Annotated in this window: 115 protein-coding genes and 1 tRNA gene (2 of these 116 only partly in view); 76 read left to right on the top strand and 40 right to left on the bottom strand. The window is 61.5% G+C overall.

Annotated features, from left to right (window positions below; translation table 11 throughout):
* From FJQ55_RS15710 to hemC, 3 genes are all read right to left on the bottom strand, one after another.
* Positions 1 to 81: the 5' end (the start) of a COG4223 family protein gene (locus FJQ55_RS15710; protein WP_140829607.1), read on the bottom strand. It extends 1,158 nt beyond the left edge of the window; the window shows 81 of its 1,239 coding nt (coding positions 1–81); its start codon is at positions 79 to 81; its stop codon lies beyond the left edge, outside the window.
* A 90-nt stretch (positions 82 to 171) separates the two neighbouring features.
* Positions 172 to 894 (bottom strand): uroporphyrinogen-III synthase, encoded by a 723-nt coding sequence (locus FJQ55_RS15705; protein ID WP_140829606.1) that lies wholly within the window; start codon positions 892 to 894, stop codon positions 172 to 174.
* 3 nt (positions 895 to 897) lie between these two features.
* The gene (hemC, locus tag FJQ55_RS15700; RefSeq protein ID WP_140829604.1) at positions 898 to 1,827 is read right to left on the bottom strand and encodes a hydroxymethylbilane synthase; all 930 of its coding nucleotides are present in this window, start codon (positions 1,825 to 1,827) and stop codon (positions 898 to 900) included.
* Between the two features lie 72 nt (positions 1,828 to 1,899).
* Between hemC and tsaD the strand changes: the two genes are divergently transcribed.
* Genes tsaD through FJQ55_RS15675 form a run of 5 tightly spaced genes read left to right on the top strand, consistent with a single transcriptional unit; the run spans position 1,900 to position 5,386 of the window.
* Positions 1,900 to 2,994, top strand: coding sequence for a tRNA (adenosine(37)-N6)-threonylcarbamoyltransferase complex transferase subunit TsaD (gene tsaD / locus FJQ55_RS15695; RefSeq protein ID WP_140829602.1), 1,095 nt, complete (start codon positions 1,900 to 1,902; stop codon positions 2,992 to 2,994).
* A gap of 2 nt (positions 2,995 to 2,996) precedes the next feature.
* Positions 2,997 to 3,980 carry an NAD(P)H-dependent glycerol-3-phosphate dehydrogenase gene (locus FJQ55_RS15690; protein ID WP_167507748.1) on the top strand — a complete coding sequence of 328 codons (984 nt, stop codon included), beginning with the start codon at positions 2,997 to 2,999 and terminating at the stop codon, positions 3,978 to 3,980.
* Positions 3,981 to 4,002: 22 nt separating this feature from the next.
* Entirely contained in the window at positions 4,003 to 4,296 is a 294-nt protein-coding gene (locus tag FJQ55_RS15685; protein ID WP_076396836.1) for a YciI-like protein, read from the top strand.
* Between the two features lie 5 nt (positions 4,297 to 4,301).
* Positions 4,302 to 4,733: an EVE domain-containing protein gene (locus tag FJQ55_RS15680; RefSeq protein WP_140829598.1), complete on the top strand. Its 432-nt coding sequence runs from the start codon at positions 4,302 to 4,304 to the stop codon at positions 4,731 to 4,733.
* Positions 4,734 to 4,741: 8 nt separating this feature from the next.
* Positions 4,742 to 5,386 (top strand): class I SAM-dependent methyltransferase, encoded by a 645-nt coding sequence (locus FJQ55_RS15675; protein ID WP_140829596.1) that lies wholly within the window; start codon positions 4,742 to 4,744, stop codon positions 5,384 to 5,386.
* Here FJQ55_RS15675 and FJQ55_RS15670 read toward each other — a convergent pair.
* Positions 5,383 to 5,742: a hypothetical protein gene (locus FJQ55_RS15670; protein WP_140829594.1), complete on the bottom strand. Its 360-nt coding sequence runs from the start codon at positions 5,740 to 5,742 to the stop codon at positions 5,383 to 5,385. The genes FJQ55_RS15675 and FJQ55_RS15670 overlap by 4 nt on opposite strands.
* Before the next feature lie 290 nt (positions 5,743 to 6,032).
* Here FJQ55_RS15670 and sdhC point away from each other — a divergent pair, with 290 nt between their 5' ends.
* The 18 genes from sdhC to FJQ55_RS15580 all read left to right on the top strand — a co-directional run bounded on the left by sdhC (position 6,033) and on the right by FJQ55_RS15580 (position 23,588).
* Entirely contained in the window at positions 6,033 to 6,428 is a 396-nt protein-coding gene (gene sdhC / locus FJQ55_RS15665) for a succinate dehydrogenase, cytochrome b556 subunit (protein ID WP_140829592.1), read from the top strand.
* Positions 6,429 to 6,438: 10 nt separating this feature from the next.
* Complete coding sequence (sdhD, locus tag FJQ55_RS15660; protein WP_140829590.1) at positions 6,439 to 6,819, top strand: succinate dehydrogenase, hydrophobic membrane anchor protein; 381 nt, start codon at positions 6,439 to 6,441, stop codon at positions 6,817 to 6,819.
* A 6-nt stretch (positions 6,820 to 6,825) separates the two neighbouring features.
* A complete protein-coding gene (gene sdhA / locus FJQ55_RS15655) occupies positions 6,826 to 8,670 on the top strand; it encodes a succinate dehydrogenase flavoprotein subunit (RefSeq protein ID WP_140829589.1) in 1,845 nt (614 codons plus the stop codon).
* Between the two features lie 15 nt (positions 8,671 to 8,685).
* A complete protein-coding gene (locus FJQ55_RS15650) occupies positions 8,686 to 9,465 on the top strand; it encodes a succinate dehydrogenase iron-sulfur subunit (protein ID WP_062282273.1) in 780 nt (259 codons plus the stop codon).
* 181 nt (positions 9,466 to 9,646) lie between these two features.
* A complete protein-coding gene (locus FJQ55_RS15645) occupies positions 9,647 to 10,171 on the top strand; it encodes a protease inhibitor Inh/omp19 family protein (protein WP_140829588.1) in 525 nt (174 codons plus the stop codon).
* A gap of 52 nt (positions 10,172 to 10,223) precedes the next feature.
* A complete protein-coding gene (gene zapE, locus FJQ55_RS15640) occupies positions 10,224 to 11,387 on the top strand; it encodes a cell division protein ZapE (protein WP_140829587.1) in 1,164 nt (387 codons plus the stop codon).
* A 179-nt stretch (positions 11,388 to 11,566) separates the two neighbouring features.
* Positions 11,567 to 12,529 carry a malate dehydrogenase gene (mdh, locus tag FJQ55_RS15635; RefSeq protein WP_113379197.1) on the top strand — a complete coding sequence of 321 codons (963 nt, stop codon included), beginning with the start codon at positions 11,567 to 11,569 and terminating at the stop codon, positions 12,527 to 12,529.
* A 30-nt stretch (positions 12,530 to 12,559) separates the two neighbouring features.
* Positions 12,560 to 13,753, top strand: coding sequence for an ADP-forming succinate--CoA ligase subunit beta (gene sucC / locus FJQ55_RS15630; protein ID WP_140829586.1), 1,194 nt, complete (start codon positions 12,560 to 12,562; stop codon positions 13,751 to 13,753).
* Complete coding sequence (locus FJQ55_RS15625; protein WP_140829584.1) at positions 13,753 to 13,971, top strand: hypothetical protein; 219 nt, start codon at positions 13,753 to 13,755, stop codon at positions 13,969 to 13,971. Before sucC ends, FJQ55_RS15625 begins: the two co-directional genes overlap by 1 nt.
* Before the next feature lie 16 nt (positions 13,972 to 13,987).
* A complete protein-coding gene (gene sucD, locus FJQ55_RS15620) occupies positions 13,988 to 14,890 on the top strand; it encodes a succinate--CoA ligase subunit alpha (RefSeq protein WP_113379200.1) in 903 nt (300 codons plus the stop codon).
* A gap of 162 nt (positions 14,891 to 15,052) precedes the next feature.
* On the top strand, positions 15,053 to 18,049 hold the full coding sequence (locus FJQ55_RS15615) for a 2-oxoglutarate dehydrogenase E1 component (protein ID WP_140829582.1): 2,997 nt from the start codon (positions 15,053 to 15,055) through the stop codon (positions 18,047 to 18,049).
* A gap of 57 nt (positions 18,050 to 18,106) precedes the next feature.
* A complete protein-coding gene (odhB, locus tag FJQ55_RS15610; protein ID WP_140829580.1) occupies positions 18,107 to 19,345 on the top strand; it encodes a 2-oxoglutarate dehydrogenase complex dihydrolipoyllysine-residue succinyltransferase in 1,239 nt (412 codons plus the stop codon).
* 12 nt (positions 19,346 to 19,357) lie between these two features.
* Positions 19,358 to 19,771, top strand: a complete 414-nt coding sequence (locus FJQ55_RS15605; RefSeq protein ID WP_140829579.1) for an MAPEG family protein — start codon at positions 19,358 to 19,360, stop codon at positions 19,769 to 19,771.
* A gap of 8 nt (positions 19,772 to 19,779) precedes the next feature.
* Positions 19,780 to 20,274: a hypothetical protein gene (locus FJQ55_RS15600; protein WP_140829577.1), complete on the top strand. Its 495-nt coding sequence runs from the start codon at positions 19,780 to 19,782 to the stop codon at positions 20,272 to 20,274.
* Positions 20,271 to 21,020 (top strand): SDR family oxidoreductase, encoded by a 750-nt coding sequence (locus FJQ55_RS15595; protein WP_140829576.1) that lies wholly within the window; start codon positions 20,271 to 20,273, stop codon positions 21,018 to 21,020. Before FJQ55_RS15600 ends, FJQ55_RS15595 begins: the two co-directional genes overlap by 4 nt.
* 24 nt (positions 21,021 to 21,044) lie before the next feature.
* Entirely contained in the window at positions 21,045 to 22,451 is a 1,407-nt protein-coding gene (gene lpdA / locus FJQ55_RS15590) for a dihydrolipoyl dehydrogenase (RefSeq protein WP_140829575.1), read from the top strand.
* A 126-nt stretch (positions 22,452 to 22,577) separates the two neighbouring features.
* Positions 22,578 to 23,078: a cytochrome b gene (locus FJQ55_RS15585; protein ID WP_140829573.1), complete on the top strand. Its 501-nt coding sequence runs from the start codon at positions 22,578 to 22,580 to the stop codon at positions 23,076 to 23,078.
* 39 nt (positions 23,079 to 23,117) lie between these two features.
* On the top strand, positions 23,118 to 23,588 hold the full coding sequence (locus tag FJQ55_RS15580; protein WP_140829572.1) for a DUF2867 domain-containing protein: 471 nt from the start codon (positions 23,118 to 23,120) through the stop codon (positions 23,586 to 23,588).
* 10 nt (positions 23,589 to 23,598) lie between these two features.
* Here FJQ55_RS15580 and FJQ55_RS15575 read toward each other — a convergent pair whose 3' ends face one another.
* Both FJQ55_RS15575 and FJQ55_RS15570 read right to left on the bottom strand, forming a co-directional pair.
* On the bottom strand, positions 23,599 to 24,693 hold the full coding sequence (locus FJQ55_RS15575; protein WP_140829571.1) for a TraB/GumN family protein: 1,095 nt from the start codon (positions 24,691 to 24,693) through the stop codon (positions 23,599 to 23,601).
* A gap of 74 nt (positions 24,694 to 24,767) precedes the next feature.
* Positions 24,768 to 25,691: a tyrosine recombinase XerC gene (locus tag FJQ55_RS15570; protein ID WP_140829569.1), complete on the bottom strand. Its 924-nt coding sequence runs from the start codon at positions 25,689 to 25,691 to the stop codon at positions 24,768 to 24,770.
* Between the two features lie 161 nt (positions 25,692 to 25,852).
* Between FJQ55_RS15570 and FJQ55_RS23350 the strand changes: the two genes are divergently transcribed.
* The 9 genes from FJQ55_RS23350 to FJQ55_RS15530 all read left to right on the top strand — a co-directional run bounded on the left by FJQ55_RS23350 (position 25,853) and on the right by FJQ55_RS15530 (position 34,348).
* Positions 25,853 to 26,026, top strand: a complete 174-nt coding sequence (locus tag FJQ55_RS23350) for a hypothetical protein (RefSeq protein ID WP_161596993.1) — start codon at positions 25,853 to 25,855, stop codon at positions 26,024 to 26,026.
* A 23-nt stretch (positions 26,027 to 26,049) separates the two neighbouring features.
* Positions 26,050 to 26,331 carry a hypothetical protein gene (locus FJQ55_RS15565; RefSeq protein WP_140829568.1) on the top strand — a complete coding sequence of 94 codons (282 nt, stop codon included), beginning with the start codon at positions 26,050 to 26,052 and terminating at the stop codon, positions 26,329 to 26,331.
* An 87-nt stretch (positions 26,332 to 26,418) separates the two neighbouring features.
* Entirely contained in the window at positions 26,419 to 28,632 is a 2,214-nt protein-coding gene (locus FJQ55_RS15560) for a primosomal protein N' (protein ID WP_140829567.1), read from the top strand.
* A gap of 101 nt (positions 28,633 to 28,733) precedes the next feature.
* Positions 28,734 to 29,117, top strand: coding sequence for an AGROH133_08824 family phage infection protein (locus FJQ55_RS15555; protein WP_140829565.1), 384 nt, complete (start codon positions 28,734 to 28,736; stop codon positions 29,115 to 29,117).
* Positions 29,118 to 29,379: 262 nt separating this feature from the next.
* The gene (locus FJQ55_RS15550) at positions 29,380 to 29,946 is read left to right on the top strand and encodes a F0F1 ATP synthase subunit delta (RefSeq protein ID WP_113379213.1); all 567 of its coding nucleotides are present in this window, start codon (positions 29,380 to 29,382) and stop codon (positions 29,944 to 29,946) included.
* Positions 29,946 to 31,475 (top strand): F0F1 ATP synthase subunit alpha, encoded by a 1,530-nt coding sequence (gene atpA, locus FJQ55_RS15545; protein ID WP_140829564.1) that lies wholly within the window; start codon positions 29,946 to 29,948, stop codon positions 31,473 to 31,475. The genes FJQ55_RS15550 and atpA overlap by 1 nt, the downstream gene beginning before the upstream one ends.
* A 29-nt stretch (positions 31,476 to 31,504) precedes the next feature.
* On the top strand, positions 31,505 to 32,383 hold the full coding sequence (locus tag FJQ55_RS15540; RefSeq protein WP_140829563.1) for a F0F1 ATP synthase subunit gamma: 879 nt from the start codon (positions 31,505 to 31,507) through the stop codon (positions 32,381 to 32,383).
* Positions 32,384 to 32,407: 24 nt separating this feature from the next.
* Entirely contained in the window at positions 32,408 to 33,871 is a 1,464-nt protein-coding gene (atpD, locus tag FJQ55_RS15535; protein ID WP_140829561.1) for a F0F1 ATP synthase subunit beta, read from the top strand.
* Between the two features lie 69 nt (positions 33,872 to 33,940).
* Positions 33,941 to 34,348: a F0F1 ATP synthase subunit epsilon gene (locus FJQ55_RS15530; RefSeq protein ID WP_140829560.1), complete on the top strand. Its 408-nt coding sequence runs from the start codon at positions 33,941 to 33,943 to the stop codon at positions 34,346 to 34,348.
* 63 nt (positions 34,349 to 34,411) lie between these two features.
* On the opposite strand, the gene FJQ55_RS15525 is transcribed toward FJQ55_RS15530, so the two are convergent.
* The 4 genes from FJQ55_RS15525 to FJQ55_RS15510 all read right to left on the bottom strand — a co-directional run bounded on the left by FJQ55_RS15525 (position 34,412) and on the right by FJQ55_RS15510 (position 39,731).
* Entirely contained in the window at positions 34,412 to 36,025 is a 1,614-nt protein-coding gene (locus FJQ55_RS15525) for a GMC family oxidoreductase (protein ID WP_140829559.1), read from the bottom strand.
* Between the two features lie 8 nt (positions 36,026 to 36,033).
* Positions 36,034 to 37,251, bottom strand: coding sequence for a mandelate racemase/muconate lactonizing enzyme family protein (locus FJQ55_RS15520; protein WP_140829557.1), 1,218 nt, complete (start codon positions 37,249 to 37,251; stop codon positions 36,034 to 36,036).
* A gap of 27 nt (positions 37,252 to 37,278) precedes the next feature.
* Complete coding sequence (locus tag FJQ55_RS15515) at positions 37,279 to 38,703, bottom strand: aldehyde dehydrogenase family protein (RefSeq protein WP_140829556.1); 1,425 nt, start codon at positions 38,701 to 38,703, stop codon at positions 37,279 to 37,281.
* A 101-nt stretch (positions 38,704 to 38,804) separates the two neighbouring features.
* Positions 38,805 to 39,731 carry a LysR substrate-binding domain-containing protein gene (locus FJQ55_RS15510; protein ID WP_167507741.1) on the bottom strand — a complete coding sequence of 309 codons (927 nt, stop codon included), beginning with the start codon at positions 39,729 to 39,731 and terminating at the stop codon, positions 38,805 to 38,807.
* Positions 39,732 to 39,907: 176 nt separating this feature from the next.
* On the opposite strand from FJQ55_RS15510, the gene FJQ55_RS15505 reads away from it, so the two are divergent.
* From FJQ55_RS15505 to FJQ55_RS15470, 8 genes are all read left to right on the top strand, one after another.
* Positions 39,908 to 40,852 carry an L-lactate dehydrogenase gene (locus tag FJQ55_RS15505; protein ID WP_140829554.1) on the top strand — a complete coding sequence of 315 codons (945 nt, stop codon included), beginning with the start codon at positions 39,908 to 39,910 and terminating at the stop codon, positions 40,850 to 40,852.
* Positions 40,849 to 41,787 (top strand): LysR family transcriptional regulator, encoded by a 939-nt coding sequence (locus FJQ55_RS15500; RefSeq protein ID WP_140829551.1) that lies wholly within the window; start codon positions 40,849 to 40,851, stop codon positions 41,785 to 41,787. The genes FJQ55_RS15505 and FJQ55_RS15500 overlap by 4 nt, the downstream gene beginning before the upstream one ends.
* A 66-nt stretch (positions 41,788 to 41,853) precedes the next feature.
* Positions 41,854 to 42,333 (top strand): formate dehydrogenase subunit gamma, encoded by a 480-nt coding sequence (locus tag FJQ55_RS15495; protein WP_140829549.1) that lies wholly within the window; start codon positions 41,854 to 41,856, stop codon positions 42,331 to 42,333.
* On the top strand, positions 42,330 to 43,886 hold the full coding sequence (locus tag FJQ55_RS15490) for a formate dehydrogenase beta subunit (RefSeq protein ID WP_140829546.1): 1,557 nt from the start codon (positions 42,330 to 42,332) through the stop codon (positions 43,884 to 43,886). The genes FJQ55_RS15495 and FJQ55_RS15490 overlap by 4 nt, the downstream gene beginning before the upstream one ends.
* Positions 43,883 to 44,089, top strand: coding sequence for a DUF4287 domain-containing protein (locus FJQ55_RS15485; protein WP_140829544.1), 207 nt, complete (start codon positions 43,883 to 43,885; stop codon positions 44,087 to 44,089). The genes FJQ55_RS15490 and FJQ55_RS15485 overlap by 4 nt, the downstream gene beginning before the upstream one ends.
* A gap of 71 nt (positions 44,090 to 44,160) precedes the next feature.
* Positions 44,161 to 47,043 (top strand): formate dehydrogenase subunit alpha, encoded by a 2,883-nt coding sequence (fdhF, locus tag FJQ55_RS15480; protein ID WP_140829543.1) that lies wholly within the window; start codon positions 44,161 to 44,163, stop codon positions 47,041 to 47,043.
* Positions 47,040 to 47,870: a formate dehydrogenase accessory sulfurtransferase FdhD gene (gene fdhD, locus FJQ55_RS15475; protein WP_140829541.1), complete on the top strand. Its 831-nt coding sequence runs from the start codon at positions 47,040 to 47,042 to the stop codon at positions 47,868 to 47,870. Before fdhF ends, fdhD begins: the two co-directional genes overlap by 4 nt.
* On the top strand, positions 47,863 to 48,207 hold the full coding sequence (locus tag FJQ55_RS15470; protein ID WP_140829540.1) for a formate dehydrogenase subunit delta: 345 nt from the start codon (positions 47,863 to 47,865) through the stop codon (positions 48,205 to 48,207). The genes fdhD and FJQ55_RS15470 overlap by 8 nt, the downstream gene beginning before the upstream one ends.
* 61 nt (positions 48,208 to 48,268) lie before the next feature.
* Here the strand turns inward: FJQ55_RS15470 and FJQ55_RS15465 are convergent, their stop codons facing one another.
* The 4 genes from FJQ55_RS15465 to rocF all read right to left on the bottom strand — a co-directional run bounded on the left by FJQ55_RS15465 (position 48,269) and on the right by rocF (position 52,635).
* Complete coding sequence (locus FJQ55_RS15465; protein WP_140829539.1) at positions 48,269 to 49,114, bottom strand: asparaginase domain-containing protein; 846 nt, start codon at positions 49,112 to 49,114, stop codon at positions 48,269 to 48,271.
* 127 nt (positions 49,115 to 49,241) lie between these two features.
* Positions 49,242 to 49,718, bottom strand: a complete 477-nt coding sequence (locus FJQ55_RS15460) for a chemotaxis protein CheW (protein ID WP_062282390.1) — start codon at positions 49,716 to 49,718, stop codon at positions 49,242 to 49,244.
* Positions 49,718 to 51,502, bottom strand: coding sequence for a methyl-accepting chemotaxis protein (locus FJQ55_RS15455; protein ID WP_140829537.1), 1,785 nt, complete (start codon positions 51,500 to 51,502; stop codon positions 49,718 to 49,720). The genes FJQ55_RS15460 and FJQ55_RS15455 overlap by 1 nt, the downstream gene beginning before the upstream one ends.
* Before the next feature lie 197 nt (positions 51,503 to 51,699).
* Positions 51,700 to 52,635 (bottom strand): arginase, encoded by a 936-nt coding sequence (gene rocF, locus FJQ55_RS15450; RefSeq protein ID WP_140829536.1) that lies wholly within the window; start codon positions 52,633 to 52,635, stop codon positions 51,700 to 51,702.
* Positions 52,636 to 52,757: 122 nt separating this feature from the next.
* On the opposite strand from rocF, the gene FJQ55_RS15445 reads away from it, so the two are divergent.
* On the top strand, positions 52,758 to 53,183 hold the full coding sequence (locus FJQ55_RS15445; RefSeq protein WP_140829535.1) for an Lrp/AsnC family transcriptional regulator: 426 nt from the start codon (positions 52,758 to 52,760) through the stop codon (positions 53,181 to 53,183).
* Positions 53,184 to 53,229: 46 nt separating this feature from the next.
* Here the strand turns inward: FJQ55_RS15445 and FJQ55_RS15440 are convergent, their stop codons facing one another.
* From FJQ55_RS15440 to FJQ55_RS15430, 3 genes are all read right to left on the bottom strand, one after another.
* On the bottom strand, positions 53,230 to 57,393 hold the full coding sequence (locus tag FJQ55_RS15440; RefSeq protein ID WP_140829533.1) for a translocation/assembly module TamB domain-containing protein: 4,164 nt from the start codon (positions 57,391 to 57,393) through the stop codon (positions 53,230 to 53,232).
* 27 nt (positions 57,394 to 57,420) lie between these two features.
* Positions 57,421 to 59,361 (bottom strand): autotransporter assembly complex protein TamA, encoded by a 1,941-nt coding sequence (locus FJQ55_RS15435; RefSeq protein WP_140829532.1) that lies wholly within the window; start codon positions 59,359 to 59,361, stop codon positions 57,421 to 57,423.
* Positions 59,362 to 59,512: 151 nt separating this feature from the next.
* The gene (locus FJQ55_RS15430) at positions 59,513 to 59,776 is read right to left on the bottom strand and encodes a glycine zipper domain-containing protein (RefSeq protein WP_062282826.1); all 264 of its coding nucleotides are present in this window, start codon (positions 59,774 to 59,776) and stop codon (positions 59,513 to 59,515) included.
* A 319-nt stretch (positions 59,777 to 60,095) separates the two neighbouring features.
* On the opposite strand from FJQ55_RS15430, the gene FJQ55_RS15425 reads away from it, so the two are divergent.
* From FJQ55_RS15425 to FJQ55_RS15405, 5 genes are all read left to right on the top strand, one after another.
* Positions 60,096 to 60,584, top strand: coding sequence for a (2Fe-2S)-binding protein (locus tag FJQ55_RS15425; RefSeq protein ID WP_062282407.1), 489 nt, complete (start codon positions 60,096 to 60,098; stop codon positions 60,582 to 60,584).
* Positions 60,585 to 60,698: 114 nt separating this feature from the next.
* On the top strand, positions 60,699 to 63,065 hold the full coding sequence (locus FJQ55_RS15420; protein WP_140829531.1) for a xanthine dehydrogenase family protein molybdopterin-binding subunit: 2,367 nt from the start codon (positions 60,699 to 60,701) through the stop codon (positions 63,063 to 63,065).
* A gap of 11 nt (positions 63,066 to 63,076) precedes the next feature.
* The gene (locus tag FJQ55_RS15415; protein WP_140829529.1) at positions 63,077 to 63,877 is read left to right on the top strand and encodes an FAD binding domain-containing protein; all 801 of its coding nucleotides are present in this window, start codon (positions 63,077 to 63,079) and stop codon (positions 63,875 to 63,877) included.
* Positions 63,878 to 64,100: 223 nt separating this feature from the next.
* Positions 64,101 to 65,315: a 5-aminolevulinate synthase gene (gene hemA, locus FJQ55_RS15410; protein WP_140829527.1), complete on the top strand. Its 1,215-nt coding sequence runs from the start codon at positions 64,101 to 64,103 to the stop codon at positions 65,313 to 65,315.
* A 77-nt stretch (positions 65,316 to 65,392) separates the two neighbouring features.
* The gene (locus FJQ55_RS15405; protein WP_167507740.1) at positions 65,393 to 66,511 is read left to right on the top strand and encodes a serine hydrolase domain-containing protein; all 1,119 of its coding nucleotides are present in this window, start codon (positions 65,393 to 65,395) and stop codon (positions 66,509 to 66,511) included.
* Between the two features lie 6 nt (positions 66,512 to 66,517).
* Here the strand turns inward: FJQ55_RS15405 and dxr are convergent, their stop codons facing one another.
* Positions 66,518 to 67,696 carry a 1-deoxy-D-xylulose-5-phosphate reductoisomerase gene (dxr, locus tag FJQ55_RS15400; protein WP_140829524.1) on the bottom strand — a complete coding sequence of 393 codons (1,179 nt, stop codon included), beginning with the start codon at positions 67,694 to 67,696 and terminating at the stop codon, positions 66,518 to 66,520.
* A gap of 103 nt (positions 67,697 to 67,799) precedes the next feature.
* Here dxr and FJQ55_RS15395 point away from each other — a divergent pair, with 103 nt between their 5' ends.
* Complete coding sequence (locus FJQ55_RS15395) at positions 67,800 to 69,647, top strand: heavy metal translocating P-type ATPase (protein WP_246085159.1); 1,848 nt, start codon at positions 67,800 to 67,802, stop codon at positions 69,645 to 69,647.
* Between the two features lie 5 nt (positions 69,648 to 69,652).
* Here FJQ55_RS15395 and FJQ55_RS15390 read toward each other — a convergent pair whose 3' ends face one another.
* Positions 69,653 to 70,384 carry a BON domain-containing protein gene (locus tag FJQ55_RS15390; RefSeq protein WP_246085158.1) on the bottom strand — a complete coding sequence of 244 codons (732 nt, stop codon included), beginning with the start codon at positions 70,382 to 70,384 and terminating at the stop codon, positions 69,653 to 69,655.
* A gap of 154 nt (positions 70,385 to 70,538) precedes the next feature.
* On the opposite strand from FJQ55_RS15390, the gene FJQ55_RS15385 reads away from it, so the two are divergent.
* On the top strand, positions 70,539 to 71,042 hold the full coding sequence (locus FJQ55_RS15385; RefSeq protein ID WP_140829522.1) for a YciE/YciF ferroxidase family protein: 504 nt from the start codon (positions 70,539 to 70,541) through the stop codon (positions 71,040 to 71,042).
* A 54-nt stretch (positions 71,043 to 71,096) separates the two neighbouring features.
* On the opposite strand, the gene FJQ55_RS15380 is transcribed toward FJQ55_RS15385, so the two are convergent.
* The 3 genes from FJQ55_RS15380 to FJQ55_RS15370 form a co-directional block, all read right to left on the bottom strand.
* Positions 71,097 to 72,173, bottom strand: coding sequence for a DNA topoisomerase IB (locus FJQ55_RS15380; protein WP_140829520.1), 1,077 nt, complete (start codon positions 72,171 to 72,173; stop codon positions 71,097 to 71,099).
* Positions 72,173 to 72,703: a sigma-70 family RNA polymerase sigma factor gene (locus FJQ55_RS15375; protein WP_140829518.1), complete on the bottom strand. Its 531-nt coding sequence runs from the start codon at positions 72,701 to 72,703 to the stop codon at positions 72,173 to 72,175. The genes FJQ55_RS15380 and FJQ55_RS15375 overlap by 1 nt, the downstream gene beginning before the upstream one ends.
* A gap of 105 nt (positions 72,704 to 72,808) precedes the next feature.
* Positions 72,809 to 73,072 carry a hypothetical protein gene (locus FJQ55_RS15370; protein WP_062282435.1) on the bottom strand — a complete coding sequence of 88 codons (264 nt, stop codon included), beginning with the start codon at positions 73,070 to 73,072 and terminating at the stop codon, positions 72,809 to 72,811.
* Positions 73,073 to 73,221: 149 nt separating this feature from the next.
* On the opposite strand from FJQ55_RS15370, the gene FJQ55_RS15365 reads away from it, so the two are divergent.
* The 3 genes from FJQ55_RS15365 to FJQ55_RS15355 all read left to right on the top strand — a co-directional run bounded on the left by FJQ55_RS15365 (position 73,222) and on the right by FJQ55_RS15355 (position 74,098).
* Positions 73,222 to 73,581, top strand: a complete 360-nt coding sequence (locus FJQ55_RS15365) for a hypothetical protein (protein ID WP_140829516.1) — start codon at positions 73,222 to 73,224, stop codon at positions 73,579 to 73,581.
* Positions 73,582 to 73,652: 71 nt separating this feature from the next.
* The gene (locus FJQ55_RS15360; RefSeq protein ID WP_140829514.1) at positions 73,653 to 73,832 is read left to right on the top strand and encodes a hypothetical protein; all 180 of its coding nucleotides are present in this window, start codon (positions 73,653 to 73,655) and stop codon (positions 73,830 to 73,832) included.
* Between the two features lie 74 nt (positions 73,833 to 73,906).
* Positions 73,907 to 74,098 carry a hypothetical protein gene (locus FJQ55_RS15355; protein WP_246085157.1) on the top strand — a complete coding sequence of 64 codons (192 nt, stop codon included), beginning with the start codon at positions 73,907 to 73,909 and terminating at the stop codon, positions 74,096 to 74,098.
* Positions 74,099 to 74,112: 14 nt separating this feature from the next.
* Here the strand turns inward: FJQ55_RS15355 and FJQ55_RS15350 are convergent, their stop codons facing one another.
* The 3 genes from FJQ55_RS15350 to FJQ55_RS15340 form a co-directional block, all read right to left on the bottom strand.
* Entirely contained in the window at positions 74,113 to 74,346 is a 234-nt protein-coding gene (locus FJQ55_RS15350) for a hypothetical protein (RefSeq protein ID WP_140829512.1), read from the bottom strand.
* Between the two features lie 230 nt (positions 74,347 to 74,576).
* Positions 74,577 to 75,773, bottom strand: a complete 1,197-nt coding sequence (locus FJQ55_RS15345; protein ID WP_140829511.1) for a tyrosine-type recombinase/integrase — start codon at positions 75,771 to 75,773, stop codon at positions 74,577 to 74,579.
* A complete protein-coding gene (locus FJQ55_RS15340) occupies positions 75,773 to 76,096 on the bottom strand; it encodes an Arc family DNA-binding protein (RefSeq protein ID WP_140829509.1) in 324 nt (107 codons plus the stop codon). The genes FJQ55_RS15345 and FJQ55_RS15340 overlap by 1 nt, the downstream gene beginning before the upstream one ends.
* A 110-nt stretch (positions 76,097 to 76,206) precedes the next feature.
* Between FJQ55_RS15340 and FJQ55_RS15335 the strand changes: the two genes are divergently transcribed.
* The 7 genes from FJQ55_RS15335 (at position 76,207) to FJQ55_RS15305 (ending at position 79,187) form a co-directional block, all read left to right on the top strand.
* Complete coding sequence (locus FJQ55_RS15335; RefSeq protein ID WP_140829508.1) at positions 76,207 to 76,404, top strand: helix-turn-helix domain-containing protein; 198 nt, start codon at positions 76,207 to 76,209, stop codon at positions 76,402 to 76,404.
* A gap of 214 nt (positions 76,405 to 76,618) precedes the next feature.
* On the top strand, positions 76,619 to 76,825 hold the full coding sequence (locus FJQ55_RS15330) for a hypothetical protein (protein ID WP_140829507.1): 207 nt from the start codon (positions 76,619 to 76,621) through the stop codon (positions 76,823 to 76,825).
* Positions 76,825 to 77,277 carry a winged helix-turn-helix transcriptional regulator gene (locus FJQ55_RS15325; protein ID WP_140829505.1) on the top strand — a complete coding sequence of 151 codons (453 nt, stop codon included), beginning with the start codon at positions 76,825 to 76,827 and terminating at the stop codon, positions 77,275 to 77,277. The genes FJQ55_RS15330 and FJQ55_RS15325 overlap by 1 nt, the downstream gene beginning before the upstream one ends.
* 94 nt (positions 77,278 to 77,371) lie before the next feature.
* Positions 77,372 to 77,713, top strand: a complete 342-nt coding sequence (locus FJQ55_RS15320) for a DUF6074 family protein (protein ID WP_140829504.1) — start codon at positions 77,372 to 77,374, stop codon at positions 77,711 to 77,713.
* Entirely contained in the window at positions 77,710 to 77,955 is a 246-nt protein-coding gene (locus FJQ55_RS15315) for a hypothetical protein (protein ID WP_140829503.1), read from the top strand. The genes FJQ55_RS15320 and FJQ55_RS15315 overlap by 4 nt, the downstream gene beginning before the upstream one ends.
* 459 nt (positions 77,956 to 78,414) lie before the next feature.
* The gene (locus FJQ55_RS15310; RefSeq protein ID WP_140829501.1) at positions 78,415 to 78,642 is read left to right on the top strand and encodes a hypothetical protein; all 228 of its coding nucleotides are present in this window, start codon (positions 78,415 to 78,417) and stop codon (positions 78,640 to 78,642) included.
* A 2-nt stretch (positions 78,643 to 78,644) separates the two neighbouring features.
* Complete coding sequence (locus FJQ55_RS15305) at positions 78,645 to 79,187, top strand: hypothetical protein (protein WP_140829500.1); 543 nt, start codon at positions 78,645 to 78,647, stop codon at positions 79,185 to 79,187.
* Positions 79,188 to 79,220: 33 nt separating this feature from the next.
* Here FJQ55_RS15305 and FJQ55_RS15300 read toward each other — a convergent pair whose 3' ends face one another.
* Positions 79,221 to 81,368, bottom strand: coding sequence for a phage tail tape measure protein (locus FJQ55_RS15300; RefSeq protein ID WP_281285500.1), 2,148 nt, complete (start codon positions 81,366 to 81,368; stop codon positions 79,221 to 79,223).
* Positions 81,369 to 81,614: 246 nt separating this feature from the next.
* Here FJQ55_RS15300 and FJQ55_RS15295 point away from each other — a divergent pair, with 246 nt between their 5' ends.
* From FJQ55_RS15295 to FJQ55_RS15280, 4 genes are all read left to right on the top strand, one after another.
* Positions 81,615 to 82,007, top strand: coding sequence for a phage tail assembly protein (locus tag FJQ55_RS15295; protein WP_140829497.1), 393 nt, complete (start codon positions 81,615 to 81,617; stop codon positions 82,005 to 82,007).
* 112 nt (positions 82,008 to 82,119) lie between these two features.
* A complete protein-coding gene (locus FJQ55_RS15290; protein WP_140829496.1) occupies positions 82,120 to 82,536 on the top strand; it encodes a hypothetical protein in 417 nt (138 codons plus the stop codon).
* Positions 82,533 to 84,335: a prohead protease/major capsid protein fusion protein gene (locus FJQ55_RS15285; RefSeq protein WP_140829494.1), complete on the top strand. Its 1,803-nt coding sequence runs from the start codon at positions 82,533 to 82,535 to the stop codon at positions 84,333 to 84,335. Before FJQ55_RS15290 ends, FJQ55_RS15285 begins: the two co-directional genes overlap by 4 nt.
* A gap of 250 nt (positions 84,336 to 84,585) precedes the next feature.
* Positions 84,586 to 84,978, top strand: coding sequence for a hypothetical protein (locus tag FJQ55_RS15280; protein ID WP_140829493.1), 393 nt, complete (start codon positions 84,586 to 84,588; stop codon positions 84,976 to 84,978).
* A gap of 227 nt (positions 84,979 to 85,205) precedes the next feature.
* Here the strand turns inward: FJQ55_RS15280 and FJQ55_RS15275 are convergent, their stop codons facing one another.
* From FJQ55_RS15275 to FJQ55_RS15265, 3 genes are all read right to left on the bottom strand, one after another.
* A complete protein-coding gene (locus tag FJQ55_RS15275) occupies positions 85,206 to 85,493 on the bottom strand; it encodes a pyocin activator PrtN family protein (protein ID WP_140829491.1) in 288 nt (95 codons plus the stop codon).
* Between the two features lie 153 nt (positions 85,494 to 85,646).
* Positions 85,647 to 85,723, bottom strand: a tRNA-Arg gene (locus tag FJQ55_RS15270).
* An 86-nt stretch (positions 85,724 to 85,809) separates the two neighbouring features.
* A complete protein-coding gene (locus FJQ55_RS15265; protein WP_140829490.1) occupies positions 85,810 to 86,970 on the bottom strand; it encodes a M20 aminoacylase family protein in 1,161 nt (386 codons plus the stop codon).
* A gap of 148 nt (positions 86,971 to 87,118) precedes the next feature.
* On the opposite strand from FJQ55_RS15265, the gene FJQ55_RS15260 reads away from it, so the two are divergent.
* Together FJQ55_RS15260 and FJQ55_RS15255 are read left to right on the top strand one after the other, a co-directional pair.
* The gene (locus FJQ55_RS15260; protein ID WP_140829489.1) at positions 87,119 to 88,228 is read left to right on the top strand and encodes a D-alanyl-D-alanine carboxypeptidase family protein; all 1,110 of its coding nucleotides are present in this window, start codon (positions 87,119 to 87,121) and stop codon (positions 88,226 to 88,228) included.
* A 9-nt stretch (positions 88,229 to 88,237) separates the two neighbouring features.
* Positions 88,238 to 89,410 (top strand): CobW family GTP-binding protein, encoded by a 1,173-nt coding sequence (locus FJQ55_RS15255; protein ID WP_140829487.1) that lies wholly within the window; start codon positions 88,238 to 88,240, stop codon positions 89,408 to 89,410.
* Here FJQ55_RS15255 and FJQ55_RS15250 read toward each other — a convergent pair.
* The 5 genes from FJQ55_RS15250 to FJQ55_RS23565 form a co-directional block, all read right to left on the bottom strand.
* Positions 89,407 to 89,649, bottom strand: a complete 243-nt coding sequence (locus FJQ55_RS15250; protein ID WP_140829485.1) for a sulfurtransferase TusA family protein — start codon at positions 89,647 to 89,649, stop codon at positions 89,407 to 89,409. The two genes, FJQ55_RS15255 and FJQ55_RS15250, sit on opposite strands and share 4 nt — an antisense overlap.
* Positions 89,646 to 90,956 (bottom strand): L,D-transpeptidase family protein, encoded by a 1,311-nt coding sequence (locus FJQ55_RS15245; RefSeq protein ID WP_140829483.1) that lies wholly within the window; start codon positions 90,954 to 90,956, stop codon positions 89,646 to 89,648. Before FJQ55_RS15245 ends, FJQ55_RS15250 begins: the two co-directional genes overlap by 4 nt.
* A 167-nt stretch (positions 90,957 to 91,123) precedes the next feature.
* Positions 91,124 to 92,077, bottom strand: coding sequence for an acetyl-CoA carboxylase carboxyltransferase subunit alpha (locus FJQ55_RS15240; protein ID WP_140829481.1), 954 nt, complete (start codon positions 92,075 to 92,077; stop codon positions 91,124 to 91,126).
* A gap of 63 nt (positions 92,078 to 92,140) precedes the next feature.
* Positions 92,141 to 93,082 (bottom strand): site-specific tyrosine recombinase XerD, encoded by a 942-nt coding sequence (xerD, locus tag FJQ55_RS15235; protein WP_140829479.1) that lies wholly within the window; start codon positions 93,080 to 93,082, stop codon positions 92,141 to 92,143.
* A gap of 17 nt (positions 93,083 to 93,099) precedes the next feature.
* Positions 93,100 to 93,249 (bottom strand): hypothetical protein, encoded by a 150-nt coding sequence (locus FJQ55_RS23565; RefSeq protein WP_208758216.1) that lies wholly within the window; start codon positions 93,247 to 93,249, stop codon positions 93,100 to 93,102.
* 171 nt (positions 93,250 to 93,420) lie between these two features.
* Here FJQ55_RS23565 and FJQ55_RS15230 point away from each other — a divergent pair, with 171 nt between their 5' ends.
* From FJQ55_RS15230 to FJQ55_RS15220, 3 genes are read left to right on the top strand one after another with little or no spacing between them, the layout of a single operon-like run.
* Complete coding sequence (locus tag FJQ55_RS15230) at positions 93,421 to 94,014, top strand: shikimate kinase (protein ID WP_140829477.1); 594 nt, start codon at positions 93,421 to 93,423, stop codon at positions 94,012 to 94,014.
* Positions 94,011 to 95,138: a 3-dehydroquinate synthase gene (aroB, locus tag FJQ55_RS15225; protein WP_140829475.1), complete on the top strand. Its 1,128-nt coding sequence runs from the start codon at positions 94,011 to 94,013 to the stop codon at positions 95,136 to 95,138. The genes FJQ55_RS15230 and aroB overlap by 4 nt, the downstream gene beginning before the upstream one ends.
* Positions 95,135 to 96,445 carry an HlyC/CorC family transporter gene (locus FJQ55_RS15220; RefSeq protein WP_167507739.1) on the top strand — a complete coding sequence of 437 codons (1,311 nt, stop codon included), beginning with the start codon at positions 95,135 to 95,137 and terminating at the stop codon, positions 96,443 to 96,445. The genes aroB and FJQ55_RS15220 overlap by 4 nt, the downstream gene beginning before the upstream one ends.
* 12 nt (positions 96,446 to 96,457) lie before the next feature.
* On the opposite strand, the gene FJQ55_RS15215 is transcribed toward FJQ55_RS15220, so the two are convergent.
* On the bottom strand, positions 96,458 to 96,739 hold the full coding sequence (locus FJQ55_RS15215; protein ID WP_113379255.1) for a BolA family protein: 282 nt from the start codon (positions 96,737 to 96,739) through the stop codon (positions 96,458 to 96,460).
* A gap of 104 nt (positions 96,740 to 96,843) precedes the next feature.
* Here FJQ55_RS15215 and FJQ55_RS15210 point away from each other — a divergent pair, with 104 nt between their 5' ends.
* The 4 genes from FJQ55_RS15210 to FJQ55_RS15195 are packed head-to-tail and all read left to right on the top strand — an operon-like array spanning position 96,844 to position 101,467.
* The gene (locus FJQ55_RS15210; RefSeq protein WP_140829473.1) at positions 96,844 to 97,470 is read left to right on the top strand and encodes a J domain-containing protein; all 627 of its coding nucleotides are present in this window, start codon (positions 96,844 to 96,846) and stop codon (positions 97,468 to 97,470) included.
* 60 nt (positions 97,471 to 97,530) lie between these two features.
* Complete coding sequence (cobS, locus tag FJQ55_RS15205; RefSeq protein WP_113379257.1) at positions 97,531 to 98,523, top strand: cobaltochelatase subunit CobS; 993 nt, start codon at positions 97,531 to 97,533, stop codon at positions 98,521 to 98,523.
* A 12-nt stretch (positions 98,524 to 98,535) separates the two neighbouring features.
* Positions 98,536 to 100,428, top strand: coding sequence for a cobaltochelatase subunit CobT (gene cobT / locus FJQ55_RS15200; RefSeq protein ID WP_140829471.1), 1,893 nt, complete (start codon positions 98,536 to 98,538; stop codon positions 100,426 to 100,428).
* A complete protein-coding gene (locus FJQ55_RS15195) occupies positions 100,400 to 101,467 on the top strand; it encodes an esterase-like activity of phytase family protein (RefSeq protein ID WP_246085156.1) in 1,068 nt (355 codons plus the stop codon). The genes cobT and FJQ55_RS15195 overlap by 29 nt, the downstream gene beginning before the upstream one ends.
* Before the next feature lie 83 nt (positions 101,468 to 101,550).
* On the opposite strand, the gene FJQ55_RS15190 is transcribed toward FJQ55_RS15195, so the two are convergent.
* Both FJQ55_RS15190 and rpmB read right to left on the bottom strand, forming a co-directional pair.
* Positions 101,551 to 102,189 carry a queuosine precursor transporter gene (locus FJQ55_RS15190; protein ID WP_140829469.1) on the bottom strand — a complete coding sequence of 213 codons (639 nt, stop codon included), beginning with the start codon at positions 102,187 to 102,189 and terminating at the stop codon, positions 101,551 to 101,553.
* Positions 102,190 to 102,342: 153 nt separating this feature from the next.
* On the bottom strand, positions 102,343 to 102,633 hold the full coding sequence (rpmB, locus tag FJQ55_RS15185) for a 50S ribosomal protein L28 (RefSeq protein ID WP_062282487.1): 291 nt from the start codon (positions 102,631 to 102,633) through the stop codon (positions 102,343 to 102,345).
* Positions 102,634 to 102,877: 244 nt separating this feature from the next.
* Here rpmB and FJQ55_RS15180 point away from each other — a divergent pair, with 244 nt between their 5' ends.
* Genes FJQ55_RS15180 through FJQ55_RS15170 form a run of 3 tightly spaced genes read left to right on the top strand, consistent with a single transcriptional unit; the run spans position 102,878 to position 105,225 of the window.
* Positions 102,878 to 103,660, top strand: a complete 783-nt coding sequence (locus FJQ55_RS15180; protein WP_246085155.1) for a DUF3108 domain-containing protein — start codon at positions 102,878 to 102,880, stop codon at positions 103,658 to 103,660.
* 32 nt (positions 103,661 to 103,692) lie between these two features.
* Positions 103,693 to 104,571 carry an aromatic amino acid exporter YddG gene (gene yddG / locus FJQ55_RS15175; protein WP_140829467.1) on the top strand — a complete coding sequence of 293 codons (879 nt, stop codon included), beginning with the start codon at positions 103,693 to 103,695 and terminating at the stop codon, positions 104,569 to 104,571.
* A gap of 12 nt (positions 104,572 to 104,583) precedes the next feature.
* Positions 104,584 to 105,225, top strand: coding sequence for a lysoplasmalogenase family protein (locus FJQ55_RS15170; protein ID WP_140829464.1), 642 nt, complete (start codon positions 104,584 to 104,586; stop codon positions 105,223 to 105,225).
* Between the two features lie 3 nt (positions 105,226 to 105,228).
* Here the strand turns inward: FJQ55_RS15170 and FJQ55_RS15165 are convergent, their stop codons facing one another.
* A complete protein-coding gene (locus FJQ55_RS15165) occupies positions 105,229 to 105,651 on the bottom strand; it encodes a cupin domain-containing protein (RefSeq protein WP_140829462.1) in 423 nt (140 codons plus the stop codon).
* A complete protein-coding gene (gene gloB, locus FJQ55_RS15160) occupies positions 105,651 to 106,421 on the bottom strand; it encodes a hydroxyacylglutathione hydrolase (RefSeq protein ID WP_140829460.1) in 771 nt (256 codons plus the stop codon). The genes FJQ55_RS15165 and gloB overlap by 1 nt, the downstream gene beginning before the upstream one ends.
* Positions 106,422 to 106,509: 88 nt before the next feature.
* On the opposite strand from gloB, the gene FJQ55_RS15155 reads away from it, so the two are divergent.
* A complete protein-coding gene (locus FJQ55_RS15155; protein ID WP_140829458.1) occupies positions 106,510 to 107,262 on the top strand; it encodes a class I SAM-dependent methyltransferase in 753 nt (250 codons plus the stop codon).
* Between the two features lie 128 nt (positions 107,263 to 107,390).
* Positions 107,391 to 108,314 carry a prephenate/arogenate dehydrogenase family protein gene (locus FJQ55_RS15150; RefSeq protein ID WP_140829456.1) on the top strand — a complete coding sequence of 308 codons (924 nt, stop codon included), beginning with the start codon at positions 107,391 to 107,393 and terminating at the stop codon, positions 108,312 to 108,314.
* 5 nt (positions 108,315 to 108,319) lie between these two features.
* On the opposite strand, the gene FJQ55_RS15145 is transcribed toward FJQ55_RS15150, so the two are convergent.
* Positions 108,320 to 109,201, bottom strand: the 3' portion of a protein-coding gene (locus FJQ55_RS15145) for a DUF2125 domain-containing protein (protein ID WP_140829454.1). The gene runs 132 nt beyond the window's last position; only the last 882 of its 1,014 coding nucleotides appear in the window; the start codon falls outside the window, past its right edge; its stop codon occupies positions 108,320 to 108,322.

Here is a 109,201-nt window from a genome sequence, read left to right as displayed (position 1 = left end):
TGCCGTTTCCTTGGCCGTCAGTTCGATCGTGACCGGATCGTCCGGGGACTTCGATCGACGGGGTGGCTTTCCGGAAACCATGGCAACCTCTTCATTTCCCTAGATGCAATTAAACCTAGTCAGTCCGCGCAGCGATGGGAAGGGTGAAGGTCCATTTCCTTGTTCCCCGCCCTAGACCAGATCAAGGACTAAGTCCTCGCGAGGTTCCATCGGCCAGACCGCATAAGCCATAAAATCTTCCGGCAATGCGGCGGCAATCTTGTGGCTGAGACACAGGAAGCGGAGGCTTTTTACCCGATCGGCCGGAAAAGCGCCTGCTTTTGCCAAGGCCGCGAATTGCCGCGCGGTTTCTGAGGAGTAGAGGAGGACGCAATCCAGCGGGAATGCCAGAGCCCGGGCTAAGTCTTCCGGTTCGCGCTTGATTGTGACCATCCTATAGCATTCGATGACCTTCAGCCGGCGTGAGGCATCAGCCAGCGTCTGTTCGAATTCCGGCGATCTTGGGTTGCCGGCGAGATAGAGAATTGGCTCTGCCGCGTCGATCTCAGGTGACCCCAGCAGATGCCGGGCAAGGGCGGCGCCGTCTCCTGCGCCCGTCTCGATCCGATCAAAGCCGAGGGATCGGGCCTGCGCTTTCGTCGCTTCACCAACCGCAAAGAGCGGCAAGGCGAGATAAGGTTGCCTCTCTTGTGGTGGAAGCTCCGCCAAAGCGCGGAGGGCTTCGGCGCTGGTCACAGCCAGAGCCGATGCGCCTGGCAAAGGCGCCGGCCGTAGCGTGTCGGTTCGATGTTCGGCCCGCATCAGAGGCAGCAGCACCGGCTGGTGACCGCGCTTCGTCAGTTCCGCAGCGGTTCTTTCAGCTGCCGGCATCGGGCGCGTCACCAGAACGCGCATGGCTCAGGCCCAGCTGTCGAAGAAGTCGGTGCCGGCCTTGGTGCGGATCGTCCCGCCGGCCGTGGCACCCAGTATTGCGGCGTCCGTGCGACTTCCTTCGATCTCCACATCATGCCAGCGGCTGCCGTCAGGCGTGAGGATCATTCCGGAAAACCGGATCGCGTCGCCGTCGACCGTTGCATGGCCGGCAATCGGCGTACGACAGGAGCCGTCCAGGGCGCCCAGGAAAGCACGCTCGCAGCTCACGGCATCGAAAGTGTCGCGGTGGTTGATGGCATCGAGCAACTCGTTCACCCTCGAATCACCGATGCGGCTTTCGATGCAGATCGCTCCTTGTGCCGGTGCCGGGGGGAAATCGCTGGGATCGAGCAGTTCCGTCGGGACATCCTGTTTCCCGAGCCGCTTCAGTCCGGCAAAGGCGAGCAAGGTGGCATCGACCTCGCCCTCGGCAAGCTTGCGCAGCCTCGTGTCGACGAGACCGCGGAAGGTGATGACATTGATATCCGGGCGAAGCCGGCGAATGAGGGCCTGTCGGCGCAGCGACGAGGAGCCGACGGTCGCACCCTGCGGAAGTTCCTTGAGCGTCGGCGCGGTGCGGCCAACGACAGCATCACGCACATCTTCGCGGGGCAGGAATGCGGACAGAAAGAGGCCGTCCGGCAGCTTGGTCGGCATGTCCTTGGAAGAATGCACAGCAAAGTCGAGGTGGCCGGAGAGAAGCTGCTCTTCCAGTTCCTCAGTGAACAGCCCTTTGCCGCCGATCTCTGACAGAGGCCGATCGGTGATCCGGTCACCCTTCGTCGAAAGAACCACGATTTCGAACATCTCCTCCGGAAGATCAAAGGCCACCATGAGGCGGGCGCGCGTCTCTGAGGCCTGAGCAAGCGCCAGAGGGCTGCCGCGCGTGCCGATACGGAAAGGTTTTGTTTGCATCCGAACTTGTCCGTTGTTACCGACAGGTTTCGTAGACCGGTTTCTCGGCAACCGCAATCAATGACAGGCTCCATGGCATCCAAACTGCGCATTCTGGGCATCGAAACCAGCTGTGACGAGACGGCAGCAGCCGTCGTCACACGGATGCAAGACGGGTCTGCCGTAACCGAGGCCGACGTCGTGCTCAGCCAGCTTGACGAGCACAGCGCCTATGGCGGCGTTGTCCCGGAAATCGCGGCTCGCGCTCATGTCGATGCGTTGGATACGCTCATCGAGGAAGCCCTAAAGCGGTCGGGCGTCACGCTTGCAGACGTGGATGCTATCGCAGCGACCTCAGGGCCGGGGCTGATCGGTGGATTGCTGGTTGGACTGATGACCGGCAAGGCGATTGCTATGGCGATCAATAAGCCGCTCTACGCGATCAATCATCTCGAAGGCCATGCGCTCACGGCGCGGCTGACCGACGGCGTTGCCTTTCCTTACCTGATGTTGCTCGTTTCCGGCGGCCACACGCAGTTGGTGTTGGTCAAGGGTGTTGGAGAATACGAACGCTGGGGCACCACGATCGACGACGCTCTTGGCGAAGCCTTTGACAAGACTGCGAAGCTACTCGGCCTACCTTATCCCGGCGGCCCGGCCGTCGAGCGGGCTGCGGCGAATGGTGATCCGAAGCGTTTCGCATTTCCACGGCCGCTGGTCGGGGAGGCTCGGCTCGATTTCTCCTTCTCTGGTCTGAAGACGGCTGTTCGTCAGGCAGCTGAAGGTATCGCACCCGTCACGGACCAGGATATCGCCGATATCTGCGCTTCCTTCCAACATGCGATTTCCCGAACCTTGAAGGATCGCATTGGGCGCGGGTTGCAGCGTTTTGCTGAGCTCTATCCCGACGTCGATCAGCCCGCCCTTGTGGTGGCCGGTGGGGTGGCCGCCAACAAGGTGGTTCGGCAAACTCTGGATGAGCTCTGCGCAATCAATGGCTTCCGTTTTGTCGCTCCGCCGCATCACCTGTGCACCGACAATGCCGTGATGATCGCCTGGGCCGGCCTGGAACGCATGGCGCTCGATATGCCGGCTGATGAACTCGCGGTCGCGCCCCGGTCCCGTTGGCCGCTCGATGCGGATGCAAAGGCGCTGCTCGCTTACGGCAAGCGGGGGGCCAAGGCATGAGCATGCTTCCCGGCATCACGGTCGTCGGCGCGGGCGCCTTCGGTACGGCCCTTGCTGCTGTGATTGCCCAGACCGGCAAGGCGCGCACCCTTCTGCTGGGACGCGATCCGTCGGCCATGGCCGATCTCGTCCAACTGCGGCGGCATCAGGCGGCACTGCCCGGCATCACGCTGCCATCCACCCTCGACTATTCCGCTCGGATAGAAGACCTCCGGGCGGCTGATGTCGTGCTCTTTGCCATGCCGTCCCAGGCGCAAATCGCCGCTGCGGAAACCTATCGCCCCTATCTGAAGTCTGGCGTCCCCGTGGTGATCTGCGCCAAGGGTATCGAGAAGCAGACGTCACGTCTCCTCACGGATGTTCTTGAAGGCGCGCTCCCGGATCATCCGATTGCTGTGCTATCTGGCCCCGGTTTCGCCGCCGATATCGCCAAAGGCCTGCCGACGGCGATGGCGGTTGCAGCGCAGGATCTCGCGACGGCCGAAGCACTGGCAAAGAGCATCTCCGGCCAGACGTTCCGTCTTTACGCGTCCGACGATCGCATCGGCGTGCAGCTCGGGGGTGCCCTGAAGAACGTGCTTGCGATCGCCTGCGGCATCGTCGAAGGCATGGGCCTGGGGGATTCGGCTCGCGCCGCGTTGATTGCACGCGGACTTGCCGAGATGTCCCGTTTGGTCGAGGCCATGGGCGGGCGAGGGGATACGGTGCGTGGTCTGTCCGGGCTCGGCGATCTCGTCTTGACCGCCACCAGCCACCAATCGCGCAATCTGCGCTTCGGCCTGGCACTCGGGCGCGGCGAAGCCATCACCGCTCAGGGCGGGGCACTTGTCGAGGGCGCCTTTGCGGCGGCCGTTGCCGCGCGGCTTGCCGAAGGGCACCAGATCGAAATGCCGATCACCGCGGCCGTCGCCGCAATCATCGATGGCCGGCTGGATATTCCGACCGCCATCACCCAACTGATGTCACGACCGATCACCACCGAGTAAGAGATCCCCTAGGAGAGAGAAGATGTTGTTTGCCGTCATCTGCGCCGACAAGCCTGGACACCTGAACCTTCGGATGGAAACGCGTCCGCCCCATGTCGAATGGCTGAACGGGCTGAATGCTGCCGGCCAGTTGAAGATCGCCGGCCCCTTCCTTGATTCCGACGGCAAGCCTTGTGGCTCGATGTTGCTCATCGCTGCCGATGACATTGAGGCCGCGAAGGCGCTCGCAGCACAAGACCCCTACGCCAAGGCCGGCCTGTTCGAGACGGTCGAGATCAAGCCCTACAACTGGGTCTTCAACAATCCGGAGGCGTGAGCAGGATGGCGTTCTGGCTTTACAAGTCCGAGCCCTTCAAGTGGTCCTGGGAGATGCAGAAGGCCAAGGGCGAGGTCGGCGAGGAATGGACTGGCGTTCGCAACTATCTCGCTCGCAACAACATGCGGGCGATGAAGATCGGCGACAAGGGCTTCTTCTACCACTCCAACGAGGGGCTTGAGATCGTCGGCATCGTCGAGGTCTGCGCTCTGTCGCATCCGGATTCCACCGCCGAAGGCGATGCCCGCTGGGACTGCGTCGACATCCGTGCCGTCTGCGACATGCCAAAGCCGGTGAGCCTCAAGGACATCAAGGCGAACGAAAAGCTCGCCAAGATGTCTCTGGTCACGTCGATGCGTCTCTCCGTCCAACCGGTGACCGAAGACGAATATTTCGAGGTCTGCCGCATGGGTGGTCTCGATAAACCGCCCGTCTGAGTTCGCCCGTGAAGACCGATCCCGAACAGTTCATCCTCGGCAATACTAGCCCGATTGTACCACCACATGTGCCGGAAATCCGGCTGCATCTGGCAAGCGAGGTGCATGACCTCTGGCTGAAGACGGAGGAGGATCTGGAGGCGATCGGCCTGCCGCCGCCGTTCTGGGCTTTCGCTTGGGCGGGAGGACAGGGGCTTGCTCGTCATGTGCTCGACAATCCTGAGCTCGTTCGAGGCAAGCGGGTGCTCGATTTCGCCAGCGGCTCCGGGCTCGTGGCCATTGCTGCGGCGATGGCCGGCGCCAGTGAGGTGCTCGCCGCCGACATCGATCCCTGGGCGCGCACAGCGGTGCGGCTCAATGCCGCGCTGAACGGTGTGACGCTCGCCTTTACCGACGACGATCTGATCGGCCTTTCGGTGGATTTCGATGTCGTGCTGGCGGGTGACGTCTTCTATGACAGCACCTTCGCACAGTCTCTCACGCTGTGGTTCGAGCAATTGGCAAAAGCGGGATGCGACGTGCTGGTCGGCGACCCCGGGCGTAGCTACCGGCCCACGGCCCGTCTGGAACCGCTCGCCACCTATATGGTGCCGGTGACGCGCGTCCTGGAGGATGCCGAAATCAAGAAGACCACGGTCTGGCGCTTCGTCTAGCGGCCGGGCCTGATCACGCAGACCCCGGCCTCGAAGGAGCAGGCGCTGTCCGGATTTTCGGCAGATATTTCAATGATCTGAACCTTTGGTTCTGGAACGATCACCGAGTGAAGAGGAGCGCGACGGTCTCGCGCGATAAAGATGCCGTTGCCCTTGATGCGCACGGCAGACAGGCTGCCGACAAAGGTGCCGACACCAGGTATCACAGATGGTAACCCGTCTCCACCGAAGATGCTTTGTTGATGGTGCTCATGCCGATGCCGATCTTGGACGGACCCCCGGTCGCCTGCCGACGCGACCGTCGGGGCAAGAGGGAGGGCTAATGCCGAGGCCAGGGCTACGCGAAACAGGAACATCGGGCTACTCTCCGAAACATGGTTAACCGGTGGTTAACGCATCATGCCGGATAAAGTCGCTAAAGTCATCCAGCGACTTGCTTTTTTCGTAGTCGGACATGCTTCGATGCGTGATGCTAAAGTTCTATTCACGCGAATCGATTAAATTGAAATCGTCAAGCGAATGTGCTTGTCGTCCGGGTGTTCGGGGATTAAACGTCGCCATGATGCAATGCACCACTTACGTTTTGGCGCTTTTGCTCCTGAAATGTCCGAAAGCTCGGACCGCATCGAGACGCCGCGAGGTTTAGATGGCGAATGTGACGAAAAACCGGCCCCTGTCGCCGCATCTGCAAGTATATAAGCTCATCCCGACCATGTTGATGTCGATCCTGCATCGAATCACGGGTGGTGCGCTCTATTTTGGCACCGTTTTGGTTGCTTGGTGGCTGATCGCCGCCTCGACCGGCGCCGACTATTTCGAGTGGGTCAACTGGTTCATGGGCACGATTATCGGTCGCCTGATCCTGTTTGGCTTCACCTGGGCTCTGCTGCACCACATGCTCGGTGGTCTGCGTCACCTGATGTGGGATGTCGGCTACGGCTTTGAGAAGCATTTTTCCACCAAGCTTGCCAAGGCGAACATCATCGCGTCCGTCATTCTGACCGTCGTCGTCTGGGCCATCGCTTACATCATCCGCACCTGAGGCATTCTCCATGGATATGCGCACTCCGCTCGGTAAGGTCCGCGGCCTTGGCTCTGCCAAGGAAGGGACGGAGCACTTCTGGCGTCAACGTCTGACCGCCGTCTCCAATCTGCCGCTGATCCTCTTCTTCGTCGGCTTCCTCGTGATGTATAGCGGTGCTCCCTACGCCGAAGTGGTCGGCGCATTGTCGCACCCGCTGGTCGCCGTCGTCATGGCTCTGGTCGTTCTGTCAGCGCTGGTCCATATGAGGCTGGGCATGCAGGTGATCATCGAGGACTATGTCCACGCGGAGATCCCCAAGCTCTTGCTTCTGATGCTCAACACATTCTTCGCGATCCTGATCGGCGGTCTCTGTCTTTTCGCCATCTTGAAGATCGCTTTCGTAGGGTAATTCAACATGGCAACCATTCATAACTTCGCCCAAACCGGCAAAGCCTATACCTATGTTGACCATTCCTACGACGTGGTCGTGGTGGGTGCCGGCGGCGCCGGACTGCGCGCGACGCTCGGCATGGCCGAACAGGGTTTCAAGACGGCCTGCATCACCAAGGTTTTCCCGACCCGCAGTCATACTGTTGCGGCGCAGGGCGGTATTGCCGCGTCACTGACCAATATGACGCCGGACTGCTGGCAGTGGCATCTCTACGACACGGTCAAGGGTTCCGACTGGCTCGGCGACGTCGATGCCATGCAGTATCTCGCCATGGAAGCGCCGAAGGCGGTTTACGAGCTCGAGCACTATGGCGTTCCCTTCTCGCGTAACGAGGAAGGCAAGATCTACCAGCGCCCGTTCGGCGGTCACATGCAGAACTACGGCGAGGGCCCGCCGGTACAGCGCACCTGCGCTGCCGCCGACCGCACCGGCCACGCCATCCTGCACACGCTCTATGGCCAGTCGCTGCGCAACAATGCGGAATTCTTCATCGAATATTTCGCGCTCGATCTGATCATGTCTGACGATGGCAGCCGCTGCACCGGCGTCGTCGCCTGGAACTTGGACGACGGCACGATCCATCGCTTCTCGGCCAAGATGGTCGTGCTGGCGACCGGTGGTTATGGCCGCGCCTACTTTTCCGCGACCTCGGCGCATACCTGCACCGGTGACGGCGGCGGTATGATCGCCCGTGCGGGCCTTCCGCTGCAGGATATGGAATTCGTCCAGTTCCATCCGACCGGCATCTATGGCGCCGGCTGCCTGATCACCGAGGGTGCGCGCGGCGAAGGCGGTTATCTCGTCAACTCCGAGGGCGAGCGCTTCATGGAGCGCTATGCACCGTCTGCCAAGGACCTCGCCTCGCGTGACGTCGTCTCACGCTGCATGACAATGGAAATCCGCGAAGGCCGCGGCGTCGGCAAGAACAAGGATCACATCTTCCTGCATCTCGACCACCTCGATCCGGCCGTGCTGCACGAGCGCCTTCCGGGCATCTCGGAATCGGCGAAGATTTTTGCCGGCGTCGATGTGACCCGCGAGCCGATCCCGGTTCTGCCGACCGTTCACTACAATATGGGCGGCATTCCCACGAACTACTGGGGCGAAGTCCTGAATGCCGACTCCAGTAATCCGGAACGCATCATCCCGGGTCTGATGGCCGTCGGCGAAGCGGGCTGCGCCTCGGTCCATGGTGCGAACCGTCTAGGCTCCAACTCTCTGATCGACCTCGTTGTCTTCGGCCGCGCCGCTGCGATCCGGGCTGCCGAGGTCATCAACAAGGCCGAGCCGATCCCGCATTTGAATGTTTCCGCCTGCGACAAGATCATGGACCGCTTCGACAAGACGCGTCACGCGTCGGGCCAGACCCCGACTGCCGTGCTGCGCGACAAGATGCAGCGCGCCATGCAGGAAGATGCCGCCGTCTTCCGCACGCAGGAATCGCTCGAGAGCGGCTGCAAGCGCCTGTCGGCTATCTGGAAGGAACTGCCTGATATCAAGGTCACCGATCGTTCGATGATCTGGAATTCCGATCTGGTCGAGACGCTCGAGCTGCATAACCTTATGGCCAATGCGATCACCACGGTCTATGGGGCCGAGGCCCGCAAGGAAAGCCGCGGTTCGCACGCCCGCGAAGACTACACGTCTGGTCCGTTCGCCGGGCGCGATGACGAGAACTGGCGCAAGCATACGCTTGCCTGGGTCTCGGAAGCGGGTGACGTCAAGCTCGACTACCGCCCCGTCCACACCGAGCTCATCGCTGAAGGCATCGATCCGCAAAAGATCGCGCCGAAAGCTCGTGTGTACTGATTTGAGGAACTCATCATGGTAGAACTCGCTCTCCCCAAGAATTCCCAGGTCACAGAAGGCAAGGTCTGGCCGAAGCCGGCTGATGCGAAGAACGTTCGCGAATATCGGATCTATCGTTGGAACCCCGACGATGGCGCCAATCCGCGGATCGATACCTATTACATCGATGTCGATGATTGCGGCCCGATGGTTCTCGATGGCCTTCTCTACATCAAGAACAATATCGACCCGACACTGACTTTGCGCCGTTCCTGCCGTGAAGGCATCTGCGGTTCCTGCGCGATGAACATCGACGGGACCAACACGCTCGCCTGTACCAAGGGCATGGATGACATCAACGGCACGGTGAAGGTCTATCCGCTGCCGCATATGCCTGTGGTCAAGGATCTCGTTCCGGATCTCAGCAACTTCTACGCCCAGCATCGCTCGATCGAACCCTGGCTGAAGACGGTCTCGCCCCCGCCCGCCAAGGAGTGGAAGCAGAGCCATGACGACCGCCAGAAACTCGACGGTCTCTACGAGTGCATTCTCTGCGCCTGCTGCTCGACCTCCTGTCCGAGCTACTGGTGGAACGGCGATCGCTATCTCGGTCCGGCCGTCCTGCTGCAGGCCTATCGCTGGCTGATTGACTCAAGAGATGAAGCGACCGGCGAGCGCCTCGACAACCTCGAGGATCCTTTCCGCCTTTATCGCTGCCACACGATCATGAACTGCGCTCAGGCCTGCCCGAAGGGGTTGAACCCGGCGAAGGCCATTGCCGAAATCAAGAAGATGATGGTCGAGCGCCGCAGCTAACCGGCGATCACGACATTGCGAGGCCGCCCGGAACCAGTTTCGGGCGGCCTTAGTTTGTCCGTATAGTGCCAGCTATAGATCGCGGGAGACATGGAACTTGATTAACCATATCGGCGTAACATATTTCTAACCCAGTTGTACGGCAGGTTGCGGCGCGAGTCGCAAGAGCGGGAGTGTCATAATGAAGTCTTTCCATGCGGTCACCGGAGTCGCCATTCTTCTGGCACTCGCAGGCTGTCAGAGAACGTCCTATAACAGCGTGGACAATGGCAACAGCGCTCTGCCACCTCTCCAGGCACAACCGGTTCCTTCCGTACAGTCTGGCCAGTTGCCACCTCCCGGCGGCGCCACTCCTGGACAGTTCCCGGCAGCCCCGGCCAATACGGCCGCCGCAGGCGGTATGGCAGCCGCACCAGGTACCGCGCTGGACGTGACGAAAGAATCCATGGTCGGTAACTGGCGAGTTCAGAGCGCCGGCGTCAGCTGCGATATGTTCCTGACGCTCACAAACCTCGGCAGTGGCTCGCGTGGCGGGACCCGTGGTTGCTCGGGAGAGTTGACGGCGATGGGTTCCTGGGAAGTGGCCGGCAAGCAGGTTGTGCTCAAGGATCGTAACGGCAATACGATCGGCAGCCTTTACAAGACTGCAGATGCCCGTTTTGACGGTAGCACCGGATCTGGCCAGCCGGTAAGCCTGAGCCGCTGATCCCATCCTCCATCCTGTGACGGCCACATGGCCGTCACCAAGGATCTATCCCATGCAGCCCATTCCTGATTATGCGCTCAGCGTCGTCGAACAATTGCGCGCGATGACGGAGGCGGGAACCCTGCAGCCGGATGCGGCTCAATTGCAGGTGGCGCGAAAGCTCGACCGGATCCTGACCGAGCTCAAGGCCCGCAAGCCGGCGTCCAAATCCAGCGCGCTGGGCTGGATGTTCGCCCAGCGTCGCAAGCCGCAGACACCCATTATGGGCCTTTATGTCCATGGCAGTGTGGGCCGGGGCAAAACCATGCTGATGGACCTGTTCTTCAAGCTGGCGCCGATCGAGAAGAAGCGGCGAGCCCATTTTCACGAATTCATGGCGGACGTGCATGGCCGCATCCACGCGCATCGCCAGAAACTGAAGGCCGGCGAAACGAAGCAGGCGGATCCCGTGCCGCCGGTGGCGGCAGCGCTGCGCGACGAAGCGCAGCTTCTGTGCTTCGACGAATTTACCGTCACGGACATCGCCGATGCAATGATCCTTGCCAGGCTCTTTACCGAACTCTTCGCGCGCGGCTGTATCCTTGTCGCCACCTCGAATGTTGAGCCGGACAACCTCTATCGCGACGGGCTGAACCGCAGCCTGTTCCTGCCCTTCGTCGGGCTTCTGCAACAGTATGTTGAGGTCGCCTCTCTCGATTCGCCGACGGACTACCGCCTTGAGAAGCTGGAAAGCTTGCCCGTCTATGTGGCGCCCCTTTCACAAGAGGCGTCGGCCCAAATGGATCGTGCCTGGACCCATATTACCGGCGGAAAGCCTGAAGTCCCCGCGACAATCGAAATGAAGGGCCGGGTGGTCGAGATATCAAGGGCTTCCGGGCGCCATGCACGCTTCACCTTCGACGAACTCTGCGCGCGTCCGCTGGGCGCCTCCGATTACCTCGCCATTGCCGAACGCTTCGATGTCGTCTTCGTCGAGAACATCCCGCATCTTGGTCCGGAAAAGCGCAACGAGACGAAGCGTTTCATCATCCTGATCGATGCGCTCTACGATGCGCGGGTGCGCCTCTTCGCGTCGGCCGTCGCCATGCCCGAGGAGCTCCTGACAGCAAAGAAAGGCACTGAAGGTTTCGAGTTTGATCGGACCGTTTCGCGCCTTTTTGAGATGCGAAGCACCAACTATCTCGCCGACCATGAAGAAGTCCGCGCGAAAACATGACGAGCATGTGACGAAGATTCTTACCTTTACGTAAGAATTTTGTCTTCTAACCGATTGAAATTCATACACTGAAAATTATCGATTGCGATTCTATCAGGTTGGGTCTATTCGGTCTGTCCACAAGGACAGGCTAACACTTCGTCTCGACCTTGGTTTTGGATCTAAAAGGAAGCTCTGCAATGGCGCGCAAAAAGATCGCTCTTATCGGTTCTGGTATGATTGGTGGAACGCTGGCGCATCTCGCCAGTCTGAAGGAACTCGGCGATATCGTCCTGTTCGACATTGCTGACGGCATCCCGCAGGGCAAGGGTCTCGATATCGCCCAGTCCGGTCCGGTCGAAGGTTTCAATGCCAAGCTGTCTGGCGCGAGCGATTATGCCGCCATCGAAGGCGCCGACGTCTGCATCGTCACCGCCGGCGTTGCCCGCAAGCCGGGCATGAGCCGCGACGACCTGCTCGGCATCAACCTCAAGGTCATGGAACAGGTCGGCGCCGGCATCAAGAAGTATGCCCCGAACGCCTTCGTCATCTGCATCACCAACCCGCTCGACGCGATGGTCTGGGCCCTGCAGAAGTTCTCCGGCCTTCCGGCAAACAAGGTCGTCGGCATGGCCGGTGTTCTCGACTCGGCCCGCTTCCGCCACTTCCTCTCGGCTGAGTTCAACGTGTCGGTGGAAGACGTCACCGCCTTCGTCCTCGGCGGTCACGGCGACACCATGGTGCCGCTCGCCCGTTACTCGACCGTTGCCGGCATTCCGCTGACCGACCTCGTCAAGATGGGCTGGGTCACCAAGGAGCGCCTGGAAGAAATCATCCAGCGCACCCGTGACGGCGGCGCTGAAATCGTTGGCCTGCTCAAGACCGGTTCCGCCTACTATGCGCCTGCTGCTTCCGCCATCGAGATGGCCGAGTCCTACCTCAAGGACAAGAAGCGCGTTCTGCCCTGCGCTGCCTACCTCACCGGCCAGTACGGCGTGAAGGACATGTATGTCGGCGTACCCGTCGTCATCGGTGAAGGCGGTGTTGAGCGCATCATCGAGATCGACCTGAACAAGGCCGAGGAAGAAGCCTTCCAGAAGTCTGTCGGCGCGGTCGCTGGTCTCTGCGAAGCCTGCATCAATATCGCCCCGGCTCTCAAGTAAGCGCCATAGGCCCAGAATAGGGACACGACGATGAACATTCACGAATACCAGGCCAAGGCCCTCCTGAAGGAGTTTGGCGCCCCGGTCGCAAAGGGTGTGGCGATCCTCAAGGTCGAAGAAGCCGAAGCTGCAGCCAAGCAGCTTCCCGGCCCGCTCTACGTGGTCAAGAGCCAGATCCATGCCGGCGGTCGCGGCAAGGGCAAGTTCAAGGAACTTGGCCCGGACGCCAAGGGCGGAGTTCGCCTGGCGAAGTCGATCGAGGAAGTCGTGGCGCATGCCAAGGACATGCTCGGCAACACGCTGGTGACGGCTCAGACTGGTGAAGCCGGAAAGCAGGTCAACCGTCTCTACATCGAAGACGGCGCCGACATCGCCCGCGAACTCTATTGCTCGCTGCTCGTCGACCGCTCGGTCGGCCAGGTTGCCTTCGTCGTTTCGACCGAAGGCGGCATGGACATCGAAGCCGTGGCCCACGACACGCCCGAGAAGATTCACACGATCGCCATCGATCCGCAGGCTGGCGTCACGGCCGCCGACGTTGCCAAGATCACGGCTGCGCTGGAACTGACCGGCGCTGCTGCGGAAGATGCCAAGTCGCTCTTCCCGATCCTTTACAAGGCCTTCGCCGAAAAGGACATGGCCCTGCTCGAGATCAACCCGCTGATCGTCATGCAGGACGGTCACCTGCGCGTTCTCGACGCCAAGGTCTCGTTCGACGGCAATGCACTGTTCCGCCACGACGACGTTCGCGCGCTCCGCGACGAGACGGAAGAAGACTCGAAGGAAATCGAAGCCTCGAAGTGGGACCTCGCTTACGTTGCCCTCGACGGCAATATCGGCTGCATGGTCAACGGTGCCGGTCTCGCCATGGCGACGATGGACATCATCAAGCTCTACGGCAAGGAGCCGGCAAACTTCTGCGACGTCGGCGGTGGTGCCGGCAAGGAGAAGGTCGCGGCTGCCTTCAAGATCATCACGGCTGACCCGAAGGTCGAGGGCATCCTCGTCAACATCTTCGGCGGCATCATGAAGTGCGACGTGATTGCGGAAGGCGTTGTCGCCGCCGTGCAGGAAGTCGGCCTCAAGGTTCCGCTCGTCGTTCGTCTCGAAGGCACCAATGTCGAACTTGGCAAGAAGATCCTGAACGAATCCGGCCTCGCGATCACCGCAGCCGACGATCTGGACGACGCTGCCAAGAAGATCGTCGCGGCGATCAACGGCTGATGAATACGAGAGCCATCATCGCATTTGCGGTGCTGGCTCTCATTGCCTGCTGGTTTTGGTGGCAGGAAGAGGAAAAGTTTTGTGAAGCGTTCGACGAGGATGCATCACCGGCAGCGTTCACATTGTGCGTGCCGCTTTCCCCCTTCGCCGCTGTCGGCATCGTCATAATTTGCTGCGTCGCCATTCTATGGATGAAACGACGCAAGAGCTCACGGTAGAGATCGGGATCAAAGAATGTCCATTCTCGTGAATAAGAACACCAAGGTCCTCGTTCAGGGCCTGACCGGCAAGACCGGAACCTTCCACACCGAACAGGCGCTCGCCTATTACGGCACGCAGATGGTCGGCGGTATCCATCCGAAGAAGGGTGGCGAAAACTGGACCGGCTCCAAGGGTGAAACCCTGCCGATCTTCGCGACCGTTGCCGAAGCCAAGGAAAAGACCGGTGCCGACGCATCCGTGATCTATGTTCCGCCGGCCGGTGCAGCCGACGCCATCATCGAAGCGATCGACGCCGAGATCCCGTTCATCACCTGCATCACCGAGGGTATCCCGGTCATGGACATGGTGCGGGTCAAGGCCAAGCTCGACAAGTCCAAGTCGCGTCTGCTGGGCCCCAACTGCCCGGGCATCCTGACGCCGGAAGAATGCAAGATCGGCATCATGCCGGGCTCGATCTTCCGCAAGGGTTCGGTCGGCATTGTATCGCGCTCGGGAACACTTACCTATGAAGCCGTGTTCCAGACATCGAACGAAGGTCTCGGCCAGACGACCGCCGTCGGCATCGGTGGCGACCCGGTCAAGGGTACCGAATTCATCGACGTGCTCGAGATGTTCCTGGCCGACCCGGCCACGACCTCGATCATCATGATCGGCGAAATCGGCGGATCGGCTGAAGAAGATGCAGCCCAGTTCCTGATCGATGAAGCCAAGAAGGGCCGCAAGAAGCCGATGGCCGGATTCATCGCCGGTCGTACCGCCCCGAAGGGCCGCACCATGGGCCATGCCGGTGCCGTCGTGTCGGGTGGCAAGGGCGATGCGGAATCGAAGATCGCTGCCATGGAAGCCGCCGGCATCAAGGTTTCGCCTTCGCCGGCACGTCTGGGCAAGACCCTGGTCGAAGTCCTCAAGGGCTGAGACCTGACCAAAATCAAGCCAGGCGAAGGGTTGATGGATCAATCCTACGCCTGGATTTCGCATCTATTAGGCGATTCGCATTCGAGGCGATCGTGAGCGGCAGGCCGGGCATCCGGCCATCAATTCTAGTCGGGAGGCGGGCCGAAGCGCTCGCGAAACACCATGGGTAGGCAAGAAGCCAACGAGCAGTTCCTGGTCACGTCGTTCCTCGACGGACAGAATGCGGCCTATATCGAACAGCTTTACGCACGTTACGAAGACGATCCCTCGTCGGTGTCCGACGAATGGCGGGCCTTCTTCAAGGCACTAGCCGACAATCCGACCGACGTGAAGAAGGCCGCCAAGGGCGCCTCCTGGCAGCGCAAGAACTGGCCGATCGCCGAGGGCGGCGATCTGGTCAATGCGCTCGACGGCAATTGGGGCGTGGTCGAGAAGGTCATCGAAAAGAAGGTGCAGGCCAAGGTCGAGGCGACCGCTGCGTCAACTGGCAAGCCGGTTTCGGAAGCCGAAGTGCTTCAGGCAACGCGCGACAGCGTGCGCGCCATCATGATGATCCGTGCCTACCGCATGCGTGGTCACCTGCATGCCAAGCTCGATCCGCTCGGTCTGGCCGCTCCGGTCGAAGACTATAACGAGCTTTCGCCGAGCAATTACGGCTTCACCGAAGCCGATTACAGCCGTAAGATTTTCATCGATAACGTGCTGGGTCTGGAATATGCCACGATCCCGCAGATGCTCGACATCCTGCAGCGGACCTATTGCTCGACGCTCGGCGTCGAGTTCATGCATATCTCCAATCCGGAAGAAAAGGCCTGGATCCAGGAGCGTATCGAAGGTCCTGGCAAGGGTGTCGAATTCACGCCGAACGGCAAGAAGGCGATCCTGCAGAAGCTGATCGAGGCCGAAGGCTTCGAGCAATTCATCGACGTCAAGTACAAGGGCACCAAGCGCTTCGGCCTCGACGGCGGTGAATCGCTGATCCCGGCGCTCGAACAGATCATCAAGCGCGGCGGCCAGGACGGTCTGGAAGAAGTTGTTCTCGGCATGGCCCATCGCGGTCGTCTGAACGTTTTGACCAACGTCATGCACAAGCCGCATCGCGCAGTTTTCCACGAGTTCAAGGGTGGTTCTTTCAAGCCCGACGAGGTCGAAGGCTCCGGTGACGTGAAGTACCATCTCGGCGCTTCCTCTGACCGCGAGTTCGACGGCAACAAGGTGCACCTGTCGCTGACAGCGAACCCGTCGCATCTGGAAATCGTCAACCCTGTCGTCATGGGCAAGGCCCGTGCCAAGCAGGACCAGCTCGCCAAGGTTTGGGACGGCGACGTCATCCCGCTCAAGGAGCGCGCCAAGGTTCTGCCGCTGCTGCTGCATGGTGATGCGGCCTTTGCCGGCCAGGGTGTTACGGCCGAAATCCTCGGCCTTTCTGGCCTGCGCGGTCACCGCGTTGCCGGCACGCTGCACGTCATCATCAACAACCAGATCGGCTTCACGACGAATCCGGCCTTCTCGCGCTCGTCGCCCTATCCGTCCGACGTCGCGAAGATGATCGAAGCGCCAATCTTCCATGTGAACGGCGATGACCCGGAAGCGGTCGTCTATGCGGCCAAGGTTGCAACCGAATTCCGCATGAAGTTCCACAAGCCTGTCGTCGTCGACATGTTCTGCTATCGCCGCTTCGGTCACAACGAAGGCGACGAGCCCAGCTTCACCCAACCGAAGATGTACAAGGAGATCCGCGCCCACAAGACGGTCGTGCAGATCTACGGCGAACGTCTGATCGCGGAAGGCCTGATCACCGAAGGTGAACTGGAAAAGATGAAGGCCGACTGGCGCGCTCATCTCGAACAGGAATTCGAAGCCGGCCAGAGCTACAAGCCGAACAAGGCCGACTGGCTCGATGGTGCCTGGTCGGGTCTCAGAACCGCCGATAATGCCGATGAGCAGCGTCGCGGCAAGACCGCCATGCCGATGAAGCAGTTGAAGGAAATCGGTCGCAAGCTGTCGACCATTCCCGAAGGCTTCAAGGCTCACCGCACGATCCAGCGCTTCATGGAAAACCGGGCGCAGATGATCGAGACCGGCGAAGGCATCGACTGGGCCATGGGTGAAGCGCTCGCCTTCGGTTCGCTCTGCGTCGAAGGTCACAAGATCCGCCTGTCCGGTCAGGATTGCGAGCGCGGCACGTTCTCGCAGCGCCACTCGGTTCTATACGATCAGGAAACCGAAGAGCGCTACATCCCGCTCGCCAACCTGGCGCCGAACCAGGCCCGTTACGAAGTCATCAATTCGATGCTGTCGGAAGAGGCCGTTCTTGGCTTCGAATACGGCTACTCGCTGGCCCGTCCGAACGCGTTGACCCTCTGGGAAGCCCAGTTCGGCGACTTCGCCAATGGTGCGCAGGTCGTTTTCGACCAGTTTATCTCGTCGGGCGAACGCAAGTGGTTGCGCATGTCCGGTCTCGTCTGCCTGCTGCCGCACGGCTACGAAGGGCAAGGGCCGGAACACTCGTCGGCACGCCTTGAGCGCTTCCTGCAGCTCTGCGCGGAAGACAACATGCAGGTCGCCAATGTCACGACGCCGGCCAACTACTTCCACATCCTGCGCCGTCAGGTGAAGCGAGATTTCCGCAAGCCGCTCATTCTCATGACGCCGAAGTCGCTGTTGCGTCACAAGCGTGCAACGTCGAGCCTTGCAGAAATGGCTGGCGAAAGCTCCTTCCACCGGCTGCTCTGGGACGATGCCGAGGTCATCAAGGACGGCCCGATCAAGCTGCAGAAGGACGCAAAGATCCGTCGCGTCGTGCTCTGCTCCGGCAAGGTCTATTACGACCTGCTGGAAGAACGCGAAAAGCGCGGCATCGACGATATATACCTGCTGCGCATCGAACAGCTCTATCCGTTCCCGGCCAAGGCGCTCATCAACGAGCTCTCGCGCTTCCGCAACGCAGAGATGGTCTGGTGCCAGGAAGAGCCGAAGAACATGGGCGGCTGGTCCTTCATCGATCCTTATCTGGAGTGGGTGCTCGCTCACATCGACGCCAAGTACCAGCGCGTGCGCTACACCGGCCGTCCGGCTGCCGCCTCGCCGGCAACGGGCCTGATGTCGAAGCACCTCGCCCAGCTCGAAGCCTTCCTCGAGGACGCACTGGGCGGTTGATCCGCCCAGTCTTTCCCTCGCAGACCGAAACCTTCTCTGACCAACGGAATTGAGATCATGGCCACTGAAATCCGCGTACCCACCCTCGGCGAATCCGTCAGCGAAGCCACTGTCGGCACCTGGTTCAAGAAGGTCGGCGACACCGTCAAGGCCGACGAACCGCTCGTCGAACTGGAAACCGACAAGGTGACCGTCGAAGTCCCGGCTCCGGCCTCGGGCGTGCTGACCGAAATCGTCGCCCAGAACGGCGAAACCGTCGGTCTCGGCGCGCTGCTCGGCCAGATCGCCGAAGGCGCTGCCGGTTCTGCCGGTGCGGCTGCTCCGGCGCCTGCCGCAGCACCTGCGCCCGCAGCCGCACCTGCTCCGGCAGCCGCCGCTCCGGCCGCACCTGCTGCCACTTCGTCCATGCCAGCTGCCCCGGCCGCTGCCAAGCTCGCTGCCGACAACAACATTTCGACTGCCGATGTCGACGGCTCCGGCAAGCGTGGCCAGGTGCTGAAGGGCGACGTCCTCGCCGCCATCGCCAAGGGCGTTTCCGCTCCGGCGCCGGCTGCTGCTCCGGCTGCTCCGCGCCCGGCCTCTTCGGCTGACGATGCTTCGCGCGAAGAGCGCGTGAAGATGACGCGTCTGCGCCAGACGATCGCCAAGCGCCTCAAGGATGCCCAGAACACGGCGGCCATGCTGACCACCTATAACGAGGTGGACATGAAGGCGGTGATGGACCTGCGCAACCGCTACAAGGACATCTTCGAGAAGAAGCACGGCGTGAAACTCGGCTTCATGGGCTTCTTCACCAAGGCCGTGACCCACGCCCTGAAGGAACTGCCGGCCGTAAACGCTGAAATCGACGGCACCGACATCATTTACAAGAACTACTGCCATATCGGCGTCGCCGTCGGCACCGACAAGGGTCTTGTCGTGCCGATCGTGCGCGACGCCGACCAGATGTCGATCGCCGGCATCGAAAAGGAAATCGGTCGCCTCGGGAAGGCTGCCCGTGACGGTCAGCTCTCGATGGCCGATATGCAGGGTGGCACCTTCACCATCTCCAATGGTGGCGTCTATGGCTCGCTGATGTCATCGCCGATCCTGAATGCTCCGCAGTCGGGCATCCTCGGCATGCACAAGATCCAGGAGCGCCCTGTTGTCGTCGGCGGCCAGATCGTCATTCGCCCGATGATGTATCTTGCTCTGTCCTATGACCACCGCATCGTCGACGGCAAGGAAGCGGTCACCTTCCTCGTTCGCGTCAAGGAGAGCCTTGAGGATCCGGAACGTCTGGTTCTCGACCTCTAAGGAGACCTCGTTATGGAGCCGGTATCCGTTTCCGCCTCACCGCTCGTCCTGCTCCTTGCCTGGAGCGTGGTTCTTCTGGTTGCGCATGTCCTGCTTCAGGGCATGCTTGCCACCAAAGAGTTGGGCGCCGCGTGGAATGCTGGACCCCGGGACGACAACAAGCAGCCGGCGGGCAAGCTCGCCGGCCGTGCTGCCCGGGCGTCTTCCAACTTCCGTGAAACCTATCCGGCCTTTGTGGCGCTCGCCGCGGGCCTGCTTTTCACCGGAGAAACCTCGGGCCTCGGTTTGGCCGGCGCCATCATTTGGTTCGTAGGGCGCATTGTCTACTATCCTCTCTATCTGGGCGGCATTCCCTATATCCGCTCGCTCGTCTGGACCGGCTCCATGGTCGGCCTCGGTCTGATGTTCCTCGCGCTGGCGTTTTGAGGTGAGGCATGGGCGCGACGGTTGGAGCACCGGTTCTGCTTGCTGCGCTCGCGTTGCCCTACGCGTCCCTGGCTGCCGATTGCCGAATCGAAAAAGCCACCTATAGGGAAGCCGAAACCGGCGTCGAACTCGTGTTTGCAGCTGCAAGCGGCGAGAATACGCCGGTCACCCATGGCTTCTCTACGACAATCGGCAAGTTGAAACTCAGCGGCCACGTCATGTACGACCCGGAGATCGAACGCCCTGTCGGCATGCTGATGAATAACTGCCCTGAGGGCGACGTGACGGGGGCCGATCTCGCCGCCTGCACCGTCTGGAAGGGTATCGTCTACGGTATCGACACGAAGACCGGCCATGTCGATTTGTTGCCGCCGGAAGGTGCGGATGCACCCGACGCGCTGCTCCTGCCGGGTTTCGGGCCGTCCGTCATCGCCTCGTCGGCGGGCAAGGGGCTGGAAACGAGCCCTTGGGATGTCTTCGAATTCAAGGGATGTGCCGCATGACAAGCCGTCCCCTCCTTCTCGTGACCGGTGGCAGCCGAGGTATCGGCGCTGCAGTCTGCAGGAAGGCTGCTGCTCAGGGTTACGACCTGCTGGTCAATTATCGCTCCGACAAAGCGGCTGCGGAGGCCGTGGCGGCAGAGTGTCAGAAGTCTGGCGCTGCAGCTGACGTCGTGCAGGCTGACACGGCGACCGAAGAAGGGATCGCCGCGATCTTTGCCGCCGTCGATCGCCGTGGCCGACTGGATGCACTGGTCAACAATGCCGGCGTCGTCGATGTCACCGCGCGGGTCGAGGAATTCGACCGTGCGCGGCTCGACCGCATGTTCGCCGTCAATGTGATCGGCAAGATCCGCTGCGCCACGGAAGCGGTGAAGCGCATGTCGACGAAACATGGCGGGCAGGGTGGCGTGATCGTCAATATCTCGTCCATGGCCGCCGTGCTCGGTAGTTCTGGCCAGTATGTCGACTATGCTGCGGCGAAGGCCGCCATCGATACTTTTACCGTGGGGCTTTCCCGCGAGGTCGCGAGCGAGGGCATCCGGGTCAATGCCGTCCGCCCAGGCATCATCGACACAGACATCCACGCATCCGGCGGCCTGCCCAACCGTGCCCGTGATCTCGCGCCCATGGTCCCGATGCAGCGGCCCGGAACGGCCGATGAGGTGGCCGACAGCGTGCTCTATCTGCTTTCCCCTCAGGCTTCCTATGTCACAGGCGCCATCTTGAATGTCAGCGGCGGCCGTTAACCGCCGAAAACGAAGGAAAATCCCATGTCTTATGATGTCATCGTTATCGGTTCGGGCCCCGGCGGCTATGTCTGCGCGATCAAGGCGGCCCAGCTCGGTCTCAAGGTCGCAGTCGTCGAGAAGCGCGCGACCTATGGCGGCACCTGCCTCAACATCGGCTGCATCCCGTCCAAGGCCCTGCTGCATGCTTCGGAAGTCTTCCACCATGCCGCCCATGGCATGGGCGATCTCGGCGTGGACGTCGGCGCACCGACGCTGAACCTGCCGAAGATGATGGCGCACAAGGACGCGACCGTGAAGTCCAACGTCGAGGGCGTCGCCTTCCTGTTCAAGAAGAACAAGATCGACGGCATCCAGGGCACCGGCAAGATCCTCGGCGCCGGCAAGGTGCAGGTCACCGACGATGCCGGTGAAGTCCAGGTCCTCGAAACCAAGAACATCGTCATCGCCACCGGCTCCGACGTTGCCGGCATTCCCGGCGTTGCCGTCGAGATCGACGAGAAGATCATCGTGTCGTCCACCGGCGGCATCGCGCTCGACAAGGTGCCGGCCCGGATGATCGTCGTCGGCGGCGGCGTCATCGGCCTTGAGCTCGGCTCGGTCTGGTCGCGTCTCGGTGCCAAGGTGACCGTTGTCGAATATCTCGACACGATCCTCGGCGGCATGGACGGCGAAGTCTCCAAGCAGTTCCAGCGCATCCTCGCCAAGCAGGGCATCGAGTTCAACCTCGGCGCCAAGGTGACCGGTGTCGAGAAGTCGGGTGAGGGCGCGAAGGTGACGTTCGAGCCGGTTAAGGGCGGTCAAGCCCAGACGCTCGAAGCCGATGTCGTGCTCGTTGCCACCGGCCGCAAGCCCTACACGGCTGGTCTCGGCCTCGAAGAAGCCGGCGTTGCGCTCGACAATCGTGGCCGCGTCGAAATCGACGGTCACTACCGTACCAATGTCGCCGGCATTTATGCGATCGGCGACGTGGTCAAGGGCCCGATGCTCGCCCACAAGGCGGAAGACGAGGGTGTGGCGCTGGCCGAAATCCTCGCCGGCCAGCATGGCCATGTGAACTATGACGTCATCCCGGGCGTCGTCTACACCCAACCGGAAGTCGCCTCTGTCGGCAAGACCGAGGAAGAGCTGAAGGCCGCAGGCGTGGCCTACAAGGTCGGCAAGTTCCCGTTCACGGCGAATGGTCGTGCCCGCGCCATGCTCGCCTCCGAGGGCTTCGTCAAGGTTCTCGCCGACAAGGACACCGACCGTGTTCTCGGCGTGCACATCATCGGGCTCGGTGCCGGCGAGATGATCCATGAGGCCGCGGTGCTGATGGAGTTCGGTGGTTCGTCCGAAGATCTCGGTCGCACCTGCCACGCCCATCCGACGATGTCGGAAGCCGTCAAGGAAGCGGCGCTGGCGACCTTCTTCAAGCCGCTGCACATGTGATGCGGTTGACCTGACATAGGTCAAATATTATATTTCGGTAAGATTGAAGGCCGTCGCTTGCTCCCCAAGCGGCGGCCTTTATCATGCGTGCGCAATGCCTCCTTCCCAATTGACGAAAGGCAAACCATGCCCGCGCTCGCTCCCACGTCTTATTCCATCCTCCAGAAAGCTCTGCACTGGACGATGGCCCTTCTCATCCTCTTCAACCTGATCTTTTCTGACGCCATGGAAGAGGCAACGGAAGCCTATGAGCGGGGCGAAGTGCCGTCGCCCGAGGATCTCTCGTCTGCCAATATCCATGCCTATGTCGGCATCGCGGTGCTCTGTCTTGGCTTGATCCGGCTTGTGGTCCGCCTGACGCGTGGAGCGCCTGACGCGCCGCCAGAGGAGCCTCCGGTGCTGCGGCTCGCGGCGAAGATTGCGCATTGGAGTTTCTACGCGCTGTTCATTCTCCTGCCGCTCAGTGGTATCGGCAAATATTACTTCGGCAACGACACCGCAGGCTTCGTCCATGCCGGACCATTGAAGCTCCTGATGTGGGTGCTGATCGTGGTTCATATTGCCGCAGTGCTGGTGCACCAGTTCTACTGGAAGACCCCGATTGCGCAGCGTATGACCAAAGGCTGAAGACGGCGCCCCCGCGGTGGTCCGCCTTGGGGGCGTAATATGTCGAAGGTATCTCTTGAACACATGACGCTGCCCCATCCGGCACTGCCATTGGCGGATTGGGCCGATCGTTATGCGATTGCGATCGGCCTACAGTCCGAAAGTGCGCTCGACATCGCGCATCGGCTGTTCGGACGTTCGCCTCGTTGGGTGCAGCTTCTCCTGGCGCTTCGCAACCGAATCGTTGCTCACTTCGGGCTAAAGTCTGCCGAACTGGGAATAGCGCAGGGCGAGCGCGTGGGCGCGTTTCCTGTCGTCAGCGCCCGATACGACCAAGTGGTGCTCGGCTTTCACGACAGACATCTGGACTTCCGCATCGTGCTCGACGTCGCGCCCGCAGGTTCACATGTGTGCAAAGTTGCGATTACGACCCTTGTTGAGCGGCACAATTCGTTCGGCCGATTTTACATCCTCGCGATCACTCCGTTCCACAAGCTCATCGTCCGCACCATGCTGGCGCGGTTGGGCTGAGGCCAGGCGGTCAGCCCGGGACGCGCGTGACGGTGAAGCCCTGCTTGCGGATAAGCTCGACCAAGCCCTCTTCGCCCGGCAGGTGCAGGGCCCCCACGGCAATGAAGGCATTGCCCTTTTCCAGCAGCGGCAGGCTCCCCTTGGCCATCACGAGGTTGCGGTCGCGCACGATGCGGTCCTCGAAGGCGGCATAGGCGCTTTCGTCGCCGCCTTCAGGCGTGGGCGCAACGGCCTTCAGCATCGGCATGGTCATGCCGATCTCGCCATCCAGATAAAGATCGGTCATGGTTTCGGTGACGTCTTCCATCTTGTCGCCCAGCGCGATGGTTTCGATCAGCGCCTGAAAGTGGAAATCGACCGGCAGATCTGCCATGGCCTGCAATTGCTCGACCATGGTTTCGAGCCCCACCACTTTTTTGCCAGACCCCACGGCGTCTTCTGCAATCTGCTTGTCGAGGAAGGATGCGCCGGCCGCCTTGCGCGACATTTCACAGGCCGGCAGAGCGACGAAGCTGGCGAGGATCCAGGGCTTCATCCGTGAGACCGCGCCGAGCGCCAGGCCCCGCTCCTTGAGACCTGCCTCCAGCGTTTTCAGATCGTTAGCATTAAGATGGTCCTTGATGCTGGTGCCGTCGGTAAACATGGTCAGTTCGGGATGCATCAGCAGCGTCGCACCCGCCTTCTGCTCGTCGAGGATCTCGTCCGATTCGATGACAACGGCATCGGCAGCCGCCGCCGCCTCCCGTGCCCCTGATGGCATTGTGAGGACGCGGGGATCGGTAACGTGCATGGTGCCGAGCAGCCAGGACGGAGCGATATCGGGTTTTTCGATCTTCCAGAAAATGCCGTTGCCGTTCGGAACCTTTGCCGCCTCGTCGCGGATCTTCTTCAGTTCTGCCGGATTTTCCTTCTCCATCACGGTCAGGAGGTTCTGACCGTTGCATGCGATATCGCTGGAAGCCTGGGCCGGCGACAGAGAAAGGAGCGTGGTCACCAATGCGGCCAGCAGGAAGAGCGGCAGCGCACCGGCGAGCCAGAGCAGCAGATCAGCCGCAGAGGGGCGTGGCAGATCGGATCGCAGCGAATAGAAGCGGTGCGTATTCATGACATCTCCTGTGTGGAACGGGACAATAAAGGGGCCGATCCTCACGTTCGCTTAATGATCTTGGTTAACGCGGGTCAGGCGCGGGGATGAGCGCGGTCGTAGACATCAAGGAGACGGGCGCTGTCGACGCCGGTATAGATCTGCGTGGTGGAGAGGCTGGCGTGGCCCAGCAATTCTTGGATTGTGCGCAGATCGCCGCCGCTTCCGAGCAAATGTGTAGCAAAGGAATGGCGCAGCGCATGGGGCGTGGCCGAATCGGGAAGACCGAGGGCCGAGCGCAGGCGCTGCATCTCGCGCTGAATGATCGCCGGCTGAAGCTTGCCGCCACGCGCGCCGCGAAAGAGCGGTTCGGCGTCCTCCAGATGATAGGGGCAGAGCTTGCGATAGGTGTCGACGGCCTCGGCGACGACGGGCAGAAGCGGAACCAGCCGTGTCTTGCCGCCCTTGCCGGTGATGCGCAGGTTGGTCGCACCGGCTTTGAAGGCGGTGGGGGTGAGATCGAGTGCTTCGGAAATGCGAAGACCGCAGCCATAAAGAAGAGAGAGGACGGCGGCATCGCGGGCAGCGATCCAGGGTTCCTCGTTCATTTGGGTGTTCCGGTCGACCACTGTGACGGCCTGACTGCCCGTCAGCGGCTTGGGCAGGGACTTCGGCTGCTTGGGAGACCGCACTGCCGTCGCGCCGGCAGCATTGATCAGGCCCTTACGCTCCAGGAAGCGCAGGAAGGAGCGAAGGCCCGCAAGATGGCGTCCGAGCGACCGGGCGCCGGCCCCTTCCTTCCGGCGAGAGGCGAGAAAGGCACGCAGATCCGCTGGCCGCAGATCCTTGACGTCGTCGAGACGGACCGTGCCGCCGATGTAGCCGGACAGGAATTGCAGGAACTGGCGGGTATCGCGCTCATAAGCCTCCAGCGTATTGCCGGAGAGGCGGCGTTCCGCCCCAAGCCTTTCCAGCCAGGCGGCGCGCTCGCCGAGAAGTCTTTCGTCAGCCGGGATCAATTCTTGCGCCTTCAAAGGTTGTGCCACTCGGCCACGATGGCGTGCGATTGCTTACCGAAGCACTAACAGCAGTGCTCTGCATGAAGTTGGCACTTTATCATGCTCCTTCTTTCTGCTTGTTATCTCATGGCAAGAGCTTCTGATGACAGAACGGGGCGACGATGGATCCAAAACATGAATTTCACTTCGAGGAATACAGGTGTCTCAGAGCCGAGATCAACAACTCGATCGAAAAGATATTCATGATGGTCCAGTTCGTGCCGGTGGCTTCCGCGGCCATGGTGGCGTGGCTTGCGACCAATTCCACGAAGACCGTCGGGGAACGGATTGTCTGAATATTCCGACCGAAGCACTCTCCATGCTCTGGAAAGTGCCGATCATCCTCGGAGTCATGGGGCTGCTGTTTTCCATCCTGCAGATGCGGCATGTGTTCAAGATCGGCGATTACCTGCGCTTCCTGGAAGAGTACTACGGTTCTTCCGATGAGCGCTTCGGATGGGAGCGAAGGCTCAAACGCCGCAGTGCGGGCGGCATGGCGGGCGTCATCGCCGTCTGGATCATCTTCATCGCCGGCTGCCTCTATTACGCCTACAGCCTTGAGCAGATATTCCACCTGATCCCGCAATGTCTGCCCGCTTAGAAACTGCGTCGCGATAGCGCTCGAAGGCCGGCTGTTCTATCACAAGAGTGTTTCCTTTCCGGGCCGGCGGGGGCAAGTTGCACGCCGATGAAGGACGATTCGAACACCCTTTTTGGCGAACTCTTCGACAGTCCGCGCCGCAAGGTCGTGCCGGTGCTGGTGCCCATGCCGGCGCCCACTGCCTATAGCTATGCCGTGCCCGATGATGTCACCGTCGAGCCGGGCGCGATCGTCCAGGTGCCGCTCGGGCCGCGCCAGGTGGTCGGCATCGTCTGGGATGGCGAGGACGGTTCGACCGTTGATCCGAAGAAGTTGCGCGAGATCACCAAGGTCTTCGACTGCCCGCCGCTCGATCAGGACATGCGCGCCTTCCTCGATTGGGTGGCGAGCTACACGCTTTCGCCTCCCGGCTACGTCGCCCGCATGGCGTTGCGCGCGCCGGCCGCGCTCGACCCGGAACCGATGATCGAGGGCCTTCGTTACAGCGGCTACCAGCCGGAGAAGATGACGCCGGCGCGGCAGAAGGTGCTGGCGCTCGCCAGTGACGGCCTGGCCTGGACGAAAAGTGGTCTCGCCCACGCAACCGGGGTTTCCACCAGCGTCATCGACGGTCTCTCCAGGCAGGGCGTTTTCGAGCAGGTCTTCCTGCCGCCCCCGCCGATCGTCGCGATGCCTGATCCCGACTACGCGGAACATCGGCTGGCCGGACCGCAGTTGGAGGCGGCCGATGAGTTGCGCGGGCAGATCCGCCATGGTGGTTTTTCCGTCTCACTGATTGATGGTGTAACAGGGTCTGGCAAGACGGAGGTCTATTTCGAGGCGATCGCGGAAACGCTTAAACAGGGCAAGCAGGTGCTCATCCTGCTGCCTGAAATCGCGCTTACCGCCAATTTCCTTGAGCGCTTCCAGGACCGTTTCGGCGCAAAACCCGGCGAATGGCATTCGGATCTTGCGACACGGACGCGCGAAAAGGTCTGGCGGCAGGCAGCGACGGGCGAAATCCGGGTGGTGGCCGGTGCCCGCTCGGCCCTGTTCCTGCCCTTTGAAAATCTGGGGCTGATCATCGTCGATGAAGAGCACGACCCTGCCTTCAAGCAGGAAGACCGCGTCTTCTATAACGCACGCGACATGGCGGTGGTCCGCGCCCGCATTGCCAAGTTTCCGGTTGTTCTCGTGTCCGCCACACCCTCGGTCGAGAGCCAGGTCAACTGCATCGCCGGACGGTATCACCGCATCCACCTGCCGACCCGCTTCGCCGATGCGGCGATGCCGGACCTGCATCTCATCGACATGCGCCGGCACCCGCCGGAGCGCGGCGGCTTCCTATCCCCGGTGCTCCTGCGATCCGTTGGCAAGGCGGTCGAGCGGGGCGAGCAGGCCTTGCTCTTCCTCAACCGTCGCGGCTATGCGCCTCTGACGCTCTGCCGGGTCTGTGGTCATCGCTTCCAGTGCCCGCAGTGTTCGAGCTGGCTGGTGGAGCACAGGTTCCGGGGCCAGATTCAGTGCCACCAATGCGGCTATCACGAGCCGACGCCTAATGCATGCCCGGAATGCGGCACCCTCGATCATCTCGTCGCCTGTGGTCCCGGCGTCGAACGCATCGCGGAAGAAGTCGAGAAACATTTTCCGGACGCGCGTACGTTGGTGCTGTCGTCCGATCTCGGCGGGGTCAAGCGGCTGCGTCTCGAACTTGAGGCGATCGCCAATGGGGAAGCCGACATCGTCATCGGCACTCAACTCGTCGCCAAGGGGCACAACTTTCCGCTGATGACGCTGGTTGGCATTATCGACGCCGATATCGGTCTCTCCAACGGTGATCCCCGGGCTGCCGAGCGCACCTTCCAGCTTCTCTCTCAGGTCACGGGACGCGCCGGGCGCACCGGTCGCAAGAGCCTTGGTCTGATGCAGACCTTCCAGCCGCAGCATCCGGTGATGCAGGCACTGGTGTCAGGCGATGCCACGGCCTTCTACGAGCGGGAGATCATCGAGCGGGAACGGGCGCAACTGCCGCCTTATGGCCGTCTGGTGTCGATCATCGTCTCCGCTGATACGCGCGCCGAGGCCGAGGGCCACGCGCGCGCGCTACGGCAAACCGCGCCGGTCGAGCCGGGCATCACCATCCTCGGACCCGCCGAAGCCCCGCTCGCCCTGATCCGAGGACGTCATCGCTTCCGCCTCCTGGTGCATGGACGACGCAGCAGCGACATGCAGGGCTTCGTGCGCAGTCTCCTGGAGAGAGGCCCGAAAGAGCGTCGCTCGATCCAGGTGCAGGTGGATGTCGATCCGCAGAGCTTCCTCTGACTGTTCTGCCGGTTGCGGGCAAGAAAAGTCCTCAATGCCGATACCGCCCTTGAGCGATCTGTGCCATAAGCCGCGCGGCTTTCTTCATCTCAGGATCATCCATGGAGTTCTATTTTCCAACCGAAACCGGCGAGCAACTGGCCTTCGTCGCTGCCGCTGCTACAGCTCTGATTGGCTGTTTCGTCCTGTTCGCACCCGGTCTGACGCTCAGATTGCTCGGCCTTGCGATCAGCGGAGACCGGCCGGAAGGCCTCGGGGCAACGCGGTCCGCCGGCGGGTTGATCGTCGGCTTTTCCGGAACGGCCCTGCTGCTCGCACAGCCGACCGTCTATCTCGCCTTCGGCGCCGCCATGGCACTCGCCGCCTTCGCCCGCATCCTGTCCATCATGTCGGATCATGGGGGCACCTGGCGCAACATGCTCCTTCTGGTTGTAGAACTTGTTGTTGCTGCCCTACCGCTCGCCTATGTCTTTGGTCTGACGTGAAGATCGGCTTTGCCCTCCCGGCGAAGGGGATTTCGCCAATTTGACGCAGATCCGGACAAAAATCGGCCGTAGGCCTTGCTCTCAGGGAGCAAACCGTTAATACGCGTGTTGCGAGTCTGGATACGCTATGCTAGACGAACCGCGAAATTCGGAAAACGCAAGCGTAATTCGCTTGAGTTTTTGGGGAAAACAAAACGATTTCAGGGTCTTGCTGAGCCTTCTTCGAGGTGCTGGGCGTCCTGGGTCAAGAGCAGGGAATTTTTTGCCCGTGGCAGACACATCCCAAGTGATTTCTGGCGTGGCCGAGCGTTACGCATCGTCGCTTTTCGAGCTTGCGCTCGAAGCCGGTGCGCTTGACGTCGTTGCTGCCGATCTCAACCGTTTCCAGGCGATGATCGACGAAAGCGCCGATCTGCAGCGCCTGGTTCTGTCGCCTGTTTTCACGGCCGAGGATCAAGTGAACGCGATCAGCGCGATCGGCCAGAAGGCCGGTTTCAGCGCGCTGGTCCTGAACTTCCTCAAGGTCGTCGCCGGCAATCGCCGCCTGTTCGCCGTTTCCGGCATGGTGGCTGGTTATCGTCAGGCCGTTGCCCGCCACAAGGGCGAGGTCACGGCTGATGTCACCTCCGCTCACGCACTTTCGGCTGAGCAGGAAACCGAACTGAAGGCGGCGCTGAAGAGCGTTACCGGCAAGGAAGTGTCGATCTCCGTCACGGTCGATCCCTCCCTGCTCGGCGGCCTGATCGTCAAGGTCGGCTCCCGCCAGATCGACACGTCTCTTCGCACCAAACTTTCCACCCTTAAGCTTGCACTGAAAGAGGTTGGCTGATGGATATCCGCGCCGCGGAAATTTCCGCAATTCTGAAAGATCAAATCAAGAACTTCGGCAAAGAGGCGGAAGTCTCCGAGGTCGGCCAGGTTCTGTCCGTCGGTGACGGTATCGCCCGCGTCTACGGCCTCGACAATGTTCAGGCCGGCGAAATGGTCGAGTTCCCGGGTGGCATCCGTGGTATGGCGCTCAACCTCGAAGCCGATAACGTCGGTGTGGTTCTGTTCGGTGCCGACCGCGAAATCAAGGAAGGCGACATCGTCAAGCGGACCGGCGCCATCGTCGACGTCCCGGTTGGTCCGGAACTGCTCGGCCGCGTCGTCGACGCCCTCGGCAACCCGATCGACGGCAAGGGCCCGATCAACGCCGCGAAGCGTTCGCGCGTCGACGTCAAGGCTCCGGGCATCATTCCGCGCAAGTCGGTTCACGAGCCGATGTCGACCGGCCTCAAGGCCATCGACGCCCTGATCCCGGTCGGCCGCGGCCAGCGCGAGCTGGTCATCGGTGACCGTCAGACCGGCAAGACCGCCATCATCCTCGACGCCTTCCTCAATCAGAAGGCTGTCCACGACAGCGGCGCTGAAAACGACAAGCTGTACTGCGTGTATGTTGCTATCGGCCAGAAGCGCTCGACCGTTGCTCAGTTCGTCAAGGTGCTCGAAGAGCGCGGCGCCCTGCAGTACTCGATCGTCATTGCTGCGACCGCGTCCGACCCGGCTCCGATGCAGTACCTCGCACCGTTCGCCGGTTGCGCGATGGGCGAATATTTCCGCGACAACGGCAAGCATGCCCTGATCGCTTACGACGACCTGTCCAAGCAGGCTGTCGCCTACCGTCAGATGTCGCTTCTGCTGCGTCGTCCGCCGGGCCGCGAAGCTTATCCGGGCGACGTCTTCTATCTGCACTCGCGTCTTCTCGAGCGCGCTGCCAAGATGGGCGACGCCGCCGGCGCTGGCTCGCTGACGGCTCTGCCGGTCATCGAAACCCAGGGTAACGACGTTTCGGCCTTCATTCCGACCAACGTGATCTCTATCACCGACGGCCAGATCTTCCTCGAAACCGACCTGTTCTACCAGGGCATTCGTCCGGCCGTTAACGTCGGTCTGTCGGTTTCGCGCGTCGGTTCGGCCGCTCAGGTCAAGGCGATGAAGCAGGTTGCCGGCTCGATCAAGGGTGAACTCGCCCAGTATCGCGAAATGGCCGCCTTCGCCCAGTTCGGTTCCGACCTCGACGCCGCCACCCAGCGCCTGCTGAACCGTGGTGCCCGTCTGACGGAACTCCTGAAGCAGCCGCAGTTCTCGCCGCTGAAAACGGAAGAACAGGTTGCGGTGATCTTCGCCGGCGTGAACGGTTATCTCGACAAGATCGCCGTGAACCAGGTCGGCAAGTTCGAACAGGGCCTGCTCTCCTACCTCCACTCGGAAGGCAAGGCGATCCTCGACGCCATCCGCACCGAAAAGGCGATCAGCGACGATACAAAGGGCAAGCTCAAGGCCGCTCTCGATACCTTCGCCAAGAACTTCGCCTAATTCAGGCTCAAGCCAAGGACGGATAACGGATGCCTTCACTTAAGGATCTGAAAAACCGGATCGCCTCCGTCAAGGCGACGCAGAAGATCACCAAGGCGATGAAGATGGTCGCCGCGGCGAAGCTGCGTCGCGCTCAGGAAGCGGCCGAGGCTGCCCGCCCGTATTCGCAGCGCATGGGCGTCGTCCTGGCCAATATCGCACAGGCGGTCGGCACGGACGACAGCGCACCGCGCCTGATGACGGGCACCGGCAAGGACGACGTGCATCTGCTCGTCGTCTGCACCGCGGAACGTGGTCTTTGCGGCGGTTTCAACTCGTCGATCTCGCGTTTTGCCCGTGACCATGCGCGCAAGCTCCTGGCCGCCGGCAAGACGGTCAAGTTCTTCTGCGTCGGCAAGAAGGGCTACGACAGCCTGCGTCGCGAATTCGGCGGCATGATCGTCGAGCGTGTCGATCTGCGTGACGTCAAGCGCATGGGCTTTGCCGATGCGGATGCTATCGGCCGCAAGGTCATCGGCATGTTCGACCGCGGCGAGTTCGATGTCTGCACGCTGTTCTATGCCGAGTTCAAGTCGGTGATCAGCCAGGTTCCGACCGCCCTCCAGCTCGTTCCGGCAGCACCGCCGGCTGCAGTTTCGGAGACGGGTGCGACCGCGCTTTATGAATACGAGCCGGATGCGTCGGCGATCCTCACGGATCTGATCCCGCGCAACATATCGGTTCAGATCTTCCGGGCCCTGCTCGAAAACGTTGCTGGTGAAATGGGCGCCAAGATGAGCGCCATGGACAATGCGACGCGCAATGCTGGTGAAATGATCAACAAGCTGACCTTGTCCTACAACCGTCAGCGCCAGGCCCAGATCACCAAGGAACTCATTGAAATCATTTCGGGCGCGGAAGCGCTCTGAGGTTAAGGAAAGAGGGTAAGACAAATGGCTAAGGCAGCTACCCCCAAGTCTCAGGCGGTGACGTCCGCAGCCGGTGCTCGCGGTAAGGTCACTCAGGTTATCGGCGCCGTCGTTGACGTCGCGTTCGACGGCGAACTGCCGCCGATCCTGAACGCTCTCGAGACCGACAACGGCGGCAACCGCCTCGTTCTTGAAGTCGCGCAGCACCTTGGCGAAAACCAGGTTCGCACGATCGCCATGGACTCGACCGAAGGTCTCGTTCGCGGCCAGCCGGTCACCGACACGGGCGCTCCGATCTCGGTTCCGGTCGGTCCGGAAACGCTGGGTCGTATCATGAACGTTATCGGCGAGCCGGTTGACGAAGCTGGCCCGCTGGTCACCTCGGGCCGTCGCGCCATCCACCAGGAAGCCCCGGCCTATGTCGAGCAGTCGACCGAAGCCCAGATCCTGGTCACCGGCATCAAGGTCGTCGACCTTCTGGCTCCCTACGCCAAGGGCGGTAAGATCGGCCTGTTCGGCGGCGCCGGCGTCGGCAAGACCGTTCTCATCATGGAACTGATCAACAACGTCGCCAAGGCGCATGGTGGTTACTCGGTCTTCGCTGGCGTGGGTGAACGTACCCGCGAAGGCAACGACCTCTACCACGAAATGATCGAATCGGGCGTCAACAAGCACGGCGGTGGCGAAGGCTCCAAGGCCGCTCTCGTTTATGGCCAGATGAACGAGCCTCCGGGTGCCCGCGCTCGCGTCGCTCTGACCGGTCTGACGATCGCTGAAGACTTCCGCGACAAGGGCCAGGACGTTCTGTTCTTCGTCGACAACATCTTCCGTTTCACCCAGGCAGGTTCGGAAGTGTCGGCTCTGCTCGGCCGTATTCCGTCGGCCGTTGGTTACCAGCCGACGCTTGCTACCGACATGGGTCAGATGCAGGAACGCATCACCACCACGACCAAGGGCTCGATCACCTCGGTTCAGGCCATCTACGTTCCCGCCGACGACTTGACCGACCCGGCTCCGGCCACCTCGTTCGCCCACCTGGACGCCACGACCGTTCTGTCGCGCTCGATCGCCGAAAAGGGTATCTACCCGGCCGTTGACCCGCTCGACTCGACCTCGCGCATGCTCGACCCGATGATCATCGGCGAAGAGCACTACGAAGTCGCTCGTAAGGTTCAGTCGACGCTGCAGCGCTATAAGGCTCTGCAGGACATCATCGCGATCCTGGGCATGGACGAACTGTCGGAAGACGACAAGCAGACCGTTGCCCGCGCTCGTAAGATCGAGCGCTTCCTGTCGCAGCCGTTCTTCGTTGCTGAAGTCTTCACCGGTTCGCCGGGCAAGCTGGTTGCTCTCGAAGACACGATCAAGGGCTTCAAGGGCCTGGTCAACGGCGACTACGACCACCTGCCGGAAGCTGCCTTCTACATGGTCGGCTCCATCGAGGAAGCCATCGAGAAGGCCAAGCGCCTGGCTGCCGAAGCCGCCTAAGAATGGAACGTCGGCACGCGGAACCCGCTTCCGCGTGCCGCTCCTCCCTTCATGAGAGAGTGAACGATCATGGCCGACAATTTCAACTTTGAGCTCGTTTCGCCCGAGCGTCTGCTGCTCTCCGCCCAGGTGAGCGAGGTCGTGATTCCGGCGACCGACGGCGAAATGACCGTCATGGCCAATCATGCGCCGACGATGACGACCATCAAGCCGGGCATCATCAGCGTGAAGCTCGCTTCTGGCCAGGTCAGCAAGTATGTCGTCTTTGGCGGCTTTGCCGACGTCCTGCCGACTGGCTGCACCCTGCTCGCCGAATCGGCCGTACCGCTCGCCGAGATTGCCCCCGATACGCTCACGAAACGCATCGAGGAAGCCCGCAAGGAGCTCGAAGGGGTCGAGCATCACGAGCACCGTACCCGTCTCGAGCAGTACCTGGCCGAACTGACCAATCTGAACGGCGTTCTGGTCGCGGCGTAAAGGGATCGCAAGAACAAGACTTGATGAAGCCGGATCTCGATCCGGCTTTTGTCGTTTTTGCGCTCAACGCATATCTTCCAGGATCATTGAAGAGGCTTTCTCAGCGACCATCATGGTCGGGGCGTTGATATTGCCAGCGGTAATGTTGGGAAAGACAGAGGCGTCGACGATGCGCAGACCGGGAATGCCATGCACCCGCAAGCGGTGATCGACCACGGACTGGCCCGCGTCGGACCCCATTCGGCAGCTACCACAGAGATGGTAGATTGAGCCACTGTTGTGGCGGAAATACTCCAGCAGCTTCTCATCGCTGTCAGCACTGGCCGAAGGTGATACTTCTTCCTCGATCCAGGACTGGAGTGCAGGTTGAGACGCAATTGTCCGCATCAGCCGGCTGCCCTGCAAGACCTCCTCAATATCCCGGTCCGTCGTCAGATAATGGGGCCGGATCTGCGGTGCAGAAAGCGGATCTGGCGATGTGATGCTCACGGTCCCCCTGCTTGTCGGACGGCAGGCGTTGAAGGCCATCAGGAAGCCCGGATAGGGCTCCGGTGTCAGTCCGGCGCGAGGGTTGTCGGGGATACGGTACGAGAGCGGGTTGAAGTAGAGCTGGATGTTCGGCCGCGCTTCTTCAGGTCGGCCGCGGAAGAAACCACCCGCCTGATTGACGCTCATGGCAAAGGGGCCGCTGCGTCGAAGCAGGTAGGCAAGGCCAAACTTCGCCTGACCGAGCAGGCTGGCGAAATCGCCGTTCAGCGTCGGCTGCTTGGAGCGGTAATAGAAACTGGCGCAAAGATGGTCCTGCAGGTTCTGTCCCACGGCTGGCAGGTGATGCTTGGTCGGGATCCCCAACAAACGAAGCGCGGACCCATCGGCAATGCCGGACAGTTGCAGCAGCTTCGGCGTGTCGATTGCACCAGCCGAGAGGATCACCTCCCGGCGCGCGTGAAAGGTCCGAACCCGCCCATTTTGAACGACCTCCACCGCCTGGGCTTTGCCATCTGAACTGAGCACCACTCGGGTCGCATGAGCGTTGCGCTCGATGTGAACCGAACCGCGGCGCAGGGCGGGTCTCAGATATTCCGCGCTCGAATGGGAGCGTTGGCCGCGGCGTGTGTTGATGTCATAGACCCCGGCACCCTCGATGGTCGCGCCGTTAAAATCCCCGTTTGCCGGCAGCCCAAGTTGATTGCAGGCTTCAAGGAAGGCATCGCTGACGGCATGGGTCCCACCGCGCATTGGCGTGACATGGATTGGCCCATGGCCGCCATGCCAATGGCTTTCGCCCCGGGCATGGGTTTCCAGCTTGCGGAAGAATGGCAAAACGTCATCAAAAGCCCAGCCAAGATTGCCGGCGTCTCGCCAGTCGTCGAAGTCGCTCCGGTCGCCCCTTACGAAAACCATTGCATTGATCGAGCCCGACCCGCCCTGGACCTTCCCCCGCGGGGCATAGATCCTTCGTCCGCCGAGTTCCGTCTCCGGCTCGGTCCGATACATCCAGTTGACCTTCGGATTGTAGTAGCTCTTGGCATATCCGACCGGGATCTTGAACCAGAAGGATTTGTCCTCCCCGCCCGCCTCGACCAGCAGCACGCTATGGCGGCCGCTCTCACTCAGACGACTGGCGACAATGCAGCCGGCCGAGCCGGCGCCGACGATGACAAAGTCAAATTCCATCGGTGTGCTCAACCCTTGGCCGGCGCGAAGGCCTTCACGTCGACAGGTTCCGGTGCCATCTGCAGATGCAGCCGGTTACCGGTATAGGGCGTGTGCCGGGCGATGACATCGTGGTCGAGTTCGATGCCGAGACCCGGTTCGCGCGACGGAATGAGGTAGCCATCGTCGAAGGTCAGCTTGGACTTCAGCACCTCCGCATGGAACCCTCCGAAATCCATGATGGCCTCATGGATCAGGAAATTCGGGGTCGCGGCCGAAAGTTGGATGCTGGCGGCTGCACCCACAGGGCCATTGTAGAGGTGCGGCGCAATCTGCGCATAAAAGGACTCGGCCATCCCGGCGATTTTCTTCGCCTCCAGCAAGCCGCCGACGCGTGCGACATTCATCTGCAGGATCGAGGCCGAGCCAAGCTGCAATACTCTCTGGAACTCATATTTGGTCGTCAGACGTTCGCCCGTCGATACCGGGATCGAGGTGGCGCGGGCCACTTCCGCCATGGCTGCTTCCTGACCAGGGGGTACGGGTTCCTCGAACCAGAGCGGATCATATTTCTCCAGCCGCTTGGCAAGCCGGATCGCCGACGAGGGGACCATCTGGCCATGGGTGCCGAACAGGATATCCGCCCGGTTGCCGATCGCGTCGCGGATCTTTCGGCAAAACTCCTCGCAGCGATCCATAACCGGCAATGACAACTGGTGCCCGGAATAGTTGGTGTACGGGCCAGCCGGATCGAACTTCACGGCGGTGAAGCCGGCATCCACCATGCGGATCGCTTCTTCTGCGGCGAGATCCGGATCGTTGTAGTCATATTCGCCGTTGGCGTCTTTCGGATAGAGATAGGTATAGGCCCGCAGCTTCTCGTGCACGGTGCCGCCGAGAAGGTCGGCCACCGGACGCCCCGCAGCCTTTCCGATGATGTCCCAGCAGGCAATTTCAAGCCCGGAGATGATGCCGACCATGGTCGGATCCGGGCGCTGGGTGAAGCCGCTCGAATAGGCGGCACGCCAGAAGCGTTCGATCTGATGTGGGTCGTGGCCATCCAGGTAGCGGGCGAAAACGTCTTCCACCAGCATGGCAATGCCCGAGGGATGGAAAGCCGTCGAATAGATTTCGCCGACGCCGCGGATACCGCAGGCCGTCTCCAGCTCAACGAAAATCCAATACATGCCGCCGATATGCGGCGCGGGGGTTGCGACGACGTATGTCTGAAGCGATGTGATCTTCATGGCTATTCCCTTGGGGCCGCGCGAGGGTCAGTGTTTGAGAATGACGAGGCGTGTCTGGGTGAATTCCAACATGCCGTGCTTGCCGTCGTCGCCGCCGAGACCCGACCGCTTCCAGCCGGCGTGGTAGCCCTGATAGGGATCGGCCGGGAAGCGGTTGACATAGAGTTCGCCCGCCTCGATCTCGTTCGCCGCCTTCATCACCTTGCGGTAGCTCTCGGAAAAGACCACCGAAGCGAGGCCGAACTGATGATCGCTCGCCATTGCGAGAGCCTCGTCGAATTCGGTATAGGGGATGACCGCCAGCACGGGCCCGAAAACCTCTTCCTGGACAATCTCCATCGACTGGTGACAGCCCGAGAGCAGCGTCGGCGGGTAGAAGTATCCATCTCCGTCCGGCAGATAGCCGCCGGTCTCGACAATCGCGCCTTCCGCCTGGGCTCGTTCGACCATGTGATGCACGCGAAGCCGGGCGGCGGCATTGGCAAGCGGTCCCATGTGATCGGGATGCGCCGACCGGTCGCCGAAGCGGCGGGCGGCAAAGGCTGTTTTCAGCCGCTCCAAAAGATCGCCGTGAACGGAGGCGTGCACGTAAAGACGTTCCACCGAAGTACAGACCTGGCCGCAATGGGCGGTCTTTGCCGCCAGCACACTTCGGGTGACGACATCGAGATCGGCGTCCGGCTCGACGATCACAGGTGTCTTGCCGCCCAGCTCAAGCGAGGGCTTGGCAATATTGGCCTTGCAATAGTCAAGAACGACCTGACCAGCCGTGACGCTGCCGGTTAGTGTGATCATGCCGACTTCGTGCCGTTTGCACATCACCTCCGCCACGTCGTGGGTCATGGTCATGATATTGACCAGACCGGCGGGCAGGCCGGCTTCCGCGACGCATTCCGCAAAGATGAAAGCGGAGGTTGGCGTGTTGTTCGACGGGCGGACCACGACGGCATTGCCGGCAATCAGGGCCGGCGCGATCTTGCGCACGAGCGTATAGATCGGAAAATTGAAGGGGATGAGGCAGGCAACGACGCCGATCGGCGCGCGCTTCAGCATCAGGGTCTCGTCCGGGGTGTCGCTCTCGATTACCTCGCCTTCGATGCGCCGGGCCCATTCGGCATGATAGCGCATCAGTTCGACGCCGTAGATCGCCTCACCCGTGGCATCGGCGAGGCTCTTTCCCGATTCTTTCGCAAGGGCCTCGCCGATCCGGCCGGCATTGGTTTCGATGATGTCTGCCAGACGGCGAAGCGTATTGCCGCGTTCGATGGCCGGTAGCCGTCCCCAGGACTTCTGCGCCTCGGCAGCGTGGCGTACGGCGGCGATGACTTCCGCCTCGGTGGCCGCCGGAACAGCGGCGAAGACCTGCCCGGTTGCCGGGTTTCGCACCTCGATTGTTTCATTCGTGCCGGGCTCCTGGAAGGAGCCTCCGATGAAATTGCGGAAAGTGGGCATGTGCAACGCTCCGGCAGCAGACTTTGTCTGCCAGTAGTGCGCTGCGGCTTTCGCTTCGCAAGCGAGTTATTCTCAGTCAGAGCATTCGAAAAACGAATGTTTCAGCCCGTGGCAAGATGCAGGCGCGGCAGGTCATCACACGCCAGTTCAGAGCGCAGCCATGAGTGGAAGGCCTTGACGTGGCCGGATATTGGCTGGTCCGCACGCGTCACCAGCCAATAGGATTCGTGCCCCTCGACCTCGACATCCAGGACTTGTACCAGTTGCCCGGCCTGCATCAGCGGAGCGACCATGGATCGGTCGGCGACAGCAACACCGAGCCCGCTGCTGGCCGCTTCAATCACCAGGTCGAGGAGATCGAATTCGAGGCCGCCGCGAGTATCGGTCTGCCCAAGACCGGCGGCATCTAGCCAACGCTGCCAGGTCAGATAACGCTGGTCCGCCGATGCGAGAACATGCAGAAAGGTGAGGCTTGAGAGGTCGACGGCATCGGGGATCTTGCCTTGCGGCAGAAGATGCGGCGCACACACGGCAATATGGTGTTCCGTGATCAGCCTTTCGGATCTCATCGTCGGCCATTCGCCATCGCCGAATCGAATGGCACAGTCCAGGATGCCACGTTCGGCGAGATTGTCCTGCAGGTCGGTGGTGATGCTGAGATCGATGCCGGGCAGAAATGCCCGCAGGCTGGCAAGACGCGGCATCAGCCAGCGCTTGGCGAAGGTCGGAGGCACGTTCACCCGCAGCCGCTGCGGGTTGCTCTTTTCCATGATATTTCGGACGGTGAGCTCAACATTATGAAACGCCTGCTGCAGGGCTGCCAGCAGTTCCATGCCTGAGGGCGTCAACTCGAGATGATGGTGCCGGCGGATCACCAGCGGCTCGCCAAGCTGGTCCTCAAGATTGCGCACCTGCCGGCTGACGGCGCTTTGCGTCAGATGCAGCAATTCTGCGGCGCGCGTAAAGCTGCGAGTCTGGCCCACCACTTCGAACACCTTCATCGCCGATAGCGCGGGTAGTCTTCGCATCGTCACTCCGCAGACGCTTTTGATTGTCGGCCTACATATAATCAGAGCCGGCAGGTGCGCGCCAATCGAATTCTGGCGCTGTGCCGATGGTGGCTTTGAAAAGCGGTTGCAAGCGATCCGCAGCCGATGAGATAACAGGATCTGGATCCGGCCCGCCGGATGCGAGGGGAAATGGAATGAAGGTTGGCATCGTCGGCGCAGGCATGGTCGGAAGCTCCGCAGGTTACGCCCTTGCGCTGATGGGGATCGCCAGCGAGATCGTGCTCGTCGACCAGAATTCGGCGCTCGCCTTAGCACAGGCGGAAGACATCGCCCATGCCGTGCCATTCATGTCGTCAACCGTCGTCAATGCCGGGGGCTACCGCGATCTCGAAGGTTGCGGCGTGGTTATTCTGGCGGCTGGCGTCAGTCAGAAGCCGGGCGAGACGCGGCTTGAGCTGCTTGGCCGCAATGCGCTCGTCTTCCACGCGGTGCTGCGTGAAGTCCTGCCTGTAGTGCCCGATGCGATCTTTTTAATCGCGTCCAATCCCGTCGATATCATGACCCAGATCACCACGCGCCTATCCGGCATTGCGCCGCAAAGGGTCATCGGATCAGGCACCATCCTCGATACCGCCCGGTTCCGCAGTCTGGTCGGCCGGCACCTGGGCATATCCCCGCAATCCGTCCATGCCTATGTGCTCGGAGAACACGGCGACAGCGAGGTTCTCGCTTGGTCGGCGGCACGGGCCGGTTCCGTCGCACTTTCGTCCTTCGCTGCCCAGGTCGGTTCGCCTCTCACCGAAACTGTGCGTGCTGGTATTGACGATGGGGTCCGCAACGCCGCCTACAAGATCATCAAGGGCAAGGGTTCGACCTATTACGGTATCGGCGCGGGTCTCGCCCGTATCGTGAAAGCCATTGGCGGCGATCAGCGGGATGTGTTGACGGTGTCTATCGCGACCCCCGAGGTTGCCGGCGTGAATGATGTCGCATTGTCTATTCCGCGAGTCGTCGGGGCAGGCGGTGTTGTGGTCGATCTATTCCCGGATCTGGAAGAGGCCGAATATCTAGCCTTGAACCGCAGCGCGTCACTGTTGAAGCAACAGGCGGATGCAGTGTCGATCACGGGTCTTTTATGATCGACAAGCTGGAATTCTTCATCGCACTCGCCCGCCAGCAGCATTTTGGCCGCGCTGCGGAAGAATGTGGCGTGACGCAGCCGACGCTGTCTGCCGGCATCCGGCAACTCGAAGAGCAGCTCGGCGTCATGCTGGTGCAGCGTGGCTCCCGCTTTCTAGGGCTGACGCCAGAAGGCCAACGGGTGCTCGAATGGGCGCGGCGGATCGTCGGGGATACCCGCACCATGCGCGAGGAGATGCGGGCCGCCCGGCGGGGCCTTGCGGGTCATATCCGGCTTGCGGTTATTCCGACCGCGCTTGCCATGGTACAGAAGCTCACCGAACCCTTCCAGACCCGGCATCCGGACGTCACCTTTTCCGTCCTGTCGCGCACCTCGCTGCAGGTCTTGAGCTTGCTCGAAAACCTCGAGATCGACGCCGGCATCACCTATCTCGACAACGAGCCGCTCGGGCGCGTCACCAGCGTGCCGCTCTATTCCGAGCGCTACCACCTAATCACGGCTGTCGGCACCCCGCTTGCCGACCGCGACAGCGTTACCTGGAGCGAGGTGGCCGATCTCAGGCTCTGTCTTCTGACCGCCGATATGCAGAACCGCCGGATCATCAACCAGCATATGGCGGAGGCCGGTGTGACGCCGAAGCCGACACTCGAATCCAATTCGATGATCGTGCTCTTTTCCCATATCCGGACGGGGAAATGGGCCTCGATCATGCCGAGAAACGTGGCTGAATCCTTCGGCTTTGGCGAGGAGATCCGGATGATTCCGATCACCGCGCCCGAGGCCGAACATCTGGTCGGCCTGGTCGCCACCCATCGCGAACCCTTCACGCCGCTCGTCTCCGGCCTGTTGCATGAGGCGCGCTTGCTGGCCGCCTCAAATGCCTTCGATAGAAATCTTCTATCGAGCGACGGAAGCGCCGTATTGACCTCCTGACATCAGAGCCATCATCATCTTCCGATAGACGACCCCGTCAGAGCTCGGCGGGTGAGGAGGATTTCGATGAATATTCGTGTGGCTGCGGACGATGTCTCCGCCCGCATTTCGGCTGTGATCGCCGAACTGCAGCATCTGGAAGGCCCGATGCTGCCGATCCTGCATCGCCTGCAGGAGGAATTCGGCTACATCCCTGAGATCGCCAAGCAGATCATCGCCAGCGCGCTGAACCTGTCGCGCGCCGAGGTGCATGGCGTCATCACCTTCTACCACGATTTCCGCGCCCAACCGGCTGGGCGACATGTTCTGAAGCTCTGTCGCGCCGAGGCTTGCCAGTCGATGGGCTGCGAGCCTCTGGCGGACAAGATCAAGGCAAAGCTCGGTATCGACTGGCACGAGACGACGGCTGACGGTGCCGTCACTCTCGAACCTGTCTTCTGTCTCGGCCTCTGCGCCCAGGCGCCGGCTGCCATGCTCGACGGCGAGCTGCATGCCCGGCTCGACGAACACTGTCTTAGCGACATTCTGGCGGAGGTGCGCTCATGAGCGTTACCGTCTTCGTCCCCCGCGATGCGGCAGCGCTTGCCGTTGGTGCAGACAAGGTGGCGGCTGCCATCGAACGTGAAGCCAAGGCGCGCGGCCAGGACGTCACCATCGTCCGCAATGGCTCACGCGGCATGCTGTGGCTTGAAGTGCTGGTCGAAGTCCGCACGGAGCACGGTCGCGTCGCCTATGGTCCTGTCAGGGCCTCCGATGTGCCGTCGCTTTTCGATGCCGGCTTCCTTGAGGGTGGCCAGCATCCGCTCGGCCAAGGCCTCACCAAGGAGATCCCATTCCTGAAAGGTCAGACGCGCCTGACCTTTGCCCGTTGCGGTGTCACAGATCCTCTGTCGCTCGATGATTACCGCCACTACCAGGGCCTCAAGGGCCTTGCGAATGCCATCGCCATGGCACCGGCCGAGATTGTCAAACAGGTCACCGACAGTGGATTGCGCGGTCGTGGCGGTGCAGGCTTCCCGACCGGCATCAAGTGGAAGACGGTCGCGGACGCGAAGGCCGACCAGAAATACATCGTCTGCAATGCCGACGAGGGCGACAGCGGCACCTTTGCCGACCGGATGATCATGGAGGGTGATCCCTTCGTGCTGATCGAAGGCATGGCGATTGCCGGCATCGCGGTGGGTGCCACCAAGGGCTATGTCTATACCCGCTCCGAATATCCGCATGCCATTGCCATGATGGAAGAGGCGATCCAGATCGCGCGGCGCGAGGGTATCCTCGGCCCATCGGTGATGGGTTCGGCCTATGCCTTCGACATGGAAGTGCGCATGGGTGCCGGTGCCTATGTCTGCGGCGAGGAGACCTCTCTCCTGAACAGCCTTGAAGGCAAGCGCGGCGTGGTGCGTGCCAAGCCGCCGCTGCCGGCACTTCAGGGCCTGTTCGGCAAGCCGACCGTCGTGAACAATGTCATGTCGCTCGCCTCCATCCCTGTCATCATGGACCGTGGTGCTGCGTTCTACCGCGACTTCGGCGTCGGTCGTTCGCATGGCACGATCCCGATCCAGCTCGCCGGCAATCTCAAGCATGGCGGCCTCTACGAGACCGCGTTCGGCCTGCCACTCGGCCAGCTGATTAACGAGATCGGCGGCGGAACGATTTCGGGTCGCCCGGTCAAGGCCGTGCAGGTCGGCGGGCCGCTCGGCGCCTATTTCCCCCCATCGCTGTTCGACACGATCTTCGACTACGAGGCCTTCACCGCCGCCGGTGGCCTGATCGGCCATGCCGGCGTGGTTGTCTTCGACGATACGGCCGACATGCTGAAACAGGCGCGCTTTGCCATGGAGTTCTGTGCGGTCGAAAGCTGCGGCAAGTGCACGCCCTGTCGTATCGGTTCGACACGCGGCGTGGAGACGGTCGATAAGATCGCCCGCGGCATCGAGCCGGAGAAAAACAAGGTGCTGCTGGAAGACCTTTGCAACACCATGAAATTCGGTTCGCTCTGTGCGTTGGGTGGGTTCACGCCCTATCCGGTCATGAGCGCCATGACGCATTTCCCGGAAGATTTTGCACCGGTACCGGTCAGGGAGGCCGCGGAATGAGCGACACACCCAAGGTCAAGGGCCCGGCCTCCTACTTCCCGTCGATCGAGAAGACCTATGGAAAGCCGATCCAGCACTGGCAGGACATCGTCCGGCAGCAGCAAGGCAAAACGCATATGCAGATCGTCACCTTGCTGAAGACCGATCACGGTCTCGGCCATGGTCATGCCAATGCCATCGTCGCGGCGACGCTCGCCGGATGAAATCCTGACGCAGACACGAACTTGTTCCGCGCGGCCTGTTCCGCAGCGAAAAGACTAACCCGGAGGTTTTGATGCCCCTCGTTCCTGAAATCGACTACGGCACGCCCGCCTCGCGCTCGGAAAAACTGGTGACGCTCACCATCGACGGTCGCGAGATCACGGTGCCCGAGGGCACGTCGATCATGCGCGCCTCGATGGAGGCTGGCATTCAGGTTCCAAAACTCTGCGCCACCGACATGGTCGATGCCTTCGGTTCCTGCCGCCTCTGTCTGATCGAGGTGGAGGGCCGCAACGGCACGCCCGCCTCCTGCACGACGCCTGTGGCACCTGGCATCGTCGTTCACACACAGACGGAGCGGCTGAAGGCCATCCGCAAGGGCGTGATGGAGCTCTACATTTCCGACCACCCGCTCGACTGTCTCACCTGTGCTGCCAACGGCGACTGCGAGCTGCAGGACATGGCCGGTGCCGTTGGTCTGCGCGATGTGCGCTACGGCTATGAAGGTGAAAACCATGTGAAGGCGCGGTCTGCCGAGGGCGGGATCAACGCGCAGTGGATGCCGAAGGACGAGAGCAATCCCTATTTTACCTATGATCCCTCCAAATGCATCGTCTGTTCGCGCTGCGTGCGCGCCTGCGAAGAGGTGCAGGGTACGTTTGCACTGACCATCGAAGGTCGTGGCTTCGACAGCCGTGTGTCACCCGGTGCGCACGAAGCGTTCCTCTCGTCGGAATGCGTCTCCTGCGGCGCCTGCGTGCAGGCCTGCCCGACCGCAACGCTGACGGAAAAGTCCGTCATCGCGATCGGCCAGCCGGAGCATTCGGCCGTCACAACTTGCGCCTATTGCGGTGTCGGCTGTTCCTTCAAGGCCGAGATGCGCGGCGAGGAACTGGTGCGAATGGTGCCCTGGAAGGACGGTCAGGCCAATCGCGGCCATTCCTGCGTCAAGGGCCGCTTCGCCTATGGCTATGCCAGCCACAAGGACCGCATCCTCAACCCGATGATCCGCGAAAAGATCACCGATCCCTGGCGCGAGGTGACCTGGGAAGAGGCCTATGCGCATGTCGCCTCCGAGTTCAAGCGCATCCAGTATCAGTATGGCCGCGACGCCATCGGCGGCGTCACCTCGTCGCGCTGCACGAATGAAGAGACCTATCTCGTGCAGAAGCTGATCCGTGCCGGTTTCGGCAACAACAATGTCGATACCTGCGCCCGCGTCTGTCATTCGCCGACCGGCTACGGTCTCGGCCAGGCCTTCGGCACCTCGGCGGGAACGCAGAATTTTGATAGCGTCGAGCATTCCGATGTCGTGCTGGTCATCGGCGCCAATCCGACGGACGGCCATCCGGTCTTCGGTTCGCGGCTGAAGAAGCGGCTGCGCCAGGGCGCCAAGCTGATCGTCATCGATCCGCGCCGCATCGATCTCGTGCGCACGCCGCATATTGAGGCGGCCTTCCACCTGCCGCTGAAGCCCGGCACCAATGTCGCCGTGCTGACGGCCATCGCCCATGTCATCGTCACCGAAGGTCTGTTCGACGAGCGCTTCATCCGCGAGCGTTGCGACTGGTCGGAGTTCGAGGATTGGGCCGCTTTCGTCTCTGAACCGGCGCATTCTCCTGAAGAGACCGAAAAGTTCACCGGCGTACCCGCCGCCGAGCTGCGCGGTGCCGCGCGCCTGTTCGCGACAGGCGGCAATGGCGCGATCTATTACGGCCTCGGCGTTACCGAGCACAGCCAGGGCTCGACCACCGTCATGGCGATCGCCAACCTTGCGATGGTCACCGGCAATATCGGGCGGCCGGGTGTCGGCGTGAACCCGCTGCGTGGCCAGAACAATGTCCAGGGCTCCTGCGACATGGGTTCCTTCCCGCATGAGCTGCCCGGTTACCGCCACGTTTCCGATGATGCGACGCGCGAGACCTTCGAAAAGCTCTGGGGCGTCGAGCTCAGCAACGAGCCGGGCTTGCGCATCCCCAACATGCTGGATGCCGCAGTCGACGGCACGTTCAAGGGCATCTACATCCAGGGCGAGGACATCCTGCAGTCCGATCCCGACACCAAGCATGTTTCGGCCGGACTCGCCGCCATGGAATGCGTCGTGGTCCACGACCTCTTCCTCAACGAGACCGCCAACTATGCGCATGTCTTCCTGCCGGGCTCGACCTTCCTCGAAAAGGACGGGACCTTCACCAATGCCGAGCGGCGCATTAACCGCGTGCGCAAGGTGATGACGCCGAAGAACGGCTATGCCGACTGGGAAGTCACCCAGAAGCTCGCCCAGGCCATGGGGCTTTCCTGGAACTACACCCATCCATCGCAGATCATGGACGAGATCGCGGCGACCACGCCGAGCTTTGCCGGCGTCTCCTATGATTATCTGGAGAAGATGGGTTCGGTGCAGTGGCCCTGCAACGAGAAATTCCCGGTGGGATCGCCGATCATGCATATCGACGGTTTCGTGCGTGGCAAGGGCAAGTTCATCCGCACCGAATATGTCGCAACCGACGAACGCACCGGTCCGCGCTTCCCGCTGCTTTTGACCACCGGCCGCATCCTTTCCCAATACAATGTCGGCGCGCAGACGCGGCGCACCGAGAATGTCGTGTGGCATGAGGAAGACCGGCTCGAGATCCATCCGCACGACGCCGAACAGCGGGGCGTCAAGGATGGCGACTGGATCAAGCTTGCCAGCCGCGCCGGCGACACGACGCTTCGCGCGTTGATCACCGATCGCGTCGCTCCGGGTGTGGTCTACACGACCTTCCACCACCCGAACACGCAGGCGAACGTCATCACGACAGACTTCTCCGACTGGGCGACCAATTGCCCGGAATACAAGGTGACTGCCGTGCAGGTCTCGCCGTCCAACGGCCCGACCGAGTGGCAGGAGGAGTATGAGGAGCTGAGCCGTCGTTCGCGGCGCATTGCCGGCAAGCTGGAAGCGGCGGAATGAGCGATGTGATCCGCTCCACGGCACGCATGGTCGGCGGGTTGAAGGCGAGCCGGGGGCTCGTCTCGGCCAGCAGCCGGCTCGTGCCCGAAGAGGTGCCGATCGCCTTTTCCTATGCCGGCTCCACCCATGCGGTGATGATGGCGACGCCCGATGATCTCGAGGATTTCGCCGTCGGCTTTTCGCTCGCCGAGGGCATCATCGAGCGCGCCGAGGATGTGGTCGCCATCGACGTCGTCGAGGCGGGGGAGGGGATCGACGTTCAGGTGACGTTGAGGGAGATGACGGCGGAAGCGCTGATCGCGCGACGTCGGCGCATGGCGGGGCCTGTGGGTTGCGGGCTTTGCGGCATCGAGTCGATCGAGCAGGCGAGCCGTGCCGTAAAGCCGGTCGCTGCGGAGGGTTTCAGTCTGACTGCCCGTGACGTTGCCCAGGCCATGGCGCAGCTGACGGCGCGGCAGGATCTGAATCGCCAGACGCGCGCCGTTCATGCCGCAGGCTTCTACAGCCTGAGGCAGGGGCTCGTCGCGATCCGTGAGGATGTCGGTCGCCACAATGCGCTGGACAAGCTCGTCGGCGCCGTTGTCATCGGCGGTTGGGATTCTGCTGAGGGTGCGGTCGTAGTCACGAGCCGTCTGTCCGTCGAGATGGTGCAGAAGACGGCAGCGCTCGGGGCGCCCGTGCTGATTGCCATTTCCGCGCCGACCGCGCTTGCCATCCGCACGGCCGCTCAGGCCGGCATTACCTTGATCGGCATTGCCCGCGACGAGGATTTCGAGATTTTCACCCGGCCCGACCGGGTGGCCGAGGGAGTACCGCTGCATGTCTGAAACCGGCACCGACGCCAAGCTGGTCCGCATGGCCAATCAGATCGCCACCTTTTTCCTGTCGCAGCCGGAGGAGGTGCGGGTGGAGGGCGTCGCCACGCATATCAACAAGTTCTGGGAGGCCCGCATGCGCCGGCGTTTCTTCGAACTGGTGGCGGTGCCCGATGCGGGTTTTCTGCCCCTGGTCGTCGAGGCCGCCGGCCGCATCAAGCGCCCGGGTGAAACGGATGCCACCGCCGTCGGCCTTGGCCACGACGCCGCCGATAGTGCCCCCGGCGGGAAAGGCGTGGCATCAGGCGAATCGCTGTCTGAGCCGAGCATCCCGGAAACGACTCCCTGATCGGGACGCAGCCTGCCGGACGTCGTCCGTCAAGCCGAACGGAACATCAGGGGACTTCGTATCAGTTCAGCCAGAGATGGATGAGGGCGGCTTCCGGTGTCTCGGCACCGCCGTTTTCGATACCCGTGCTCCACAGTCCGGCGCCGGCCGCATAGGCGCCGGGTGACAGGCCGCCGGCTTCACACTGGCTCACCGCCCGCAGCCGCTTTCCGCTCTTCACTGCCTCGGCGAGCACCGTCAGCAGCTCTGCATCGTTCATTGCCGTCCCGGCACCGAAAATCCGCAGGGCTGCGCCGTCGAGCTTTTCCAGCATGGCCTCCACGGCCGCTGCCGGAATGCCCGGCGACAGTGTCAGCACTGCAAGCTTGCGATCCGCGAAGGTCCGACGCTGCGGCACTGCCGGTGTCGCCTGCGGTTGCGAGCGAAAGGCATCCGCTTCGTGGCTGTGATGCTTCACCAGTCCATCGGCGGCGAGGAGCTTGCCGGCAAAAGCGAGCAGGACGCCAGTCTCTTTCGCCGCCGCAGCCGAGATCGCGAGATCGAGATTGCCCTCGGCATCGCCCTGATGCCCGAGCGGCAGCATGGAGCCGCAGAGAACGACGCGCCGGTTTTCGCCGGCCAGCGCTTGGCTGAGCGCGGCACCGGTAAAGGCCATGGTGTCGGTGCCGTGGGTGATGATCACGGCGGCGTCTGGATGGTTGCGGATCGTCTCCAGCATCAGGTTCCAGTGGGTGGGGCCGACATCGGCGCTGTCGAGCAGGGGATCGAAGACGTCCGCGACGAGCTCAACGCCGTCGGGCAGGCGTGTGGCAATGGCGTCCTCCACGAGTCCCTTCAAGGGTGCCAACCCTTCCGGCGTCTCGGCCATCCCGATCGTTCCACCCGTGTGGATCAGCAGCAGTTTCATCGTCTCGCCTCCCGGATTTGTTGCCGTCTGGTAGGGCAGTGCCACGCGGATATCAACCGGGTTCGGCAACGCAAAAGGGCAGTGCGCTGAAGCACTGCCCTTTCAAAACGGATGGATGGTCGCCCTGTCAGGCGGCGAGGTCTTCCAGATCGCTGCCCTTGAACATCTTGGCGAGGTTCAGGAAGCAGATCATGCCGTTCTCGTTGGCAATAATGCCTTCGGAGAAGGTCTTGTCGAAGGAGGCCGAGACTTCCGGAACCGGCTGAACCTGGCTCGAAGGAATGGTCAGGATGTCCGAGACGCGGTCAACGAGCATGCCGATGACCATATTGTGGACTTCGGCGACGACGATGGCCGAACGCTCGTTGGCAACCGTGCTCTTCATTCCAAGCTTGTAAGCCAGGTCGATGATCGGGATGACCGAGCCACGCAGGTTCATGACGCCGATGACGTCTGCCGGGGCGTGCGGGATCGGCGTCGAGGGCGCCCAGCCGCGGATTTCGCGGATGGTCGTGGTCTTGACGCAGAATTCCTGATCATGAAGCCGGAAAGCAATGATCTCGAGTGTTTCGCCGCCGAAGCTGGTGGAACTGATAGTGGCCATTAGAAATCTTCCCAACCTTCCTGTACCTTGGCGGCAGTTGCTCCACCTGCGGCGCGAGCGACAGTCGCCATGAGTTTGCGTGCCGGTGATGTCACATGTACAGTCTCGGTACGCGCTACGGACACATTAGCCGAAGAGTGTTGCCCAATTCTAAACTGTCCCACAAGTTCGCGCAGTGCGGCCGCCTGCTTGGCCAATCCATGGCTTGCCGCAGTCGATTCCTCGACCATGGCGGCATTTTGCTGGGTATTCTGGTCCATCGCGTTGACGGCCTTGTTGATTTCCTTCAGACCCGTCGCCTGCTCTCGAGAGCCTTCGACGATCGCGATGACGTTGCGGTTGATCTCCTTGACCTCGACGACGATCTGTTCGAGCGCCTTGCCTGTCTCACCGACCAGTTGGACGCCGGTCTTGACCTGATCACCGGACTTGCCGATCAGCGTCTTGATCTCCTTGGCAGCACTTGCGGATCGTTGCGCCAGTTCGCGCACTTCCTGTGCCACGACAGCAAAGCCCTTGCCGGCTTCACCGGCTCGCGCCGCCTCGACGCCTGCGTTGAGCGCCAGAAGATTGGTCTGGAAGGCGATTTCGTCGATGACGCCGATGATGCTGGAGATTTCCCGAGAGGAGCTTTCGATTTCATCCATCGCGCGGATCGCGCTCTTGACGACGTCGCCAGATTTTTCGGCGCCATCCTTCGTGCGAGCCACCAGTTCGCCCGCTTCCGTTGCCCGCTTCGAGCTATCGGCGACAGTCTGGGTAATCTGCTCCAGGGCGGCCGCCGTCTCTTCGACGGCTGCTGCCTGCTGCTCGGTACGCTTGGCCAGGTTGTCGGAGGCGACGCGGATCTGCTCGGAGCCTGAAGCGATGGCAACCGTGTTGCCGCTCACCTCCTGCATTGCGGCCCGGACACGGTCGATGGCGGAGTTGAAGTCTACGCGGATCTGTTCGAGCGAAGGAATAAATGGTTCGGTGATACGCGCGGTGAGGTCACCGTGGGCAAGTGCTGTCAGGCCGTGAGCGATTTCGTCGACCGCGCGAACGCGTCCTGTGATGTCGGTCGCATATTTGACGATCTTAAAGACCTGTCCATTCGCATCGAAGATCGGATTATACGAAGCCTGAATCCAGACGATCTTGCCGCCTTTGCCGATCCGCTTGAACTCCTGTGAGATGAACTGGCCCGATGCCAGCGTTTTCCAGAACTCGCGATAGGCTTCGGAGCGGACGTAATCCGGTTCGCAGAACATCTGGTGATGCTTGCCGGCAATCTCGTCCAGCGTGTAGCCGAGGGTGGTGAGAAAATTCTCGTTGGCGGTCAAGATGTCGCCCTTAGGCGTGAATTCGATCGTGGCCTGGACGCGCGAGATCGCGTCCAGCTTTCCCGCATCTTCCGCCGACTTCTGCTTGGCAGCGGTGATGTCGCTGGCAAACTTCACGATCTTCCAGAGCTTGCCGTTGCGGAAAACCGGATTGTACGACGCCTGGATCCAGATATCGCTGCCGTCTTTCCTGATTCGCTTGTATTCGCGGCTCTCAAACTGGCCACGGTTGAGCATGGCCCAGAAGTCGCGATAGTCCTGTGTTGCAGTATAGGCGGCATCACAGAAGATCCGGTGATGCTTGCCCTTGATTTCCGCGAGCTCGTATCCGAGGGCGCGGCAGAAGTTTTCGTTGGCGGTGATGATCGTGCCGTCAAGGTTGAATTCGATAATGGCCTGGGAGCGGCCGAGCGCTTCCAGAACGGCCTTGGATTCCATTCCGGGTAACGTGATGAGTGTCATCTGGCATTTCCGTGCTTTTTTGACCGTCTCTTAGACGTTTTTCTGACACTCACGGTAGAGCATAGGCCATTAACAACCTATCAAATCTTGGGGTCTAATGCGCTGGAAATCGATATTTTTTGACGCGCATCTTCATGGAAATAATGTATTATTTGTTTATTAGAATATACGTATTCGATGCAGATCGTGCGGACGTCTTAGTGCCCTCTCGTTGGTCGGTCGAGAATACGCTTGCCGAACAGGCTGGCGGCAAGGTCAACCATGACGCGTGCGCTGCGACCGCGATCATCAAGGAACGGATTGAGTTCAACCAGATCCAATGAAGAGACGAGGCCGCTGTCATGCAGCAGTTCCATGATCAGATGCGCTTCGCGGAAGGTGGCGCCGCCCGGCACGGTCGTGCCGACGCCAGGTGCGACGTCCGGATCGAGGAAATCGACGTCGAGGCTGACATGCAGGAGCGCGCCTGCCGCGCGAACGTCTGCCAGAATACGCTTGATGATGCTGCCCATGCCATCCTCGTCGATGGCGCGCATGTCGAAGACGTTGACGCAGTTCTGCGTAATCAGCTTGCGCTCCTCGTCATCCACGGAGCGTATGCCAACCTGATAGACATTGCGCGGATCGACCAGCGGCCGGCCAGCGGGAAGAATAGGGGCAAACTCCGCCTTGCCGCAGAAGAAGGCGACCGGCATGCCGTGGATGTTTCCTGATGGAGACGTCTCCGGGGCGTTAAAATCCGAATGGGCGTCGAGCCAGAGCACGAACAGGGGACGGCCGACCTCCTGCGCATAGCGCGCCATGCCGGAGACGCTGCCCATCGACAGGCTGTGGTCGCCTCCGAGAAGCAGCGGTACCGCACCTTCGGACGCCGCCTTATAGGTTTCTGCCTCGATCGCGCGGGTGAAGGCGCCGACCACGTCGAGATTGCGGGCACGCTCCATCTGCGCCAGGTCGCGGGCCGGGGCGGGACGCAAGTCGCCGCGATCCTCAACGTGGTAGCCGAGATCGAGAAGTGCCTGGGCGATACCGGCGATGCGCAGTGCCGCGGGACCCATGGCGCAGCCGCCACGGCCCGAGCCTTCCTCAAGGGGAACGCCGATCAGGCTGACGGTCTTGTTCTCATTGCTCATGGTCGTCCTCGTTTCTCGCTTTTAGAGATCATCGGGCATTCGGCTGTTATCAAAAAGATGGAACATCGCCACAAAGCGCTATAGTTTGGGCAAATCGCAACCATCATGTGACGATCTGCAAAATGGATGATCTCGATCGCAATATCCTCGGTGCTCTCCGGCAGAATGCGCGCCTGCCGGTCGCATCGCTTGCGGCGATGACGGGCGCGTCGCGCGCGACGATTTCGGCCCGGATCGATAGAATGGTGGCGAATGGCACGATCGCAGCGTTCACTATTCTTACCGGTCAGGAGATTCAGTCAGCTGGGGTGCGCGCGATCGTGATGATCGAGGTTGTCGGCAAATTCGCCGATCGCGTCGCCCATCAACTGCGGGGCCTGCCGCAGGTGAAGAGCCTGCACAGCACCAATGGGCGCTGGGATTTCATCGCTGAACTTGAAGAACGCGATCTCGCAGGCTTTGACGAGACGCTGCGGCGCATTCGGCTGATCGAGGGCATCAACATTACCGAATCCAGCATTCTTCTAAAGACAAGCAAGGTCGGTTGACGCTCGGGAGCAGTTCCGGTGAAAAGGAGACTTTCGCAGGAATGCCCTAGTATTCCTTTTCGTAAAAGATTCCGCCGCCTGCACCTTCACCGCCCGCTTCGCCCTTCAGTTTTATGCCCCGACCGATATCGAGGTTGATCACTGCCTTGGCACCGCCGCTGCCGCTCTGCTGAAGTTCCAAATAGGTTCGATCATTGAGGTATTTGCCGGCGCTGATGCTGGTCTGGCCGGTCTCATCGGTCGAGATGTCGAGGTCGTCGACCCCGAGCGTTGTGCGCAGGGACTGGAAGAGCGAGGTGCCCGTTCCGCCGGCAAGCTGTGCTGCAGCATCTGCAAGCTGGGCGATCTGCAGGGCAGACAGCCGGGCCATCGACTGGCCGAAGATCAGCTGGGCGAGGATCTCGTCCTGCGGCAGAGCCGGCGAGGACGTGAAGCTGACCGAGGGATTGCTGGCGAGGCCCGTCAGCTTGATCGTGATGGTCGCGCCGCCTGAGGTCGTCGTGGCGGTCAGGTCGATCAGGGGCACGAGGTCGCCGCCGAAGGTGATTTTCGCGTCGGTTATCGTCAGGCGCTTCGTGAGGATCTGCATCCGACCTCGGCGCAGCTCAAAGCCACCCGAGATGCTTGGCGCCGCCGCCGTCCCTGTCAGCGCGATCGTACCACCCAGTTCGGCGTCGATACCGCGACCGCGGACGAAGGTCTGGGTGGGCGAGGAAATCCTCAGATCGAGCACGATCGGCGCGCTTGAGGACCGGCCTTCAGCGGGGTCCTGCGTGCTTTGCTGACGCAGCACATCCGCCGGCGCATTACGATGTTCGATATCGAGTTCGCGCAGGCTGGCGGGCTTGCTTTCAGACAGCGTGATCGAGGTGCGGTCGAGGTCGATCGTCCCTGCCAGCGTCGGGCCGGCCAGCAGCGGACCCTTGAGCGATAGCCTGGCATCCGCCGTGCTGGTCACGGTTTTGCCGTCAACATAAACGGCCTTGTCGAGATTGATCGACAAATCCGCAGGCAGACCGGGGGAACGGATGTCAATGGAGCCACTGGCTGTGAGGCGACCGCCGGTCGCGAAATTGCCGGTGAGGTTCCCGATCTCGGCGCGGCTGCCCGTGAGATTGATCGTGGTTGCGATCTGTTCAATCGCCAGATTGCGCCGCACGTCGACGACACGGGCGCCGCTCGTTGAGATGGTCCCCGTGATGCTGGGTTCGGTGGAATTGCCACCGACGGTCAGGTCGACACGGGCCGTGCCCTCGGCGACCAGTCCTTGTTCGGCCAGTTGTCCATTGGCCGCCGATAGCGGCACATCGCCCTGGATCCGCAGTTCGAGCCCGACTCCATTCGACAGTGAGACCGCACCCATGCTGCTGAGACCGATGCCGCCCCCGGTGATCCGGCTGTCGAGCGTCAGGCGCTGGTTCTCAAAACGGCCGTTCAAGGTGAGGCCGAGGGGCGCAAGGCCGGCAGCCCTGCTCTGCGCGATCGCCGCCCCTTGCCAGTCAAGACGGTAGTCGGCGACCGGTGCAGCCGTCGTTCCGGAAACGTTGATCTGCCCGGATATCGAGCCTTCCGGCGCCACCTGCGGCGCAAGAGCATTGGCCAGCGAAGCCGGCAATCCGGCAATGTCGATCCGAAGGTTCAACCGGTCTGCGACATCGCCGGACACGGTCAATCGACCGCTCCCCGCCAAAATGGTCGTCGACGGCACCACGACCTTGCCGTCGTTGAGGCGGATCGTGGTCGGCTGGGCAAGCGAGAGGGGAATGCCACGAGGGGCGGCCTGAAGTGTGTTCAGTGTCACCGACATCCCGGCAGGTGTCTGTGACAGCTGTCCCTTCACGCTCAGGGGTGCGTTGTCGTAACGGGCATCGAGGTCGAACTCCGTCGTATCTGCCGCCCGGTCCACCTTGAGCTCCACACCCTCGATGCGGTTGGTGCCGGATATGACGGCGTCAGCCGTCACCGTTCCGTCGGCGGCCAGAGCCTTGACGTCACTTGCGTTCAGGTCGATAGCCGGGCGGTCGATCTCTACGCCGTCGCGGGTGATCTTCGTGCCGCTGGCCTTAACAATCGCCGCGGTCCTGCCAGCGTCTGATGCCAGCGCCACGGTGCCCTTCAGATCTCCGCTCACCTCTTGGCCGGCCAATGCTGCAAGGAGACTGAGGTCGGGAAAGTCGAAAGCGATCTCGCCTGTCGGGCTGAACTGCGCATCCAGCGCCAGCGTGCCGCTCAGCGTGTTGGGGCCGATTTCCAGAGCCAGATCCTTGACCTCGGTCGCTCCATTGACGCTGACAACATTGCCGTTCGCCTTGACCGGCTTGCCATCGATCTGGCCGCTCAGGCTGATGTCACCCTGAGGCGCCTTCGGGCTGGCCAGACCTTCTGCAGTGAGCTTGAGGTCGCTTACCTTGTAACCAGCCGCCACGCCCTCATCGATTGCGAGGCTGACGGTGGTCTGGACGGCGTCGAGCGGCCCGGAGGCGGAGAGATCGAAGCTGGCAGCCCCCTCCAAACGCTCGACGAAATCCCCGAGATTGTTCAGCTGGCCCGTGAGGTCTGTCGCCAGCGCCCCTTGCGGATCGAGCGAAAGGCTACCCTGGACCTGGCCTAGACTTGTTTTCAGGCTGATATCGCGCAGGCTAACGGCCTGCGGCGCTGCATAATCGAGGCGCGTCGACAACTGCACCGGACCATCCAGCCTGGATGCGAGTGTCGCTGGCAGGAAGCCGGGCGCCGCCGTCATCTGCACTTCGCCGGCAAACGCCTGGTCAGCAAGCGTGTAGCGCCCGCTTACCGTCCCATCCAGTCCCTCCGTATCGAGTGCCAGTCTCTCCGTGGAAATGGCATCGGCCTCGATCACCAGCGGTGCCGAGAGGTGAAGCGGGGCGCGAACGTAAGGCGCTATGCCGGGATCGGTTATATCAGCCGACTGGACCGCCAGATTGAGCATCAACGGCCCCTGACGGGTCGAAAGGTTGAAGGTTTCGCTCGTGGCATTCAAATCGATATTCTCGAAGCGCCCCTGGGGCAGGGTAAGGCTTGCGAGGTCCAGCTTGGCCGCGAGGGCGGCGGCACTTGCCTCGCCCTGCAGGCGAACTGTTGCCGCACGCAACCGCAGTTCCCCCGGGATGTCTCGTGCCGGTGCCGTCAACAGCACCGGTTCGCCGGTCGCGCGCGCCTCGATCCTCAAGTCGTTTCCGCCCTGAGGGTCGTAGCGTCCGGACGCGGTCAACGCTGCGGAGGCGGTGGTCAGCTTGCCGGTCCTGATCGTGACAGCACCGCTTGGTCCCAGATCCACATCGGCGTCTATTGCGGTTTCGCCGGCAAAGATGGCGCGCAGTTCTGGCGGCATGAGGCTTGCGAAATTTCCGCCGCCCTGGGCGGTAATCGTTCTCGTGCCGTCCTCTGCCAGCCGATGCCGGGTGTCCACGGAAACGGTCTGCTCGCCGGAGAGTTCGGCGGTGATCTTGCCAGCCCAGTCATCGAGCGGGCCTTCACCATCGATATTAAGGGCAAGTGGGGGCTCGCCCGGCAACTGCAAAATCCGTCCCAGCATGCCCGCACGCGGCTCCTGGTAATCCAGCCGGATGCGCAGCTGGTTGTCGTTCGGCGCATAGAGGAGGGCTGCCACTACGCTGTTGCCGGGATCATCGAGCCGGGTCGCCGTCAGTCGACTCGCGATGGTGTCGCCTATGATTTCGACCGCGCCCTGGGCATCCAGCGCCAGATCGCGCTGCACGAGCGCCTGTCCGAGTTGGAGCGACGGCAGGTCAAACTTCTTCACGTCGATTTCGATTGGCAAGGAAAAGGGCTCGTCACTGGCGGGCGCCACCTCCGCCGTCGGCTCCGGCGCCCGGGTCACGGTCACCGTCCTGGCGGTTATCATCTCGGCGGTAAATCGCTTGCGGACCAGATCCGAAGGGGTCCAGTCGAGTGAAAGATCGTCGATCATGGCATAGGTGCCGCGCGAATCGGACACGGTAACCTTGTCGATGGTGAGCGGACTGCTCAGGAGCGGCGAAGCACCGGTGATCTCGATCTGTCGGTTGTCGTTGGAGGCAAGCTCGGCAATCGTCGAGAAGAGATAGTTGCTGCCAGTTCGCGAGAAGCCGGCCAAAAGCACTGCCAGGATGACAAGCGTCAGCACGGCTGCCGTCACGGCGCCGAGCAACTTGATCGTCCAGGTCAGGATGCGTTTCAGCCAGGTCATCGGTGGTCTATCGTCCCTTTGCGTCGGTCAGAAGCTCTGGCCGATGCCCGCATAGATGCCATAACGACTGCCGCCGTCATAACGTTTCAATGGCATGGCGACATCGAGGCGCAAAGGCCCGAATGGGGTCATGTAGCGGAGACCGACGCCGGCGCCCATTCGCAAGTCGGAGAATTCGGGAACCACGCTGTCGGAGACGGAACCGACATCAAGGAAAGGCACGATGCCAATCGTATCGGTAATGCCGATCCGCGCCTCAAAAGATGCGGTGGTATAGGAGCGCCCCCCGGTGCCGTCACCGTCCGCGTTATAGGGCGTGATCTCCTGGAAGGCGTAGCCGCGGACGGAACCACCCCCGCCAGCAAAAAAGCGACGGGTCGCAGGGATCGCGGAAAGATCTCCGCCGCCGAACAGCGACCCGGCGGACAGTTTACCCGCCAGCACCACCCGGTCTTCCGAGCCCAGGCCGAGATAGGCGGAGATCGAACCTTCGAGCGAGGCAAAGGCGGTCTGACCAAAGAAATCATAGCTCGGCGTAACCGTCGCCGTGCCGTAATGGCCTTCGGTCGGATTGAGCCTGTTATCGCGCGTGTCCCTGGTATAGCCGAGTGGAACGCCGAAGGTGAGATACTCGTTGCCGTCGCCGAACGCGTCGTCGATGCTGTCATAGGCAAGCGAAACGCCGGCACTCACCGTGTCGGTGTCTGTCAATTCGTAGGCGAGTGCGACCTTGCCGGTCACGGTTGCCGCGTCATAGTAATCGGTTTCGAGCGTGCTGCCCTTGATGCTCGCTTCGAGCGTCGCCGAGGGGAAGAAGGCACCCGGCTTGATGAACGTGATACCGGCCGTGTAGTCGAGCGAGGTGAGGTCGGTCACGTCGCGGCTTTCGCCGAGACCCCGAACGGCGCCTTCGATCCGCAGAGACTCGGCATTGCCGAAGAGATTGCGGTGGCCCCAGTAGCCTTCTAAGCCTGCTCCATCGAGCGAGGAATAGCTGGCGCCGAAACCGAAATAGCGATGCTTTCCTTCGGATACGACGATGCCGATCGGAAGGCTTCCGTCTTCGGCCAGCGTTTCGTCCTCCTTCAGTGTGACGGAGGAGAAGACCCCGAGTGCCCGCAGGCGTTCCGCGGCCTTGCGCAGCTGTTCCGGATCGTATTTCTGGCCCGGGCGGAGGCGAGAATAACGCTCGATGAAATCCGAATTCACCTTTCGCGCGCCCTTGACCGTCACGATGCCAATCGGTGCAACCGGTCCTCCATTGATGGAGATGGTCACGTCGACCGTCTTCGTTTCGTGGTCGGCGACAACATCCCGTCGGGTAATTTCCGTCAGCGGCCGGCTTTCCGCCTTTATCGCATCTGCCATCTTCTGGGCGGCCTTCAGGATGATCAGGGAGCCAGCCGGTTCTCCCGGCGTCAGATCAAAGTCTTCCGGGTCGAGACCCTTGGCATCCCCTTCGAGCGTAATCCTGCCCAAGGCAAATTCTACCCCGGGCTCGACGGAAATCGTGACCGGAACCGGTCGCGACCGGTCGAATGTCGGATTGGGCGGCAGAGCGTCGATATCGCGGCCATCGATGGTCACGCGCACGACGCCGCCATAGAGTGCGCGTTCGTAGAGGGTGGCAATCAGGCGGTCGCGATCATCGCGGGCCTTGATCACGAGGCCGAGATCGCCGGACACAGGGTCGTCTTCCTCGGCCAGAAGCCGCGAGGTCCGCTCCAGCGATTTGCGCAAGTTGCGCTCGCTGGTGCCCGCATCGAATGTGATGGTGTAATCGACCGGATCAATGATGTCGCGGTCGGGTTCTTTCTCGCCCCAGAGATGAATGCCGAACAGCTCGAAAGCGCCCGCTGGCGTGGCCATGGTGGCGCTCAGCAGAAGCGGGCTTGCAGCGGTCAGAACCAGTCCGAGCCGGAACGCATGACTAAACTTCGGCAATCTCGATCCACTCGGTCTTTGCATTTCGCTACATCGCGATCTGTCAGGCACTCCCCTGCCTTAAGGACAACTTAGGCGGAAATGCGCAGAAAGGGATACCCCTTTTTTTTAGCATGAGACGAAAAAGGCGGGGAGTGTTGCCTCCCCGCCTTCGATCACGAATCTGCTTTGCGGATCAATAGCCGCGCGGGCAGGCGTCAATATAACGGTTGCCATACTGGTCGCGGTAATAGCACTGGCCCGGCTGTTCCGAGACGCGGCCGATCACTGCGCCGGCGATACCACCGATGGCGGCACCGACGGCGGCACCCCGGACATTGCCCGTGGCAATTCCACCAATGATCGCGCCGGAAGCAGCGCCGATCCCGGCACCGCGTTCCGTCTGGGTGCAGCCTGCGACCGAAAGGCCGACCAGCATCAGCACTAGAGCTTTCTTCATCTTCATCTCTCCACGTTCACGCGTCCGGTCAAGCCGGTCTTGTTTTTCGACAGCACGCCCCGCCGCTCGAGCGTCCCCATGCGGCTTGAGGCTTACATCAGCATAACCTTGACCAAGGGAAAGTCCATGGTCGTGGCTCACACCTTCGCAGGTGGTTCACCTGCATGAGACATCGAAGATGAACCCAGGATTTACAGGCGGTTTGATGCTGCAATGCGGAACATAAATTTTTCATTCGCGACCTTCTGGACAGTTGCACATGTCACACAAAACTCACACCATGGACTCCGTGTCCGGGAGAGACACGAGGAGGAACAACATGGCTAAAGTGACGCTGACGGTGAATGGCCGGACAGTGAGCGGGGAGTGCGAGGATCGCACCCTGCTCGTGCATTTCATTCGCGAGAAACTTGGTCTGACGGGAACGCATGTGGGCTGTGACACCACCCAATGCGGCACCTGCGTCGTTCACATGGACGGCAAATCGATCAAGAGCTGTTCGATCCTGGCCGTCCAGGCCTCGGGTTCGTCGATCACGACGATCGAGGGTCTCTCGTCCGGCGGCGACCTGCATCCGGTGCAGGCGGCCTTCAAGGAGCACCACGGCCTGCAATGCGGCTTCTGCACGCCCGGCATGGTGATGACGGCGCTCGACATGATCTGTCGCCACAACGGTGCGCTCGACGAGGCCACCGTCCGCCACGAGCTCGAAGGCAATATCTGTCGCTGCACGGGCTACCACAACATCGTCAAGGCCGTGCTCTCGGCCAACGAAGCGATGACCGCCGGCCGTCAGGCCGCCGAATAAGGACTCCGGCAGTTCCGGTCGCCGCGACCGAGACCTGACCAAGGCCTCTGTGATGCCGACTGCAATTGCCTCTGTCCGTCTGCCTGAAGTCCTGTTTCTCTGGAGGAGAAGACAATGGGTGTTGAAGGAATTGGCGCGCGCGTGGCGCGCAAGGAAGACAAGCGTTTTCTGACCGGCAAGGGCCGGTATACCGACGACATGGTCGTCCCCGGCATGAAATATGCCTATTTCGTCCGGTCGCCTTATGCGCATGCCAAGATCAAGTCGATCGACGTGTCGGCCGCCAAGGCCATGCCAGGCGTCATCGACGTGCTCGACGGCAAGCAGCTCTTGGCCGATGGGATCGGCAACCTGATCTGCGGCTGGATGATCCATTCCAAGGACGGCACGCCGATGAAGATGGGCGCCTGGCGTCCGCTCGCACACGAAACCGTGCGCTATGTCGGGGATGCGGTGGCGATCGTCATCGCCGACAGCCTGGGCGAGGCGCGCGATGCCTCGGAAGCCGTTTCGGTCGAATACGAAGAGCTGCCGGTCGTGACCGGTGCCGTCGATGCGTTGAAGCCCGGCGCGCCGCAGCTTCATCCGGAAGCTCCCGGCAACCTGATCTTCGACTGGGAGATCGGCGACAGCGCTGCGGCCGATGCCGCAATCGCCAGCGCTGCGCATGTCACCGAGATCGAGATCTTCAACAACCGCCTGTCGCCCAACCCGATGGAGCCGCGCGCGACGCTCGGCATCTACGACACGGCGGAAGACCACTTCACCTGCTACACGACTTCGCAGAACCCGCATGTGGCCCGCCTCGTGATGAGCGCCTTCTACAATGTGGCGCCCGAGCACAAGCTGCGCGTCATCGCACCCGATGTGGGCGGTGGTTTCGGCTCGAAGATCTACATCTATCCGGAGGAAGTCGTCTGTCTCTGGGCCTCGAAGAAGACCGGCGTGCCGGTCAAGTGGACCTCCGACCGCACCGAAGCCTTCCTCACCGACGCCCATGGCCGTGACCATGTGTCCAAGGTGAAGATGGCCTTCGACAAGGACCACAGGATCATCGGCTTGAAGGTCGACACCATCGCCAATCTCGGCGCCTATATGTCGCTCTTCTCGTCTTCGGTCCCGACCTATCTCTACGCCACGCTGCTCTCGGGCCAGTATGCGATCCCGGCGATCCACGCCAATGTGCGCACCGTCTACACGAATACCGTCCCGGTTGACGCCTATCGCGGCGCCGGCCGTCCGGAGGCGACCTATCTGCTCGAACGGACCGTCGAAACGGCCGCTCGGGAACTCGGCATTTCGCCGGCTGAACTGCGCCGCAAAAACTTCGTCCGCACCTTCCCGTACCAGACGCCCGTCATCATGTGCTACGACGCCGGCGACTACGACGCCTCGCTCGAAGCGGCAATGAAGGCGGCCGACTGGAACGGTTTCCCCGCCCGCAAGGCGGAAGCCGCACGGCGCGGCAAGCTGCGCGGCATCGGCATGAGCTGCTATATCGAGGCCTGCGGCATCGCGCCCTCGGCCGCGGTTGGCTCTCTCGGGGCAGGCGTCGGTTTGTGGGAATCGGCCGAGGTCCGCGTCAATGCGGTCGGCACGGTCGAGGTGCTTACGGGCTCGCACAGCCATGGCCAGGGTCACGAAACCACCTTCGCACAGCTCGTCTCGGAACGCTTCGGCCTGCCGATCGACAATGTCTCGATCGTGCATGGCGATACCGACAAGGTGCAGATGGGCATGGGCACCTATGGCTCGCGCTCCGGTGCCGTCGGCATGTCGGCCATCGTCAAGGCGCTCGACAAGGTCGAGGCAAAAGCCAAGAAGATCGCCGCCCATCTGATGGAAGCGGACGAAAGCGACATCGTCATCGAGAATGGCGAGCTGAAGGTCGCAGGCACCGACAAGACATTGCCCTGGTTCCAGGTGGCGCTTGCCGCCTATACCGCCCATAACCTGCCATCCGGCATGGAGCCGGGCCTGAAAGAGGGCGCCTTCTACGATCCCTCCAACTTCACCTTCCCGGCCGGCTGCTACATCGCCGAAGTCGAGGTCGATCTGGAAACCGGCAAGACCGAGATCGTGCAGTTCGTCGCCGCCGACGACTTCGGCAACATCATCAATCCGATGATTGTGGAGGGTCAGGTGCATGGCGGCATCGCGCAGGGTATCGGTCAGGCGCTGCTCGAAGGCGTGCATTACGATGCGCAGACCGGGCAGCTCTTGACCGCAAGCTACATGGATTATGCCATGCCGCGCGCCGACGACCTGCCGTCCTTCAATGTTTCGCACCAGAACACGCCGTGCCCGGGCAATCCGCTCGGCATCAAGGGCTGTGGTGAGGCCGGCGCCATCGGTTCGCCGCCGGCGCTGATCAATGCGATCACCGATGCGATCGGCAACAACAACCTCAACATGCCGGCCACGCCGCTTGCCGTCTGGAGTGCGATCCAGGCCAATGCGACCCGCCAGGCCGCCGAGTAAGGGAGAGGACCATGCAGCTCTATTCGACCAGCTATCATCGCGCCTCGTCGATCGAGGATGCCGGCAAGCTTCTGTCCGGTGCCGAGGACGGCAAGTTCATTGCCGGAGGCCAGACCCTGATCGCGGCGCTCAAGCAGCGTCTCGCCCAGCCCTCCGACCTCGTTGACCTCCGGCATATCGACGCCCTCAAAGGCATCAAGGTCGAGGGCCGTCGCGTCACCATCGGCGCTGCCGTCACCCATGCGGAAGTCGCGTCGTACTCGGCCATCCGCGCCGTCTGCCCGGCGATTTGCCATCTTGCCTCGATGATCGGCGATCCGCATGTGCGCCACATGGGCACGATCGGCGGTTCGGTCGCCAATGACGATCCGGCGGCGGACTATCCCTCGGCCGTGCTTGGGCTTGGGGCCACCGTCATCACCAATACCCGCGAGATTGCGGCCGACGATTTCTTCGTCGGCCTGTTCGAGACGGCGCTTGCCGAGGACGAGATCATCACGGCGATCCGCTTCGACGCTCCGGAAAAGGCGGGTTATGCCAAGTTCGCCAATCCGGCCTCGCGTTATGCGATGACTGGCGTCTTCGTCTCCAAGGGAGCAGGGGGCGTGCGCGTCGCCGTCACCGGTGCGGGATCCTCCGGGGTCTTTCGTCATGCCGGGCTTGAAGCGGCGCTCTCGGCCAACTGGTCGCCGGATGCGGTCGCCGGCGTTGAGATCGATTCATCGGACCTGATGTCGGACCTGCATTGCACATCCGACTACCGTGCGAACCTCATCCGCGTGATGGCCAAACGGGCCGTGCAGGCCTCCTGATTCCAGGTTCATGCGGATACTGCCACGAAAGGACGGCCCTGCGCCGTCCTTTTTCTCTGAAGTTGACGCAGATCAAGTTCGATAGGGGAGAATCCGTTAGGATTTACATGTGAAGCTTCTAAAATTCGCGCCTTTTGTCGCAGTTTAGAATGAATATACACAAGCGGGGTTGACCCCGACGGCGGAGATACCCAAAAGGGTCTGAAAGACTGGAGTTTGAGGCATGGATTTCGAGGCGTTTTTCACGGAGCAGCTGGCGGGACTTCACGAGGAAGGCCGCTACCGCGTCTTCGCCGATCTCGAACGCCAGCGCGGCAATTTTCCGCGCGCCACCCGCTACACCGAAAAAGGCACCCAGGACGTCACCGTCTGGTGTTCCAACGATTATCTCGGCATGGGCCAGAATCCGCTCGTCATCGATGCCATGAAACAGGCGATCGATGACTGTGGCGCGGGTGCGGGAGGCACCCGGAATATCTCTGGCACGAACCATTACCACGTTCTTCTTGAGCGCGAACTTGCCGACCTGCACGGCAAGGAATCAGCTCTGATCTTCACCTCGGGTTATGTCTCGAACTGGGCCGCACTCGGCACGCTCGGCGCCAAGATCCCCGGCCTGATCATCTTCTCCGACGCGCTGAATCATGCTTCGATGATCGAAGGCATTCGCCATTCGAAGGCCGAGCGCGTCATCTGGAAGCACAACGACGTCAAGGATCTCGAAGCCAAGCTCGCCGCTGCCGATCCGAAGGCGCCGAAGATGATCGCGTTTGAGTCCGTCTATTCGATGGATGGCGACATCGCGCCGATCAAGGAAATCTGTGATCTCGCCGACAAGTATGGCGCGATGACCTATCTCGACGAAGTGCATGCCGTCGGAATGTACGGCGCCCATGGCGGCGGCATTGCCGAACGCGAAGGCCTGATGCATCGCCTGACGGTCATCGAAGGTACGCTCGGCAAGGCCTTTGGCGTGATGGGCGGTTATATCGCCGCCTCGGCAGCGCTCTGCGATTTCGTCCGCTCCTTTGCCTCGGGCTTCATCTTTACCACGGCCCTGCCGCCTGCGCTTGCCGCCGGTGCGGTCGCCTCGATCCGCCACTTGAAGAGCAGTCAGGTCGAGCGTTTCGCCCATCAGGAGCGCGTGCGCCGCCTGCGGTCGATGCTGGACAAAGCTGGCATCCCCCATGTGCAGAATCCGAGCCATATCGTTCCCGTGCTGGTCGGCGATGCCGCCAAGTGCAAGTGGATCTCCGACCTCTTGCTCGATAACTGTTCCATCTATGTGCAGCCGATCAACTATCCGACGGTGCCGAAAAAGACCGAGCGGCTGCGCATCACCCCGACGCCGCTGCACACCGATGCCGATCTCGAACATCTGGTCGGCTCGTTGCATCAGCTCTGGTCGCGCTGCGCGCTCGCCCGCGCGGTGGCTTGATCACCGTTTAAATCCTTCGCATAACGATGCGGGTTCCGGACACGGAGCCCGCATTTTCTTTGGGAGGTTTTGAGCACGTGAGCATTGCCAAGCGCGTCAGTGACCTGGTCGACCGGGTGATCGAGGAGGAACGCATCACGGGTGCCGTGGTGCTGGTTTATCAGGATGGGAAACCACTCCTCGAGAAGACCGCGGGTTTTGCCGATCGGGAAGCCGGCCTTCCGGTCAAGCTCGATACAATCTTCCGCTACGCCTCCGTCACGAAGCCGTTCGTTGCCGTGACCGCGCTGGTCATGGTCGAGAAGGGGCTTCTGCGCCTTGATGATCGTGTCGGTGAATATCTCCCCTGGTTCCGACCGAAGAGCGCTGATGGTCGCGAAGCGGCGATTACCCTGCGCCATCTGCTGACCCATACCTCTGGCCTGCTCTATGATCCGGCGCTCGAACTCCTGCCGGAGAGCCAGCGCATGACGCTTGGCCTCGGCAATACAGATTTCAGCCTCGAAGAAAATTTCAGCCGCCATAACACCATCCCGCTCGCCTTCGAGCCCGGTGCCCGCTGGGCCTATTCCTTCGCCACCGACATCCTCGGGGGTGTGCTCGCCGTCGTGCATGGCGGTACGCTGGAGGAGGCCGTGGTTCAACATATTGCTTTGCCACTTGGCATGGCCGATGCACGCTTTCACGTCACCGATCTCGCACGTCTCGCGGTCGCCTATGCCGATCATCCAGACAGGCCGGTCCGCATGCCCGACCCTTGGGTCAGTGGTGACGAGGAAGGCTGGCGGACGGTTTTTTCGCCGCAGCGGATCTTCAACCCGAACGCTTTCCAGTCGGGTGGCGCCGGCATGGTAGGCACGGCTCAGGATGTGATGCGACTTCTGGAAATGCTGCGCAGGGGTGGCGCGCCACTCCTTTCGCCGGACATGGCTACTGCGGCGCTGTCGAACCAGATCGGCGATATCGAGGGTGAACCCGGTTATCGCTTCTCCTTCGTCGGTGGTTTGGTCATCGATCCAGCCGCCGCCGCGACAGCTCTGCCCAAAGGCGCAATCCAATGGGGCGGGGTCTATGGGAATACCTGGTTCATCGACCCCGCCCTCAAGCTCACTGTCGTCAGCCTGACCAACAATGCGCTTGAAGGCTGCAATGGCGCTTACCCCGAAATGCTGCGGGCGGCCGTGTATGACCGATGACCAGGCTTAGCGGCGGGCAATCGCTTCCACCGCCTTCCGGCGTGCCTTGCGGTCGGCGGCGAAGACATCCTCGATCGTCGCGGCCGTCACGCCATCCACCATCGCGTCCATCACCGTTTCAACGACATCGGCCATGTCGAGAAAGCCAATTTTCTGCTCGACGAAGGCGTTGAAGGCGGTTTCTTCGGCGGCGTTGAGGATGGCGCCCTGCAGCCCGCCACGCTCCAGCGCCGTGCGGGCGAGCCGGATCGCCGGGAAGCGCGTCTCGTCGGGTGCCTCGAAATCGAGCCTAGCCAGCTTGGCAAAGTCCAGCCGGTCGACATTGAGCGTCGGCCGCTTTGGATAGGTCAGGGCATAACCGATGGCGGTGCGCATGTCGGGAACGCCAAGCTGGGCGATGACCGAGCCGTCGGTATAGCCGACCATGGAATGAATGATCGACTGCGGATGCACCACGACCTCGATCTGGTCGGGACGCACATCAAAGAGATGCTTGGCCTCGATCATCTCCAGTGCCTTGTTGAACATCGAGGCGCTTCCAACCGAGATCTTCAAGCCCATCGACCAGTTCGGATGGGTTCGTGCCGTCTGCACTGTCACATTGGCCATCTGCTCGCGCGTGTGGGTGCGGAAGGGGCCGCCGGACGCGGTCAGCACGATCCGCTCCAGTGCGTGACGCTGGTCGGCTTCCAGGCACTGGAAGATCGCCGAGTGCTCGCTGTCGACCGGGATCAGCCGCCCGCCGCCTTTCTTTACTGCGTCAACGAAGAGGGGGCCGGCGGAGACCAGGCATTCCTTGTTGGCAAGCGCGATATCGGCACCGCGTGCCGCTGCCTTGAGGGTCGGTGCGAGACCTGCCGTACCGACGATCGCCGCCATCACCCAGCCGGCATTCATGTCGGCCGCCTCGTCCAGCCCGCTCGTGCCGGCAGCAACGGCCGTGCCGGAACCCGCGAGAAGATCTTTCAGCGCCATATACTGGCTTTCATCGGCGGTCACGGCAAGCTTTGCGCCCGTGCGGCGCGCCTGTTCCGCAAGCAGCTCCAGATTGCCGTTACCGGTGAGCGCCATGATTTCGAAGCTGTCGCGCCCGCCGAGCTGGTCGATGACGTCGAGCGTGCTGACACCGATCGAACCGGTCGAACCGAGGACTGAGAGGCGGCGGGGCCGGTCGCTGTCGATCATGCTGCTTACGTCCGATTGCTTCATGCTCAGATGGCTCTACAAGGGAAAGGGAAGGCCAGCAAGAGAAGAGGCTTTTGCGCAGCGTCGAAACGCAGGAGGTCGAATGTCGAAGGGGGAGCCGATGCAATGGTTGCGGGACAAGGGTCCTTGGTTGCTCGCCGGCTTCGCGCTTGTCTGCCTGACGATCGGCGGCTTTCTTTATCTGTCGGATGCGATTGTGCCCGCGCATTATGCCTGGTCTGTCGGAGCCCTTGCGGTTCTCGCCGTGCTGCTCCTCGATATGGCGCGGGCCCTTCTCAGTGGCCGGATCGGCGTCGATGCCATTGCCGCGCTTGCCATCGGGACTGCTCTTCTGCTCGGAGAAAGCCTCGCGGCCGCCATCGTTTCCGTCATGTATGCCGGCGGGCAACTGCTCGAAAGCTACGCGGAGGGCAGGGCGCGGCGCGACATGAGCGCGCTGCTCGGCCGGGTCTCGCGCACGGCCATGGTCCACCGCGGCGATGCGCTTCTCGCCGTCCCGATAGAAAGCCTTTCTCCGGGCGATATCATTCTGCTGCGAAGGGGTGAGGTGGTGCCGGTCGACGGAAGGCTGCTGGCCGCCGGCGCCACGCTCGATCTCTCCGCTCTCACCGGCGAACCCATGCCGGTCACGCTGGAGCGAGGCCGCGAAGTGCCGAGTGGTGCGACCGTCGTTGGCGATGCCTTTGATCTTCTGGTGCTGCGTGGCTCCGCCGCCAGTACCTATGCCGGCATCGTGCGGCTGGTGGAACAGGCGCAAGCCAGCCGGTCGCCGATGGCACGCCTTGCCGACCGTTATGCCCTCTATTTCCTCGGCCTGACGCTCTGTCTCGCAGGTGGAGCCTATGCCTGGAGCGGTGATCCGGCGCGTGCACTTGCCGTGCTGGTGGTTGCCACGCCCTGTCCACTCATTCTCGCCGTGCCGGTTGCCGTCATCTCTGGCATGTCGCGGGCTGCCGCTCAGGGCGTGCTGGTCAAGACGGCGAGCGCGCTCGAGGCGCTGGCGGCCGTCACCACCGTTGTCCTCGACAAAACCGGTACGGTCACGTCCGCTCGGCCGGAGGTCGGTGCGGTGCTGGCAGCGCCGGGTTTTACCGAGGCCGAAGTGCTGCGCCTCGCTGCTTCGCTCGACCAGGCCTCCGGCCATGTCGCGGCCGAGGCCCTGGTTCGCGCAGCACTCGATCAGGGCCTGCCGCTCTCCCTGCCGCAGGATGTCGTCGAGCATCCGGGTCAGGGGCTGCGCGGGCAGGTGGACGGCCTCGCAGTGGTACTGGGCGGAAGCGGTTTTGTCCGCGGCCATCTGGCTGCGGGCGAGGTCCTGTTGCGGGCGGATGTGCCGCCGGGGGCGGCCGTGGTGGCGGTTGCCGTGGATGGGCGCGCTGCGGCCCACATCCTGCTCACCGATCCGGTTCGGCAGGACGCAGCCGATGCGATTGCCGCTTTCCGCGCCTTCGGCATCAACAGGATCGTTATGGCATCGGGAGACCGGACAGATGTTGCGGAAGCCGCAGCAGGCACGCTTCGGCTCGATGCTGTCAAAGGTGACCTCACCGCCCCGGACAAGGTCGAGCTGGTTCTCGAGGAAAAGCAGACGGGTGTGGTGATGATGGTGGGGGACGGGGTCAATGATGCGCCGGCACTGGCGACGGCGGATGTGGGCGTCGCCATCTCCGTCCGGGGTTCGGCCGCATCCTCGGAGGCGGCCGATGCGGTGCTTCTGGCCGACGACCTCCGCCGCCTGCCCCTTGCCTGCAGCATTGCCAGACGATCCCGCAGGATCGCCCGTCAAAGTGCCGGCACCGGCGTCGTACTGTCAGGCGCCGCCATGGTGTGCGCCGCCCTCGGGCTTCTGTCACCGGTACAAGGTGCCCTCCTGCAGGAGGTCATTGACGTTGCCGTCATCCTCAATGCCTTGAGAGCACTTAAAGGCTGAGATCCTTAGGCCTGCGTCATCACGCTGCCTTCGCCGGAAAGCCGGACGCGCAGATTGTTCTGCACATGGGTTACGCCGGAGACATGATCGGCGCAGTCTTCCGCACGGCGCTTTTCCCAGCGGTCGGTCACCTGACCTGTCAGCGTCACCTCGCCACTGTCGACGCTCACCTCGATGTCGGATGCGTCGAGTGAAGGGTCGTCGCTCAGGCGGTCATTGACCTCTTCGAGAATGCGGGCATCGGAGCGTCGGTAGCCGCGCGGACCCTTGCCGCGATGATCGTCGGTCTCGCGGCGCTGGTTGGCTTCGCTGTCACCGAACCAGGAAGAGACTTCGTCCCGCGCTTTATCGAAAAAGCTGCGATCGCCGTCCCGGCCGTAGTTGCGATAACGGTCGCGGCCGTCTCCACGGTATTGGGCAGATCCGCCATAACCGGGGCGAAAAGCATCGGCGTAGCGGTTCGAGCGGCCATTGTCGCCATAGCCCGGGTCGGCCGGGTCGCCATTGTATCCGTAGGTCTCACGCGGCCGTTCGGCCTGACCCATGCGCGGGTAGCGCGAGCCGGAGCCACCATAGCCGCCGTCATAGCCGAAGTCGCGCTGGCGGTCCAGGCCGTAGCGGTCGACGTCCGGCCGGTCTTCGCCGTAACCACGCACGAAACCGCTTTCGCCCGGCGCGTAGTCGCCGCTCGGACCGCGACGTTCCCGGTCGTTTCGGTTGTCAAATTCATTGGCCATTGTTTCCTCCTTTTTCGGTGAGGGACGCCGAAGCGTCACCTCAGGCCAACCCAGAAGGGCGGCTATCGTTCCGACCTGTCAGACAAATATACGCAGGAACAAACCGCCCGGGAGTCCGGTTGTGCTGCTGCAATTCCCACAAGAGGAGAAACCCATGGCTACGACCAAGACACTTGAAGACCTGTTTCACGAGACCTTGAAGGACATCTATTATGCCGAGCGCAAAATCCTGAAGGCCCTGCCGAAGATGGCCCGTGCCGCCCAGGACGAAAAGCTGAAGGCCGCCTTCCAGCAGCACAAGGACGAGACCGAAGGCCAGGTCGAGCGCCTGCAGCAGGTGTTCGAAATCATCGGCAAGCGTCCCCGCGCCAAGACCTGCCCCGCCATCGACGGTATCGTCGAAGAGGGCGAAGAGATCATGGAAGAATTCAAGGGCTCGCCGGCTCTGGATGCAGGTCTGCTTGCCGCCGCTCAGGCTGTCGAACACTATGAGATCAGCCGCTACGGTACGCTTCGCGCCTGGGCGCAGCAGCTCGGCTACAACGATGCTGTGAAGCTTCTCGACGAAACGCTTTCGGAAGAATCAAAGACCGACGAAGCGCTGACCAAGCTTGCCGAAAAGGCGGTCAACTCCGCTGCCCAGAAGAAGGCCGCCTGATCTCAGGTGCTTCTTCCTGATGCAAAAGGCCCGGCTTGTCCGGGCCTTTCTGCGTCAGGCGTCGGGCTTGGTGAAGGGTCCGCCTTCGAGGAAAGCCATGAGGCGGTTTTCGTCCGCCCGCATCAGCGCATGACCCGTCGAAGCACTGACGACCGCCTTCACGGCCGAAAGGTCGGTTTCCTTGTCGCTTAGGGCTAGGATCGCAGGATGCACGTAACTCGACCGACAGATGGTCGGCGTGTTGTGCAGCCGGTCGGAAGCCACTTCGCACATCCGGCGGATCGTCGGACGCTCATCCGCCTGCATCATTTTCCACGCCTCTCCGAAAGCGGCCACGCTGCCACCCCAGGTGCGAAAGGTCTTGGCGGAAAGGGAATGGCCGGTGATCTGGGCGAGATAAGCGTTCAGACGGCCGGAATCGATCCGGTGCAGGCTACCGTCCCGGTCTCGCCAGGAAAACAGATCACGACCGGGCAGGTCGGCAATTTCCTCAAGAATCTTCTGCAGGCGGGGATGACGCAGTTTGCGGCGTACACGCTTGCCCCCTTTGGCTTTGAAGCTCAGGCGGATGCCGTCCTGTTCGAAGGTAAGGTGCCGCTTCTGCAGTGTCGTTGCGCCATAGGTCTTGTTTTCCTCGACATAGGTGCGGTTGCCGACGCGCATATAGGTGACGTCCAGCAGGCTGACGAGCGCGGACAAGAGAAACGGTGTCTCTTGTGTCCGGTCTTCGAGGTCGCGCAAGACCCGTCGGCGGATGACAGGCAAGGCATGGCCGAAGGTGACGAGATCACCAAACTTGCGGGTGCTTCGCCACGAGGCCCAGTCCGCGTGGTAGCGATATTGCTTGCGGCCCCGGGCATCGAGCCCCGTCGCCTGGAGGTGGCCCCTTGGCTCGAGCGAAATCCAGACCCGGTCATAAGCGGGGGGCAGGGCCAAACGCCGAATCCTCTGGAGAATCGTCTCGTCCGTAAGCCTTGTTCCATCCGGAAGATGGTAGGAAAATCCCCCGCCTCTGCGTCGGCGCGTTATGCCTGGCATGTTGTCGCTGGTGTAGACGAGGCCGATCTCTTCAAGTTCGGCCCGGTCTTCGGGAAGTGGGTTTAACGGCTGCTCGTCGTGAGGTTTGTGCATCAGCCGACCGGACTGTCGGTGCCCATTTCGCCAAGCTCCCGGCGAAGCTGTTGCCGCGCGCGGCTCAGTCGGCTTTTGACCGTCCCGACAGCGCAGCCGCAAATCTCGGCCGCATCTTCGTAACGCTCACCCAGCATGACGATCAAGACCAGCATTTCGCGGTGATGTTCTGGAAGACGATCCAGCGCACGGCGAACTTCATCGGCCTGCACGGTCCATTCCTGTGTGGCTTCCGTCGTCAGTCTTGCGCTGACACCTTCCGGCAGGCCAACGGTCTCGCGACTACTCTTCTTGAACCTTGTACAGAAGGTATTGCGCATAATGGTGAAGAGCCAGGATTTCAGTCGCGTGCCCGGCTCAAATTTGTCGAGATTGGCGAGCGCCTTGGTCAACGTTTCCTGGACGAGATCGTCGGCCTCTTCGGGCTTTGGGCAAAATGTTCGCGCAAAGGCCCGCAGCGCCGGAATGAGTTCCACGACCTCGGAATGTGCGGCAAGCTCGGCTCTGCGTGTGCGGGTGCGGGTGTTCAAATCACACTCCTCCAATGATACTGGACGCCGCAGTGCCCACCGAACCTTCTGACACGGCCTTCGGACCAAACAGGAGGGGGGGGACACGACCGGCAGGCATGGCGGTCAGCTTCGGCTCACGAACTTGGAAAAACGGCTCAGTTTGCCGTCTGCTGTCCGGTCCTGATGCAGAAATGCCAAGTCGCTTTTCTCAAACACCGAAAAGAAGTCATCCCATTCCATCGGCTCCAGGTTCTCCTCCTGCTCACCGAAATCGACGCGAAGAATTCCGCCTTCGCCGCTATCTTTGACGCGTGACGGCGTACCCTCTCGCTCTTCGATCCAGCGGCGGATCTCCTCGTGATCCGTAGTCTGGTTTGCGCTGCTCATGGCTGCCTCGTGCTTAAAACGCTCCTGAATATTCGCGACATCAACGTGTGGTCGTGGCGACAGTTCCCTCCAACCGGTGCTTTTTCGATGGGAACTTCTCTCCTCAGGCAGGGTTTGCTTCAACGTTTCCCAAATTCGAAAGGCAGATCATGGCACATATCGACAACGCAGACGGGCAGGGACAGTTGCTGATCGGCGACCGTCTGTCCCCCATGACCTATCATGTTTCCGTCGAGAAGAAGGACAGTACGTTGGTTGCCAGGGTCGAACTGCAGGCACCACGCGACTGGTTGATCAAGCAGGGATTCAAGCGTCGAGCGACGCTGGTTCTTGGCTCTGGCGATCGCGTCGAGGTCACACATGATGGGCAAATCGACGTGTCGGATAGCCTGAGCATCGTGCTCAAGGTCAAGGATCTCGTTTACAGGGAAAGCGAAAACCTATTGGAGGCATTTCCTGAGCTGGCAGCTCGCCAATCTGGCACGAATAAAAACAGTATCGAGCAATGATCTGAAATTGGCTAGACAACGTAAAGGTTTGGCAGACAAATTAATTCGAGCCACGCATAGCGGAGAACCGAATGTCACATCCCCCGGCAAGCTCCAATCCCGTAAGACGCGACCGCACGGGCGGCGTCGTCCGAGACAGGCTCGACCTGCTGATGGCCGAACTTGCGCGGGAACAGGTTCCGCAGCGGCTGCTCGACCTCGCACAGGATCTGCAGTTAGCACTTGATGAAAAGATTTCCAAGGAGACCTGATCGTCGGGAACCATCCGCAACCGGTGCGGGTTCGCAAGGGTAACGAGAGTACTCGAAGCGAAGGATGAACCCCTATGATCAGCAATTTTCTGTGGCTGGTGGCCGTTATGATCGGCCCACTACTCCTGGGCGGCGCGATTGTTTACGGCCTGATGCGGCAAAGACGCCTCACACCGAACGAAATGAAGCGGAGCGACATGGCGACGCGGGAACTCTACGAGCGGGACGAAGCTGCCGACACCCGACACCTCGGCGGTCGGTCGTAAAGGAACGATAAGCATCAGGAGAACGTTCCGTCGTTTGGATTGTAACGCTTGCCATTGGCCAAGAGTGCGAGTTCAACAAGGTCGTCCTCGTCGCTCACCCCGTTTTCCACCAGGTACAGCAGCAGTGCTGTGGCATTTTCTTCGCCCGGCCCATCCAACACAGCGGACGCATTGTCGCTGATCCGTGTGACGGCACGTTCCACGATGACAGATTTCTCGGCGGTTGACCGCTGGGATGTCGAAGCCATGGCATTCCCTCCCGATATCATCTGGCCTAATCAGAACGGCGCGCCAGAGTGAACAGTTGCATCGTTGACGCTTTGGTAACGTATTGCAACCCCAGATTCGCACAGGGAACTTCTTGCTGACGCAATGGTGATCCCGCCGCGATTCGAACGCGGGACCCCCAGATTAGGAAGATGCCGCGATAGCCTGTGATATATGGGTTCTGGCTGAATATGTCGCAGCTATGTTGCAGTCAGGCCATAAAGGCTTGCTCGGCTGCAGCCAGTTCATCCGCATCATCATTCCTCGGAAACAGGTGCGAATAGCGGTCCATTGTGAGCGCTATGGTTGAGTGTCCCATGCGCTCTTGCACCATCTTCGGCGTCAAGCCGAGCCCGCCGTCTTCCTTCCGATTGATGCACCAGGAGGCGAAGAAGTGCCTCAGGCAGTGCATGCCGGTGTATTTCGGGCCCACGATCAGCGCGCCGTCCTCGCCCTCTCTCGTCGACGTCACGCCGGCCGCGATCCACGCAGGGTGCAGGCCTCGCCGCAGGATGTTGTTCAATTGCTCGACCTTGCCCTGTCCGTTCGGAAACACCAGGTCGAGGCCGGACGGACCCTTGGGGCAGGCAAGTTTCCATTCCTTCAAGGCATTGATGACCATTGGCGGCGCCGGGACCGTGCGCTCGCTCGTCTCCGACTTCGGCCGGCCGATGTCATTGAACCGGTCGGCGCGCTGGTGGACCCGGATCTCTTTCCGCTCGATATCCACGTCCTGCCACCGCAGGCCGCGCAGCTCGGAAGCTCTCAGCCCACAGAAGGCCGCTGTCAGGAAAAGAGGCCTCCACCGGCCCTGTAATGAACCGATCAGTGCCTTCACCTCATCACGGGCCGGAATGTCGACACCGACCTTCAATCGCCCTCTTTGGCGCTTGTCCTGGCGCTTTTCTCCCGCTCCCCGCCGGCCCTTCATGTCCCGAACCACGTTCCGGGCGACAAGGCCGCGCTCTTGTGCATCAGCCAGCAGACCGCCCAGGCTCACCAGAACCTTCTTCACCATGGCCGGCGATCGGCCGCTCTCTCGTAGCTTGTCCTCGAATGCCCGCACCTTGGCGATCGAGAGCCCTGGCAGCTTTGTCGCGCCGATGATGGGGGTGATGTGGATCCGCAGATGCCGCTCATAGTCTTCGATCGTGGCGCGCTCGCGGTTGGCAGCCCGTGCGCTTTTCAGCCAGAGTTTACCCGCTTCCTCGACTGTGACACTGGCGCTGTCGGCGACATGGACCCCGTCACGGATCTCGACCTTTGCCGAAGCCGCGAACGCGTCGGCCTCCTTCTTCAGCTTGAACGTCTTCAGCCGGCGGTTGCCGCCAGCGTCAAAGTAGTCGACCACCCATGCCGATTTCTTCTCGCCTTTGGGGCTGGTCCATTCGCGCTTGCGGATACTCATTATGCAACATTCCGTCCCAAGATACGGAGTGCAGTCAGCAGCCGGATAACCTCTTCACGGTTCTCCCCGGCTGGTCCGGCCAACTCCTTAGCAAGCACCTCGAAATTCCACCGCAGTGTCTCGTTTTCGGCCTGTAGCCTCCTAATCTCTGTTCCCATTGCAGCAGGCTCGCTGGAAGCCTCGCCCAAACTCTCTTCAAGGCGAAAGACAATCTCAGTGTTCATGCTCCGCCCGCTAGCCTCTGCTGCGGCTTTTATCCGCTCCCGCAGGCCCGGGGGGAGTCGCAACTGGTACTGGTCGATGTTCGATCTATTGACGCCCATTTCTCTCCACCTCACGCAATAATATCCAGCAGATATAAATTTCCATTGACGTCAATCCTATCTGCTGGATATGACATATCTGCTGGATATTAACGAAAGGTCACCGTGAGATGAAGAAACATGCAGTTAGTAGCGCTCCTCTCGATTTGATCTGGGGCGCCGCTGAGATCGCTCAGCTGATAGGCCGATCGGAGCGGGCAGTCTTTGGTATGCTGGAAAATGGTGAGCTGCCCGCGAAGAAGGTCAGCGGTCGGTGGGTTATTGAGCGCTCCAAACTGATCGCTTTTTTTATGGGGGAAACGGCATGACCCCTTCAATTTCAAATCTCCGCCGCCGTGCTGCAAAGCTTGGCTGGTCCTTCTTCAAGTCGAACTGGCGAAAGGACTCACCCGACAACTTGGGCGGATACATGCTCGTTGAGGGATCTCGAAAGGCCGGTACCGTCATTGAAGGTGGCAGATTCGACGCTTCTCTTGAGGACATCTCCAGGTGCATTGAGCGTGAGGAGGGGAGGGACGCACGATGACAGGCGACGATCGTTTCGGCGTCCAACGCCACGAAATCTATGTGCTTGCCACCATCGCCGAAGACCTCTGCCACAGGCACATGTCGACGGTAGAGGAAAGCGCCGGACAAGCCATTGTGCCTGTGCCAGCCATACACGCGGAACAGATGCTCGTGTTGGTCACCGAGATCGCCCGACGGACACGCGACCTGGAGGCCCGCTAATGAGCAATCGTCTCAAACGAAAGGGACGTGCGAAGTTTCTCATGGTTGAGGGGTTTGTCTTCACCTCGAAGGCTTTCAGAAGCCTGAGCACGGTGGAGCGAGCCGCATATCTCGAACTGAAGTGGCGTTATGACGGCTTCAACAACGGGCGCATAGTGCTGTCCTGCAGAGAGCTCGCTGAGGCGCTAAACGTCTCGAAGGAAACCGCGTCACGCGCCATCCGGGCCCTGTGTGCGAAAAACTTTGTCGAGCCGGTGAAGCAATCGACATTCAACCTCAAAACCAAAACAGCAACGGAATGGCGCCTTGCTGAGTACAAGTGTGACGTGACCGGAGAGCTCCCCTCCAAGCAATTCATGCGGTGGCCCGAAAAAAACACGGTGTCATCACAAGGACAGACAGTGTCACCAGAGGGACAGCCAGCCCAGAAAATGGGAGGGATTCGAGCATGACTGTCCTCCTCATGACACTGTCGGCACCATTTTTACCCCTCTCACAGTGTCACCACGCAGACACATATAGATCTACCACAGGGAGGAATTGCCGATGACTATTCGACAGGCACCACCGACCTGCGCTGTTATCCCGATGCCCACCACTGAGCGCACCAGAAAGGATAAGCACTGGGCGACGAAGGACGCTGCAATTGTCCTACCCTTCCCGCCCTCAAGACGGCTGGCGAAGGTTCTGGACGTCGCTCAGAAGTTGGCGAAGTGCCGAACCCGCCGCCATCGATCTTACTACGCCGAGCAGACCCGTCTGACCGTGATCGGAGTCCTGACCCGTCGCGGAGTCACTGAGGTGCTGGCGATCAGAGAGGCCGATCGCTTCATGCAATCCGTGATCGCAGAGTGCGCCCGCATCCACAAAACTGGAGAAACAGCATGACTGACCACAACAAACCCGTCACCGTCCGCGTGGGTGCCGTCAAACAACGGGCAGTGATGATCGAACTGGATGGCTATCAGATCGAGTACCCGCACACCCCGTTTGAGGTCTGGGCCGTCATGCTGACGAGAGGAGACGACGAGGGGCTTATTGAAAGTCTGCACGCGACCGAGGCGCGAGCAATTGACCACGCGAAAGGCCTTGAGGCGGAAGCAAAGCGCTTGGGAGAAACCATCCAATGACCGACGACGAGCACGAGAAGGCCGCTAGGCGGGAGAGAGACGGTAATGAAGGGGAGCGCAGGGAGTCTCGAGTCGCCCGTCTCCGTCGTCGCCTGGAGACCGTAGTCGAGACGCACCATGCCGAGCCCGGTATCGCGGTTGATCCCGTCACCGGACAGCCACGCGGCGCCCCAGTCGAGAGGGAGGCCCCGCCGGCTCTAGGTTCTTCGGACCCCACCCCACCCCTACCGCAGGCAGGAAGCAGCGCAGCTTTTGAGCGTTTTCGAGCATTTCAGTTTTTCGGTTCCGCTTCCGGTAATTCGACGCGCCTTGTCAACGGTTCGTAAATTAAAAGAGATCAACATCACGCTTGATTGAAAGCGTTGAGATTGAAAAAGGCTGCGACTGCAACCATCTTGCATTGGCTGACCGGTAACGATAATCCTGCCCTGCAATTGACAATGCGGGGTGGTGCTGGGCATGGATAAAGAAACGCTGAGTATGCTGTTCAGCCATTTGGGTGGATGGACGCCGCTCGCGATCGCATTCATCATCTTCTGTGTTTATGGCATGCCACAGATACCCGCTATCGTCGTGGCAATCGGGAAGATTGTGAACGAGAGGCATAAAACAAATCTTTCGCACAAGCGTTCTATGCTTAAGATTGAGAACCAGCTCAAAGAGCCGGGGAAGAATTCGGGAGAATGAACATGACGGGATTGCTCATCGCTTCATTCATGCTTTTGATCGCAGCTTTTCTCATGAAGCCGCTGCGCGTCTGGCTTCAAAGTTGTGCGCGTCAAGCAGAAGCGCAAAACAGGCTGGTCGAAGAGTATTATCGAAGCACCACAAGGTTCGTCCAGCTGACTTCTAGCTCCCATGCGGAGACCCGTGAAATTTTGGTGTGGGTCGGCCACCACATGATGCGTGGTACGCGTCTTATCACGTCTTTGATATTGACCCGCATGAAGAATGGGGAGCGTGACACCGATTCTCGCGACTCTCGCCAGAAATCGAATGACCCGCTTGCGGGTGTGTCCGATGAGGCTAGGCATGCCTTTAGCGAAGCACTTGCGGCTGCGCTTCTGGTGTCGTCTTACCACTCATTCTTCTGGGGCCCCCGTCTGCGATCAATGCTGAAGCTAACCTTTGAACCCAAGGCTCAGGAGGTGCGCGAGCCTGCGCAGTTTATTATTCGCTACAGGCAAGCGTCAAAGAGTAGGGGCGGACGAACTTTCGCAAGTGCCGGTTGACGAAACGAGGCCCGCCATGTGCGGGCCTTTTCTTTAATCTCCGTAGGGTTTGACCCCGCCGAATGCCGTCTGTTGCGACCGGTTGAGCTGTTGAGACAGCGCCGACTGCATCTCTGACATAGTCCGCGCTACTACCTCCCGGGCCGTCGCCCGCACGGTTTCCAACACCTCGGGCAGCATCACCCCGTTTAGCTGGATGTTGATTGGGGCATCAACCGGCGCCTGCACGTTCAAAGCCAGATCGTCGGCCGTCTTTCCGGGCATCATGTCCGTTGTGCCGCGCATCCCCGAGGCACGAGCATTGCGAGCATTGTCGGTCGCGAGCTGGGCAGAGACCGAGGGTGGAGCCGCCGCCGCCCGATCGGGGACACCAACCAAGCTTCGAGGCGTACCAATGTTCTCCTCAAGCCAGCGGTTCCAGCCTTCGGATCGCGCCTTGTTCGCGGCCATGAACTTCTGCAGCTCTTTCGGATCGCTGGGGATAGCGTTGACCAATTCAAAGGCCGACCACGCGGACAGGCCCCGGCCAAGCCATTTCATGAGACCGCCGCCTTTCCGCCCTTCACCCGCGTCAGCAACCGCCCCTGCAGCGGCGCCAGCGGCCTTTGCAGCGCCAGCAGCACCGCCGGCCGCCGCGACCGCCTTCAGCCCCTCAGACGTACCCCGTAGACCTGCCCCAAAGCTTGCCAGCTTGCCGACAAGGCGGACGAGCGCAGCGATTGGCCGGATGACGCGCCCCAAGATAGCCGTAGCAGCCAATACGCCGCCCAAGCCGACGGCGATCGATCCCAGTGCGGCACCCCAGCCAGCGCCGTCGGCACTGTCGAGCCAAGCGCGGAGCGCGGAGCCCTCAGAGGACAATTCGCGGAGAGCGGCCACGGCCTTTTGTGCGCCGGTTCCGATCAGCTCGAGCGACCGGCCAGCCCCCTCAAGGAACTGTTGCGCGAATGCGGTTTTGCCGAGATCGGACCCGAGCGCCTGGAGATCGGTAAGCAGCCCTTGGATGCTGTCGAAATTCTTGTAAGCGAGAAAACCGAGCCCAGCGATCAGCAGATTCGTCGGCCTCAAAATGCCGTAAACCGCAGCCCGTGCACCGGTCGCGGCAAGGCGGAGCCCGACCATTCCGGCAGCTGTCAAGGTCACGCGCTTGGTTAGCTCCTGATTCTGTTCAATGAAGCTAGAGGCCCGATCGGCATACCCTCCGAGAGCGTCCGCGCTATCCTGGATGGTTGGCAACAAGCTATTGCCGAACGCGATTGCCGCCGCCATGGCGCGGTTCCGCAGTTGCCGAACCCTTCCGCTCGTCGTGCTGATTCGTTTTTCAAACTCCCTGAGGACCGACCCCGCAACGTGGCCCTCGTCTCCAAGCACCTTGAGTGAATTCGCTAGGGTGTCTGTGTTTTCGATCAAGGCGAGCGCCGTTCGAGCCTCGTCACCAAAAAGCATGTTGGCGATCGATGCTTTCTCCTCCTGAGGGAGTTCGCGAATCCGCTGGAATACGTCCTGCACCGTGCCGAGCGCGTTGTTGGCCATTCCCTTGGCAACGCCCGTCGCAGTGAGCCCCAGCCGCCCCAGCGCGTCCTCCTGGCTCTTGGTCGCGGCCTTGCCTTTGACCAGTGCTCGACCGACGGCCTGAAACCCTGTTGCAGCTGTCTCAGAGGTGGCGCCGGAAGAGATCATCGCCGAACCGAAGGCCAGCACCTGTTCCGTGCTGAATCCATATTGTTTGCCGAGCGAGCCGACGCGCCGGCTGAAATCGAGCAGATCGGGAGCCGTGGAAGCCGTCGCATCAGACAGTACATTAACCTGATCAGCGAAGCGTTCGGATTCCGCAATGCTGAGACCGAGCGCGGTTTTGATCTTTGCGAGGTTCGTCGCGGCTTCCGGTCCGCTGATACCCCAGGCCGTTGCCGACTTGGCAGCGATTAGAGTCATCCGCTCAAGGTCAACCGAAGCCACGCCAGCCTTAGCAAGTTCCGCCGTCAGGTTCGCCAGTTCCTCCGCGCTGAGAGGCGTTTCGCGGGAGATTTGGATAAGCCTTGACCGGAGGGAGGCGAGTGCCTGATCGCTGAGGTCCGTCACCTTTGCGACGTCTGCCATTGCGTCCTCAAGGCGGGACGCTGCCCGGATAGGCACGAAGAGACCCGCGGCAAATGCTGCAGCCGTTGTCGCTGAGTCCATGAAGGCCGCATTGGCAGCAAGTCGGTTGTTGTTGAAGGACGTGACCGCCGCGCTCAGTCCCTTCAACGTCGCCGCGACCATCTTGGCCGGCTTTGAAACGTTGTCCACGAGCGAGAGTCTAAGCGCGGCCTGTTTGATGTTTCCCATAGGCATTCTCCATCTGAAATCATGATCCGATTGAGGGACTCTATCTTAAGCAATCATATTTTGTTATCCATTGCTCCTAATCATCAACGGAGTGAATGAATGGACACGATCGTGAAAGCCGTAACGGCAGCGGAAATTCAGGCCTTTGAGGCTCGTAAGCAGAAGGTCCCGGCGACACAGATCACGCCCGCCGGCTTCGAGGGCTCGAAGCGTGTGCCGCTCACCGTCCCGGTCCAGTTCGACGGCAAGATGTATGAAGCGATCAATCTGCGTCGGTTGAAAGGTCGCGACTTCACCGCTCTGCAGCGCCTGGGCGACGACGAAGACATGGGCTTGCTCAGCCTGATTTCCGACGCCCCCGCCGAAGTTCTGGCCGAATTGGACGGGGACGATTTCATGCTCGTGTCGGAGGCAGCCAAGGATTTTTTGCCCCGAAAACTTCGCGAGGCAGCCGAGCAGATTTCCGGCAATGGCCCCAGCTCGCAGCCCTGACAGCGGCAACTCTAGGATTTTCGAGGGGCGACTTGATGGAAATGACTTTCAGCGAATTGGCCGAAGTTTGGTGGCCAGAGGTGATCGCAATCCGCGACCTGGAGGGCGGCCGATGACCATTCGCCAATCCGACATTGCCCGTGAGCTGGACGTGAGCGAAATGACGATCTCACGCGCCATGAAGGCGATCGGGAGGAACGGCAATCGCCTGACCGAGGCCGACATCTGGGCACTCTTGGTCATGAGCGACCTACAGCACACATGCCGGATGGCGCCGCACGTCTCCGCCGAACTCGTTACCACATTTAGCAGCGAGTTGCTTTACCTCGCAGGAGATCCCGCCCGGAAGTGCTGGATTACCTTCTGTGAGACTGAGCAGGCTTCATTCCAACTCGCCAGCCTGACCGAGCGCCATCTCGCTTCAATCCTGGACGCTGTGCCGATGGCCCTGACCCTGCCGCTTCATCAATCGGTAGACCGCGCTCGCCAGCGCCTCACCGCCATGAAAACCAGAAAGGCAGCCGCATGACGGACACCATTCTCCACCGCGCATTGCCCGCCGGTTCCACCACACTCGACCTTGAGGCGAGGACAGTCGAAATCATTTTCGCGACCGAGCAGCCGGTAAGGCGGCGGTCTCCCTGGGAAGGGCAGTACGACGAGATCCTAGTTGTCACCGCGGCTGCCATCGACGCCGGTCGCATGGGCAACATGAGTGTACTGGACAGCCACCGCGCAGGCAGCCTTGCCGATCGCTTGGGCAGCGTTGTGCCGCAGAGCTTGAAAATCGCCCGTGGTGAGGCTCGCTGCACCATCCGCCTATCCCGTTCGGAGAAAGCCGAGTTGCTTCTCCAAGACCTCAGGGACGGCCACACGTTGCCGATTTCGGTGGGTTACCGGATCCACGAGGAGAAGCGGACGGAGGCCCCCAGCGGAGGCGTGGCGACGGTTCGGGCCACGAAGTGGGAGCCCTTGGAAATCTCGTTTGTACCAATTCCGGCCGATGCCGGCGCGATGACCCGCGAACTTGAAAATGAAGGAAACACCGACATGACCGATACCCAGACTGCACCGCAGACCCGCGCCGAGCGGAAGCGCGTGACCGAGATCACCAATCTTGCCCGCAGCGCCAAAATCGACTTGGGGGACGAGCTCGTGACCACGGCGATTGCAGAGGGCACGAGCTTGGACGGCTTCCGCGCCGCGATGCTCGATCACCTCATTGCCAAGGAGGAGCAGTCGCCGACTTTCCCGATCTCGGAAACCCGAGGCATGCGCCAGCAGCGGTCCTTTGCCGCCGCCGCAGTCGACGCGCTAATGATCCGCATAGACCACCGCCACAAGCCGGAAACGGACGCTCGCGAACTCGTCGGACTCACAGTGCCGGAGATTGCCCGCCGCTGCATCGAGAACCTTGGCGAATCCACCCATGGCTTGACGCCCGCCAGCCTGGTAACTCGTGCTCTGCATTCGACGTCGGATTTCCCCGAGATAATGTCGAACCTTGCCGGCAAGACCCTTCAGGCAGAGTTCGCGCAGACGCCTGCCGCCCTCAAGGCTGTCTCTCGTCAGTCGAGCGCCCGCGATTTCAAAGCTAAGACCCGCGTGAAGCTTTCCACCGGCCCCGAGCTGGAGAAGGTAACCGAGAGCGGCGAATACAAGCGCGGCACGATGTTCGAGGATTCCGAGAGCTACCGTATCGACACCTTCGGCAAGATCTTCGGAATTACGCGACAGGCGCTGATAAATGACGATCTTGGCGCGTTTTCGTCGGCTGCAACGAAAATGGGGCAGGCAGCCGCCGTCTTCGAAGCCAAGTTTCTTGTGCAGTTGCTTGAGAGCAACCCGACGATGAACGACGGAAAGGCCGTCTTCCACAACGACCATAGGAACTTGCTGACCGCTTCGACCCTCAACATCGAAGGGCTGACGAGTGCCCGCCTTGCCTTTAGGAAGCAGACCGGCCTTGCCGGCGACCTTGTAAACATCGCGCCCCGGTTCCTGGTCGTGCCAGCGGAGCTTGAAACGACGGCCGAAAAGCTGCTGACGGAGATCAATGCCACCAAGCTGGAGGACGTAAACCCCTTCAGCCGACGCCTTGAGCTTGTCGTGGAGCCACGCCTGACCAATGCCACCGCATGGTATCTCGCAGCAGATCCTGCGCAGGCGGAGGGCTTGGAATACAGCTATTTGGAGGGGTTTGAGTCTCCCTATGTTGAGTACCGCGCCGGCTTCGACGTTGACGGTGTGGAAATCAAAGTCCGTCTCGACTTCGGCGCTGCCTTCCTTGAACACCGCTCTTGGATGAAGAACCCGGGTACGGTCTGATTTCTCGCTCCTCCCGTGTCCGATCAAGGGCATGGAAGGGCGGGGGCGAGGGGGCGCTATCCTGCGCCCCCCTCCGTCGTGCCGGTGATCATGGCGCTTCTGCAACAATCACCCGAAAGCCAGCCGCAGCATCGCGCGGTCGAGGTAAGCGGTCGCCGCCGCATCCGGCGAAAGCCAGCCCCCTGGACCCCAACCCTTCGTCGAGTTGGGAGCGAGGGGGCGAACCACCCCAGACACAGGAGCCGCACCCATGGCCATCTTCGACCGCCTGGACCGTATGATCAGCAAGACGGTCGATCGGCAATTCAGCGTCCGCGCAACCGTCTATCCGATGGCTCAAAATCCCAACGGTCGGCCCGCTCTGGACCCAAGCCGGAGCACAATCGACCTGAAAGGTGTCTTCGATCAGATGCCGACCTATGACGCGATTGAGACCGGGAAGCGGGAGAGAAGCGGAAACGACCTTCACACGCTCGCCACCGGAATGAGCTTCGATTTCAGCTTCGACGTGAAGCGACACCCTTATGCCGACGACATCCGGCAGGGGGACGCTTTGAGCCTGGACGACGGAAGGCGATTCGACGTCGTCTCAGTAGAGCGCGATGGCCTATCCCGCGCCGTTCTTCGCCTGGTGAAGCTATAGCCGATCGAGAGGGTGCCAGCCGCTCCCGACGACACCACTTTCGTACCAACCTATGCGCTGTTGTCCGATGTAAACGCAGCCGCAGTAGGTGCATCGTTTAGGTTTCATTTTTGCGGCTCTGAAAAGCTCTCTATCCTCTATGGGAAGGCTGGCCGTTTCAAACTGAAATCGAATTTGCCGGTTGGCGTATCCGCCGTTGCAATCGGCTGGGCACTCTTTTTTCAACGTCATTTCTCCGAATTTTGGCCGTTTGCCCTGCGCGACAATTTCAATAAGTCTAGTTGCGCCGCTCTGCGCTGCGTGTCGATGTAGTCAGCGAGGTCCTGTAAGTGGACTCCCTTCGCTGCCTTTTGGCTTTTCTCCAGCCTGATCATCGGTAGTTCGATCTCGCCAGCATCCACCTTGCGAATGAACTTCGCCGGGGTGAGGTGGCGGAAGTAGTCGCGACAAACTTCATCCACGGAGATGATCGCCTTGCCATCGTACTGGGCCATGAGGAGGAACGCAGTTTTCATTATTCCTCAGTGCCTCCAGCGTGCACACATGTTGCGTTTCATGTCGCACGGAGCTGCCGATAGTGAGTGAAAGTGCTTGTAAATCAACGGTAATCGCTGCAGGTCAGCGCAACAAGAAATCTGGACTTCTCACGTGTAACTCATTGATTTTTATGGTGATCCCGCCGCGATTCGAACGCGGGACCCCCAGATTAGGAATCTGGTGCTCTATCCTGCTGAGCTACGGGACCACTTCTTCCTCCATACAAAAGCCGGGCGGGCAAGCCAAGCGGTTTTCCCGGCTCGGCTGTTCCGCCCATCGCTTTTTGAGTGAGGCTCAGTGCGGAAGGCGCTGTTCGGCGAGGCGCACCCAATACGAAATGCCTGCTGCCAGGATGTCGTCGTTGAAATCGTAAGACGGGTTGTGCAGCCCTGCCGTGTCGCCATTGCCGATCATGATATAAGCGCCGGGACGCGATTGCAGCATGAAGGCAAAGTCTTCGCCGGCCATGCTCGGGTCTACCTCGGTGTCGACGTCATCAGGGCCGACGACATCGATCGCAGCCCTGGCGGCGTATTCGGTTTCCTTCGGATGATTGACGGTCACCGGGCAGGCGCGTTCGTAGTCGTATTCGACCTGCGCCCCATGCGCCGCAGCGATGCCTGCTGCCAGTTCGCCAATGCGTCGTTCCGCAAGATCGCGTACCTCCTCGTCGAGCGATCGCACGGTGCCGGAGATGAAAGCCTCTTCGGGGATGATGTTGTGCGTTGTGCCGGCATGAAACTGGGTGACGGACACGACGACGGAGCGCAACGGGTTGGCATTGCGGGCGGCAATCGTCTGCAATGCACTGACGATCTGTGCACCGATGACGATCGTATCACTCGTGTTGTGCGGCTCGGCCGCATGGCCGCCGCGACCGGTGATCTTCAGGGAAAACTTGTCGGGAGCCGCCATGATGCCGCCCTTGCGGATGGCGAAGCTGCCGGCCTTTTTACCCGGCATGTTGTGCATGCCGTAGACCTCCGAGATGTCGAAGCGATCCATCATGCCGTCCTCGACCATGGCGAGCGCGCCGCGCCCTCCCTCTTCGGCCGGCTGGAAGATGACGGCAACGCGGCCGGCGAAGTTGCGGGTTTCCGCCAGGTGTTTGGCCGCGCCCAAGAGCATCGCCATATGGCCGTCATGGCCGCAGGCGTGCATGCGGCCGGGTGTCGTGGAGGCCCAAGCCTTTCCGGTGATCTCGTCGAGCGGCAGGGCATCCATGTCGGCACGTAGTCCGACTGTCGGGCCTGCGCCCATCCCCTTGATGATGCCGACCACGCCGGTACGGCCGATGCCGGTCACGATCTCGTCAACGCCGAATTCCTGCAGTTTTTCCGCGACGAAGGCTGCGGTGGTTTCGACGTCATAGAGAATTTCGGGATTGGCATGCAGATGGCGACGCCACGCGGTGGCCTCCGACTGGAGTTCGGAGGCACGGTTCAGTATCGGCATTGTATTGTCCTGGACACTTTCGATCACATGATTGTCGGGGCCGAATGTGCGCCTTTCAATTGACGTATTCAATGGGCTTTGCCATTGCTTGCACTCCCATGGCATCCCAGTGCCAGCACCCCTCACCATTGAATATGAGGTTTCAACCGTGTCAACGAAGTGCCCGGGCAGGTTTTCCGCCAGAGCAGCCCTCGGTAAAGTGGCCGTCGTCGCAGCCCTCGTCGCGGTTGCCGTCCCAAGTGTCGCTGCCGCCAATCCGATCGTGGTGGTGGATGTCGCGAGCGGTCGGGTGATCGCGCATCAGGAAGCCTTCCGCAAATGGTATCCGGCCTCGCTCACCAAGCTGATGACGGCCTATGTGACCTTCCAGGCGATCCGCAGCGGAAAGGTATCGCTCGATACCGTCGTGGTGATGAGCAAACATGCGACCGACCAGCCGGCCAGCAAGATGTATTTCAAGCCGGGCTCGAAGCTGACGCTCGACAGCGCCCTGAAGCTTTTGCTGGTGAAGTCGGCCAATGACATTGCCGTGGCGATCTCCGAAACTGTCGGTGGTACGGAAGGGGCGTTCGTCGCACGGATGAATGCCGAGGCGCAGCGGCTTGGCATGAGCTCCAGCCGTTTCATCAATCCGAACGGGTTGCCGGGCAAGGGGCAGTACACGACAGCCCGCGATCTTGCGCTTCTCGCCGCCGCCATCCGGCGCGAATTCCCGGAACATGCCGGGTATTTTTCGCTCGAGGGTGTGACGACCGGCAAGAAGGACTATCCGAACTACAATATGCTGATTGGCCGCTTCCCGGGGGCTGACGGAATGAAGACCGGCTTCATCTGTGCCTCCGGTTTCAATCAGGTCTCGTCTGCAACACGCAACGGACGCACGGTCATCTCCGTCGTTCTGGGTGCGGACAGCTTGGGTGCGCGCGCCGATATGTCCGCCGATCTCCTGCAGAAGGCCCTGACGACGAACACCGCCGGCAATCGGCTGGATGCACTCGCTCCCTATGGCGAGGGACAGGATCAGGTCGCCGATATCAGCGCCGACATCTGTAACCCGAAGGCCGCCGCCGTGCGCAGCGAAGGCCGCGATGAAGCGGGGCGGATGAAGCTTCTCTCACCCTATATCCGAGAAATGGACCACCCGCCGGTCATGAGCTTTGCCGGATTGATCCCCGGCAGCGCGCCGGTCGATTCGAAGAAAGTGCCGGCGGGGGAGATCGCCAACGTGCCGATCCCCAAGCCGCGGCCGAACATGTAAAGCGATGTCATGACGCTCGAGCGCATCCCCGTCTCCATCCTCACCGGCTTTCTCGGAGCGGGTAAATCGACCCTCTTGAACCGGCTCCTCAAGGATCCGGCGATGAAGGATGCCGCAGTCATCATCAACGAATTCGGCGAGGTCGGGATCGACCATCTGCTGGTCGAGGCCTCGAACGACGCCGTGGTGGAACTCGCCGACGGCTGCCTCTGCTGCACGGTGCGCGGCGAACTCGTGGATACGCTGGCGGAACTGATCGACGGCATGCAGACGGGGCGGCTTAAGCCCCTGTCGCGGATCGTCATCGAAACCACCGGCCTTGCCGATCCGGCGCCCGTCATGCAGTCCGTCATGGGTCATCCGGCGATCGCCCAGCATTTTGATCTCGACGGCGTCTTAACGGTTGTCGATGCGGTCAACGGTCTTGCCACGATCGACAACTTCCCCGAGGCCTACCGTCAGGTTGCGGTCGCCGACCGGTTGATCCTGACCAAGAAGACCCTTGCCGATAGCGAGGTGATCGACCGCGTCATGGCCCGGCTCCGCACGCTTAATCCGCGTGCGCCGATCACCGATGGCGACGAGGAGGATGCGGCGCAGGCCTCGATCCTGATCAACGGTCTTTACGACCCCGGCAGCAAGATCCCGGACGTCGATCGCTGGCTGCGCGACGAAATGGCGGCTGCCGACGCTCCCCATCACGACCATGAGCACCATCATGGTCACCACGGCCACGACCATGGCGACCATCATGACCATGGTCCCGCGCACCACCATCATCACGCCCACGACGTGAACCGGCATGGCGATCAGATCCGTTCTTACGCCATCGTGCACGACCAGCCGATCGATCCGATGGCGATCAATATGTTCATCGACCTGTTGCGGTCGACCCATGGCGAGAAACTGCTCCGGATGAAGGCGATCGTGGCATTGACCGACCGGCCGGACAGGCCGCTGGTGTTGCATGGCGTGCAGTCGATCTTCCACGCGCCGGTGCGGCTGCCGGCCTGGCCAGACGGCTCCGATCGCAGGACGCGGCTGGTGCTGATCACGAAGGATCTGTCGGAGGATTATGTGCGGGATCTGTTCGGCGCCTTTACCGGAAGGGTCGCCATCGACCGTCCAGACCGGGCTGCCATGACCGACAATCCGCTGTCGGTGCCGGGCCTCAAGTTCTAGGCTTTCCCAGCGCTACCCTTGCGGATGCGGAAGCGGTGACCGGTCTCGATCTTCTCTTGGGAGAGAAGGTCGTGGCGGTCTTCGTTGCAGAAATGCGGGATGTCGATGCCGGCCAGCGGGTCGCTTGTCTCGATCAGCAGTTCCTGGCCCGACTTCATGTCCGCCAGCCTCCGCCGTGTCTTCAGAACGGGCAGGGGGCATTTCAGCCCCTTGAGGTCATAGAAGACGGCGTCGGTCATTCCGACTGCCAGAGCATCCAGAAGGGCTTCTTCTTCGCCGGCACCTCGGGGGCTGCAGCCGTCAACGGCGGCGGTGCGAGCGGGTTTGGCTGCGGCACCGGAATGTTGTTTGCGGTCTGGGTGGCCGGAGCTGCCTGCGTAGCCGGAGCCTGGGGAGCCGTCGGAGCAGGAACGGTTTGTGCCGTGACGGGTGCAGCATTGCCCGGTGTCGACATCGAAGCCGATCCGCCATTGACCGATGCGTTGTTCGCCATGCGGTTGATCGCGGTCGCACCATCGGGAGCAGCCAGCGTTGCCGGATCGACGTCGTCGATATCGAGCAGCTTGCCGGCCTTCAGAGCGGATCCGGTCGGGGCAAAGGCGAGATCCTTGGCGCGCGAGCGGCGCAGGTCGGCGACCAGCGCCTTGCGCTCGGCTTCCGTCGGGTCGTACCAGATCTTGCCGTCGTATTTCTTCATGGCCTTGTCATAGGCCTTGTCGTAAGCGGCATTGTAGCCGGCCATGGCCATTTCGAGCGCCGGCGGCGTCGACATCGGCGGGCAGGCCGCCTGAGCATTGAAGCTCTTGCCGTCGGCTGCCACCTGATTGAAGACGTATTTCTTCTCGCAGACATTGACCTCCGGCGGACGCTTGGTCACTTCGAACTGGTCGTAGCCGACCTTCAGCATCTTCCAGAATTCGATGTGCTGGCTGTGGCGATGGCGCGCCATGTTCTCGGCCGTCATGCGGAAGGGGAAGGCCTGCAACTGGATGGAGGTCTGCCCACCCTTGAAGGCATCGCGGGCGAAGGCATAGATCTCAAGAATCTGCGCATCCGTCATCGAATAGCAGCCTGATGAAGAGCAGGCGCCATGGATCATCAGATTCGTGCCGCTGCGGCCATTGGCCTGGTCATAGCGGTTCGGGAAGCCGGTGTTGATGGCGAGGAAATATTTCGAATTCGGGTTCAGGTGATAGGGGGTGAGCGGATAGAAGCCCTCGGGCGCCTGACGGTCGCCTTCCTTCACCTTCGGGCCAAGACGGCCCGACCAGGCGCAGATATCGTAGGATGCGATCAGGTCAAAGCGGTTGTTGGTCTTCGCCTTCCAAACCTCGAGCTTGCCCTCTTCCTTGAAGATGCGCAGCATGATGGGCGAATTGCGCTCCATCCCTTTTTTCTGGATCTCGGCCAGGATACGACCGGGCAGCGGCTGCTCGACCTTGTTCGCTACTTTCGGCGTGTCGTAGGTCGCACTTTCCAAGGTATCGTTGCAGCCCGCGAGAGCAGCAGCAAAAACCAGGAGCAGGGCCGTTGATGTCAAGCGCATGCGCAAACGCTCTTTCCAGAACTGATAGACAGGCTCAAGGAGCCCGGGATCAATAGTTTATAATGTCTTTCTTCACAAATTATAAACCACCGGAAACCGGTAGGCCTCACCCGCCTTCTGCCGCTATGGCGGCAAAACGGCGGAGTGATGGCAAATAGCCTGCAGTGTCAGAGATTTCGGCCGATATCGAGGAATTTCTGCCGACGGTCGCTGCGCAGCTTGTCGCCCGATTGTGTGGAGAGTTCATTCAGCGCCGTGAAGATGACGTCGCCGGTGGCGTTGATCACCTTTTCGGGGGCGCGATGGGCGCCGCCGACGGGCTCGGGAATGATGCCGTCGATGATGCCGAAGCCCTTGAGATCCTCCGCCGTGATCTTCATGTTGGTTGCCGCTTCCTTGGCGCGGGTCGAGTCACGCCAGAGAATAGAGGCTGCCCCTTCCGGAGAGATGACCGAGTAGATCGCATGCTCCAGCATGTAGACGCGGTTGCCCGTGGCAATCGCGATCGCGCCGCCGGAGCCGCCTTCGCCGATGACGACGGAGATCATTGGAACCTTCAGGCCTAAGCACATTTCGGTCGAGCGGGCGATGGCTTCCGCCTGGCCGCGTTCCTCGGCGCCGACGCCCGGATAGGCGCCTGCCGTGTCGATCAGCGAGATCACCGGCAGGCCAAAACGGTCGGCCATTTCCATGACGCGGATCGCCTTGCGATAGCCTTCCGGACGCGGGCTACCGAAATTGTGCTTGATGCGCGACTTGGTGTCGTTACCCTTTTCCTGGCCGATGACGGCGACCGGCTGGCCACGGAAGCGGGCGAGACCGGCCTGGATCGCGGCGTCTTCGGCAAACTTGCGGTCACCGGCCAGCGGTGTGAATTCGGTGAAGAGGGCTTCCGCGTAATCGACGAAATGCGGGCGCTGCGGATGGCGCGCGACCTGCGTCTTCTGCCAGGCGTTCAGCTTCGAATAGATCTCCACCATCGCCTCGTCGACGCGGCTTTCCAGCCGGCTGATCTCTTCCGAGGTGTCGATGCTCTCGTCCTCTTCCGCGATCTTCTTCAGTTCGCGGATCTTGGCCTCGAGGTCGGAGATGGGTTTTTCGAAGTCGAGATAATTGTGCATGAACTCCGTTCCGATCGTTCGTCCCTTCGGGCGCGCTGCCCGCAGGAACCGGCTTTGCCGGTCCTAATCGGGGTTTTTGGCCTGTTTTGCAAGGGGGTGATGTGTTTGCACCAGTTGCTGCAGCCGCTCATCCAGCACATGCGTATAGATTTGTGTCGTGGAAATGTCGCTGTGGCCCAGCAGTTCCTGCACCACGCGCAGGTCGGCGCCATTGCCGAGAAGATGGCTGGCAAAGGCGTGGCGCAGCACGTGCGGAGACACGGCATCGGCAGACAATCCGGCCCGGATCGCGAGATCCTTTAACTCGCGGGCAAAGACCTGTCGCGGCAGGTGACCTTCTTTCGAGGCGGCCGGAAAGAGGAAGGGGCTTGCGGCATGAACCGGATTTTCCGCACGGATCGCGCCGTATCGCGCCAGCGCCTCGATGGCCGTTCTGGAGAGCGGCACCAGCCGTTCCTTGTTGCCCTTGCCCTTCACCACCAGGAAACGTCCCTCCTGGGTCAGGACCTTTGCGGGCAGCGACACGAGTTCGCTCACCCGCATACCAGTCGCATAGAGCAGTTCCAGAAGCGCCAGCCGGCGAATGCGTTGCGGCTGGTCGGGACCCTCCATTCGGCTCTCTTCCTCAGCCAGTGTCAGCATGCCCCCGACATCCTCGACGGTCAGGATCTTCGGCAGGGACCGCGCCTTTTTCGGCGCATCGAGAATTGCCGTCGGGTCGTCGCCGCGCAGGTTCTCCGCATAGAGAAACTTGTAGAACTGCCGCATGGCCGAGAGCCGTCTTGCCTGCGAAGTCGGCTGGAAGCCGCGGCGGGAAAGGTCGGCAAGATAGGCGACGAGGTCGTCACGGCTGGCGTTTCCGATCGATACCTTTCGCACGGACAGGAACGAGGCAAGATCTTCGAGATCGCGCTCATAGGACAGAAGCGTGTTGGTGGCCGCGCCCCGTTCGGCGCTTAGCATTTCTAGAAAGGCGTCCACGCGAGCGCCGCTCAGATCCGACACGCCTTTCTCCTTTCTGGCTATTCGACGGGGTTGATTCGTTCGGAGGGAATGCGCACCGTAACATCCCGTTCCCTCGGCTCGACAAAGACGGCAAAGGACCACATCGTAAAATAGGCGATGCCGACGATCGTCGCGCAGAAGAAGAGGAACCGGAAGAGGGTTGGCATCGGCAGTCCTTGAGGTTCAGTTTGTCTAGATAGGGAGAAGCGCCACCAAGATGCAAGGCAAGATCTATCCTCGGAGATGCAAGGACGGGACAGCGTGGCCCGTTTGCGGCCTACGGCTTGACGCTTGCCCCCTATTTGTCAATAGGTCATGAAACAGTTGCGAACAGGCCGATGACCGATACGATCTTTCACCTAGCTCCCTCGCCCGGTGAGCGCGCCAAGGCAGCGCTTGGTCGCCGCAATCTGGTTCTCGTCGGGTTGATGGGGGCCGGCAAGTCGGCGATTGGGCGGATCGTCGCCCAGCAGCTCGGGCTTCCCTTCATCGACACCGATACCGAGATTGAGCGCGTCTCGCGCATGACTATCCCCGAACTCTTCGCTGCCTATGGCGAAGAGGAGTTCCGGGCGCTGGAAACGCGGGTCATCAAGCGGCTGATGCGTTCCGGTCCGCGCGTCGTGTCGACCGGTGGCGGTGCCTTCATCAACGACAAGACCCGCAAGCAGATCGAACGCAGCGGTGGCCTGTCCGTCTGGCTGAATGCGGATCTCGAAGTGCTGTGGGAACGCGTCAACAAGCGGGATAACCGGCCGTTGCTCAAAACGGAAAATCCCAAGCAGACTCTCAAGGATCTGATGGACAAGCGGTATCCCATTTATGCACTGGCGGATATCACCGTGCAGTCGAGGGATGAGCGCAAGGAGGTGATTGCCGGCGAAGTGCTTGCCGCTGTCATTGATCATATCGGTAAGGACGAACGGAAATGACCAAGCTCGAAACCTCGGAACGCCTGGTGCATGTGCCGCTGGGCGATCGCTCCTATGACATCCTGATCGGGCCGGGCCTGATGGCGCGAGCCGGTGGCGAGATCACGAGCCGCATCAAGGGTCGCCGCGCCGCCATCGTCACCGACGAGAATGTCGGCGCGCGCTACCTCGATGGTCTGATGGACAGCCTGCAGACCGACGGCATCGAAGCAGTTTCCGTCACGCTTCCGGCCGGCGAGAAGACCAAGAGCTTCGACAGCCTCACCAATGTCTGCGACGTGCTCTTGGAAGCGCGGATCGAGCGCAACGACACCGTGATCGCGCTGGGTGGCGGCGTCATCGGGGACCTCACCGGCTTTGCCGCCGGCATCGTGCGGCGCGGCGTGCGTTTCGTGCAGATCCCGACCTCGCTCCTCTCCCAGGTCGACAGCTCCGTCGGCGGCAAAACCGGCATCAATGCCCGCCAGGGCAAGAACCTGATCGGCATCTTCAATCAGCCCGATCTGGTGCTCGCCGATACCGACGTACTGGACACCCTGTCCGAGCGCGAATTCCGCGCCGGTTATGCCGAGGTCGCGAAATACGGCCTGATAGACAAACCCGATTTCTTCGAATGGCTGGAGAAGAACTGGCGCGACGTCTTTGCCGGCGGTGCCGCCCGCATCGAGGCGATCGCCGTCTCCTGTCAGGCCAAGGCCGATGTGGTGGCCGCCGACGAGCGGGAAAACGGTCGCCGCGCCCTGCTCAATCTCGGCCATACCTTCGGCCATGCGCTGGAAGCCGCAACGAAGTATGACAGCAGCCGTCTCGTGCATGGCGAAGGGGTGTCGATCGGCATGGTGCTCGCCCATCGCTTCTCGGCCCGGATGAATCTGGCGAGCCCCGATCTCGCCGATCGTGTCGAGGCGCATCTGCGCGCCGTCGGCCTGCCCACCCGCATGTCGGAGATCCCCGGCGAGCTGCCGCCGACCGAGGTGTTGATGGATGCCATCGCCCAGGACAAGAAGGTCAAGGGTGGCAAGCTCACCTTCATCCTCACCCGTGGCCTCGGAGAATCCTTCGTCGCCGACGACGTGCCGGCCTCGGAAGTCGAGCGCTTCATCGAGGAGATGCGGACGTCATGATGGAGATCCAGACCTTTCTATCGAACCTGTCGGATTACTGGCTAACGCTTCTCGCCATCCTGGGGCTGATCTGTGCCTCCGCCTTCTTTTCCGGTGCCGAGACGGCCCTTACCGCCACATCCCGGGCCCGCATGCACGGGCTTGAGGTCAATGGAGATACGCGCGCCGGCTTGGTCAATTCGCTGATCGAACGGCGCGACCGGCTGATCGGGGCGCTGCTGATCGGCAACAACCTCGTCAACATCCTCGCGTCCTCGCTCACCACCAGTCTGTTCCTCGGCCTGCTGGGCGATTCCGGCGTGGCGATCGCCACAATATTGATGACAGTCCTGCTCGTCATCTTCTCGGAAGTCCTGCCAAAGAGCTGGGCCATCTCGACGCCCGAGAGGTTCGCCCTGTTCGTCGCGCCTGTCGTCAGGCCTTACGTGGCGATCGTCGGACCGCTGTCGAGCGTGGTCAACTGGATCGTGCGCAAGCTGCTCGGCATCTTCGGCGTGTCGATCTCCGGCGAGGCCTCGATGCTATCGGCTCATGAGGAGCTGCGTGGCGCGGTGGCCTTGCTCCACAGAGAGGGCGGTGTGGTCAAGGCCGATCGCGACCGCCTGGGCGGGGTACTGGATCTCGGTGAACTCGAAGTCTCCGACATCATGATCCACCGCACGGCCATGCGGGCGGTCAATGCCGACGAGCCGCCCGAGGTCGCAATTCGCACCATTCTCGAAAGCCCCTATACGCGCATGCCTGTCTGGCGCGGTGCGACCGACAACATCATCGGCGTCATCCACGCCAAGGACCTGATCCGGGCGCTGGCCGAACCCAATGTCGAGCCGCAGGACATCGACATTGTCAAGATCGCCCAGAAGCCGTGGTTCGTGCCCGACACCACCAATCTCAAGGACCAGCTCAACGCCTTCCTGCGCCGCAAGACGCATTTTGCCGTCGTCGTCGACGAGTATGGCGAAGTGCAGGGTGTCGTGACGCTCGAAGACATCCTCGAAGAGATCGTTGGCGATATCTCCGACGAACACGATCTCGAAATCCAGGGCGTGCGACAGGACAGCGACGGCTCTATCGTGGTCGATGGCGGCGTGCCGATCCGCGATCTAAACCGGGCCATGGACTGGCAGTTGCCCGACGAAGAGGCAACCACGATCGCCGGCCTCGTCATTCACGAATCCAAGACGATCCCTGAAGAGCGCCAGGCGTTTACCTTCTACGGCAAGCGTTTCATCGTGCTTAAGCGGGAAAAGAACCGCATCACCCGGCTGCGCATCCGGCCGATTGAAACGACGGAAACCCCGGCCTGATAGGCGCCTGCCTTACCAGCGGGTCGCTTCGCCCGGTGCCGCCGGCTCGATGGCTAGCGCGTGCAGGCCCGCGTCGATTTCCGGCTTCAGCAGATCGTTCACGGCCCGGTGACGCGCAAGCCGCGTCATGCCGGCAAAGGCATTCGCCACGATCCTGACGCGCATATGCGTCTCGCCGGTACCGGTGATGTCGGGCTGGTGGCCGGCGTGGTGGGCGCTTTCATCGATCACCACGAGCCGTTCCGGCGCGAAGGTCTCGGTGAGTTTCGCCTCGATCCGCTCGCGCAACGACATAGCCCATACTCCCTGGCACTGCTTCGGATAAAGCCCCACAAAGCGCTCAACATTCCCGTTTGTCAATTCTTGTCGGGCCCTCGCCCGCGCCCCATAATTAGCGCATGAAACTCGACTCGAAATACTTCGATCCGATCCGCACCAAACGTCGGCGTGCGGCGGAGCCGGAACAATCCAATCCAACCTGCCAATGGGACGGCTGCAACGAGCCGGGTGCCCATCGCGCGCCCGTGGGTCGGCATGCGGAGGGGCAGTTCTTCCTGTTCTGCTTCGAACATGTGAAGGAATACAACAAGGGCTACAACTACTTCTCCGGCCTGTCCGACAGCGAGATCGCGCGCTACCAGAAGGAGGCGATCACCGGCCATCGGCCGACATGGACGGTCGGGGTGAACAAGGCCGCGAAATCCAGCCCGATCCATTCCACCATGCGCTCCGGCTCGGCTGCGTCACAGGCGCGCATCAAGGATCCCTTCGGCTTCGTGCAGCAGGGCCGGGGCGGTGCCTCGCGCTATCAGGCGGCGGATCGAAAACTCAAGACGCTCGAAGCAAAAGCACTGGATACGCTTGGACTTACCGTCAGCGCCACACCGACCGACATCAAGACCCGGTACAAGGAGCTTGTAAAAAAACACCATCCCGACGCAAATGGCGGAGACAGGGCTTCCGAAGAGCGTTTTCGCGCTGTCATTGAAGCGTACAAATTGTTAAAGCAGGCCGGTTTCTGTTAATCCGAACACACAAGCAGCGATGACATGCGGCCGGTCGGTGGCGCCCGGCATGGAGAAACGATGAGCAAAATGGATCTTGATATTACCAATCTCCCCGACACCACCGTGTCGGTGCGTGAGGTCTTTGGTATCGACAGCGATATTCGGGTGCCCGCTTATTCCAAGGGCGATGCCTATGTGCCGGACCTCGATCCGGACTATCTTTTCGATCGCGAAACCACGCTCGCCATTCTCGCCGGCTTTGCCCACAATCGTCGCGTCATGGTCTCCGGCTTCCACGGTACCGGCAAATCGACCCATATCGAGCAGGTGGCCGCCCGCCTCAACTGGCCCTGCGTGCGCGTCAACCTCGACAGCCATGTCAGCCGTATCGATCTCGTCGGCAAGGACGCCATCGTCCTGAAAGACGGCAAGCAGATCACCGAATTCAAGGACGGTATCCTGCCCTGGGCCTACCAGCACAATGTCGCGCTCGTCTTCGACGAATACGATGCCGGCCGCCCGGACGTGATGTTCGTCATCCAGCGCGTGCTGGAATCCTCCGGCCGCCTGACGCTTCTCGACCAGAGCCGCGTCATCCGTCCTCATCCCGCGTTCCGCCTGTTTGCGACCGCCAACACCGTTGGCCTCGGCGACACGACCGGCCTCTATCACGGCACGCAGCAGATCAACCAGGCGCAGATGGACCGCTGGTCGATCGTCACGACGCTGAACTACCTGCCGCATGACAAGGAAGTCGATATCGTCTCGGCCAAGGTGAAGAGCTTCGGCGCAACGGCCGAAGGCCGCGACACGGTCTCGCGCATGGTCCGCCTTGCCGACCTGACCCGCGCCGCCTTCATCAACGGTGACCTCTCGACCGTCATGAGCCCGCGTACCGTCATCACCTGGGCCGAAAATGCCGAGATCTTCGGGGATGTTGCCTTCGCCTTCCGGGTCACCTTCCTCAACAAGTGCGACGAGCTCGAGCGTACGCTGGTGGCCGAGCAGTATCAGCGCGCCTTCGGCGTAGAACTCAAGGAAAGTGCGGCCAATATCGTGCTTGGCGCATAAGGACTGAACAGCATGGCAGTGCGGGGCGACAATTCGAAAGCGAAAGCCGGCGGCGTGGTGGACATGGAGCCGATGCGCCGTGCCATCACCGGCTGCGTGCGCTCGATCGCGGGCGATCCGCAGGTCGAGGTCGCCTTCGCCAATGAGCGCCCCGGCCTTGCCGGCGAGCGCATCCGCCTGCCGGAACTGTCCAAGCGCCCGACCGCGCATGAACTCGCCGTGACCCGGGGTCTCGGCGACAGCATGGCGTTGCGTCTGGCCTGCCACGACCAGAAGGTCCATGCGACCATGGCGCCCCAGGGTGCCGATGCCCGTGCGATCTTCGATGCCGTCGAACAGGCGCGTGTCGAATCGCTCGGTTCGTTGCGCATGCCGGGCGTCGCCTCCAACATCCAGTCGATGAACACGGAGAAATACGCCAAGGCGAATTTCTCGACGATCAGCCGCCAGGAGGATGCGCCGATCGGGGAGGCCGTCGCCATGCTGGTGCGCGAAAAGCTCACCGGCCAGAAGGCGCCGGAAACCGCCGGCAAGGTGCTCGATCTCTGGCGCCCCTTCATCGAGGACAAGGCCGGTGGCGACCTCGACAATCTCGCTGCCGTCATCGAAGACCAGCAGGCCTTCTCGCGTGTGATCCGCCACATGCTCTCGTCCATGGAAATGGCCGAGGACATGGGCGACGAGGAAGAGCAGGGCGAAGACGACCAGTCGACCGACGAGGAACAGCCGCGCAGCGGCGAGCAGGAGCAGGAAAGCGCCGAGGAAGAAGCCGGCCAGGATTCCGCCCCCGCCGAGGACAGCGAAGCCTCCCAGGAACAGCTCGACGACGGCGAGATGGATGGCGCCGAAATCTCCGAAGAGGAGATGTCGGACGAGGGCGACGACGATAGCGAGACGCCCGGCGAAATGCGCCGTCCGGCAACCCCCTTCGACGATTTCAACGAGAAGGTCGACTATAAGATCTTCACCCAGGAATTTGACGAGGAAATCACCGCGGAAGAACTGTGCGACGAGGCTGAACTGGACCGTCTCCGTGCCTTCCTCGACAAGCAGCTCGCCCATCTGCAGGGCGCCGTCGGCCGGCTTGCAAACCGCCTGCAGCGCCGCCTGATGGCGCAGCAGAACCGCTCCTGGGATTTCGATCTGGAAGAGGGCTATCTCGACCCGGCGCGCCTCACGCGCCTGATCATCGACCCGATGCAGCCGCTCTCCTTCAAGAAGGAGAAAGACACGAAGTTCCGCGACACGGTCGTGACGCTGGTCATCGACAATTCCGGCTCGATGCGCGGTCGCCCGATCACGGTTGCCGCCTCCTGCGCCGATATTCTCGCCCGCACCCTGGAGCGCTGCGGCGTCAAGGTCGAAATCCTCGGCTTCACCACCAAGGCCTGGAAAGGCGGCCAGAGCCGCGAATCTTGGCTGGCGGGTGGCAAGCCGCCGGCGCCCGGTCGCTTGAACGACCTGCGCCACATCATCTACAAGTCCGCGGATGCCCCCTGGCGCCGGTCGCGCCGCAATCTCGGCCTGATGATGCGTGAAGGCCTGCTCAAGGAAAACATCGACGGGGAAGCGCTGATGTGGGCGCATAACCGCCTGATCGGACGCCGCGAGCAGCGCAAGATCCTGATGATGATTTCGGATGGCGCTCCGGTCGACGATTCGACCCTGTCGGTCAATCCGGGCAATTATCTGGAACGCCATCTGCGCGCCGTCATCGACCAGATCGAGACGCGCTCGCCTATCGAACTGCTCGCGATCGGCATCGGCCACGACGTCACGCGCTATTATCGCCGCGCCGTCACGATTGTGGACGCCGACGAACTGGCAGGCGCGATGACCGAGCAGCTCGCGTCGCTGTTCGAGGACAAGGCGTCGGGTGGCAGCGGGCGGCGCCTGCGTGCCTGAGCGCGGCCTCTCACGTCACATCACCATCCGATTGGCCGCGAGCGCCTGGCTGATCCTTCTCACCGCCTGCACCGCACCGGCAGAGATCGCGCCCGGTGATGTGCTCTCCATCCCTGTCGAGAGCACGGTCATCTCCAGTCTCGAAGGCATGACCGGCACGCTGGGTGGTACACCGCGTCTCGAGCCGGGGCTGACCTTTGTCGGCGGCCTCGAACTGTCATCTTCCGAACCGCTGTTCGGCGCCTTCTCCTCAATCCGTTTTCGGGATGCCGAACATTTCCTGGGCGTCTTCGACACCGGCTACTTCATCGAGGGGCGCATCACCCGCGATGCGGTCGGCCGCTTGTCCGGCGTTGCCGATGTCAGGCTCGCGCCCCTGCTGAACGAGGAGGGGCAAGTCAGCCCGTCCAAATATCTGGTGGATGCCGAAAGCCTCGCACTCGAGAGTGATCGCGCCTATGTCGGCTTCGAGCAGCGTCACCGCGTCGTTTCCTACGCGCCGTCGTCTGATCTCGGCCATGCGCAGGCCTCCGCTCCTCTGCCTCTTCCCTTCGACGTCAATCAGCTCCGCAGCAATGGCGGTATTGAAGCGCTGGTGCTGTCGCCGTCCGCAAGCCCGCTAGCTGGTGCGCTTCTCGCCCTTTCTGAAAAGAGCGTGGACGAGAATGGCAACAACTATGCCGGCATCCTGTCCGGTCCTCTTCAAGGGGAGTTCCGGGTCAAGCCACATGATGGCTTCGAGATCACCGACGGCGCCTTCCTGCCGAATGGCGACCTGCTTCTCCTGGAGCGCCGCTTCTCAATCGCCACCGGCGTCGGCATGCGCTTACGGCGGATCGAAGGCGATACCATCCGCCCCGGTGCCGTGGTCGACGGCAAGATCATCTTCGAGGCGGACAACCGCTCGCAGATCGACAATATGGAAGGCATGGACGCTGTTGTCGCCGAAGATGGCTCGGTGCATCTGATCGTCGTTTCCGACGACAACCACTCGATCCTGCAGCGCACGCTGATGCTGGAATTCCGCCTGGAGCGGTAAAACAATCCCCGATGCAGACAGAGAAAAAGGCCAGCGCCATCTCCTGGCACCGGCCTTTTTCTGTTTCTATCGCCTCGGCGTTCTCAGGCGGCCCGCTCGACCTGCGGCATGGGCCGCAGCACGCTCATCAGCGCGCCATAGGGTAGCAGCATGACGATGCCAATCAGCATCTTTACGCTGAAGTCGGCGATCGCCCAGGAGATCCAGCGCGGGGCTTCCGCGCTCATCACGCCAAGGATCGGGGCAGCCGCAATGGCGAAGTCGTCATTCGGGCCGATGAAGCCGAAAACCGGCGCGAAGGACAGCGAGAAGAAGATCACGGTGTCGAGAACGGAGCCGATGACCGAACCCATGAGCGGTGCCTTCCACCAGGCCAAACGGCGCAGGCGGTTGAAGACGGAGATGTCGAGCAACTGACCGACCAGGAAGGCCGAACCGGAAGCAACCGCGATGCGCGGGGTCGCCAGCAGGATGGAGAGAACCACGCCGGCAATGAAGCCGACAAACACCACCTTGCGGGCAGCCGTCGGGCCGAACTGACGGTTGGTCAGATCCGTGACGAGAAAGGCAACCGGATAGGTGAAAGCGCCGAAGGTGAGAAGATCGGCGAGATTGATGCCGGCAAGCGTTCCCTGCAGGGGAAACTGCACGAGAAAGTTCGAGGCGACGACGACGGCCGTCATGAGCAGGCTGTAGGCAAGGAAATAGCGTGCGTTCAGCATTTTTTTATCCTGGGTGATGCCACCAGTTGGAGGGACAATACTGTTTGGTCGTGAGGCTCATGCGGCCGGTCGTTCAGCGGGGCATGCTCCCAAACGAAAAGGCTTGCCCGGATGCCCGGCCAAGCCTTCATCGTTCATTCCGATAAGCGGCTATTATGCGGCTTCGGCGGTCTTCTTGGCGATCTGGCGACGCAGCAGACGAGCGCGCATGCTCAGTTCGTTTTCAGAAGCCTTGAGAAGGAAGGCGTCGAGGCCACCGCGATGCTCGACCGTGCGCAGGGCAGCAGCCGAAACGCGCAGGCGGAAACGCTGGTTGAGAGCGTCCGAGATCAGCGTGACGTCGCACAGGTTCGGCAGGAACCGGCGCTTGGTCTTGTTGTTCGCGTGGCTTACATTGTTGCCCGACTGGACGCCCTTGCCGGTCAATTCGCAACTGCGGGACATGGTACACCTATTGTTTTTCTAGGCCATCGCATCGCTACCGGGCAAATGCCGGTGAGGCAATCCAACAGCGTCTGATTGGAAAGTTGCGGTTCTATAGTCAGTGAGAACCGGCCCGTCAAGCCAAACCTTGGATTTTCCAGACTGTCGCGCCGTCTTACGTTATTTTGTTGCCACAGTCCAACGGCATGGATGTCATTGTTCAATGCCGGAGCTTCGGCATTCCCCCGACATGGAGATGGTGTCCTTGCGTCGATCCGGCCTCGCTGTCACAGCTGCCCTCGCTTTTGTCTCGCTCTTGCCTTTTGCAGTCTCAGGAGAGGCGGCCGATTATCATTACGATACCGCTTACAACGTGTCGCTCGGCATCCTGCCCATCGCGCGGCTGACGTTTCGCACGGAGGTGAAGGACGATCGCTACGAGATCTCCGGCCGCTTCCGGTCCTCGGGCCTCGTCGATGTGGTGCGCGAAGTTTCGGCCGACAGCAGTGTCTCGGGCATTTTTGCCGGCAACCGCTTCCAGCCGGAGCGGTATCGCCTCGACTACAAGAGTGGCAACAAGAAGAGCCGCTACACCATCACCTATGCCGATGGCGCTGCCGTCGAGACCACGGTGGAACCACCGCCGAAACCGCGACCAAAATCCTGGGTGCCTGTTACCGATGCCGATCTGAAATCGGTGCTCGACCCGATCGGTGCGCTTCTGATTCCGGGCGATGCCGACGTCTGTTCGCGGACCCTTCCGATCTATGACGGTGAAAGCCGGATGGATCTCGTGCTCTCCCCCGGCGGCACCGCCCCGTTTACGGCCGGCAAGGCCAGTGGCGATGCGGTCGTCTGCTCCGTCCGCTACGTGCCCATCGCCGGCTACAAGAAAGGCCGCAAGGACATTGAGTACCTGAAGTCGGTGACCGGCATGGAGATCTGGTTTGCCAAGACGGCGACGCTGAAGCTATATGCTCCCGTCTATGCCAAGATTCCGACCCGGTATGGGACGGTGCATGTCTCGGCAGAGGCGTTCGACGGATAAGAGGGGGCAGGCCCCGCATATGGGGTATTTGCATGAAGACCAGGGCGACGCTGATCGGTTTCACCGCCATCCTGATGTGGTCCATCCTCGCCTTGATGACGGCGGCTTCCGGAAAGATGCCCCCGTTCCAGCTTTCGGCCATTACCTTTGCGATCGGCAGTCTGCCCGGCATCCTTCTGTTCATCGTCCGACCCGAGCGCCTCAAGACCTTGCGCCAGCCGTTCAAGGTCTGGCTTGCAGGTGTCGGCGGGCTATTCGGCTATCACTTTCTCTATTTCACGGCCTTGCGGAATGCGCCGCCGGTCGAGGCGGGCCTGATCGCCTATCTCTGGCCTCTGCTCATCGTGGTCGGCTCTGCCCTGCTGCCGGGTGAAAAGCTTGGCTGGCATCATATCCTCGGTGCCATCGCCGGGCTCGCCGGCACGGTGTTGATCGTTTCCAGAGACGGCCTCGCCTTCGATCCGACCTATAGCCTGGGATACGCCGCGGCTTTCCTCTGCGCCTTCACCTGGGCTGCCTATTCGCTCGTCAGCCGCAAGTTCGAAGCCGTTTCGACCGATGTCGTCACCGGCTTTTGTCTTGCCACCTCGATCCTATCGCTCGCCTGCCACCTGACACTTGAGACGACCGTCTGGCCGGAAAGCCCATCGCAATGGGTAGCTGTTGTCGGCCTGGGCCTGCTGCCGGTGGGGCTCGCCTTTTACACATGGGACTATGGGGTCAAGAACGGTGACATCCAGATTCTGGGTGCCTCAAGCTATGCAGCGCCTCTGCTCTCGACCCTCAACCTGATCATTTTTGGGTTTGGCGACTTTACGACCACTATTGGTCTCGCATGCATCCTGATCACCGGTGGCGCGCTGCTCGCAGCCAAGGATATGGTCTTCCGCAAGAAGGACGCCACCAGCTAGACGGGAGACGCCATGGGCAGTGCGACCGGCATTCTTGCGCTCTCGGTCGCACTCGGCACCAGCTATCTCTGGATCCTGCCGCGCGAGAAAACGGTCGTGCGTGCAATCTGGAAGACCTCGCCGGTCGTGCTGCTCTGCGTCTATGCGATTGCCGTCGGCGCCCCGCCGCTTCTCGCCCTGGCGCTGTTTCTCGGGGCCCTCGGCGATCTCTCGCTCGCCTTCGACGGAGACAAGGCCTTCATCCGTGGCGTCGTCGCTTTCCTTCTCTCGCATCTTGCCTATATCGCGCTCATCGCCGGGGTCGCCGATGTGGCGCTTGCCGCATCCGAACCGTGGCGGATCGCCGGAGGCCTGGCCGTCGCGGGCTTTACCTGCGGCGTGCTCGCGCGCATCTGGCGACCGGCCGGCCGCATGGCCCTGCCGATCGGCCTCTATGTGCTCGTCTTCATGGTGCTGGTCTGGCTCACGCTCGGGCTCGCCGATCCGCTGACCTTCTTCGGTGCGGCCCTGTTCATCTTCTCGGACGTGGTCTTAACCATCCGGAAATACTGGACCGGTCCCGGCCACCCGATCGACTGGTTTGCCGCCCACCTCGTCTGGGTCACCTATTACGCGGCCCAGGTCATCCTGACGCTCACCCTGTCGCGCCTGTGACGGCTATCGCCCGGGTTGCCAGCCCGGCGGTGCCATCTCGAAGACGGAGAAGTCGAAACCGGGGGCCACGGTGCAGCCGACCAGCGTGTAGGCGCCGAGGCTTTCGGCCGACTGCCATTCGTCGGCCTCGATGATCGCCTGCGGCCGTTCGCCGGCCAGGATGTCGGGGCCGAGCCGCACGGTCTCCTGCGTCACGCCGTCCTTCGAGCGATGGAGCGCCAGCGGCGCACCGGCATAATGGTGCCAGGCTTCCGATGCATCCTTGACCTTGTGCCAATGCGAACGCTCGCCGGCCTCCAGCAGGTAGTAGATCGCGGTCGAATGTCCGCGTTGCCCGCCATTGGCATCGCGGAATGTCTCGACGTACCAGCCACCCTCGGGATGGCGCTGCATGCTGAGGGCCTGGATGATATCGGCTGCCTGCATCAGAAATTGTCCTTGCGCTTGCGAATCTCGGCAAAGACTTCGTCATTGGCCGCCGTTTCCATGCCGAGCGTCTTGCGAATGTCGGGATCTGCGGCGCGCAGGAAGGGATTGGTTTCTTTTTCCAATCCGATCGTCGTCGGAATGGTGAAGTCGCCGCGCTTGCGCTGGGCCTCGATGACCTCCGCCCGGGTCTTCAGCCGCGTGTTATCGGGGTCGACGGTCAGTGCGAAGCGGGCGTTCGAGAGCGTATATTCGTGGCCGAAATAAACGATCGTCTCGTCGGGGAGCTCGGCGAGTTTTTGCAGTGAATGCCACATGTCCATGGCCGAACGCTCGAACAATCGGCCGCAGCCCAGCGCAAACAGCGTATCGGCGGCAAAGAGCAGCATGTCTTCGGGCAAGTAGTAGCAGATGTGCCCGGCGGTATGGCCGGGCGTCTCGATAACGCGCACGGGATGGGTGCCGAACATGAACTCGTCGCCATCGTCGACGGTACGGTCAATGCCGGGTATGGCAACCGCTTCGTTACGCGGGCCGGTGATCTCGCAGCCATAGGCTTCCTTCAGCGCGAGGTTCGCTTCAACATGGTCGCCGTGATGGTGGGTCGTGAAGATATGGGTGATCTTCCAGCCCCGTCTTTCCGCCGCCGCCTGGATCGGCGCCAGTTCCGGCGCATCGATACAGGCCGTAAGCCCGGATTCTGGACAGTGGAGAAGGACGCCGAAGTTGTCACTTCGGCACAGGAAAACCTCGATCTGTAGTGATTTCATTGTTGTACCGTTTCTTGTCCCGCCTCTTTGGCGCAAATGTACCTTGTTGCGCCTTGAGTTCCAATCGTCGGCTGCTAACAATAAGTTCATGCATGTCGATATCGTCGATCTACGCCAGTTTTATTACACCATGCTCGGGCGTGTAGCGGAACAGTCGATCGCCCTGGCCTTGTCTTCGGTCTGGGCCCGGCTGCCGCAGGAACGCCTTGTCGGCCTTGGCTACTGCATACCCTTCCTCGAACGCTTCCGCGGCGCTACCGAACGTACCATGGCTTTCATGCCCGCAGGGCAGGGGGCCGTGAATTGGCCGGTTGGCGAGCCCTCTGCCACCGCGCTCGTCTTTGAAGAAGAGCTTCCGCTGCCCGATAGTTCCGTCGATCGGGTGCTGATGGTGCATTCGCTGGAATTTGCCGAGAACCCGCGCGAGACGCTGAAGGAAATCTGGCGCGTGTTGGCGCCCGGTGGTCGTCTGGTCATCGTCGTGCCTAACAGGCGCGGCGTCTGGGCCCGCATGGAGCATACACCCTTTGGCTCAGGCCGGCCCTATTCCCGAGACCAGCTCACGGCATTGTTGCGCGAGACGAATTTCACCCCCGGCGCATCTGCCGAGGCGCTGTTCTTTCCGCCGTCCAAGATCCGCGCAATCCTCCGCCTTCGGCGTGGCTTCGAACGCATTGGTCGGATCCTGTGGCCCGCCTTTTCCGGAGTCATCGTCGTCGAGGCGCAGAAGCGGCTCTATCAGGGGTTGCCGGTTGCCTCGCGCGCCTCGCGTCGCGTCTTCGCACCGGTCCTCGCGCCGCAGGGCATCCCAACGGCACGCAGCCTGCCGCGCCAACCGTAAACCGTTTGCCGACACGCGGCCGGACCTTGCGATCGCCTCGACAAACGGGCGTTTCCGTTTTATTGCCAGCCGAGTGAAGGGCGCAGGCTTCCCCGTGCCCTCAATTGCGCATTCATGGAACTTCGCTGATGTCTGAAATCCTGTTCGATCGCATCGCCCTGATCGGTATCGGCCTGATCGGCTCCTCGATCGCCCGCGACATCAAGAAATTCGGGCTGGCGCGCGAGGTGGTCATTTCGACCCGCAGCGCCGAGACACTGAACCGGGCAGAGGAACTCGAACTCGGAACCGCCTACACGACATCTGCGGCAGAAGCGGTAAAAAATGCCGATCTCGTCATCGTGTCCGTCCCGGTCGGCGCGTCGGAAGCCGTCGCGCAGCAGATCGCGCCGCATCTGAAAGCTGGCGCCATCGTCACCGATGTCGGCTCGACCAAGGCGTCGGTCATCGCCCAGATGGCGCCGCACATGCCGGAAAACGTCCATTTCATTCCCGGCCACCCGCTCGCCGGTACCGAAAAGTCCGGCCCCGACGCCGGCTTCTCCGGTCTGTTCAAGGGACGCTGGTGCATCTTCACCCCGCTGCCGGGGACGGATAGGGCAGCTCTCGAGCGTCTCAGCAGCTTCTGGAAGGCGCTGGGCTCCATGATCGACGAGATGGATCCCCAGCATCATGACAAGGTTCTGGCCATCGTTTCGCATCTGCCGCACATCATCGCCTACAATATCGTGGGTACGGCGGATGATCTGGAAGCAGTGACCGAATCCGAAGTCATCAAGTATTCCGCCTCGGGTTTTCGCGACTTTACCCGTCTCGCGGCTTCGGACCCGACCATGTGGCGCGATGTCTGCCTGCATAACAAGGACGCGATTCTGGAGATGCTGGCGCGCTTTTCCGAAGACCTTGCCTATCTGCAGCGGGCGATCCGCTGGGGCGAGGGCGACAAGCTGTTCGAACTCTTCTCGCGCACCCGCACCATTCGCCGCTCCATCGTCCAGGCCGGCCAGGACGTCGATTCGCCGGACTTCGGGCGTCACGCCCTCGACAAATAGGCCGTTCAGAGCGGCGGGAGCTGGCCGAGCGGGATGAAGCCGAGCATGGCCACCCCGTTCTGGATGGTGACTTCGGCGGATCCGTCGTCACGGCCAAGCGTCAGCACGCGCAGAACTTTGGCGATGTCATCGAAGGTGCCGCGCTTGTCCGGGAAGGCGCTCTTCAGCGCGTCGCGCCAGGCGCGGATTTTTTCGATCTCGATGCGGATCGAGCCGGAAATCAGACCGTCGTCGCCCACTGAGAATGGCCCGCTCAGCGTCAGAACACGGCCTTCTCCGAGGTCCACCACCATGCGGCGAAGTTCCCCCTTGGTGCCGTAAAGCTGCTGGCGATGGGCAAGGCGTGGGTCGAGCAGCCCGCCGCGATCGACAAAGGTCGTGTCGAAACTGGCCGAAACGGGCGGCAGCGCGATCGCGGCCCCGTCCACCGTCATAACCGCGTCGCGGGTCAGGGCCGCATAGTCGAGATTGCCGTTATTCTGGCGCACATGGGTTTCCAGATGTGGCGTCACCACCTCGACCTGCTGGTTGGTCACGGTGGAGGTGACCCTGGTGCGAAGGTCGGTCCATTCCATCGAGCTGCGCTGCAGACCGGTCAGGCCGGCACGGAAGCTTGAGCGCAGGTCGCCCCATTCGAGCACGGCGTTGAAGCCGAGCGCGGAGCGAACTTCTGCCGGGCCGTCCATCTCCCAGACGACATGGCCGGGATCATAGACCTGTGCCGCAGCCCTTATGGGGCCTGACGAAGCGGAAATGCCCTGGAAGTTGTCGTCGAAGGACAAGCGGTCGCAATTCAGCCGGAAGCGGAAGGGATAACCGCCCATGGTGGCGTTGTCGCAATTGGCGGTCACACCGGCCGGATTTCCGCCCGAAAAGAAGCCTGTGAT

The organism is Rhizobium glycinendophyticum (assembly GCF_006443685.1).
Taxonomy (GTDB): domain Bacteria; phylum Pseudomonadota; class Alphaproteobacteria; order Rhizobiales; family Rhizobiaceae; genus Allorhizobium; species Allorhizobium glycinendophyticum.
This window is presented reverse-complemented; position numbering and strand designations above follow the sequence as displayed.

What these genes read in the sequence shown, in the direction of transcription:
- FJQ55_RS15705 (WP_140829606.1), bottom strand. Translation starts at nt 894, where the DNA reads ATGCGCGTTCTGGTGACGCGCCCGATGCCGGCAGCTGAAAGAACCGCT.
- hemC (WP_140829604.1), bottom strand. Translation starts at nt 1,827, where the DNA reads ATGCAAACAAAACCTTTCCGTATCGGCACGCGCGGCAGCCCTCTGGCG.
- tsaD (WP_140829602.1), top strand. Translation starts at nt 1,900, where the DNA reads ATGGCATCCAAACTGCGCATTCTGGGCATCGAAACCAGCTGTGACGAG.
- FJQ55_RS15690 (WP_167507748.1), top strand. Translation starts at nt 2,997, where the DNA reads ATGCTTCCCGGCATCACGGTCGTCGGCGCGGGCGCCTTCGGTACGGCC.
- FJQ55_RS15685 (WP_076396836.1), top strand. Translation starts at nt 4,003, where the DNA reads ATGTTGTTTGCCGTCATCTGCGCCGACAAGCCTGGACACCTGAACCTT.
- FJQ55_RS15680 (WP_140829598.1), top strand. Translation starts at nt 4,302, where the DNA reads ATGGCGTTCTGGCTTTACAAGTCCGAGCCCTTCAAGTGGTCCTGGGAG.
- FJQ55_RS15670 (WP_140829594.1), bottom strand. Translation starts at nt 5,742, where the DNA reads ATGTTCCTGTTTCGCGTAGCCCTGGCCTCGGCATTAGCCCTCCCTCTT.
- sdhC (WP_140829592.1), top strand. Translation starts at nt 6,033, where the DNA reads ATGGCGAATGTGACGAAAAACCGGCCCCTGTCGCCGCATCTGCAAGTA.
- sdhD (WP_140829590.1), top strand. Translation starts at nt 6,439, where the DNA reads ATGGATATGCGCACTCCGCTCGGTAAGGTCCGCGGCCTTGGCTCTGCC.
- sdhA (WP_140829589.1), top strand. Translation starts at nt 6,826, where the DNA reads ATGGCAACCATTCATAACTTCGCCCAAACCGGCAAAGCCTATACCTAT.
- FJQ55_RS15650 (WP_062282273.1), top strand. Translation starts at nt 8,686, where the DNA reads ATGGTAGAACTCGCTCTCCCCAAGAATTCCCAGGTCACAGAAGGCAAG.
- FJQ55_RS15645 (WP_140829588.1), top strand. Translation starts at nt 9,647, where the DNA reads ATGAAGTCTTTCCATGCGGTCACCGGAGTCGCCATTCTTCTGGCACTC.
- zapE (WP_140829587.1), top strand. Translation starts at nt 10,224, where the DNA reads ATGCAGCCCATTCCTGATTATGCGCTCAGCGTCGTCGAACAATTGCGC.
- mdh (WP_113379197.1), top strand. Translation starts at nt 11,567, where the DNA reads ATGGCGCGCAAAAAGATCGCTCTTATCGGTTCTGGTATGATTGGTGGA.
- sucC (WP_140829586.1), top strand. Translation starts at nt 12,560, where the DNA reads ATGAACATTCACGAATACCAGGCCAAGGCCCTCCTGAAGGAGTTTGGC.
- FJQ55_RS15625 (WP_140829584.1), top strand. Translation starts at nt 13,753, where the DNA reads ATGAATACGAGAGCCATCATCGCATTTGCGGTGCTGGCTCTCATTGCC.
- sucD (WP_113379200.1), top strand. Translation starts at nt 13,988, where the DNA reads ATGTCCATTCTCGTGAATAAGAACACCAAGGTCCTCGTTCAGGGCCTG.
- FJQ55_RS15615 (WP_140829582.1), top strand. Translation starts at nt 15,053, where the DNA reads ATGGGTAGGCAAGAAGCCAACGAGCAGTTCCTGGTCACGTCGTTCCTC.
- odhB (WP_140829580.1), top strand. Translation starts at nt 18,107, where the DNA reads ATGGCCACTGAAATCCGCGTACCCACCCTCGGCGAATCCGTCAGCGAA.
- FJQ55_RS15605 (WP_140829579.1), top strand. Translation starts at nt 19,358, where the DNA reads ATGGAGCCGGTATCCGTTTCCGCCTCACCGCTCGTCCTGCTCCTTGCC.
- FJQ55_RS15600 (WP_140829577.1), top strand. Translation starts at nt 19,780, where the DNA reads ATGGGCGCGACGGTTGGAGCACCGGTTCTGCTTGCTGCGCTCGCGTTG.
- FJQ55_RS15595 (WP_140829576.1), top strand. Translation starts at nt 20,271, where the DNA reads ATGACAAGCCGTCCCCTCCTTCTCGTGACCGGTGGCAGCCGAGGTATC.
- lpdA (WP_140829575.1), top strand. Translation starts at nt 21,045, where the DNA reads ATGTCTTATGATGTCATCGTTATCGGTTCGGGCCCCGGCGGCTATGTC.
- FJQ55_RS15585 (WP_140829573.1), top strand. Translation starts at nt 22,578, where the DNA reads ATGCCCGCGCTCGCTCCCACGTCTTATTCCATCCTCCAGAAAGCTCTG.
- FJQ55_RS15580 (WP_140829572.1), top strand. Translation starts at nt 23,118, where the DNA reads ATGTCGAAGGTATCTCTTGAACACATGACGCTGCCCCATCCGGCACTG.
- FJQ55_RS15575 (WP_140829571.1), bottom strand. Translation starts at nt 24,693, where the DNA reads ATGAATACGCACCGCTTCTATTCGCTGCGATCCGATCTGCCACGCCCC.
- FJQ55_RS23350 (WP_161596993.1), top strand. Translation starts at nt 25,853, where the DNA reads ATGGATCCAAAACATGAATTTCACTTCGAGGAATACAGGTGTCTCAGA.
- FJQ55_RS15565 (WP_140829568.1), top strand. Translation starts at nt 26,050, where the DNA reads ATGCTCTGGAAAGTGCCGATCATCCTCGGAGTCATGGGGCTGCTGTTT.
- FJQ55_RS15560 (WP_140829567.1), top strand. Translation starts at nt 26,419, where the DNA reads ATGAAGGACGATTCGAACACCCTTTTTGGCGAACTCTTCGACAGTCCG.
- FJQ55_RS15555 (WP_140829565.1), top strand. Translation starts at nt 28,734, where the DNA reads ATGGAGTTCTATTTTCCAACCGAAACCGGCGAGCAACTGGCCTTCGTC.
- atpA (WP_140829564.1), top strand. Translation starts at nt 29,946, where the DNA reads ATGGATATCCGCGCCGCGGAAATTTCCGCAATTCTGAAAGATCAAATC.
- FJQ55_RS15540 (WP_140829563.1), top strand. Translation starts at nt 31,505, where the DNA reads ATGCCTTCACTTAAGGATCTGAAAAACCGGATCGCCTCCGTCAAGGCG.
- atpD (WP_140829561.1), top strand. Translation starts at nt 32,408, where the DNA reads ATGGCTAAGGCAGCTACCCCCAAGTCTCAGGCGGTGACGTCCGCAGCC.
- FJQ55_RS15530 (WP_140829560.1), top strand. Translation starts at nt 33,941, where the DNA reads ATGGCCGACAATTTCAACTTTGAGCTCGTTTCGCCCGAGCGTCTGCTG.
- FJQ55_RS15525 (WP_140829559.1), bottom strand. Translation starts at nt 36,025, where the DNA reads ATGGAATTTGACTTTGTCATCGTCGGCGCCGGCTCGGCCGGCTGCATT.
- FJQ55_RS15520 (WP_140829557.1), bottom strand. Translation starts at nt 37,251, where the DNA reads ATGAAGATCACATCGCTTCAGACATACGTCGTCGCAACCCCCGCGCCG.
- FJQ55_RS15515 (WP_140829556.1), bottom strand. Translation starts at nt 38,703, where the DNA reads ATGCCCACTTTCCGCAATTTCATCGGAGGCTCCTTCCAGGAGCCCGGC.
- FJQ55_RS15510 (WP_167507741.1), bottom strand. Translation starts at nt 39,731, where the DNA reads ATGCGAAGACTACCCGCGCTATCGGCGATGAAGGTGTTCGAAGTGGTG.
- FJQ55_RS15505 (WP_140829554.1), top strand. Translation starts at nt 39,908, where the DNA reads ATGAAGGTTGGCATCGTCGGCGCAGGCATGGTCGGAAGCTCCGCAGGT.
- FJQ55_RS15500 (WP_140829551.1), top strand. Translation starts at nt 40,849, where the DNA reads ATGATCGACAAGCTGGAATTCTTCATCGCACTCGCCCGCCAGCAGCAT.
- FJQ55_RS15495 (WP_140829549.1), top strand. Translation starts at nt 41,854, where the DNA reads ATGAATATTCGTGTGGCTGCGGACGATGTCTCCGCCCGCATTTCGGCT.
- FJQ55_RS15490 (WP_140829546.1), top strand. Translation starts at nt 42,330, where the DNA reads ATGAGCGTTACCGTCTTCGTCCCCCGCGATGCGGCAGCGCTTGCCGTT.
- FJQ55_RS15485 (WP_140829544.1), top strand. Translation starts at nt 43,883, where the DNA reads ATGAGCGACACACCCAAGGTCAAGGGCCCGGCCTCCTACTTCCCGTCG.
- fdhF (WP_140829543.1), top strand. Translation starts at nt 44,161, where the DNA reads ATGCCCCTCGTTCCTGAAATCGACTACGGCACGCCCGCCTCGCGCTCG.
- fdhD (WP_140829541.1), top strand. Translation starts at nt 47,040, where the DNA reads ATGAGCGATGTGATCCGCTCCACGGCACGCATGGTCGGCGGGTTGAAG.
- FJQ55_RS15470 (WP_140829540.1), top strand. Translation starts at nt 47,863, where the DNA reads ATGTCTGAAACCGGCACCGACGCCAAGCTGGTCCGCATGGCCAATCAG.
- FJQ55_RS15465 (WP_140829539.1), bottom strand. Translation starts at nt 49,114, where the DNA reads ATGAAACTGCTGCTGATCCACACGGGTGGAACGATCGGGATGGCCGAG.
- FJQ55_RS15460 (WP_062282390.1), bottom strand. Translation starts at nt 49,718, where the DNA reads ATGGCCACTATCAGTTCCACCAGCTTCGGCGGCGAAACACTCGAGATC.
- FJQ55_RS15455 (WP_140829537.1), bottom strand. Translation starts at nt 51,502, where the DNA reads ATGACACTCATCACGTTACCCGGAATGGAATCCAAGGCCGTTCTGGAA.
- rocF (WP_140829536.1), bottom strand. Translation starts at nt 52,635, where the DNA reads ATGAGCAATGAGAACAAGACCGTCAGCCTGATCGGCGTTCCCCTTGAG.
- FJQ55_RS15445 (WP_140829535.1), top strand. Translation starts at nt 52,758, where the DNA reads ATGGATGATCTCGATCGCAATATCCTCGGTGCTCTCCGGCAGAATGCG.
- FJQ55_RS15440 (WP_140829533.1), bottom strand. Translation starts at nt 57,393, where the DNA reads ATGACCTGGCTGAAACGCATCCTGACCTGGACGATCAAGTTGCTCGGC.
- FJQ55_RS15435 (WP_140829532.1), bottom strand. Translation starts at nt 59,361, where the DNA reads ATGCAAAGACCGAGTGGATCGAGATTGCCGAAGTTTAGTCATGCGTTC.
- FJQ55_RS15430 (WP_062282826.1), bottom strand. Translation starts at nt 59,776, where the DNA reads ATGAAGAAAGCTCTAGTGCTGATGCTGGTCGGCCTTTCGGTCGCAGGC.
- FJQ55_RS15425 (WP_062282407.1), top strand. Translation starts at nt 60,096, where the DNA reads ATGGCTAAAGTGACGCTGACGGTGAATGGCCGGACAGTGAGCGGGGAG.
- FJQ55_RS15420 (WP_140829531.1), top strand. Translation starts at nt 60,699, where the DNA reads ATGGGTGTTGAAGGAATTGGCGCGCGCGTGGCGCGCAAGGAAGACAAG.
- FJQ55_RS15415 (WP_140829529.1), top strand. Translation starts at nt 63,077, where the DNA reads ATGCAGCTCTATTCGACCAGCTATCATCGCGCCTCGTCGATCGAGGAT.
- hemA (WP_140829527.1), top strand. Translation starts at nt 64,101, where the DNA reads ATGGATTTCGAGGCGTTTTTCACGGAGCAGCTGGCGGGACTTCACGAG.
- dxr (WP_140829524.1), bottom strand. Translation starts at nt 67,696, where the DNA reads ATGATCGACAGCGACCGGCCCCGCCGCCTCTCAGTCCTCGGTTCGACC.
- FJQ55_RS15395 (WP_246085159.1), top strand. Translation starts at nt 67,800, where the DNA reads ATGTCGAAGGGGGAGCCGATGCAATGGTTGCGGGACAAGGGTCCTTGG.
- FJQ55_RS15390 (WP_246085158.1), bottom strand. Translation starts at nt 70,384, where the DNA reads ATGGCCAATGAATTTGACAACCGAAACGACCGGGAACGTCGCGGTCCG.
- FJQ55_RS15385 (WP_140829522.1), top strand. Translation starts at nt 70,539, where the DNA reads ATGGCTACGACCAAGACACTTGAAGACCTGTTTCACGAGACCTTGAAG.
- FJQ55_RS15380 (WP_140829520.1), bottom strand. Translation starts at nt 72,173, where the DNA reads ATGCACAAACCTCACGACGAGCAGCCGTTAAACCCACTTCCCGAAGAC.
- FJQ55_RS15370 (WP_062282435.1), bottom strand. Translation starts at nt 73,072, where the DNA reads ATGAGCAGCGCAAACCAGACTACGGATCACGAGGAGATCCGCCGCTGG.
- FJQ55_RS15365 (WP_140829516.1), top strand. Translation starts at nt 73,222, where the DNA reads ATGGCACATATCGACAACGCAGACGGGCAGGGACAGTTGCTGATCGGC.
- FJQ55_RS15360 (WP_140829514.1), top strand. Translation starts at nt 73,653, where the DNA reads ATGTCACATCCCCCGGCAAGCTCCAATCCCGTAAGACGCGACCGCACG.
- FJQ55_RS15355 (WP_246085157.1), top strand. Translation starts at nt 73,907, where the DNA reads ATGATCAGCAATTTTCTGTGGCTGGTGGCCGTTATGATCGGCCCACTA.
- FJQ55_RS15350 (WP_140829512.1), bottom strand. Translation starts at nt 74,346, where the DNA reads ATGGCTTCGACATCCCAGCGGTCAACCGCCGAGAAATCTGTCATCGTG.
- FJQ55_RS15345 (WP_140829511.1), bottom strand. Translation starts at nt 75,773, where the DNA reads ATGAGTATCCGCAAGCGCGAATGGACCAGCCCCAAAGGCGAGAAGAAA.
- FJQ55_RS15340 (WP_140829509.1), bottom strand. Translation starts at nt 76,096, where the DNA reads ATGGGCGTCAATAGATCGAACATCGACCAGTACCAGTTGCGACTCCCC.
- FJQ55_RS15335 (WP_140829508.1), top strand. Translation starts at nt 76,207, where the DNA reads ATGAAGAAACATGCAGTTAGTAGCGCTCCTCTCGATTTGATCTGGGGC.
- FJQ55_RS15330 (WP_140829507.1), top strand. Translation starts at nt 76,619, where the DNA reads ATGACAGGCGACGATCGTTTCGGCGTCCAACGCCACGAAATCTATGTG.
- FJQ55_RS15325 (WP_140829505.1), top strand. Translation starts at nt 76,825, where the DNA reads ATGAGCAATCGTCTCAAACGAAAGGGACGTGCGAAGTTTCTCATGGTT.
- FJQ55_RS15320 (WP_140829504.1), top strand. Translation starts at nt 77,372, where the DNA reads ATGACTATTCGACAGGCACCACCGACCTGCGCTGTTATCCCGATGCCC.
- FJQ55_RS15315 (WP_140829503.1), top strand. Translation starts at nt 77,710, where the DNA reads ATGACTGACCACAACAAACCCGTCACCGTCCGCGTGGGTGCCGTCAAA.
- FJQ55_RS15310 (WP_140829501.1), top strand. Translation starts at nt 78,415, where the DNA reads ATGGATAAAGAAACGCTGAGTATGCTGTTCAGCCATTTGGGTGGATGG.
- FJQ55_RS15305 (WP_140829500.1), top strand. Translation starts at nt 78,645, where the DNA reads ATGACGGGATTGCTCATCGCTTCATTCATGCTTTTGATCGCAGCTTTT.
- FJQ55_RS15300 (WP_281285500.1), bottom strand. Translation starts at nt 81,368, where the DNA reads ATGGACTCAGCGACAACGGCTGCAGCATTTGCCGCGGGTCTCTTCGTG.
- FJQ55_RS15295 (WP_140829497.1), top strand. Translation starts at nt 81,615, where the DNA reads ATGGACACGATCGTGAAAGCCGTAACGGCAGCGGAAATTCAGGCCTTT.
- FJQ55_RS15290 (WP_140829496.1), top strand. Translation starts at nt 82,120, where the DNA reads ATGACCATTCGCCAATCCGACATTGCCCGTGAGCTGGACGTGAGCGAA.
- FJQ55_RS15285 (WP_140829494.1), top strand. Translation starts at nt 82,533, where the DNA reads ATGACGGACACCATTCTCCACCGCGCATTGCCCGCCGGTTCCACCACA.
- FJQ55_RS15280 (WP_140829493.1), top strand. Translation starts at nt 84,586, where the DNA reads ATGGCCATCTTCGACCGCCTGGACCGTATGATCAGCAAGACGGTCGAT.
- FJQ55_RS15275 (WP_140829491.1), bottom strand. Translation starts at nt 85,493, where the DNA reads ATGAAAACTGCGTTCCTCCTCATGGCCCAGTACGATGGCAAGGCGATC.
- FJQ55_RS15265 (WP_140829490.1), bottom strand. Translation starts at nt 86,970, where the DNA reads ATGCCGATACTGAACCGTGCCTCCGAACTCCAGTCGGAGGCCACCGCG.
- FJQ55_RS15255 (WP_140829487.1), top strand. Translation starts at nt 88,238, where the DNA reads ATGACGCTCGAGCGCATCCCCGTCTCCATCCTCACCGGCTTTCTCGGA.
- FJQ55_RS15250 (WP_140829485.1), bottom strand. Translation starts at nt 89,649, where the DNA reads ATGACCGACGCCGTCTTCTATGACCTCAAGGGGCTGAAATGCCCCCTG.
- FJQ55_RS15245 (WP_140829483.1), bottom strand. Translation starts at nt 90,956, where the DNA reads ATGCGCTTGACATCAACGGCCCTGCTCCTGGTTTTTGCTGCTGCTCTC.
- FJQ55_RS15240 (WP_140829481.1), bottom strand. Translation starts at nt 92,077, where the DNA reads ATGCACAATTATCTCGACTTCGAAAAACCCATCTCCGACCTCGAGGCC.
- FJQ55_RS23565 (WP_208758216.1), bottom strand. Translation starts at nt 93,249, where the DNA reads ATGCCAACCCTCTTCCGGTTCCTCTTCTTCTGCGCGACGATCGTCGGC.
- FJQ55_RS15230 (WP_140829477.1), top strand. Translation starts at nt 93,421, where the DNA reads ATGACCGATACGATCTTTCACCTAGCTCCCTCGCCCGGTGAGCGCGCC.
- aroB (WP_140829475.1), top strand. Translation starts at nt 94,011, where the DNA reads ATGACCAAGCTCGAAACCTCGGAACGCCTGGTGCATGTGCCGCTGGGC.
- FJQ55_RS15220 (WP_167507739.1), top strand. Translation starts at nt 95,135, where the DNA reads ATGATGGAGATCCAGACCTTTCTATCGAACCTGTCGGATTACTGGCTA.
- FJQ55_RS15215 (WP_113379255.1), bottom strand. Translation starts at nt 96,739, where the DNA reads ATGTCGTTGCGCGAGCGGATCGAGGCGAAACTCACCGAGACCTTCGCG.
- FJQ55_RS15210 (WP_140829473.1), top strand. Translation starts at nt 96,844, where the DNA reads ATGAAACTCGACTCGAAATACTTCGATCCGATCCGCACCAAACGTCGG.
- cobS (WP_113379257.1), top strand. Translation starts at nt 97,531, where the DNA reads ATGAGCAAAATGGATCTTGATATTACCAATCTCCCCGACACCACCGTG.
- cobT (WP_140829471.1), top strand. Translation starts at nt 98,536, where the DNA reads ATGGCAGTGCGGGGCGACAATTCGAAAGCGAAAGCCGGCGGCGTGGTG.
- FJQ55_RS15190 (WP_140829469.1), bottom strand. Translation starts at nt 102,189, where the DNA reads ATGCTGAACGCACGCTATTTCCTTGCCTACAGCCTGCTCATGACGGCC.
- rpmB (WP_062282487.1), bottom strand. Translation starts at nt 102,633, where the DNA reads ATGTCCCGCAGTTGCGAATTGACCGGCAAGGGCGTCCAGTCGGGCAAC.
- yddG (WP_140829467.1), top strand. Translation starts at nt 103,693, where the DNA reads ATGAAGACCAGGGCGACGCTGATCGGTTTCACCGCCATCCTGATGTGG.
- FJQ55_RS15170 (WP_140829464.1), top strand. Translation starts at nt 104,584, where the DNA reads ATGGGCAGTGCGACCGGCATTCTTGCGCTCTCGGTCGCACTCGGCACC.
- FJQ55_RS15165 (WP_140829462.1), bottom strand. Translation starts at nt 105,651, where the DNA reads ATGCAGGCAGCCGATATCATCCAGGCCCTCAGCATGCAGCGCCATCCC.
- gloB (WP_140829460.1), bottom strand. Translation starts at nt 106,421, where the DNA reads ATGAAATCACTACAGATCGAGGTTTTCCTGTGCCGAAGTGACAACTTC.
- FJQ55_RS15155 (WP_140829458.1), top strand. Translation starts at nt 106,510, where the DNA reads ATGCATGTCGATATCGTCGATCTACGCCAGTTTTATTACACCATGCTC.
- FJQ55_RS15150 (WP_140829456.1), top strand. Translation starts at nt 107,391, where the DNA reads ATGTCTGAAATCCTGTTCGATCGCATCGCCCTGATCGGTATCGGCCTG.